Here is a 114,957-nt window from a genome sequence, read left to right on the forward strand (position 1 = left end):
TCGTCCCGGCAGCTTTGCGGCACAGGGACGGGGCCGCAACAGCAGGGCTCACCATGGACGTGCGCCAAGGAGCGCACTGCGCGACGGGCGGCGCCCGGTGCCGGGACGAGGTAGGTCACTCCCGCCGCCGCGAACCACCGACGCCTCCGAATCCGGCTCCGAATCCGCCTCCGAGCCGAGGCTACCGAACCCCCTGAGCCTTAACCATCGCCTCCTGCGCCTCCTGATTCTTCCCTCGCGCACGCAGCGACTCCGCAATCAAACTCCAAGCCGCCGAATTCGCTCTGGGTGCATTCACAGACAGAGCCGCCGCCTTGCGCCCCATATTCTCCGCCTGAACGTAGTTGCCTTCGGCCTGCCGAACTTTGCCCAGCTCGATCCACAGCAACGGATTCGCCGGCTCAATCCGCAGCGCCCGTTCAATGGACGAAGCCGCGACCGGATAATTCTTCGACTGCAATTGCAGCTGCGCCTGACTCACCAGCGCCTTGGAAGCCGCGCTCAACACCGGTTCACGAACCACCGGCGCGGGCGGCGCAGGTTGCTCGCTGGGTTGTTCCGGCGGTTGGGCCGGGCGGGTTTCCACCGGCGGTTCCGTGGGGGAAGGAACGGGCGCGGGAGGGGCGGGGGCTCGGTAAGGAGGAGGGACTGCGCAGGCCGCAACGGCGAGCAGGGCCACGAGCGTGGGAAGTTTTCGCTGCCAGGTAATCACGAGATTGTCAGACCGTCACCAATTGAAAAAATGTTCGCCGTGGCTGAACCGATTCAGCTTCCCCATCGTCATTGCCGAGTGACGCCCCGCCACCACTCCTTCGCCTTCTCGCCAATTTCACCGAACACGTTGGAGCTGCACGAGGGCTGCATCTGCAGCTCGGTCCCCTTCGGCACGGCGATGGCGATGGGTTCCTCGCCGCAGTCCGGCCGGGCGCCCAGGCCGGTTGGGAATTCTATCCAGGTTTCCTCCAGGCTTTCCGGCAACGGCGCGCTCCAGGAAGTTGTTCCGATGTTGGCCATCAGGCGGGACCAGACCGGCAACGAGCCGGCCGAGCCGGTGAGCCCGGTCGATGTGTTGTCGTCATGGCCGATCCACACCACCGCCAGGTGGCTGCCGGAGAAGCCGGCGAACCAGCTGTCACGATAATCCGAAGACGTGCCCGACTTACCCGCCACCACCACATCCGGCGGAAGCACGGCGCGTGCGCCGCGGCCGCTGCCGTGCTGGATGACCTCGACCATCATTCGATTGACCTGATACACCGCGTCCGGACTCGCGACCGGCGTGACTTCCAGTGCGAACGACTTCAGTGGCTCACCCTGCGCATCGAGCACCGAGCGTACCGCTCGCAGTGGCGTGCTGAAGCCGCCGTTCGCGAACGCGTTGTAGAGCTGCGCCACTTCCAGCGGAGAAACATCGAGCGAGCCGAGCAACACCGACGGCAACTGCGGCGGCTCCTTCTCCAGACCCAGCGCCACGAACTCCCGCGTGACTTTCGGCAAGCCCACCGACAAGCCGAGGTTCACCGTCGCGAGATTCATCGACTGCGCCAACGCGCGCACCAGCGGCACCGGACCATAGAACTGCTCTTTGGCAATATTCCTTGGCTCCCACAGCTGACCGTTCGCCAGCTTCACCGACACCGGGCCGTCTTCGATGATGGACGCGGCGTTGTACTGGCCGCTTTCGATCGCCGCCAGATAGATCACCGGTTTCACCAGCGAGCCGATCGAGCGCTTCGCATCCAGCGCGCGATTGAAACCGGCGAAGCCTGCCTGCCGGCCGCCGACCATCGCCACCACTTCGCCGTTCTGCGGAGCTGTGACGACGACCACACCTTCCAGCGGCACCTTCGATTTGGTCTTGCGCGTCTTGTCGAGTCGATCCAGCTCTTGAGTCAGCGCCTTTTCCGCCTGCGTCTGCACCGTCGGATCGAGCGTCGAGAAAATCCGCAGGCCGGCCTCGGTCAGATCTTCTTCGCGATAGTCACGCCGCAAGGTGCGTCGAACCAGATCGAGGAACGCGGGGTAGTAACCACCACCGGCTTGCGTGCTGGAACTCACGATGCCGAGCGGACGCTTCGCCGCCTTCTTCGCCATGTCCGGTGCGATGACGCCGTGTTCGGCCATCAGCTTCAACACCATGTCGCGTCGCTCGCGTGCACGCTCCGGATGACGGCGCGGGTCGTAATAGGAAGGGCCGCGCACGATCGCAACTAACAACGCGACTTCATGCAACTGCAATTCCGCCAGCGGCTTGCCGAAATAGAACTGACTGGCGAGACCGAAGCCGTGGATCGCGCGACGACCGTCCTGGCCGAGATAGATTTCATTGATGTACGCATTCATCAAGTCCGACTTGCTGAAATGCACTTCCAGCAACATCGCCATCATCGCTTCTTCGAGCTTGCGGCCGATGGTGCGGCGGTTGTCGAGGAAGTAGCTCTTCACCAGCTGCTGAGTCAGCGTCGAGCCGCCTTGCTCGATCGCGCCCGCGCGCAAATTCACAAACGCGGCGCGCAGGATGGCCGTGGGATTGATGCCCCAATGAGTGTCGAACTTGCGGTCCTCGACCACTTTCAGAGCGGAGGGCAACAGCTGCGAGACTTCCTCCGGCGTGACCACGACGCGATCTTCACCATGAATGGGGAAGATACTGCCGATCAGCAACGGGTCGAGACGGAAGATCGGCACTTCCTCATTGCGGCCGTTGCGCATGTCCTCGATGGCATTGCCGTTGGTCTTGAGGGTCAGCAGCTGCGGTTCTTGCAGCGCGTCCGAAAATTGGAAACGACGATTGATCAGATCGATGCGCGTGCCCTGGCGGCTGTAGCTGCCGGGGTGCTGAGGTTTGTCGACGCGCTGGTAACCGAGCCGTTGCAAATCCTGCTCGAGCGTGTCGGCGCTGGAGGCCAGGCCAACATACAGCTCGGTCGGTTGGGCATACACCTGCGCGGGCAAGGTCCAGCGGCGTCCCTCGAACTGACTGGTCACTTTGCGATCGAGCGTGAACACCCAGAGGGTGAAAGCGATCGCCGCGATGCCGAAGGCGAGGGCGATGCCGGCAAAAATCCGCTTACGATGTTTTTTCAGTGCTCTCATCTCGAATCTGTGTCATCCAGTGCAGGACCAGTGCCATCAGCTTGCGGCAGGATTCGGGCAAACCGATGGCAAAGGGCGACGCATGCTACATTGCCGTCGCCGTTTGCGCCGAAAACTCGCCGATCCTGGCCACCGCGAATCATGCATGAATCATGAAATTCCCCTGGTCCTGAACGTCGCGGTCGCGCTCGGCATCGCGGTGGCCGGCGGCTTTCTTGCCAGCTGGCTGCGGCAGTCGCCGATCTTCGGCTACCTGCTGGCCGGCGTGGCCATTGGACCGTTCACCCCAGGATTCGTTGGCAACCGCGAAAACATCGCGCTGCTGGCCGATGTAGGCGTGATCTTTCTGATGTTCGGCCTGGGCGTGGCGTTCTCGCTCAAAGACCTGGCCCGCGTGCGGGCCATCGCCACGGTCGGCACCTCGGTGCAGGTGATATTGACCATTCTGGGCGGCACGCTGGCGGGCATGGCCATGGGCTGGGGCGTGCTGGCCGGCACCGTGTTCGGTGTCGCGCTCGCGGCCAGCAGCTCCATGGTGATTTTGAAAACATTGCTGGACCGAGGTGAGATCGCCTCCAGTCACGGCCGCTTGCTGCTGTCGATGGCGATCGTGCAGGACCTGATCATCGTGGTGTTGATCGTGGTGCTGCCGCAGCTGGTGTCGTCGCAGACCGGCGCATCGCCGACCGATGTGGCCATCGAAGTCGGCATCACCATTCTGAAGGCGACGGTGTTCATCGGCGTGTCGCTGGCCATCGGCTTGCGGGCGGTGCCATGGCTGATGGGACACATCTCCCGGATGCGCTCGTCCGAATTGTTCATCGTCACCGCCGCCGTGTTGGCGTTGGGCGCGGCGAGTGTCAGCCAGTTGCTCGGCCTGTCGCCCGCGCTGGGCGCGTTCGTGGCCGGGCTGCTGCTGTCGGAGAGCGAGTTCGATCATCGCGTGATATCCGAGGTCGTGCCGGTGCGCGACCTGTTCGCGACGCTGTTTTTCGTGTCGGTGGGCATGTTGATCGATCTCAGTTTCATCGTCGCCAACTGGCCGGCGGTGCTGGCGGTCGCCGCGTTTACCGTGCTGCTCAAATTCTCGGCCACCGCGATCGGCATCCTGCCATTCCGCTTGACGGCCCGGACCGCCGCCTTCACCGCGCTCGGCATGATCCCGGTCGGCGAGCTCAATTTCGTGCTGGCGCAGATCGGCCTGCAGACTCAGGCTCTTTCGCCGCAGATCTACAATCTGATTCTGACCTCGGCGCTGGTCACCATCGTGCTGACGCCCTCGGCGTTCGCGGTCTCGCCCAAGCTCGGCGAGTTCATGTTGCATAATCGCTGGCTGCGCCGTTGGTTCGATACGGGCACCGGCGCGAGCGGCGAGGGGGCGCAACTGGAAGCTCATGCCATCGTCATCGGCTATGGCCGGGTGGGCCAGAGCGTCGCTCGCGGGTTGCGGGACGCGGGGATCAGCGTTGCCGTCATCGATTCCAGATTGTCACGGGTGCGCGATGGCGTCGCCGATGGATTGCCTGCGATTTACGGAAACGCATTCTCGCCTACCGTGCTCGAAGCTGCTCATGTCGCCAATGCCCGACTGGCGGTCGTCGCCCTGCCCGATTTCGCTCCGGCCCGCGCGGCCATCAACCAGCTGCGGCACCTCAATCCTGCAGTCGTTATAGCAGCCCGAGCTGAGCAGTCGGTGAACGAACCGGCGCTGCGAGCGGCGGGCGCGCACCTGGTGATCGTGCCGGAGTTGGCAGGAGCCACGGCGTTGTTACATGGCGCCTTGGACATGTTGGGCGCGGCGCGCTGAGGTTGCTCAGCGGCGCCAGAACGAAGGCGTCGCGATCACCAGCAGCGGGAAGATTTCCAGACGCCCGAGCAGCATCGCGATCACGCACAGCCATTTCATGGGCTCGGAGATCGAACGGAAGTTCGACGACACTTCGCCCAAGCCCACGCCGTAGTTGTTGATGCACGAAGCGATCGCGGAGAACGCGGTCACGTGGTCCGCGCCCATCATCATCATCAACACCATCAGCACCGCGAACAGAATCATGTAGGCGGCGAAGAAGCCCCACACCGAATCGATGATGCGCCAGTCGACCGGCTTGCTGCCGATACGCACCGGAATTTCGGCGCTGGGATGAATCAGTCGCTGCACTTCGCGCTGGCCCTGTTTCCAGATCAGCAACCAGCGGATCACTTTCATGCCGCCCGAGGTTGAACCCGCCGAGCCGCTGATGAAGGTCGCGAGCAGCAGAATCACCGGGATGGCGCCGGGCCATACGGAGTAGTCGGTCGTGAAGAACCCTGTACCGGTCTGCGCCGAAATCGCCGTGAACACCGACTGCCGGATCGCCGTGTCAGTCGTATAGACACCTTTGACGAGCAGCATGCCCAGCGTCAGCAGGAACAAACACGTCACCAGGAACAGGAAGGCGCGAAACTCAGGATCGCGGAAATAATCCTGCGGACGTCGATAGCGCCACACGAAGAAGTGCAGTGCGAAGTTCACGGCGCCGAGGAACATGAATAACGACGCCACGATTTCGACGGCCACATTGTCGAAATAGCCGAGGCTCAAGTCGTGAGTCGAGTGACCGCCAGCCGAGACAGTCGAGAAGGCGTGTGCGATTGCGTCGAACGGCGACATGCCCGCCAGCCAATAACAAGCCGCGCAAAGCACTGTGAGCGTCACATAGATCACCCACAGCGCCTTCGCCGTCTCGGTGATGCGTGGCGTGAGTCGCACGTCTTTCGCGGGACGCGGGCTCTCCGCTTTCAACAATTGCATGCCACCGACGCCTAGCATGGGCAGCAGGGCAACCGCCAACACGACGATACCGAGGCCGCCGAGCCATTGGATCTGCTGGCGGAAATACAAAATGGAAATCGGCAGCTCTTCGAGGCCGACCAGCACCGTCGCGCCGGTGGTCGTGAATCCCGAGACAGCTTCGAACACGGCGTCGGTCAGATCCAGATCCGGCCGATCGGAAATCAGCAGCGGCACCGCGCCCGCCAGGCCGAGCACGATCCAGAACATCGAGACGACCAGGAATCCGTCCCGCACCCGCAGCTCGCGATGCGCCTTGCGCGCCGGCCACCAGACGAGCGCGCCCACGATCAACATGCCGCAGAACGAATCGAAGAACGGCTGCCAGTGACCGTCGCCGAAATACAGCGACACGCCGACGGGCGGGAGCATGGTCACGCTGAACAGCATCAGCAGCTGACCGATGATGCGCTGGACGGTGAGGAAGTTCATCGGGCGTGCCGGCGCGGCACATCGAACAGGCGCTCGACCGCTTCGACATGGCGGCGGTCGGTGAGGAACAGGATCACGTGGTCGTCGCGCTGGATCATGGTGTCGTGGTGCGCGATCAAGACCTGGTCGCCGCGGGCGATGGCGGCGATCGTGGTTCCCTCGGGCAACGGAATGTTTTCGATTCGTTTGCCAATGACCCGGCCTTCACCCTGCACGCCGTGCACGATGACTTCGAGCGCCTCGGCCGCGCCGCGTCTGAGTGAGTGCACGCGAACCACGTCGCCACGCCGCACGTGAGCCAGCAGCGAGCCGATCGTGACCTGCTGCGGCGACAAGGCGATATCGATGGAACCGCTCTGCATGAGCTCGGCATAGGCCGGGCGGTTGATCAGTGCCATCACCTTGTGACAGCCCAGTCGCTTCGCCAGCATCGCCGACAGAATGTTGGCTTCTTCGGCGTTGGTGACGGCGACGAACACGTCGGCGCTGTCGATGTTCTCTTCGAGCAGCAACTCTTCATCGGCGGCGTCGCCGCTCAGCACGATGGTGTTACTCAGCTGTTCCGACACCCGCCGGGCCCGGCGAGGATCGCGCTCGATCAGTTTGACCTGATGATTCACTTCCAGTGTTTGCGCGAGACGGAAACCGATGTTGCCGCCGCCCGCGATGACTACCCGGCGTACCGGATCTTCGGCCCGCTGCATCTCGTTCATCACCAGGCGAATATCTTCGCGCGCGGCGATGAAGAATACTTCGTCGCCATGCTGGATGACCGTGTCGCCCTCGGGCTTGATGCTCTGGCCTTCACGATAGATCGCCGCGACCCGCGCATCGCGCCCCTCGATGTGCGTCGGCAGCTGTTTCAGTTGCTGACCGACCAGCGCCCCGCCTTGCAAGGCCTTCACGCCGACCAGACGGATGCGGCCATCGGCGAAGTCCAGCACCTGCAGGGCGCCGGGATACTTGATCAAGTGCACGACATGCTCGGTCACCAGCTGCTCGGGGCTGATCGGCACGTCGACGGCGAAGGCGCGGTCCTCGTTCGAGAACAGCTTGGTATGCCGGGTGAAATCGGCCGAGCGGATGCGGGCGATGCGCGTCGAGTCCTTGTTGAACAGGCTCCACGCGATCTGACAGGCGACCATGTTCACTTCATCGCTGTTGGTCAGCGCGATGAAGATGTCGGCGTCGCGGGCGCCGGCGGCTTCGAGCACGCTCGGTTGCGTGCCGCTGCCGACCAGGGTGCGAATGTCGAGGCGGTCCTGCAGATCGCGCAGCAGCTCGTCGTTCACATCGACGACCGTGACTTCATTCGCAGCTTCGCGCGCCAGATGGTTGGCGGCGGTGCGACCCACCTGTCCGGCGCCGAGGATGATTATTTTCATACCGGTTCCAGGTTCGCGAACGCCAGCATCAGCCACTTCCGGCCCTGGCGCTCGAAGTTCACGTGCACGCGCGCATGCGTCCCGTCGCCTTCCAGCTCGAGCACGGTGCCTTCACCGTACTTGCCATGACGCACGCGCTGACCGAGCCGCACGCCGCCAAAAGTGGCCGCCTCTTCGTGCACTCGCCCCCCCATGCCACTGCGGCGAGGCGTGTAGATCGGTCGCGAGATCTGGATGCGCGGGCGGATCTCTTCGAGCAGCTCCGCCGGGATTTCCTTGATGAACCGCGACGGCGTGCCGTAGCTATCCACGCCGTGCAAGCGGCGTTGCTCGGCATAAGTGAGATACAGCTGTTTCATCGCGCGCGTCGTGCCGACGTAACAGAGGCGGCGCTCTTCCTCGAGCCCGTCGATATCGCTGATCGAGCGCTGATGCGGGAACAAGCCGTCTTCCATGCCGCACATGAACACGATGGGGAATTCGAGGCCTTTGGCCGAATGCAGCGTCATCATCTGCACGGCGTCGTCGCCAGCACCGGCCTGCTCCTCGCCGGACTCCAACACGGCGTGCGCGAGGAAGTTGGCGAGCGGTGAAACCTCGATCTCACCCTCGGGCTCATAACCACGCGCTGCGGAGACCAATTCGTTCAAGTTGTCGACGCGAGCTTCGCCACGATCGCCTTTCTCTTGCTGATAGTGCGTGATCAGGCCGCTGGTATGAATCACGTGATCGACCTGTTCGTGCAACGGCAGCGTGCGCGTTTGCTGGTCGAGCTGCTCGATCATCAGCATGAACGCGTGTAACGCCTGGCCACCGCGGGCACCAAGTTCTTTGATGCTTGCGCCGGCGGCTTCCCACATCGAAGTGGCGTTGGCACGTGCGTAGTTGCGGACGACATCCAGCGTCTTGTTGCCGATGCCGCGCGTCGGCAGGTTCACGATGCGTTCGAACGATGCGTCGTCGGTCCGGTTGTGCATCAATCGGAGATAGCCGAGCGCATCTTTGATTTCGGCGCGTTCGAAGAATCGCAAACCGCCGTACACGCGATATGGAATGCGATGGGTGAGCAACGCTTCTTCAAGCGTTCTCGACTGCGCGTTCGAGCGGTACAGGATCGCGCATTCACTGCGCAGGCCGCCTTTCATCACATACTCGCGAATGCGGTTGACGATGAAGTCGGCCTCGTCGCGCTCGTTGAACGCCGCATAGAGCCGGATCGGATCGCCTTGCTCGCCGCTGGTCCACAGATTCTTGCCGAGACGACCGCCGTTGTTGGAGATCAGCGCGTTGGCGGCCGCGAGAATGTTGCCGGTGGAGCGATAGTTCTGCTCCAGTCGAAACATCTGCACGTTGGGATAGTCGCGCCGGTACTGATGCAGGTTTTCCACGCGAGCGCCGCGCCAGCGATAGATCGACTGGTCGTCGTCGCCGACCGCGAACGGCAAGCCGTTGGGGCCGGCGAGCAGCTTCAGCCACGAATACTGAATCGTATTGGTGTCTTGAAACTCATCGATCAGCACATGGCGGAAGCGCTGGCGATAGTGGTCGAGCAGCGCGGCGTTGTCGCGGAACAGCTCATAAGCGCGTAACAGCAGCTCGGCGAAGTCCACGACACCGGCGCGGTCGCACTGCTCCTGATACAACTCATACAACTTGATGAACTGGCGCCGGGTCGGATCGCCGTCATCCTTGATCTGTTTGGCACGCAGGCCTTCGTCCTTGCGGGCGTTGATGAACCACATGATCTCTTTCGGGACCCAGCGCTCCTCATCGAGGCTCTGCGCCCTGAGCACGCGGCGGATGGCGCGGAGCTGATCGTCGGAGTCCATGATCTGGAAGCTCTGCGGCAGGTTGGTGTCGCGCCAGTGGATGCGCAGCAGGCGATGCGCGATGCCGTGGAAGGTGCCGATCCACAGGGGGGCACTCGGCACGCCGAGCATGGATTCGATGCGCGCGCGCATCTCGCCGGCGGCCTTGTTGGTAAAGGTCACCGCCAGGATGCTGTGCGGAGAGGAGCCTTCAACCTCCACCAGCCAGGCGACGCGGTGGGTCAGCACCCGCGTTTTGCCACTGCCGGCACCGGCCAGGACCAGAGTCGGCGCCAGCGGAGCCGCGACGGCGGCGCGCTGAGCGTCGTTAAGTCCTTCAAGTAAATCAGAAACGTCCAGAGTCAATCCTCGCGTGAGCCGAGCTTACGTCGGGTACCAGCCACCCCCAGGCACATGGAAGTGCCCGACGCCGTAGGCGGCGAGCGCAGCGGGAAAAGTCGCGCCTTTGCCCGTCTGCGCCACAGCGCGAGTGGCAGGATGCCCGAGTCGCTGCATAACAAGCATGCCCGAGTCGCCGTATTACAATCCCGCGCATTCTAGCAGGCTGGCCGTTTCTATATGCTGTGCGCCCAGCTGGGTTCGCCGGGGAGGCGTGCATGCGTGTTTGGCGCGGGATGTTACTTTCCCATTGCGCGGTTTTGCTGACTTTGGCGGGATGCTCCAAGACACCGGAGCCCGTGGCTCCGCCTGCGCCCACGGCGGACACGGATACGTCCAGTTTTCCGTCCGAGGCTTCCGCGACATCCGAGCCACCCGCGGAATCGGGCCTCGCCATCAAGCGGGGTATCGTCACACTGTCCGCCGAGCGCGCCAGCTTCCGTCCGTGCGGCGAGCAGAGCGACTTGCTGTTGGTCGATCAGACCGACGGCGTGCTCAAGCGCGAGTTCGCCGGCGAGAAAGATGCGGACGGCGCCGATCAGGTGCCGAAGCTGTACATCGAGGCGTACGGCGAGCGCTCCATCGATCAACCCGCGCCCGCGGGCTTCGCTGGAGGCTTTACGTTGGAAGAAGTGCTGTACGCCACGCCCGACCAGACGCGTAGCTGCGATTCACCGCCGCAGGATTACATCGTCGCCGCGCGGGGCAACGAGCCGTTCTGGAGTGCCGAGGTCACCGAAGCGGCGTTGGTCTGGCGCCAGGCCGAGGAACCGAAAGAAATCTCCATCGCCGCGCCACAGACGCAGGATGCCGAGGGTGCCGTCAGCTACGCGGCTGCCAACAACGATCACAAGATCGAACTGCTGATCGAAGCTCAGGCGTGCCGCGATGACATGTCGGGCGAGTACTTCGCGTACGCCGCCAAAGCCCTGCTGAATGGCAAGCAGTACACCGGTTGCGCGCGCGTCGGCAGCCGGACGTTCTAACGTTCCCGCAGAGAAAAATCGTTGGTCGCGCCCGCGAAGCGTCGCGGGCGATGCCGTCGATACAACGAACGAAACGCCAGGCCGATCGTCAGCGCGAGTAGCGGATCGGTGATGGATGCGTGCTCCGCGGGCAGCCAGATTTGCAGTACTTCGACGACGGTGGCGATGGTGAGCATCACGCCGAACGCAAAGTCGGTGGATGCACCCCACTCCCGCACCACCCACAGCAAGGCCCCATAAAGAAACAATTTACCGAACACCGGCACCCAGTCCACCGTGGTCAGGTCCCAGCCGGAGTCGACCAGCGCCAGGAACGGCCAGAAATCGAACTGCGCGGCGTGCGGCGAGAAGTTGAACGGCGCCAGCTCTTCGATGATCAACAACGCGACGACCGCGAGAACCAGCGATGCGCGCCTCGGCCGCGGACGCAACCGATGCATGAGTACCACCATCGGCAGCAACAACAACAGCGCCAGCAGTTCGGCGGGCACAAACGCCTGATTCGCGACGATCAGCCGGCCAATCAGTACCGCGGCCATCAGCAACAACAATGTCTCCAAGCGCCGCGGACGGCTCACCATGGCGGCGACCGCCTGATTCACGACCAGCCAGCACGTGAGAAAGATCAGCACGGTGACGAAGTCGAATGTCGGATCGAACAGCGGCCGCAGCGCCGCCTTCAGTTTGCCCAGATCGAACTGCGGCACGAACGGCGCGAATCGCCACGCGAGCCACAAGCCGATCAGCAGTATTGCGCCCGGATCGCGCGTTTGTTTCTCGACGCGCGACGGTACATGCATCAAGTGACTGAGAGCGGCCCAGCCCATGCCGCCAAAGGCGCCGAGCAACGTTCCGCCGGAGTTCAACGCGAGATCCGCGAGGCTCGGCACGCGCTTCGAGACATACACCTGCGCGACTTCGATCCCCAGGGATAACACCGAGCCGAGCAGCCACGCGAGCGTCACGGCCGGGCCCTGACGCAGTCTCTCGTTCAGCCACAGAAAGAGGCAGAACCCGAGCGGCAGATACAGCAGCACATTGGAGATGCGATCGCCGCGGCCAGCGCGCGCCCACGACAGCTGACTGAGCGCGCCGAGCAGGTCGCTCTGCACGTCGGGCTTGAGATTGAAGGGATACAGCGAGCCGTACAGGATCAGCGCTATGACTGCTGCCGTCAGCCAGGGAATCGAGCTTCGTGGTGTGCGCGCCGGAGCCACGATGCGAGCGTAGGACTAAGTCAGCCGAATAGTCACATAGTGATCGATCAGCAAGGCAGCGAACAGCAGTGCCAGGTAGGTGATCGAGTAACCGAAGGTCTGCATGGGCAGACGGGCGTCCTGGCGCACCTTCAATTGCAAGGCGCGGAACAGGAAACGTGCGCCGAGGATCAGCGCTGCCGCGAGATAGATCAGGCCGCTCATGCCGGTGAGGTAGGGCAGCAGCGTCACGATCACGAGCAGGATCGTGTACAGCAGAATATGCAGCCGCGTGAAGTCACTGCTGTACGCGACCGGCAGCATCGGAATGCCAGCCTTCGCATATTCATCGCGCCGTGCAATCGCCAGCGCCCAGAAGTGCGGCGGCGTCCAGGTAAAGATGATCAGGAACAGCAGCAGCGCGTGCGGATCGACGGAGCCCGTCACGGCGGTCCAGCCGAGGACCGGCGGAGCCGCACCGGCCGCGCCACCGATGACGATGTTCTGCGGAGTCGCGTGTTTGAGCCACACCGTGTAGATCACCGCGTAACCGATCAGCGAGCAGAACGTGAGTACGGCTGTCAGCGCATTCACACAGCCCCACAACAGGACCATCGACAGCACCGCCAGCACCAGCGCGTAGCTCAATGCCTGACGCTCGGTGACATGACCGGTGGGCAGCGGGCGATTGCGAGTGCGCGCCATCTGCTCGTCGAAGCGGCGATCCAGCACATGATTGATCGCCGCCGCCGCGGACGCCGCCAGGGCGATGCCCAGCGTACCGAAAATCAGCGCATTGGCCGGCGGCCAGCTCGGTGCCGCCAGGAACATGCCGGCAATGGCCGTGAACATGATCAGCATCACCACGCGGGGCTTGCCCAGCTCGTAGTAATCGCGCCAGGAGGCGGCAGGCTGAAATGAAGAAGTTTGCACGGCGGACATAGGCGAGACGGCGGTGACCAGCGCTGGATTCTACAGGCAACGGAAAGTCTGTGCGTCGACTGTGCCGGGCAGGCGCTGGGGCCGTCCTAGCGTAACAATCGGTTCATGCGCACTGTCGCCAGCAGCAACAGCGCGGCCACACCGTTATGTGCAGTGGCCAGCACCAGCGGCAGCGCGCGCATGACCATGATCGGACCGAGGATGAGCTGCGCGATCAGCACCAACCCAAGCAACAGGCCGCCGGTGCGCACGGCCGGCGTGGTGCCTCGTCGCCAGGCGAGGAAGCTCAACGCGCCCAGAATGATCGCCGCGGCAATCGCGCCTAGCCGATGCACGAAGTGGATGGCCACGCGCGCCGGGTGATCCAGCACGCCGCCTTCGTAGTCGATGCCCAGGCCTCGCCACAGCACGAACGCGTCTTTCACGTCCATGTGGGGCCAGTAGCTGTTCTGACAGGTCGGAAAATCCGGGCAGGCGAGGGCGGCGTAATTGCTGCTCGTCCAGCCGCCGAGCATGATCTGCAGCGCCAGCACCGCCAGGCCGATGCCGGCCAGCTTGCGTAATCCGGCATTGGCCGGGCTCCAGCGCTCGGGCGCCCTGCTCGGCGACATCGCCAGCCAGGCCAGCAGCGACAGCGTCGACAGACCGCCGATCAGGTGGAGCACGACGATCAGCGGCTTGAGCAGCAGCGTGACCGTCCACATCCCGAGCAGTCCTTGGAAAATCACCAGAGCCACCAGTGCGAGCGGCAATGCCACGGGTTGCTCGGGATCCTTGCGATTGGCAATCGCCAGACCGGCCAGCACCAGGATCAGAAAGCCCAGGCCCGAGGCGAAGTACCGATGCACCATCTCCTTGATGGCCTTGTGGTACTCGAGCGGCCGGTGCGGGAACGCCTGGTTGACGGTGTCGATGTTCTCGGCCGCGCTGCCGGCGCTCCAGTGACCGTAACAGCCCGGCCAGTCCGGGCAGCCCAGGCCCGCGGCGCTCAGGCGCACCCAGGCGCCGAGCACGACCACGACCAGCGCGAGCAGCACGCCGGCCAGCGCCAGGCGGCGAAACAGAAGCAAACGTGGAGTCATGAAACTGCTGGGTTTCCAGGCGTACTTTGGCGGGGCGCAATCATAAGCGCCCCGACGCCGGTTTTGTGTCGGTTGGGCGATTTGCCGCCCTCGCTTACGACTATTTCACGAACGACGCCACGCGGGTCAGGAAGGTGTAATCGCCCTCGATGGCCATCAGCCCGATCAGGATCAGCAGCGCCAGCGGCGGCACCAGGATGGCCAGCTTCAGCGCCAGCCGCTCCCAGGCCATGTGCATGAAGATGGCCACGATGAAGCTGGCCTTGATCAGCATGAACACGATGATCAAGGTCCAGCGCAGGGCGCCTTGCAGCCGGAAATAATCGACCATGTAGGAAAACGCGCTGAAGACGAACAGCAGGCCCCAGATCAACAAATACAACTTGATGGGGTGCTGCTGACCCTCCGCATGGGTGCCATGCGCCGCTGCGTGCGTGGGCGAATGATCCGCGGAGAGGTCCGTCGCAGGGATATCGTGCTGTCTTACCGCCATGCCGCTCACCATAGGTAGAAGAAGGCGAAAATGAATACCCACACCAGATCGACGAAGTGCCAGTACAGGCCGGCGATCTCGACGGTCTCGTAAGTGCCTTTGCGATCGTAGAAGCCGCTCAACACACGGGAGGCGACCACGCTGAGATAAATCACGCCGCCGGTCACGTGCATGCCGTGGAAGCCGGTGATCATGAAGAACGACGAGCCGAACTGCGCCGCGCCCATCGGATTGCCCCAGGGCCGCACGCCTTCATGAACGATCAGCTTGGTCCATTCGAACGCCTGCATGCCGACGAAACACAGGCCCAGCGCCGCCGTTGCGAACATCAGTTGAGCGGTGCGCTTGCGATCGCGCCGATAGCCGAAGTTCACGGCCATGGCCATCGTGCCGCTGCTGGTGATCAGCACCATGGTCATGATTGCGATCAGCAGCAACGGAATGTCATGACCGCCGACCGTGAGTGCGAAGACCTCGGCGGTGTTGGGCCACGGGGCCGTCGTCGACATGCGGACGTTCATGTACGACGTGAGGAAACACGAAAAGATAAAAGTGTCCGAGAGCAGGAAGATCCACATCATCGCCTTGCCCCACGGCACCGGGAAAGCCTGCTTGTCCGCGGACCAGTCCGCGGTCACGCCTTTGAAACCGGGTTCCAAGGTGGCGGGTTCGTGGCTCATGCTTTTCTCTCGCTCACGTCGATAACAACACAGCGAACAGCCCCAGCCAGACCAGCAACAGGTAGTGCCAGTAGACCGAGGTGAGCTCGACGCTCAGACGCACGTCGATCAGCTCCACGTCTTTACGCAATGAGCGCGCCAGTGTGCGCGCCCACACAAACAGTCCGCCTAGCAGGTGCAGGCCGTGCACGGCGGTGAGCACATAGAAGAATGCGACCGCGGGGTTCAGCGGGGAGAACAGTGGTGAATAACGGAGCTCTCGCCAGGCGAGCCACTGTCCTATCAGAAACGCGAATGTGAGCAGGCCTGCGGCAAACAGACGCACTCTGGTTTGTTGAACCTGGCTGCGAGCCACCGCGGAACGCGCCGATTGCATGGCGACGCTGCCGAAGATCAGCAGCACGGTGTTGAACCAGAGAATGGAAGGGTCGCGAATCGATTGCCAATCGGTGGCCGGCAGCGTGCCGTGGCCCGCGTGCTCGCCCATGCGCATGTAATAAGCAGAGAGAAACAAACAGAACAGCGAGGTGACGACCGCGAGGAAGATCCACAAGCCGATGCGCTTCGCCGAAACATTAAAGCCCTGCTTGTCCAACACACCCGCCGCAGTGACTTCCCACGGCTTCGCTCGCAACTTCATAACGAGCACCGCCCAAACAGCGATGCCCGTAGCGAGTGCGGCGTATGCAACGGTCAGGCTCACGTCGGCACTCCATGCTCACGCCCGACCGGCGTCTTCTCCGAATGCGGCACGTTCTGCGGAATGAAGTCCTCGGGTGCGCCCGGCACGCTGTAGTCATACGCCCAGCGATGCACCTCGGGCAGATCCTTACCCCAGTTGCCATGCTTCGGCGGCGTATCAGGGGTCTGCCACTCCAGCGTCGTGGCTCGCCACGGATTCGGATCCGCGACCGGCCCCTTGAAGTACGAATGAATCAAGTTGTAGAGGAACACTAATTGCGTGGCCGCGACGATCATGGCCGAGATCGAGATCCACTCATTGGCCTCATGCACCGAGGGCGGAATGAACTGAATCGCGTCGGTGTAGCCGTAGTAACGACGCGGCACCCCCAGGATTCCCATGTAGTGCATCGGCAAGAAGATCGCGTAGGCGCCGAGGAACGTCATCCAGAAATGAAACTTGCCGAGCCGCTCATCGAACATGCGGCCGGTGATCTTGGGATACCAGTGATAGATCGATCCGAACACCACCAGAATCGGCGACACCCCCATCACCATATGGAAGTGCGCGACCACGAAGTAGGTGCCTGACAGCGGCACGTCGACGGTCACGTTGCCCAGAAACAAGCCCGTCAGACCGCCGTTGATGAACGTAAAGATGAAGCCGATGGCGAACAGCATCGGCACGGTGAGATGCACGTCGCCGCGCCAGAGGGTCAGCACCCAGTTATAGACTTTGATGGCCGTCGGCACCGCGATGATCAGCGTCGTGGTCGCGAAGAAGAAGCCGAAGTATGGATTCATGCCGCTCACGTACATGTGATGCGCCCACACGACGAAGCTCAGACAGCCGATCGCGAGGATCGCCCACACCATCATGCGATAGCCGAAGATGTTACGACGGGCGTGCGTGCTGAGCAGATCGGACACGATGCCGAAAGCCGGCAGCGCGACGATATAAACCTCGGGATGACCGAAGAACCAGAACAGATGCTGGAACAGCAGCGGGCTGCCGCCGGTGTGCACGGTCCTCTCGCCCATCGACGACACGGCGGGCATGAAGAAGCTGGTGCCGACCAGCGAGTCCAGCGCCATCATGATCGCGGAAACAAACAATGCCGGGAACGCCAGCAAGCCGAGGATCGAGGCCATGAAGATGCCCCACACCGACAGCGGCATACGCATGAACGTCATGCCACGGCAGCGGGCCTGCAACACCGTCGTCACGTAGTTGAGGCCGCCCATGGTGAACGCGACGATGAAGATCGCCAGCGACGCCAGCATGCAAATGATGCCCCAGCTGGCACCTGGTGTGCCCGGTAGCACCGCTTGCGGTGGATAGAGCGTCCATCCCGCGCCAGTCGGTCCACCGGGCACGAAGAAGCCGGCGCACAACACCAGCACCGCGAGCAGATAGAACCAGAAGCTGAGCATGTTCAAGTACGGGAACACCATGTCCCGCGCGCCCAGCATGAGCGGAATGAGATAGTTGCCGAAGCCGCCGAGGAACAGCGCCGTCAGCAGGTAGATCACCATGATCATGCCGTGCATGGTGATGTACTGGTAATAGTCCTGCGGCGCGATGATGTGGAACGTATCTGGAAAGCCCAGCTGCAGCCGCATCAACACCGACATGGTCAGCGCCACCAGACCGATGGAGATCGCCACCAGTGCGTACTGGACGGCGATGACTTTGTGGTCCTGGCTCCAGATGTACTTACGAATAAAACTCTGCGGATCGTGCAGGGCGTGTTCGTGATCGCGATCGGCGATTGCTACAAAAGCCATCGACACACACTCCTTCTACATGTTCTAGAGAGCCTTCTATAAGGTCCGGATGTAATCGAGCACGTCGGCGACGGCCTGATCGTCGGCGAGTACCTTTGCCATCGAGCGCATCTGCGAGCCGTGGAAGTCCTGTGGATGAGTGCCGCGAATGCCGGCGCGGAAGTGTTCGAGCTGGCGCGCCATGTACCAATCGCTCATGTTCGACAAGCGCGGTGCGTTGGTGGACCAGACGCCCTTCGCATTGGCGCCGTGGCAGGAAGTGCAGGTTTCATACAGCTTCTTGCCGCGCACCGGATCGCCGACCACGCTGGCCGCCGGCCGGACTTCAGGCAGGGTCTTGATATAAGCGACGACGTTGCGAACGGCGGTGTCGTCGGCGAGCATGGACGCGAACGGAATCATCTGTTTCGCGAACGTGTCCTGATCGTTCGAGCCGCGTACCCCGTCTTTGAAACTGTGGATCTGGCGCATCAGATACCAGTCGGCCTGTCCACTCAGCTTCGGCGCATTCAGCTCGCGATTGCCTTCCGCCTGCGCGCCGTGACATGCGGAGCACGCAGTGAATAACGCCTGGCCCGCAGCAGGATCGCCCTTGGTCGCCGCGAGCGTTTTCTGGAAGGTCGGCTGAGTGCTGAGCCATTTGTCGAAATCGTCCTGCGTATCCACGACGACGCGGCCGCGCATCGCGAAGTGAGCGACGCCACAGAGTTGCTCACAAAGGACGTCGAACTCACCGGTGCGCGTGGGCGTAACCCAGAAATGCGTGACCATGCCCGGCACCATGTCCATCTTCACGCGAAACTGCGGCACGGCGAATTGATGATTCACATCCTTCGCGCGCAATAACACCTTCACCGGCTTGTCGATGGGTAGATGCAGCTGCGGATTCTGGATCAGCACGTCGTCCTGACCGACGGGGTCATTCGGATCCATGCCGAAGGGATTGTCGACACTGATCAGATTGGCGTCGGAGGCGCCGAGCCGGCCGTCTTTGCCGGGGAATCTATAGGCCCAGGCCCATTGCTGGCCGAGCACTTCGACCACCGATGCATCTTCCGGCACGGTGACGAACTTGGCCCACACCGACAGGCCCGGTGCGAGCATCGCCGCGATGCCGACGGAGGTGATGCCGGTCAGCCACCATTCGAGTTTTTTATTCTCCGGCTCGTAGTGAGCTCGATTGCCCTTGCGATGCCGGTAACGAATGATGCACCAGGCCAGGAACAGATTCACCGCGACGAACACGATACCCGTGACCCAGAAGGTCACGTCGACGGTCGAATCCACCATGGTCCAGTTGGACGCGATGGGCGTGAACCACCACGGGCTCAGGAAATGGAACAACACGGTGGCCACGACGAGCACGATCAGCGCGATCGCTATGAGCATGGGCGGCTCCTCTCTTCGATTCCCTGAAGAGCAATTATTGTTGTTGTGTCTTCAGGTTCTGGTGGCGGCTCTTTGGGTGACCCGGTCGACTCCGGTGAATGGATTGACGCAATGGGAATCGATGGCGACCATGTCGGCGTCCGAGTGACGCTCGTCCATCATCTTGCGCACCGTTGCTTCCTGGTTCCTGGCGACGTAGACCAGGATCAGATATTTGCCGGCCGCGATATCGTCGTGGAACCGGGCCAGCTTCTTGTTCTCGGTGGCGATGCCGGTCAGGCCGCCTTCCCACGCACCGAACAACGTCGCGGCGCCGACCAGCAGCGCATAGACCAGCGTCGGGATTTCGAAGTCGGGGCCCAGGGGTTTGAAGTACATCAGCAGCGAGATGCCGATCAAACCGGCCACGCAACCGAGCGCGGCGCCGATGAAACCGTCGCGGACAATGTCCAGGGTTTCTAAATAGTTCGAGGAATGGATGTGCTGCTTCTTGAGACCCGACTCGTCCTTGGAGATCACGTGCAGATAGAAATCTTCGACGCCCACTTCATGCAGATCATCGGACACGTCCTGAGTGCTCTTCAGCGTCGACGCGAGATAGTAGATGCATTTCATGGCAAATCCCCCGGGGGCTGCAGAACTGATCAACCGTTACGCAATACCTCTTTATTCAAATCCGGTCTGCACGCGATGAAATGCCGTGGCGCACTCCTTCGCTAGCGGCACGACTATGTCACAGTTATCCGATATGCGACAGCTTCAGTAATTTCTTCAGGTCGTCCAGCAGACCCTTCTGCGGTGCATCAGGATCGTACTTCATCATCAGATTGCCCAGCGGGTCCACCAGATAAATGCGCCCCAGCCCGGTTACCTGGGCTGTATCCGGAAATGTTTCTAATAATGTCTGGCCCGCGGGATTGTCGATGCGTCCGAGCAACAGGCCGGTGTGTTCAGCGTCGAGATAAGCCTGGTCACAGCAGTTGCCGGAAATTAGAAACACCCGTTGGACCCGTTCCATCTTGTCGCCGAGCGCCAGTCTCGTTTGACGCATCAACGTAAGGGCTTCCCGACAGCGGGCATCGCAGGCGCCATCGCCGATGAACACCATGCTCCACTTGCCGCGCAGCGCATTGGCTGCAAGCGGTTGATCCGTTGCGCCAGGCAGTTCCACTTCAGGCAGCGGGACGGCGGGGCTGATCAGATCGCCCTTGTTGGTGGTGCCCGCCGGCCGAATGCCGACGCCGTAATAAAGCAGGAAGGCCAGAGCGAGCGGCGCGAAGAAGGCGCCGATCAGGATCCACATTTGTTTACGCGACCGCGAGCCCTGGGAGGTTTGTTCAACGGGGCGATTCATCTGTTGCCTTCTTGGTACGGAAACTGGTGATAACGAAAAGAATGATGGCGGCGACCGCGAACGCGAACCACTGCACGGCATAGCCGATGTGTCGTTCCGGCATGAAGCCGAGATGGACTTCCCAGATGCGCTCGTAGCCGTCGGGTTGTGAAGCATCGAGCAGCAGCAATCCAGGAATGAGCGCGTGCCCCAACTGCTGTTCCAGAGCCGACTGCTCCGGAAAGCTGAGCACACGCGGCCACGGAGTCTTGGGATCGACCGGCGGCGCTGCCAGCTGGATGCCGGCTCGAGGCAGCTCGTCGATCGTGCCGGTGATCGTTCGCGGGTCATTGACTACCGGAATGTCCGGCAACTCACTGCGCGTCTTGCCCAGCGGCAACCAACCTCGGTCGACGAGCAGCCAACCGGCCGATGTTTCGAAAGGGGTGAGCACCCGAAAACCCGGCTGGCCCGTGTGCGACGGCATGTTATCCAGCAATATCTGGTGAGCCGGGTCGAAATGACCGGACACCTTGGCGCGTTGATAGCGCGGCAGGTTCGCGGCGTTCTGCGTGGTGATTTCGACCTGCGTCTGCTGTGCCTTGGCGTACTGATCGAGCAGCGCCTGCTTCTCATCGGCGCGGCCCAGCTGCCAGAATCCGAGCCAGATAAAGAACGCCACGCCAAACACAGTCAGCGCCGCGCCGAACATGCTCGGGCGCCAGACTCGGGTTCGCGGCGTTGTATGGGAAGAGCTCACGATATACTGCTTGCGATCCGCGTTTGCCGGATCAGGAGAGTCCCATGGTCAAATTCGTCATCATCGCCTGCCTGGTCGCCATCGTGCTCAGCATGGCGTCCAGCCTGTTCTATCTGGTCACCGACAAGGGCTCATCGAAGAAGATGGTCAACGCGCTGTCCGTGCGCGTCGGTCTGTCCGTGCTGCTGTTCGTGCTCCTGCTGCTGGCCTGGTCGCAGGGTTTGATCACGCCGAAGGGCATGTAAAGCAAAAGGGCCGCCGCTTCAACTGAACGCGGCGGCCCCGGTAAGTCGCGGTACGACTCGTCGATTGCTTACAGCCAGTACACGAACACGAACAGGCCCAGCCACACCACGTCGACGAAGTGCCAGTACCAGGCCACGCCTTCGAACGCGAAGTGATGCGTCGGCGTGAAGTGGCCCTTCAAGCAGCGGAACCAGATCACCGTCAGCATGATCGCGCCCATGGTCACGTGGAAACCGTGGAAGCCGGTCAGCATGAAGAACGTCGAACCGTAGATGCCCGAGGTCAGCTTCAGGTTGTAGTGCTGATACGCCTCGATGTACTCGTGCGCCTGCAGGTACACGAACAGGAAGCCCAGCAGGATGGTCAGGCCGAGGAAGATGTTCAGCACGGCGCGATTGCCCGCCTTGATGGCGTGGTGCGCGATGGTGATCGTGACACCCGAGGTCAGCAGGATCGCGGTGTTGATGGCCGGCAGACCGAACGCGGGAATCACGTCGAAGTCGCCACCCACGTTACCCGGGCCGTCGGTCGGCCACGCAGCTTCGTAGTTGTCGCCACGGATGATCTTGGTCAGCGCGCGCGTGCCTTCGCCACCCAGCCACGGCACGGAGAAGTTACGGGCGTACCACAGCGCGCCGAAGAACGCCGCGAAGAACATGACCTCGGAGAAGATGAACCACATCATGCCCATGCGGAACGAGCGATCCACCGCGTCGTTGTACATGCGGGCTTCGCTTTCCTTGATCACGGCGCCGAACCAGCCGGCGAACATGAACAGCAGGATGCCGAAGCCGACCGTCATCACCCACGGGCCGGCCTGAGCGTGGTTGAGCCACAGCGCGCCTCCGCCGACGGTCGTGAACAGCGCGATCGAGCCGATCAGCGGCCACGGGCTACTGTGCGGGACGTAATACTTATCGGACGGCGCGTGCGTGGTCTGTGCGTGGGCCATAGTTATCTGCCACTGAAGTTCAAAACAATTCAGTAAAAAGTCAGCTCGTGCTCTTCGCGTCGTACATGACGTACGAGAGCGTCAAGCGATCGATGTTCACCGGCAGCTTCGGATCGACGATGAAGCGCACCGTGAGCTCTCGCTCCTGTTGCGCGTCGAACGGCTGCGGCGTGAAACAGAAACATTCGGTCTTGTGGAAGTACTTGGTCGCTTGCAACGGTGCGATGCTGGGGATGGCCTGGGCCACCACCGCCTGCGAGCGCAGATTGCGTGCGTAGAACTTCGCTTCGGTCAACTTGCCGGGATGCACTTCGATGGATCCGACTTCGGGCCGGAATTCCCAGTCGCCGATCGACGGCGCATCCCCCATCAGCTCGATGGTCACGGTCCGGTTCACATCTTCCGGCGCGGTGAAAGTACTCGCCTGCACCAGCTTGGTCCGGTCGCCATAACCGGTGACGTCGCAAATCACGTTGTACAGAGGCACCAGCGCGAAGCCGAACGCGAAGCTGCCGGCAGCAAAGATCCACAGCTGCCGGGTCAGCGAGCGATTCGCTTGGTTGAGGGATGCGTCCGTCATGATCGCTGGTCTGCTCAGTGGGAGCGCAACACCGCCATGGCGATGAAACCGAAATAGAACGTCGCGGCCAGCAGCACGCACCAGAGGAGCGTGCGCTGGATGCCACGTTTACGGTCGGGATCGCGAATCTCGGTAGCCATTACTTCACTTCAGGCGCGGTTTCGAAGCTGTGATACGGCGGCGGCGAGCTCAACGTCCACTCCAGGCCCTGCGGACGGCCGCTGTCCCAAACCTTGTCGGTCGCCTTCTCGCCGCCACGGATGCAGGCGAACACGATGTAGGCGAACAGCAGCTGCGACAGACCGAAGCCGAAGCCGCCGATGGAGGAAATCATGTTCCAGTCGGCGAACTGCGTGGAGTAGTCCGGGATACGACGCGGCATGCCGGCCAGACCCAGGAAGTGCTGCGGGAAGAACAGCACGTTCACGAAGATGGTCGACAGCCAGAAGTGCGCCTTGGCCAGCTTCATGTTGTACATGTGACCGGTCCACTTCGGCAGCCAGTAGTAAGCGGCGGCCATCAGCGAGAACACCGCGCCCGGCACCAGCACGTAGTGGAAGTGCGCCACCACGAAGTAGGTGTCGTGATACTGGAAGTCCGCCGGCACGATCGCGAGCATCAGGCCCGAGAAACCGCCGATCGTGAACAGGAACAGGAAGGAGATCGCGAACAGCATCGGCGGTTCGAAGCTGAGCGAGCCCTTGAACATGGTCGCGGTCCAGTTGAACACCTTCACGCCGGTCGGCACCGCGATCAGCATGGTCGCGAGCATGAAGAACATCTGACCGGCCAGCGGCATGCCCACCGTGAACATGTGGTGCGCCCACACGATGAACGACAGGAAGGCGATCGAGGCGGTCGCGTACACCATCGCGTCGTAGCCGAACAGCGGCTTGCGCGAGAAGGTCGGGATGATCTCCGAGATGATGCCGAAGGCCGGCAGAATCATGATGTACACCTCGGGATGACCGAAGAACCAGAAGATGTGCTGGAACATCACCGGGTCGCCGCCACCGGCGGCTTCGAAGAACGTGGTGCCGAAGTAATGATCCGTGAGCAACATCGTCACGGCACCGGCGAGCACCGGCATCACGGCGATCAGCAGGTACGCGGTGATCAGCCAGGTCCACACGAAGATCGGCATCTTCAGCAGCGACATGCCGGGCGCGCGCATGTTCATGATGGTCACGATCACGTTGATGGCGCCCATGATCGAGGACGCGCCCATCAGGTGAACCGCGAAGATCAGCATCGGGAAGGCTTCGCCGGTCTGCTGCGACAACGGCGGATACATGGTCCAGCCGCCGGCGGGCGCGCCGCCCGGCACGAACAGCGTGCCGATCAGCATCGTGAACGCGAACGGCAGGATCCAGAAGCTGAAGTTGTTCATGCGCGGCAACGCCATGTCCGGCGCGCCGACCTGCAGCGGGATCATCCAGTTCGCCAGACCGACGAACGCCGGCATGACGGCGCCGAAGATCATGATCAGCGCGTGCATGGTGGTCATCTGGTTGAAGAAGATCGGATCGACCAGCTGCATGCCCGGCTTGAACAGCTCGGCGCGAATGATCATCGCCATCGCGCCGCCGATGAAGAACATCAGCAGGCTGAACAGCATGTACATCGTGCCGATGTCTTTGTGATTGGTCGCGAACAGCCAGCGACCGATGCCCTTGGCGGGGCCGTGATCGTCATGGTGGTCGTGAGCAGCGTGAGCGTCGTGTGCGTGTGCCATGGTTCTTTACTCCGCGGCAGCGGCCGTTACCGGCGCTGCATTCTCAACTTGGGCGGCAGCAGCGGCGGGAGTACCGCCACCTTGCTGCTCGGCGAGCCAGCTGTCGTACTCGGCCTGCGACTTCACATGCACGACCACCGGCATGAAGCCGTGGTCGCGACCGCACAGCTCGGCGCACTGGCCGCGATAGATTCCGGGCTCATCGGCGCGGAACCACAATTCATTCACGAAGCCCGGGATGGCGTCCTTCTTCATGCCGAAGGCCGGCACCCACCAGGCGTGGATCACGTCGTTCGAAGTGAGCAGCACGCGCACCTTCGCGTTGACCGGCACGACCAGCGGCTTGTCGACTTCGAGCAGGTAGTTGGGCACCGTCGAGGGATCGACGCCCGAACCGGTCTGGCGGGCGGCATCGCTGTCGCGGGCCAGCGTGGAGAAGAACTTCACCTTCTGATCGAGGTACTCGTACTCCCACTTCCACTGGTAGCCGGTGACCTTGATGGTGAGGTTCGAGTTGCGCGTGTCCTCGATCTTCACCAGCGTGGCGGCGGCCGGGATGGCCATGCCGACCAGGATGGCGACCGGAATGATGGTCCAGATGATCTCGGCCTTGGTGCTGTGATCGAAGTTGGCCGGCACCGCGCCCTGCGAGTGACGGAACTTCACGATCGAATAGATCATCACACCGAACACCGCGCAGGCGATCAGCACGCAGATCCAGAAGATCATCATGTGCAGGCCGTGGATGTCGCGACTCAGCTCGGTCACGCCGACCGGCATGTTGAGTTCCCATGCCGCCAGCGCCGCCCCGGTGGGCAACAACGCTGCCCCCAACATCCCGGCGGCATATTTAACGATCTTCATTGGCCCTAATGCTCCCAAGTGCTTCGTTCTGCCCGCGTCCGCGCATCGCGCCCGCAGTTCAACGCCGCGCTACCTCATAGCGCGGGCGTTTCGTTCATATTCCCCACCAGCTGCTGTAGACGCACCGCGAGGCTGCGGCGCTCGTCCTCTGTGAGAAACCTGCCCACCTCGCAGGCGTGACCACGCGACTCCAACATGAGTCGGCTGGGATGTAGCGCCGCCGGCGGGGCGTGGAGTGTAACCCTCGACCAATGTCTAGGAAATACCGATGACTGCACGCCGCGCCGGTCCCAGTGTCTGATGATCACCGAGTCCTGGCTGACAGTAATGGTTTCCCGCTCCTGCCCTGAACGCATGGAGGCATGGACCGCCCAGGCCAGCAGGCCGATTTCCAGGCCGGCGAACGGCAGGATGGGCCAGAAGCCCTGGGCGGTAAACATCAGAGCGACGGCGAAGGTGGGGGCCGCCACCAGGGCGACGAAGATGCGCGCGGTCTTGGGAGTCAGCGACCTGTGTGGCATGAGCTCGAGTACCCGTTCCGCGGGAGCGGCGTCCGGGGTCGGGCGAGGCGGCGGCAGGTCGGCCCGAGCATTCATCGTGTAGATACTGTTGTCAAAGCGTCAGATCTTCGTTGCTGCAATTACCGAGTGATTGCAAAAAACTTAACGTTTCCGGGCGGTGATGCTGGTCACCGGCACCCGAAATTCGCCCTCGGTCCGAGCCCGGGGACGAAGTTCGCCGGCCCACGCATGACCGTAGACCACTTCTACCGAGACCGGTAGTACGGCCTGCCCTGGGGCCGGCTGGACGGCGCTCCGGAGCGAATCGAGCTGGCCTTTGGAGGTCAGTCCGCGCGCCCGGCCATGGGCCAGATTGGTCGATCCGCTCGCCGTCAGCTCCGACAGCAACGCGTCGAGGTGGGGGTAGGTTACGGTCAGCCGCTCGGTGTCCATGACGGGCTCGGCCAGCCCCGCGCGCATCAGCGCATCCCCCAGGTCGTGCATGTCGATAAAGCGATGAACGTGGGGGTGGGCGTCGATTTTGCGCCAACCGTCGCGCAATTCGCGCAAAGTGTCCGGGCCGAGGGTGGCGAAAGTCAGCAGCCCGCCCGGCTGCAGGACCCGGCGGATTTCCTGGAACACGGCGTCGGGATCGTGGCACCACTCCAGCATCAGGTTGCTGAAGACCAGCTGCGCGCTGCCGTCCTTGATGGGGAGCCGGTGTGCGTCGGCGGCGATCCGATGGAACCGGCGCAGCCAGCCTTGCCGCTTGTCGGCCTCGACCAGCATGGCCGGCGACACATCGATCGCGACGACCTCGGCACTTTTATAGCGTTGCTTGAGCGCCTTGCTCGCGTGACCCGTGCCGGCGCCGAGGTCCAGCACGACCTTCGGCTGGACCTTCACGTAGTCCAGTCGCTCCAGCAACCGATTGCGGATCTCCGTCGCGACGCCGGCTGCGGCGTCGTAAGTTTTCGCGGCCTGGTCGAAAGAACGTCTTACACGGGCGGGGTCGAGGTAATACTCATCGGGCATGCGCGAAGGATATCGCGCTTTGCGCTCGTGCCCCTCACCGCGGCTCATTCCGGGCCGGCGCGCAACGACAATTACTTAAATGTGTTGTGTCGCTGAGCCACGGCGCCATCAGCTCGCGATGAGCTGCTCATCCTCATGCCGACGCGAGCAGCTCGGCGCGCTGTGCTGCTCGGCCAGCGGCTCGGCCGTGATGCCAAGCTTTGCGAACAGCTGACGATCCTTGTCCTCTTCCGGATTTTCAGTCGTCAACAACTTGTCGCCGTAGAAAATCGAGTTCGCGCCCGCGAGGAATGCCAGCGCCTGCGTTTCGTCGCTCATGCCGGAGCGACCGGCCGACAAGCGCACATGTGCCTTGGGCATCAGCAACCGCGCGACTGCAATCACGCGCACGAAATCCAGCGCATCCGGCTTCTCCGCGCCGTACAGCGGCGTGCCTTGCACCTGCATGAGCTGATTGATCGGCACGCTGTCCGGATGTTGAGGCAGCGTCGCCAGCGTATGGAGCAGCTCAGCGCGATCCTGTTCCTTCTCGCCCAGGCCGAGAATGCCGCCACAACACACGTTGATACCCGCGTTGCGCACGGCCTCGAGCGTGTCGAGACGATCCTGATAGGTGCGCGTCGTGATCACCTTCTTATAGTGGGACTCGGACGTGTCGAGATTGTGGTTGTAGTAATCCAGGCCCGCGTCCTTCAGCTGATGCGCCTGGTCCGGCGTCAGCATGCCGAGCGTCACGCACGTTTCCATTCCCATCGCGCGCACGCCCTTGATCATCTCCACGATCTGCGCGAGCTGCTTCGGCTTCGGGCTGCGATACGCCGCACCCATGCAGAAGCGAGTTGCGCCGTTCGCCTTCGCCGCGCGCGCCTTTTCCATCACGTCGCCGAGATCCATCAGCGGCTCGGATTTCAGGCCGGTCTCGAAGCGAATGCTCTGCGAGCAATACGAGCAGTCTTCCGGGCAGGCGCCGGTCTTGATCGACAGCAGCGTGCTGATCTGCACCTGGTTGGGATCGAAGTACAGCCGGTGCACGCGCTGCGCGTGATACATGAGATCGGAGAACGGCAACGCGAACAGCTCGCGCACCTCGTCCAGCGTCCAGTCGGTGCGCACGGCACCCAGGCGATCGACCAGCGTAGCGTTGCGAACGGCTTCGGAACGGGTCATTTCCACGACAAACCTCACTTATTCGGACAACTGCGCACGACTCGGCGGCTTCATGCTGTCCGTTGAGCGTCACGCAGGGTCGGCCCGCCGGGCCGAATGCTGGCGGGAAGTATTCGTGGCGGCCGGGAAGCCTGTCAACCGATGTTGGGAACCGCAGTCGACATTATCAGCCGGTCCTGTGCAGCCGTGCGGGCTCGGCAATTTGGTATTCGGCCCATCAGGCGCTTGGCGGGTGCGGCCGCGCGTTGCCTTTGGCCGGCCCAATGCGCGCTTTGTGGGCAAGCCGGTCTGCCGGCTTGCCCTGACCGTTCGGACCCCGAGCCAATCGATCTCTGCGCTGGTTGCGACGCCGATCTGCCGCTGAACGATAACGCCTGCGAGCATTGCGCCGAGCCTCTGCAGTCAAATCGCTCCAAGGTCGCGCTGTGTGGGCGCTGCTTACAGCAGCCGCCGGTGTTCGACGCCTGCGTCGCGCCGTTTCGTTATGCGTTTCCGGTCGATCGCATGGTTCAGGGGCTGAAGTATCGACGCGAGCTGGTTTACGGGCGGGTCATGGGGCAGCTGTTGGCCCGGCATCTTTCGCGCCGTGAGACCCGGCCGGAGCTGGTCATTCCCGTGCCGCTCGGTCTGGCTCGTTACCGCGAGCGCGGGTTCAATCAGGCGCGTGAGCTGGCGCTGCCAGTGTGCAAGTCGCTCGGGCTGACCTTGAACAGTCATTTGGTGTCGCGTCGTCGCGAGACTCAGGAGCAAGCGTCGCTGGATCGGAAGGAGCGCCTCACGAATACACAGCATGCGTTCGCATTGACGGGGCCGCTGGTCGCGCGGCATGTCGCGATTGTCGATGATGTCGTTACGACGGGCAGTACCGTAAACGAGATTTCCAAACTGTTGCGCTCGGCGGGCGCGGAGTGGATCGAAGTGTGGGCGGTGGCGCGGGCGGAGCGGAAGTGACTCGAACGTCCCGCGGCAGGCGGAGACGCGCAAATCTCATCTCTCATCGAAACGTGTATTCGAGCAGGATGCCGATGAACACCGACATGCCGAAGTAGTTGTTGTTCAGGAACGCCTTGAAACAATCCTCGGGCCGGCGCTTGCGAATCAACAGCTGCTCATACAGAGCGAACATCGCCGCGAACGCCAGTCCCAAGCCGTACCACAAGCCCAGTTCAAGCTCGCGTCCGATCAGCCACAGGCCCAGCAAGGTCATCAGTTGCATGATGCCGATGATGAATCGATCGGCGTCACCAAACAGCAGTGCGCTCGAGCGGATGCCGAGCTTCCTGTCGTCCTCGCGATCCACCATTGCGTACATCGTGTCATACGCAACCGTCCACAACAGGCCCGCCATGAACATCACCCACGCCATCCGGGGTGGCCATTCTCCCGTTTGCGCGGTGAATGCCATCGGGACGGACCAGGTGAATGCGATGCCCAGATACATCTGTGGCAGCGGGAAGAAACGTTTGAAGAACGGATAGGTGAGCACGAGCACGCCGCCCGCGATCGTCAGCAACTGCGTGCGTTGATTGAGGGTGAGCGCCAGGCCCAGCGCGATCAGACCCAGTCCTGCGCATAGAGCGAGCGCTTCTATGGGGTCGACGGCGCCTGTGACCAGCGGACGGTCTTTTGTTCGTTTCACATGACCGTCGAAGTTTCGATCCGCGAAATCGTTGATGGCACAGCCGGCGGAGCGGGTGAGCACGGTGCCCAGGACGAAGACGATGAATACGTGCGGATCAGGCTTGCCGCCGGAGGAGAGCCAGAGCGCCCACAGCACTGGCCATAGCAATAGCCAGATGCCGATCGGTTTATTCAGCCTGGTCAGCGCGGCGTACGCATTCAACTTCGCTGCTGCGCCCGGAAGGACTTCGGCGACGAAGGCGGTGGTCGCGATTCTGTGACCCAACCACCGAAAGCGATCGCGCACCGGCGACCCTGGTCGGCTGGGCTGAAGTTGTTCGATATCAGGCGGGGCGATGGGCGCGGCCGCCGAACTCGACGCGGATGATGGCGGCGGCGATGCAGCCATCATCGCGACCGTCTTCACGTAGTCCCTCGGCACCGCCGGTGTCTTGGCAGCCTCAGCCTGAGCAGCCCAGCCCGAGCTCGAGGCAGACGTCGTCGCCGCCGCCTTCGCCGGCTCGGTGTGAGATGACGACGCCGCGTGCGCCGGCGTCGCGGCCGCCTTTACCGGTTCGCTGTGAGACGACGATGCCGCATGCGCCGGCGATGTCACTGGCGCCTTCGCCGGTTCGCTGTGAGCTGACGACGCTGTATGCGCTGGCGGTGTCGCCACCGCCTTCACCGGCTCGTTGTGAGACGACGAAGCTGTATGCGCCGGCGATGTCGTTGGCGTCTTCGCCGGCTCGTTGGGAGACGACGATGCCGTATGAGCCGGCGATGTCGTTGGCGTCTTCACCGGCTCGTTGTGAGACGACGAAGCTGTATGCGCCGGCGATGTCGTTGGCGTCTTCACCGGCTCGTTATGAGGCGACGACTGCGCATTCGATGGCGGCGTCGCACTCGGCTGTGCCGGTGTGACCGGCGGTCGCGTGAGCGCTTGACGGGCGGGTGTCGTGCTCGACGGCTTCGATCCCTTCGCTGTCTCAATTCGCGGCGGTGGTGTCGCTGGTCCGGCGCCGGACGACGTCGATGGCTTCGCGCCTGGCTGGCTTGTTGACGGCGGCGGCGCAGGCGACATCTTCGCCGCGTCCGTCTGCGATGACGGCAATGTCGCCGCAGGAGGCAAAGGTGATTTCGCGGCCTCGCCGCGGGCCGAGGTGGGCTCAGTCGCAATCGGCGTCGCTGGGGGCCGCGTCAGATCCGCGCCTCGCTTGGCCTGAGTCGGCGCAGGCGGCGAAACGGGGGGCAGCGACGCCGGCGGCATCGCATGCATCGGCTGAGTCTTTTCCGGCTGGTGCGCCTCAGGCGGCGACGTCTTCGCAGCCTCCGGAATCGGCGGCGCTAACGATGCCGGCGGAATGATGTGGAGCGGCTGTGTCTTCTCGTGGCTATGCTTCGGTTCTTCAGGCGCGGCCTGCTTCAGCATATCCATTTGCGCAGGCGGCGGCTTCGGCGCGGCTGGCATCGCGTCCAGCGGCTGCGTCTTATCCGGGTGATGCGCGTTCTGTGAATCTGCCACGAACCTAACCGTTTAAACCTTCCCGAACCTTTCGCCCTGCCCGATCCAGCGCCGTAACAGCGGCGCTATGTTGGCCTCATTTTCCTCGAGCATCAATTCCGCCACTTCCTGAACTTTCGGCAGCAAATCCGCGTCTCGAACCAGCTCCGCGACCCGCATCTGCATCAGGCCGGTCTGCTTGGTCCCGAGCAGCTCGCCGGGCCCGCGCAGTTCCAGGTCGCGGCGGGAAATCTCGAAACCATCATTGGTGGCCCGCATGACGGACAAACGCTCACGTGCCACTTCCGACAGCGGCGTTCGATACAGCAACACACACGTGCTCTCCGCCGCACCTCGGCCGACGCGGCCGCGCAGCTGATGGAGCTGAGCCAGGCCCATGCGTTCAGCATTCTCGATGACCATCAAACTCGCATTCGGCACGTCGACGCCGACCTCGATGACCGTGGTCGCGACCAGCAGATCGATCGCGCCTTCCTTGAAGCGCGCCATGACCGCATCTTTCTCTTTCGACGACATGCGGCCGTGAACCAGCCCGACCTTCAATTCCTGCAAGGCCTCTGTCAACACGGTCATCGTATCTTCAGCCGCCTGCGCCTCCAGCTGATCGGACTCCTCGATGAGTGGGCACACCCAATAGGCCTGCCGCTTCTGTCGACACGCATCGCGAATTCTCAACACGACTTCATCGCGACGATTCTCGGGCAGCGCGACCGTCTTCACCGGCGTGCGCCCGGGCGGCAGCTCGTCGATCACGGATACATCCAGATCGGCGTAGGCCGTCATCGCCAGCGTTCGCGGAATCGGCGTGGCGGTCATGATGAGTTGATGTGGATAGCGCCCCGAGGCGAGGCCTTTTTCCCTGAGCAGCAAACGTTGATGGACGCCGAAGCGATGCTGTTCGTCGACGATGACCAGGCCGAGCCGTCGAAACTCCACTTCCTGTTGGAATAACGCGTGCGTGCCGATCGCGAGCTTCACTTCGCCCGACGCCAGATCCGCCAACGATCTTGCTCTCGCCGCGGCCGTGCGTTTGCCGGTGATCAACGCTGGATAGAGCTCGAGCGGTTCGAGCCAGTTCGTGAAATTGCGAGCATGTTGCTCGGCGAGCAATTCGGTCGGCGCCATCACCGCAACTTGAAAGCCCGCTTCAACCGCGCGCAAGGCCGCCATCGCGGCGACCAAGGTCTTACCGCAACCCACGTCACCTTGAACCAGACGAAGCATCGGGCTCGACTGCGATAGATCACGCTCGATATCGCGCCACGCCCGCGTCTGCGCGCCGGTCGGTTTGAACGGCAGTGTGGCGAGGAAACGATCGATCAGCGGCTCGCCGACGGTGAATTGCCAGCCCGGATCGCGCTGAATCTCACGTCGCAGCAGTCGCAAGCTCAGCTGATGAGCGAGCAGCTCTTCGAAAGCGAGACGACGTTGCATCGGATGCTGGCCGAGCGCCAGCAACTCCAGATCCGCATCCGGCGGCGGGCGATGAACGTACTGAAGCGCTTCTCTCAGCGGCGGCAGCTGCAATTGCGCGAGCACGGCCGGTGGCACCCAGTCCTGCACACTGCGATTCGCGAATTCTCTCAGCGCCATCGTCGTGAGCTGACGCAGGCGGCCTTGTTGTACGCCCTCGGTCAACGGATAGATGGGCGTGAGCACATCTTCATTCGTCGCCACCGCATCGCTGGCGACGCGTCGATATTCCGGATGAATGATCTCGAGCCCGCTCGGCCCGCGTTTCACTTCACCGAAGCACCGCAGCCGGGTGCCGCGAGTCATTTGCTCGTGCTGAGAGTTGCTGAAGTGGAAGAAGCGGAGTGTCAGCCAGCCGGAGCCGTCGCCGATTCGGCAGAGCAACTGCCGTCGCCCGCGAAAGGCGATTTCCGCAAGCTGCACTTCGCCTTCGACGACGGCGCGATCGCCGTGGCTCAACGAACCGATAGGAATGACCTGCGTGCGGTCTTCGTACCGCAGAGGCAACAGGAACAGCAGATCCTGAATCGTCGTGATGCCCAGCTTCGCCAGCTTGGCCGCGAGCGCATCACCAACCCCACGCAGCGCCGTGACCGGACGAATCTCCGGCGACATCGCGGCCGCAGGCACGTCAGCGCCTCGAGGCCGTTTGCTGTTGGAAGGGGAAGGGCTCATTCACTGCAAGTGTACGGTAGCTGCAGTTCTCGCCGAAGAGGACCAAGAGGTTTTCCACGAGGGAGGAAGTTGTCACCGACATTTCAGCGGTGGCCGTTACCGCCAACACATCGGCGGTGGCCGTCGGGGGGAAGTGTTCTCCCGGCAATTGGATCCGTCCAGGGATGGCGGTCCTATAGCAGCCACAAGGGCTCGGCGGGGCCTTTCGGCGAAGCACGGCTTCGCTCCGCCGAGCGGGTGTACATGGATGTGCACCCTGGGCTTGCCCGGAGCAGGACTGAGCAGGGCAATGTGCAGCAGGGCGCCCGCGACAGCGAAGCGTGCGCAGGCGTGTGTCGCGGTGCCGGGAGAACACTTCCCCCCGACAGTCGCCGCGAGCCACTGACGCCTTCTTAGTCGAGCTCGACGATACAGTCGATCTCAACGTTCGCATTCTTAGGCAGAGCAGCTACCTGCACCGTCACGCGAGATGGATACGGCTCCGAGAAATACTCCGCCATGATCTTGTTCAACGTCGGGAAGATGCCGAAGTCGAGGATGAACACAGTCGCGCGCGTGACCTGCGAGAAGTTGCCGCCGGCCGCGGTGACGATGGCTTTCAGGTTGTCGAACACGCGACGGATCTCGACTTCGATCGAGCTGTTCTGCAGTTCGCCGGTGGTCGGATCGAGCGCGATCTGGCCGGACACGTAGACGGTCTTGCCGACCTTCACGGCCTGAGAATAGGTGCCGATGGCCTTGGGAGCGTTCGGAGTCGAAATGATTTCGCGCGCCATGATGAAACCAACCGTTGCTGACGAGGAGCGAGGATGTTACGCGATGACGCGCGTTACGCGGAGCACTTCCGGCATCTTGCGCAGGTTCTTGATCACGTGCGCCAGGTGCTTACGGTCGCGGACCTGCAGATCGAAGATCAGCGTCGACGCGTCGCCGTCGCGCTCGTCGACCGCGACGTGTTCGATGTTGGTCTCGGTCGTCGCGATATTCGAGGCAATCGCCGCGAGCACACCCATGCGATTCGCCACGTCGATGCGCACTTCCACATTGAACAGGCGATCCACGTCGGAGCGCCATGTGACCGTGAGCCACTTGTCCGGCTGCTTGCGATAGTTGCGTAGATTGCCGCACGCCTCGCGATGGATCACGACGCCACGGCCGCTCGACAGGTAGGCCATGATCGGATCGTTCGGGATCGGGAAACAGCAGCGCGCATAACTGACCACCATGCCTTCGGTGCCGGCGATCGCAAGCGGCTCGGCTTGCGTGGTCGGTTCCGTTGGCGAAGTGCCATCCGCAGGCAACAAGCGACGTGCGACCAGGGCGGCCAACCGTTCGCCGAGGCCGATCTTCTCGAACAGCTCGTCCGGCGTCTTGAGATTGAGCTCCACGGCCGCCGCCTGCAGGCGCTCCTCGGGGATCTTCTTCAGCACCAGCGACAGGTCCTGCAGCGCCTGGCTCAGCATGCGCTTGCCCAGCTCGATCGCCTCGCCGTGCTTCAAGCCCTTCAAGTAGTGACGAATCGCCGCGCGCGCCTTCGCGGTCACGACGAAGTTCACCCAGGCGGGATTCGGTGTCGCGCCCTTCGCGGTGATGATCTCCACCGTCTGACCGTTACGCAGCGGGGTGCGTAGAGGCACGAGGCGTCGATCCACTTTCGCGGCCACGCAGTGATTGCCGATGTCCGTGTGCACGGAATAGGCGAAGTCCACCGCAGTGGCATTGCGCGGCAAGCGACGGATCTCGCCGCGCGGCGTGAACACGTACACCTTGTCCGGGAACAGGTCGAGCTTGACGCTCTCCATGAATTCCTCGGCCGAGTTGCCGCTATGGGGCATCTCCATCAGGTGCTGTAGCCACTCACTTGCGCGATCGCGATACGCGCGACCCGCGTCGGAGGAATCCTCGCCGGTCTTGTATTGCCAATGCGCGGCGATGCCCGACTCGGCGATGCGATGCATGTCCTCGGTGCGGATCTGCACTTCGATGGGCATGCCGTTCGGGCCGAACAGCGTCGTATGCAGCGACTGATAGCCGTTGATGCGCGGGATCGCGATGTAGTCCTTGAAGCGTCCCGGCATCGGTCGATACAAGCCGTGCACGACACCGAGCGCGCGATAACAGGTATCGATCGAGTCCACGACGATACGGAAGCCGAACATGTCGACGATGGACGCCAGCGGCACGCGCTTACGACGCATCTTCTGATAGATGCTGTAGAGATGTTTCTCGCGGCCCTCGACGCGGCCCTTCACCTGCGCCTTCTCGAGCGCGGTGCGCACGTTGTCTGCGATCTTGCCGACGAACTGCTTCTGATTGCCGCGCGCTTTCTTCAGCGCCTTTTCGATGATGCGATAACGGCCCGGGTACAGCGCCTTGAAACCGAGCTCTTCCAGCTCGGACTTCACGGTGTGAATGCCGAGGCGATTGGCGATCGGCGCGTAGATCTCGAGTGTCTCGCGGGCGACGGTGCGGCGTTTGGCCGGCGGCACCGAGCCGAGCGTGCGCATGTTGTGCGTGCGGTCGGCGAGCTTGACCATGATCACGCGAATGTCGCGGACCATGGCGAGCAGCATCTTGCGGAAGCTCTCGGCCTGCGCCTCGGCGCGCGAGCGAAACTGAATGTGATCCAGCTTCGAGACGCCATCGACCAGTTCCGCGACATCGGCGCCGAAGCGCTCGGCGATATCGTCCTTGGCCGTGGGCGTGTCCTCGATCACGTCGTGCAGGATGGCGGCGACGATGGTCGGCGCATCCATGTGCAGGTCGGCGAGGATGTGAGCGACCGCGACCGGATGCGCGATGTAGGGCTCGCCGCTCAGGCGCTTTTGGCCCTCGTGGGCCTCGGCGCCGAATTCGTAAGCGTCGCGGATCCGGTCGACCTGCGCGGGCGGCAGGTAGGTCTCCAGCTTATTGAGCAGCTGGTTGACCCCTATCGAGCGTCTTCCGGTAGGTAACAGGTTGAGGATGGAAGACGCGTAGTCCATAGGCTAAAGCTGGGGACTTTCGAGCGCGACGTCAATCTCCGAGGCCGAGATGAGGGGCACGCAGCTCGCCCGACATGCCGTTCATGTCCGGCTCGGGCATCAGTTCCGGCTGCGGGCGCTGCTCGGCTTCCTCGAGGATCTCGGGACCGATGTGGCCGGCGGCGATTTCGCGCAGGGCGACCACAGTCGGTTTGTCGTTCTCCCACTCCACCGTCGCCTCGGCGCCGTTGGCCAGCTTGCGGGCGCGGCGGGCGGCCACCAGCACCAGCTGGAACAGGTTCGGGATGTTGTGGAGCGAGTCTTCGACGGTAATACGGGCCATGAAAACCTCTGGCGAACACGCAAAACTGGGGGGATTGAGGGGCAGTATACCGCCAGGCAGTGCCCGAAACAGTCCTTTCGGGTACCATACCGCGCCCCGCCGGCCGGGGTCCCTAAGATTTTCTGGCAACAGTACGCCGGTAAGAAGCGGAGAGAGTGGGTTATGACGTTTCGATTGAGCCCGGTAACGGTCATCGGTCTGGGCTTGCTTGCTGCTGTGTCCGCGTCGACCGCGAGCGCGGCAGACGCCGCCAAGGGCAAAGTTCTGGCCTATACCTGCCATGGTTGCCATGGCGTGCCGGACTATAAGAACGCGTACCCCAACTATCGTGTGCCAAAACTGGGCGGCCAGAACGAGGCATACCTGGTCAGTGCGCTGAATGCCTATGCCAAGGGCGAGCGTCCGCATCCCACCATGCACGCGCAGGCCGCGACGCTGACCGATGAAGAGAAGGCCGATATCGCCGCGTTCCTGCACGGGGACGGCGGCATTCCGAGCAAGGAAGTCGTCGGCACGCCGCCGCCGGCCACGCAGACCTGCGTCGCCTGCCACGGCGCGGACGGCAACAAGACGGTCGCTCCGGACTATCCGAAGCTGGCCAGCCAGCCGGCCGATTACATCGTGCACGCGCTCAAGGACTACAAGAGCGGCAAGCGCAAGAATCCGATCATGGCCGGCATCATCAGCGGCGTGGACGAAAAGGATTTCCAGGCCCTGGCCGACTTCTTCTCCAAGCAGCAGGCACTGTGCACCACCGATCAGATCCGCAAGACCGGCAAGTGCCAGACCGAGTAAGCGTAGGCTTGCCGGGTTGATTCTTTCGATTTGACGAGCGCGCGGAGGCCGCCGGTTATGCAGAGCTTTCGCGCGTTTCGCATTCATCAGGAAGGCGGCAAGATCGTTTCTAGAATGGAGACGATCGGCCTGAACGACCTTGCCGAGGGTGAGGTCGTCGTCAAAGTCCGCTACTCCACCATCAACTACAAAGACGCGCTCGCCGCGACCGGCGCCGGCAAGATCCTGCGGCGTTATCCGCTGGTCGGCGGCATCGATCTGTCGGGCGAGGTGGTCTCTTCCAGCGATCCGCAGTTTCAGCCCGGCCAGAAAGTGCTGGTCACGGGCAGCGAGCTGTCCGAGACGCGCGATGGCGGTTACGCCGAGTACGCCCGCTTGAAAAGCGATTCGGTGGTGCCGATTCCTGCCGGATTGGATGAGTTCCAGGCCATGGCGCTCGGCACCGCGGGTTACACCGCCGCGCTCGCCATTCATCGCATGGAACAGAACGGACAAACGCCGGAGGGCGGCGAGATCGTTGTAACAGGCGCGACGGGTGGCGTCGGCAGCATCGCCGTCGACATGCTGGCTGCGCGCGGCTACGAGGTCGTTGCCGTTACAGGCAAGCAATCTTCCGTCGACTACTTGCAGCGGATCGGCGCCGCGCGCGTGCTGCTCAGAGATCAAATCGACACTGGCAAGCGCCCATTGGAAGAAGCGCAGTTCGCCGGCGCCATCGACAACGTCGGCGGCGAATTGCTCACCTGGCTGACGCGCACGGTCAAATTCTGGGGCAACATCGCCAGCATCGGTCTGGCCGCCAGCCCCGAGCTGAAGACCACCGTCATGCCGTTCATCTTGCGCGGAGTGAATTTGCTCGGCATCAACTCTGTATACACGCCGCGACCGCTGCGTTTGCAGGTGTGGCAGCGGCTCGCGACCGATCTGAAGCCGCGGCATCTCGACAGCATCGTGACCAGCACGATCCCGTTCGAGCAACTGCCGGGCGCGTTCGACGCTTACTTGAAAGCGGGTGTGACCGGTCGCACCGTCGTGCGCATCGCGGGCTGAGCGGCGGCGCATGAGCGATCCCACTCTCATTGCCGGTGCGGCTCAGCTGGGTATCGAGCTGAGCGAGCTTCAGGCGCAACAGCTGATCCGTCTGCTCGACGAGCTGGACGACTGGAATCAGCGCATGAATTTGACCGCGATCAAAGAGCGCGGCGCGCAGATCACCAAGCATTTGCTGGACAGCCTGTCCGTGCAGCCGTTCGTGCAGGGCGAGCGGGTGCTCGATGTAGGCACCGGCGCGGGTTTTCCCGGCATGCCGCTGGCGATCGTGAATCCCACCAAGCAGTTCGTGCTGCTGGACTCCACCGCCAAGAAGCTCAAGTTCATAGATCACACCGCTGGGTTGCTGGAGTTGCCCAATGTGCAAACCGTGCATACCCGAGCGGAAAATTTCCGCCCGGCGCAACGATTCGATATCGTGTTGTCGCGCGCCGTCGGCCCGGTAGAGCAATTCGTGAAATGGGCCGGCCATCTGGTTGTCGGCGGCGGGCGACTGCTGGCGATGAAGGGCCGGCACCCCGAGGCCGAGCTCGGCAAGTTGCCCAGTGGCTGGAAACTCGCGGCGGTCCATCGACTTAACGTGCCCACTCTGGACGAAGAGCGGCATCTTGTGGAAATCTGCCGCAGCCACGACCGGCCCTAGCGCTGCGACCTGGCGTTCCTGCCCTCGAGTTCAGTAGCAGAATCAGCGTTGTGCCGATTGCGTGACTCACTAACGGACTGGTCCCATTCAAACATCCATGCATCGCATTCTCGCCATCACCAACCAGAAAGGCGGCGTCGGCAAGACCACGACGAGCGTCAATCTGGCCGCATCGCTGGCGGCGACCAAGCGGCGCGTGCTGTTGATCGATATCGATCCGCAGGGCAATGCCACCATGGGCTGCGGCATCGACAAGCGCGCCGTAGAGCGGTCAACGACCGATGTGCTGCTCGGTGAGAGCGATGCGGCGTCGGCGATGCTGCCGGTGGAGTACGCGGATTTCAAAGTGATGCCGGCCAACCAGGATCTGGTGGCGGCCGACGTCGAGATGATGGGCAAGCCCGGTTGCGAGTCCCGCCTGCGGGACGCCCTGCAGCCGGTCATGGATCAGTTCGACATCGTGCTGATCGATTGCCCGCCGGCGCTGAACATGCTGACGGTGAACGCACTGGTCGCGGCCGAAGGCGTGCTGATCCCGATGCAATGTGAGTATTACGCGCTGGAGGGGCTCACCGCTTTGGTCAACACGATCGAACAGATCAAGGCCGGTCCCAATCCCAAGCTCGAGATCGGCGGCATCCTGCGCACCATGTACGACCCGCGTAACAATCTGGCGAACGAAGTGTCGGCGCAGCTGATCGAGCACTTCGGCGACAAGGTGTTCCGCTCCATCATTCCCCGCAACGTGCGGCTCGCGGAAGCCCCCAGCTTCGGCAAGCCGGCATTGCACTACGATAAAGAATCGCGCGGCGCGCTCGCCTATCTGGCGCTGGCCGGCGAAATGATTCGTCGAGAGGAAGAAACATTCAATGTGGCGCCGCCTGCCGCTAACGCGGTCGCGTCATAGTGACGAACCATGACAATGGCGACTAAACAACCCCGTCTCAGCCGTGGGCTCGGTGCCCTGCTCGGGCAGCCCGCCGCGGCGGCTGTGTCTCCCGCTACCGCTGCCGTGGTGACGGCGCTACGTCCGGTCGATGAGGAGTTGCGCAAACTGCCGGTGGATTTGTTACAGCGGGGCAAGTACCAGCCGCGTATCGATCTGCGGCAGGAAACATTGCAGGAGCTGGCCGATTCGATCAAAGCGCAAGGCGTGGTGCAGCCCATCGTCGTGCGTCCGATCAATGCCGATGGGTCGTACGCAAACAATCCGTCCGACAACCCGGCCGAGCAGCATTACGAAATCATCGCCGGCGAGCGTCGCTGGCGCGCGGCGCAGCTCGCGGGCCTGCATGAGATTCCGGCGGTCATTCGCCGCGTGCCCGATGAAGCCGCCATCGCCATGGCGCTCATCGAAAACATCCAGCGCGAAAATCTGAATGCGATGGAAGAGGCGCGCGCCCTGCAACGCCTGATCACTGAATTCGAGATGACGCATGCGACGGCGGCCGAAGCCGTCGGTCGTTCGCGCTCCGCGGTGAGCAATCTCCTGCGCCTGCTCGAGCTGGGCGAAGACGCGAGCAGGCTGGTCGAGCATCGCGAGCTGGACATGGGTCATGCGCGCGCGTTGCTCACGATCGAAAACAAACGTCAGCAGGCCGAGCTGGCCTCGCAGGTCGCGAAGCAGAAGCTGTCGGTTCGTGAGACCGAAGCGCTGGTGAAACGATTGGCGTCGCAGCCGGCGGCGAGCTCGCATGAAGCCGCGTCGCGACCCGATCCGAATATCCGCAAACTGGAGGCGGACCTGAGCGAGAAGCTCGGCGCCAAAGTGCAGGTCCAGCATGCCTCCTCCGGCAAGGGCAAGCTGGTGATCAGCTATCACACGCTGGAAGAGCTCGACGGCATTCTCGAGCACATCCGCTAGGGTCGGAGCCCGCTCAAGCCCGCCAACGCAGTACCAGGTAAGGTCATGATTCGGCGTTTCAGGGAAGTCTGCTGGCCGGAGGTCCGTTCAAGATGCGAACGGCGCCAGTGCTGAACGGCGCGGCGCCGCGCACCCCGATCGCTACAATTTCGTGTGCGTTGCTGCTGCTGGCATTCATCACGGTCTGTTGTGGGGCCGCGCACGCCGAACTGGTGATCGACGGCCACATCGACGAGCCGGAGTGGCAGAGCGCGATCAGCTGCAAGGACTGGCAACGTACCTTGCCGTTCGCGCGCGATGAGCCCCGCTACGGCAACGAGCTGCACATTCTTTCCACCGAGCGTGGACTGGCCGCGGCCTTCATTCTCGATCAACCGCCCGGCGAACGACGCATCAAGCCGCGCACGCCGCGCGACTCGGAGCGTTTGATCGGCGACACCGTCTCGCTGATGGTGGACTTCGACGCCAACGCGCAGATCGGTTACGAATTCACCGTCGGCCTGGGCGGCGGCATTCGCGACGGCCTGATCACCAATCAAAACAAATTCGATCGCGACTGGGACGGCGCCTGGCAGCACGCCGTGTACGAAACCGAGCAGCAATGGTTCGTCGAGATCTTCATTCCCTGGTCCAGCATCAGTATGCGCGACTCGCGGGCCGACACGCGCACCATCGGCGTGTATGGCACGCGCTATCTGTTCGAGCGTGGCGAACGTTATTCCTGCCCGGGCATCACCAGCGAAGCGGCGGTGTTTCTGTCCGACTTCCAGCGCATGAAGATCTCGCAGCATGCGCCGGTCACCAACCTGGACATCGTGCCGTACGGGACCGCGATCGCCGATTTCATCGACGACCGCACACGCTTCAAAGCCGGCGCCGACATCAATTGGAAAGCCTCGCCGAGCCTGTGGCTGTCGGCGACGCTCAATCCCGACTTCGGGCAGGTGGAGAGCGACGAGCTGGTGGTGGATTTCTCGGCGGTGGAAACCGTGTTCACCGACAAGCGGCCGTTCTTCAGCGAGAACCAGGGCATCTTCGATCTGCGCACGCCGGCGAACGGACAGCTCGTTTACACGCGACGCATCGGCGCGGCCACCGACGATGGCCGGTCCGCTTCAGCGGATATCGATGCGGCGCTGAAGCTCACCGGCACGGCAGGCCAGGTGGTCTATGGCGGCTTCGTCGCGCAGGAAGACGAGTATCACGACGGCCCCGGTCGCCTGTTCGCGGCCACTCGCGTTGCTTTGCCAATGGAACATGCGCGCATCGGCTATCTCGGCACCTGGGCGGATCGACCCGCTCTGGATCGCGACGCCCTGGTGAACGCCGTCGACTATGAGCTCGCGCCCAGTGAGGACTGGCGCATCAGCGGTCAGGTCATCCGCTCCGACATCGGCACGAGCGGCATGAATATCATGAACATGAGTCTGGCACGCGGCACTGAGGTCCGTCGCTCCGAAGTGAACACGCACGGTTACGAGTCGTGGTTGCAGGCCGACTTCAATCGCAGCTCGCCGCTGACGCATACGTTGAAGCTGCTGTACATCGACGACACGTTCGACATGAACGATCTCGGTTACATGGAACGTAACGCGCTCAAGCAGATCGAGTGGGAAACGAACTATCGGGTTGCCAGCGACGGCGGACGCGTGAGCGGTGAAACGCAGCGACTCTATACGTTCTACCGCGAGAACACGGACGGGCAACGTTTGCAATCGCGCTTCGCATTGTCGCGCGATGTGAGTTACGCGAGCGCGTGGAAAGCATTCGAGGAACTGCGCTACGTCACCAGCGGTGTGGACGATATGCTTTCACGCGGCAACGGTCCGGTGCGATTGGACGATCGCGTGTCCGCCTACATGGATATCACCACGCCGCGCTATGGCGACTGGCAATTCACGTTGGGCCTGTATGCGTTCCAGCAGGGTGTGAAGGATTACTCGGGCTGGGTGCAATTCCTGGCCGCCTGGTATCCCACCGAGAAGCTGACCTTGCGGGTGGATCTGTTGCCGCAGTACTCCTCGGACTGGCTGCTCTGGGAAGAAGGCAATCTGTTCGGCTCCTATCGCGCCGAGCGACTCGACTACGACTTCCGCCTGGACTGGATTCCCGCGCCGCGCCACGAGTTGCGCGTGAAATGGCAATGGATCGGCATCGATGCCGAGCTTCGGCGCGCTTATCGCACGGATCCGGCGGGCAACCTGATGCGGACCAGCGATGCGGTCGCGCCCTTCACCGTCAACAATCTCGGTCTGCAGATCCGGTATCGGTACGAGATCGGTCCCATGTCCGAACTGTTTCTGGTTTACGCGCGCGGCGGCTACAATTTCATCGACGATGACGAGCGCGGCGTGAGCGAGTTGTTTCGCGATATGACCGAGGTCCGGGACGCGGATCAGTTCCTGATCAAGCTCCGATACAAGTTGTAAATCTGGCCTGATCCGTGACGAGCCAAAGAGGTGTAGATGACCGCTGATGTCAAGACGTCAGCGCGAAAAGTCACCACTGCACGGCGACAGCGCAGGCCAATAGTCATAATTCGCGACAAGACAGGCTGGATCTTCCTTGTAGCACTGCAAAACGCTGCGTATAATTCGGCGCCGTTTCCAGCCGGGCGGTAATCCAATACGTGTCTGATACCGTGCGCGTGCGCGGCAAGCGCCTGGCGTTGAAATTCGCCGCGACACAGCTGGCATGCACGGGTCTGGCAGCACTCGTGTTTTTGATGTTGAGCGGCTGGAACGCGGCCCGCTCGGCGGTCGCGGGCGGTCTGATCATCGCGTTGGGGACTCTCGTGTTCGCATGGCGGTTGTTCGCCACAGACTGGCCGGCGGCCAGCGCGGCGCGCGGGTTCTTCGCGGGTGAAGTGTTGAAGTGGATTTGGGTGGTCGGCGCGTTTGCGCTGGCATTGACCCGCGGCGGCATGGAACCGCTGCCCCTGCTGATCGGCCTGGTGGCCAGTCAGTGCGGGTTCTGGGTTGCGATGGGAATCTTCAAATAGTCGTTTTAGGTGAGGTGGGGTTGATGGCTGAGCATGGTGGTCCGGAGACCATGACCGATTACATCAAGCACCATCTCCATCATTTGGAGATGCCGGTTGGTGAAGGCCGGTTCATGGTGCTGCACCTCGACAGCATCTTCTTCAAGCTGCTGTGCGCGGCTATCTTCCTGTGGCTGTTCCTGCGGGTGGCGCGGCGCGCGACCACCGGCGTTCCCGGCAAATTCCAATGCTTCATCGAGATGGTCGTCGAGTTCGTCGACACCTCGGTGAAAGAAACCTTTCATGGCAAGAGCAAGCTGATCGCGCCGCTGGCGCTGACCATCTTCTGCCTGACGTTCCTGATGAACTTCCTGGACATGATCCCGGTGGACTGGCTGCCGGCGCTGGCGGGCGCGGCGCACGTTCCTTACCTGCGCGTGGTGCCGACGGCCGACCTCAACACCACGTTGGCCATGTCGCTGACCGTGTTCCTGTTGATCCAATACTTCGGCGTCAAGCACAAGGGCCTCGGCACGTTCTTCGGCGAGATGCTGACGGCCCCGTTCCATGCGCCGAACACCATCGGCAAGATCCTGCTGGCGCCGGCCAACCTGCTGCTGCGCCTGATCGAAGAAGCAGTGCGCCCGATTTCGCTGGCACTGCGACTGTTCGGCAACATGTATGCTGGCGAGCTGATCTTCATCCTGATCGCCTGCATGACGCTCGGTGCGAGCCTGTCCAGCGGCATGACCTACGTCATGGCGCCGCTGCAGTTCGTGGCCGGCTTCGTCTGGACCGCGTTCCATATCCTGATCATCACGCTGCAAGCATTCATTTTCATGATGCTGACCATCGTGTACCTCAGCATGGCCGCCGAGCATCACTGATTCGTTTCGATTGTCCGATTACTAACTAGTTTTACTGCACGCACCGGAGATTCAAATGGAGAACATCACTCAGATTGCCGACGTCATGAGCTTCACCGTGATTGCCGCGGGTCTGCTCATCGGCCTCGGCGCGCTTGGCACCGCGATTGGCTTCGCGTTGCTCGGCGGCAAGTTCCTGGAAGGCTCGGCTCGTCAGCCGGAGCTGACCGGCATGCTGCAGACGAAGATGTTCATCGTCGCCGGCTTGCTGGACGCGATCCCCATCATCGGCGTCGCCATCGCTCTGCTGTTGATCTTCGCGAATCCGTTCATCGGTCAGCTCGGCGGCTGATTGCCGTTCCACGGTCGATCGGCGCCAGGCGGTGTTCTCATCGTTCTGGGGGCCGCCACAAGTGAATCGGAGTAAGCATGGATCCCACAATAACCATCGTCGTCCAGGGTATCGCGTTCTTCGCGGTGGCCTGGCTGGTCATGAAGTTCGGCTGGCCGAACATCATCGCGGCGATCGAAGATCGGCAGAAGAAGATTGCCGAGGGTCTCGCGGCTGCCGAGAAAGGCGAGAAGAGCCTGGCGGAAGCCAAGAACTCGGCCAACGACATCATCAAGGAAGCGCATGCGCGCGCCGCGAAGATCGTCGAACAGGCCAATCGCCGCTCGACCGAAGTGGCCGAGGAAGCACGTGGCGTAGCCTCGGCGGAAGCCGAGCGCATCGTCGCGGGCGCCCGCCAGGAAGCCGCGTTGGAATCGGGTCGCGCCCGTGAGCAGTTGCGCAAGGAAGCCGCCGGTCTGGCGGTGTTCGGTGCCAGCAAGCTGCTCGGTCGTGAGATCGATGCCAAGGCCCACGCCGACTTGCTCGACAAGCTGGCGCTGGAGATCGAGCGCGGTTGACGCGCCCAGTCTTCAGTAAGAACAGCGAAACGGAGCACTTTTAATGGCCGAGAAAGCCACCATCGCCCGCCCCTACGCCAAGGCCGCGTTCGAGTCGGCGCGTCAACATCACGCGCTGGAACGCTGGACCAAGGTGCTGGCAACCGCCTCGTCGGTGGTGCAGGACGAGCGCGTTGCCTCGCTGCTGTCGAGTCCGCGGGTCACGCCGGAGCAACTCTCCGGTTTGATCGCGGATATCGTCGGTGGCGATCTGGACGAGCAGACCCGCAATTTCCTGGCCACGCTGGCCAGCAATCGCCGCCTGGCGTTCTTGCCGGAAATCGCCTCGATGTACGAGGCGTTGCGGGCTGAAGCCGAGAACACCGCCGACGTGCAGGTGATTTCGGCGGTGGCACTGGACGAGGCGCAGCAACAGCGCCTCGCCTCAGCCCTGAAGAAACGTTTGCAGCGCGAAGTGCGCTTGCATCTCGAAGTCGACGCATCGCTGATCGGTGGCGCCATCGTGCGCGCGGGCGATTTCGTCATCGATGGATCGCTGAAGGCGCGCCTCGACCGGTTGGCGGTCGAGATGACTCACTGACGCCCCGAATACACGAATTGACCGAGGATTGAGCATGGCCATCAAGGCATCTGAAATCAGCGATCTGATCAAGTCACGCATCGAGAAGTTCTCGAGCGCCACCGAAGAAGCGAACATCGGTACGGTAGTGACCGTGACCGACGGCATCGTGCGCGTGCACGGCCTCGCCGACGTGAAGTACGGCGAAATGCTGGAGTTCCCCGGCGGCAGCTTCGGCCTCGCGCTGAACCTGGAGCAGGACTCGGTCGGCGCCGTGGTGCTGGGTGAGTACAAGCACATCGTCGAAGGCGACACGGTGAAGACCACCGGCCGCATTCTCGAAGTGCCGGTCGGCGAAGGCCTGCTGGGTCGCGTCGTCGACGCCCTCGGCAACCCGATCGACGGCAAGGGGCCGATCCAGGCCGTGCGCAACGCCCCGATCGAGCGCGTCGCGCCGGGCGTGTTCTTCCGTAAGTCCGTCAGCCAGCCGGTGCAAACCGGTTACAAGGCCGTCGACTCGATGGTGCCCGTCGGCCGCGGTCAGCGCGAGCTGATCATCGGCGACCGTCAGACCGGCAAGACCGCGCTGGCCATCGACACCATCATCAACCAAAAGAACTCCGGCATTAAGTGTATCTACGTCGCCATCGGCCAGAAGCAGAGCTCGATCGCGAACGTGGTGCGCAAGCTGGAAGAGCACGACGCGATGAAGCACACGATCATCGTGGCCGCCTCCGCTTCGACGCCCGCCTCGATGCAGTACCTCGCGCCGTACTCCGGCTGCGCCATGGGCGAGTACTTCATGGACCAGGGCGAAGACGCGTTGATCATTTATGACGACTTGACCAAGCAGGCGTGGGCGTATCGCCAGATCTCCCTGCTGCTGCGTCGTCCGCCGGGCCGCGAAGCGTATCCGGGCGACGTGTTCTACCTGCACTCGCGCCTGCTCGAGCGTTCGGCTCGCGTCAACGAAGAGTATGTCGAGAAGGCCACCGGCGGCCGCGTGAAGGGCAAGACCGGTTCGCTGACGGGTCTGCCCATCATCGAAACCCAGGCCGGTGACGTGACGGCGTTCGTGCCGACCAACGTCATCTCCATCACCGACGGCCAGATCTTCCTGGAAGGCGATCTGTTCAACGCCGGCATTCGTCCCGCCATGAACGCGGGCGTGTCGGTGTCGCGCGTCGGTGGCGCCGCGCAGACCAAGATCATCTCGAAGTTGGGCGGCGGTATTCGTCTCGCCCTCGCGCAGTACCGTGAGCTCGCGGCGTTCTCGCAGTTCGCTTCCGACCTCGACGAGTCGACCCGCCGCTCGCTGGAGCGCGGTCAGCGCGTCACCGAGTTGATGAAGCAGAAGCAGTACGCGCCGATGTCGGTCGCGGAAATGGCGCTGTCCATCTACGCCGTGAACAACGGCTACATGGACAAGGTCGAGCTGAAGAAGATCGGCGCGTTCGAAGCGGGCCTGCAGGGCTTCGCCAAGACCAACTACAAGGCGGCCGTCGACGGCATCAACAGCAACCCGGTGCTGTCGCCGGAGAATGAAGCCGCGTTGAAGAAGATCTGCTCTGAGTTCGCGACTTCGGGCAGCTACTGAGCTACGCACTGAGAACGTAAATGCCAGGCGTAAAAGAGATCCGGATCAAGATTGCGAGCTTCAAGAGCACGCAAAAGATCACCAAGGCCATGGAAATGGTGGCCGCGAGCAAGATGCGCAAGGCGCAGGAGCGCATGCGCGCCACCCGCCCGTACGCCGAAAAGATCCGCACGGTGATCGGTCACTTGCGCCTGGCGAATCCGGATTACAAACATCCGTTCATGATCGAGCGCGACGTGAATGCCGTCGGCTTCATCATCATCACCACCGATCGCGGTCTGTGCGGCGGCCTGAACGTCAACCTGTTCAAGGCCACGCTGGCCGCGATCCGCGACTGGCAGAAGCAGGGCAAGAAGGTGTCGGTGTGCCTGATCGGCTCGAAGGGCGTGCAGTTCTTCCGCCGGCTCGGTGGCGTCGAAACCCTGGCGACGGTCACGCACCTGGGCGACCGCCCGCACGTGAACGACCTGATCGGTACCGTGAAGGTGATGCTGGACCAGTACCAGGAAGGCAAGCTCGACCGCCTGTTCCTGGTCAATAACGAATTCGTCAACACGATGAGCCAGAAGCCCGTCGTGCGCCAGCTGCTGCCGGTGGTCACCGAGGACAGCGACAAGCTGCAGAAGCTGTGGGATTACATTTACGAGCCGTCCGCGAGCGAGCTGCTCGAGGGCGTGTTGATGCGCTACATCGAATCGCAGGTCTATCAGGGCGCGGTGGAAAACGTCGCTTCCGAAATGGCCGCGCGCATGGTCGCGATGAAGAGCGCCACCGACAACGCCGGCAAGCTCATCGAGGAACTGCAGCTGATCTACAACAAGGCTCGCCAGGCGGCGATCACCAAAGAGATCAGCGAAATCGTCGGCGGCGCGGCGGCGGTTTAAGAAAGAATTTTTGAGGAACTGACACATGGCAAGCGGCAAGATTGTCCAGATCATCGGTGCGGTCATCGACGTGGAATTCCCGCGCGACCATATCCCCAAGGTGTATGAAGCGCTGAAGCTCGAAGACGTCGATCTGACGCTCGAAGTGCAGCAGCAGCTCGGCGACGGCGTCGTGCGCACCATCGCCATGGGCGTGTCGGAAGGTTTGAAGCGCGGCCTGAAGGTCAAGGCCACGGGCGCGCCGATCTCCGTGCCGGTGGGCAAGGGCACGCTCGGTCGCATCATGGACGTGCTGGGCGCCCCGCAAGACGAGCAGGGCCCGGTGCAGACCAAGGAGCTGATGCCGATTCACCGCGCCGCGCCGTCTTACGACGAGCAAGCCGGCGGCCAGGACCTGCTGGTCACGGGCATCAAGGTGATCGACCTGCTCATTCCGTTCGCCAAGGGCGGTAAGGTCGGCCTGTTCGGCGGCGCCGGCGTGGGCAAGACCGTCAACATGCTCGAGCTCATCAACAACATCGCGAAACAGCACTCGGGTCTGTCCGTGTTCGCCGGCGTCGGCGAGCGTACTCGCGAAGGTAACGACTTCTATCACGAGATGATCGAGTCGGGCGTCATCGACACCAACGACCTCACCAACTCCAAGGTGGCGATGGTGTACGGTCAGATGAACGAGCCGCCAGGCAACCGCCTGCGCGTCGCGCTGACCGGTCTGACCATGGCCGAATATTTCCGCGACGAAAAGAACGAGGCCGGCAAGGGCCGCGACGTGCTGCTGTTCATCGACAACATCTACCGTTACACGCTGGCCGGCACCGAAGTGTCCGCGCTGCTCGGCCGTATGCCTTCGGCCGTGGGTTACCAGCCGACGCTGGCCGAGGAAATGGGCGTGCTCCAGGAGCGCATCACTTCCACGAAGACCGGCTCGATCACGTCGATTCAGGCCGTGTACGTGCCCGCCGACGACTTGACCGACCCGTCGCCGGCCACCACGTTCGCGCACTTGGACGCGACCGTCGTGTTGTCCCGTCAGATCGCGTCGCTGGGTATCTACCCGGCCGTGGATCCGCTGGACTCCACCAGCCGTCAGCTCGATCCGCTGGTCATCGGCGAAGAGCACTACAACGTCGCCCGCGGCGTGCAGGCAGTGCTCCAGCGCTACAAGGAACTGCAGGACATCATCGCGATTCTGGGTATGGACGAGCTGTCGGAAGACGACAAGCGCACCGTGTCCCGCGCTCGTAAGATCCAGCGCTTCCTGTCGCAGCCGTTCAACGTCGCCAAGGTGTTCACCGGTCAGGACGGCAAGATCGTCCCGCTCAAGGACACCATCCGCGGCTTCAAGGGCATCCTCGACGGCGAGTACGACAACCTGCCCGAGCAGGCGTTCTACATGGTCGGCGCCATCGAAGAAGCCGTCGCCAAGGCGAAGACCCTCCAGTAAGAAACATTCGGTTCGCGGGCGCCGCCCTTTCCGGCGGCGCTGGCGATCCCAAGCAACGGATTCAGAGCGGACATGGCCACAATTCACGTCGATATCGTCAGCGCCGAAGGCCAGATCTTCTCGGGCGAAGCCGCTATGGTTTTCGCGCCGGCCGCCATGGGCGAGATCGGTATCGCGCCTCGTCACGCGCCGTTGCTGACGACGCTCAAGCCGGGCGAAGTCCGCGTGCAGCTGCCGGGCGGTGAAGAGCAGTTCTTTTTCGTCGGCGGTGGCGCCATCGAAATCCAGCCCCACCTCGTCACCGTGCTCGCCGACACCGCTCTGCGCGCCAAGGACATCGACGAAGCCGCCGCCATCCAGGCCAAGCAGCGCGCCGAAGAAGCATTGAAAAATACCGCCGACAAGGTCGATGCCGCCAAGTTGCAGGTCGAACTTGCAATGGCCGCCGCGCAGATCAAGGCGCTCGAGAAGCTGCGGAAGATCAAGCAGTAACCCGCCGGGGCGATGCCCGGCTCGACTGAGGCACTCATGTCCACTCTCGAGCGCGCAATCGCCATCGCCGCCGAGGGTCACGCCGGCCAACTCGACAAGGCCGGCCAGCCGTACATCCTTCATCCAATCCGGGTGATGCTCCGGGTGAGCGGCGCGAGCGAAAGAATCGCGGCCATCCTTCACGACGTCCTCGAGGACACGCCCATCACTCTCGCTCAGCTCGCCAGCGAAGGATTCAGCCAGGAAATTCTGGAAGCCGTCGACGCTCTCACCAAGCGCCCCGGCGAGACCAGGCTCGAAGCCGCCAGGCGTGCTGCCGCGAATCCCATCGCTCGTGTGGTCAAGCTGGCCGACAACGCCGAGAACATGGACCTCTCGCGGATCAGCAACCCGACGCAGAGGGATTACGATCGTTTGGAGGAATACCAACGAGTCCGCGAGATCCTGCTCGCCTGAACGATCTGCTCGATCAGACAACAAACAGCGCACGCCGCGACCACTGCGAACCAGACAACCAGCTCCGCAATGATGCTCGCGAGCGGCGCGCCACCGACCGCGCGCTTCCAGGCAGCTGAGTCACGGCTTGAAATCATGATCGCGCGCCAGCACCGCCGCCTGCGTGCGCGACTCGACCTCGAGCTTCTCGAAGATCCGCGACACGATGTTTCTAACCGTCTTCTCGCTGATGTGCAGATGGTCCGCGATCTGCGCGTTGGTGTGGCCGCTGGCGACGCCACCTAAAACGTCGCGCTCGCGAGCCGTGAGCTCAGCAAAGCGGTCGCTTTTGTTTTCCTGAGTTCGCGCCGCGCCGGCGCGGCCGGTAAATTCCAGCACGACCTCTTTGAATTGCGCCCACGCCGGTTCGTGCTCGAGCAACACATGATTGCGCGATTCGAGCTGCACGAATTCCGCATTGGGAATTTCAGCCGCCAGTTCGCGGCTGGCATTCATCGGCGTGACCTGATCCTCGACCGGATGAATCACCAGCGTCGGGACTTGCAATTGCGGCAGCAGCTCGCGAACGTCGACTTCCGAACGAGCCAGCATCAGATGCGCGGCAATTTCAGGAGTGGTGGTGCGACGGCACAGCTCGTTGAACCAGTCGAGCTGCTCCGAACTGGCGTCGGGCACGAAGCGCGAAGTAAACACCTGACGAAATGCGACGGTGTCCGTACCCCAGCCGAGGCGGATCAATTCAACGATCGCCTGGAAACGTCGCAAACCCTGCGGGTCGCCGCGTTTCGCCCAACCCGTCGCGTAGCCGCCATAAAGAATCAAATGCGACACGCGCTCGGGGTGACGAACTGCATACGCGATACAAGCGGACGCCCCTTGTGAGATGCCGAGCAAGGTCATCGGCTCGTCGCATTGCGCCGCATCGACCACTGCTTCCAGATCGTCGATCCAGCGCGACAGCGAGACCTCCGGCACTTCCCACTGCGACATGCCGCAGCCCCGCTCGTCGTAACGAATGAACCGGAAATGCCCGGCGAAGAACTCGAGCCAATGGCGCCAGACCGGGCTTTCCAGATCGTACTGCAGGTGGGTGAGCCAGTTCGCCGCCTTGATCAGGGGCGGGCCGTTGCCGGCCGAGGCCCACGCGAGCCGCACGCCGTCGCTGGACCTCACGTACCGGATGGACTGACGAATCGTCTGCTGCCCCATACGCGCCTTCTCGCGGGCCGGGACAAATGTCCCCGCTGCTGCGACGGATGATGCCTGCGTTCGGGACATCCTTCATCTGTTTCGCGGCGCCCGCTGGACCGATGCTACGTCGACCAGCGGCGGTGATGACATTTCACGATGCGTTCACGGCCAGGCCAACAGCGTGCTCACGCCGCCCCGCTAATTTCCAGGCACATCGAATCAACCCTTGGAGGAGTCATGAAACGCACCCTGGTTCTGCTGTACGGCGTGGCCTGTTACGCCGTGTTTTTCGCGACATTTCTATATGCCATTGCCTTCCTGGGCAATTTTCTGATCCCCAACCCGATCGACGCCGCCAACAGCATCGGCACCGGCCAGGCGATCGCGGTGAATATCGGCTTGCTGGCCATTTTCGCGCTTCAGCACAGCATCATGGCCCGCCCGGCCTTCAAGCGCTGGTGGACCCGATTCGTGCCGGTCGCCGCCGAGCGCAGCACTTATGTGCTGTTCTCCAGCCTCGCCCTGATCCTGCTGTTCGCTCTGTGGCAACCCATCGGTGCCGTGATCTGGCAGGTCGACAGCCCGCTCGGCAAGGAATTGCTCTACGCCGGGTACGCCGCCGGCTGGGTGCTGCTGCTGCTCTCGACCTTCCTGATCAATCATTTCGATTTGTTCGGCTTGCGTCAGTCCTGGTTGTATTTTCGCGGCCGTCCCTATACGGAGATCGCGTTTCGTACGCCGAGTCTCTACAAAGTCGTGCGCCATCCGCTCTATGTGGGCTGGCTGCTCACTTTCTGGTGCACGCCGACGATGACGGCCGCGCATCTGTTGTTCGCGGTCATGACCACCGCTTACATCCTGATCGCAATCCAGTTCGAAGAGCGCGATCTGACGCGGGCCTTCCCCGAGTACGCGAGCTATCGTCAGAAAGTGCCGGCGCTCGTTCCGTTCACCAAGGGCCGCCGGGCCACCGGTCTGGCCAGCGGCATCCGACACTCGTAATTCCCATGAAGCTTTCCAGCGCGGACGAGCGCTATATGGAGGAACGGGCCCTGGCCATCGCGCTAGCGATGGCCAGCACCGCTGAGGAGCAGGCGAGAATCGATCGTCTGGTGATGCTTCGTGCCGCGCTCATGACTCATCGTCAGGCGCAATCGACGCAAGCTGCTGAGCTTGGACGCTCTCGAGAAGAACTGGATGCGAGCGTGAAGCAGCTGTACATGGCGCAGGGAACTTCGGAAGACGTTCTGCGAGTGCATGCTCGGACCTGCTTCGTGCGTGAGATGCAGGCCCACGAAGTGTCATTCGCTCGTGCCTGGATCGATGCGATCGGCGACCCGGACTTTGCCGATCAGCTGCGGCTCACCACGACCACCACGACTTCTTCCTGGCCGCCACGGACTGACGACCGAAATCGGTGAACGGAAAAATCGATCGCGCTTTCAGGTGCTGCACGATCTCCGCCGACTGGCCTCGCAGGCACCAATTCAATTCCTCTTCCGTGATGCCAATGCAGAGCAAGACCCCTGCTTTGCGTCCCTCGATCTCGAAACGACCGTACTCCTCGAACAGCAGCGCCGCGATCCCCGAGCCGTCCGGTGCGATGGGACCGATGTCCATCGTCTCTCCCGGCTCGAGCGGCCGTTCGAGCGTGTGATACGCCAGCCGACTGATCAGATTCGGTCCCCACGTCTCGTTGCTTCGATGGCAGATCGCCAACTCATAGTTGCCCAAGCTCGACCGCGCCTGACCCTCCGCACCGATCAACTCCGCCGTGACACTGAGCACCCCGGGCGCATGATTGCGAAAGTACAGAACGTCCGCCGCGCCACCCTCGGCCGCGCCGAAGGAAAACGGCACCGGCGCGTGGCCGACGGTGCTGTCCGCCTTGCCGAAGATTCTCTCGAGCGCACGCAAACGCGCATTCCACCAGTACTGGTGCTCGTCCATGTCACGAGAAGGCATGGTGTTCATCGGGAAATGCGCCGCTCGACCCGTTATCGGAATTGTTCTCGGGGGGTGAGTGTATCCTGAATGAGCGTCGATTCGAGCAGGCGCTCGGTGGCGGTGATCGCGCCCGATGAGAAGCGCTGGGAGCGTAGTGCTCATGATTCGGACCAGCGAAATATTCGAGAGAATTTCATGATGGGGACTATATAAGTAAGGCTCAGTAGCGTCATGGCCCGAAGCGCGAGCCAATGGAGCTCAGTCATGGAAAATCGCGAGCGGCTTTGGACCGACATGCACGAGTCCTATCTGGGCCGGAAACCGTATTCGCTGGTGCCACTGAAGGATCGGTTGGCCGCCATCTGCTTGACCCTGCGGGACGCGCCGTGGGCCACGGGCCTTTTTCCGACGTGGTCGATGGCGCAGCTGGGTATCGCGACATCGCCCGATTACCGGGATTGGAGGCGCCGGTCGGTCCAGTTTTCGTGCGACAAGCAACGCCGGCTCGTCGTCACATTTATCGTGGGCTCTCGCGCTAGGGCATCGGAAGTCCTTCCCGGTGCGGGGATCGAGGAGGAGTTGCAAAGACTCGCTGCGTGGTTGCGGTCGGACGAGCCAGCTCCGTAGGCGCGAGGACGCATGCGCGCTAGGATGGACGCATGAAACTCGGCTTCGAACACACCTACGCCACGCTCCCGCCTCGCTTCTATGCACGCGTAGAGCCGGCGAAGGTGGCTGCGCCCGAAACGCTTCTCTTCAATCGCGAACTCGCCGCTGAGCTGCGAATAGACCCTGGCATGGACAGCCAGCAAGCGGCCGCCTTGTTCTCCGGCAATGAACTGGCGGAGGATTCGACGCCGATTGCCATGGCGTATGCCGGCCATCAATTCGGCGGGTTCGTGCCGCAGCTCGGGGACGGGCGGGCTATTCTTCTTGGCGAGATTCGCGACATCCACGGCGTTCTTCGCGACGTTCAGCTGAAGGGCTCGGGTCGCACACCGTTCTCGCGCGGGGGGGATGGGCGTGCGGCTGTCGGGCCGATGCTTCGTGAGTATTTGATCAGCGAGGCAATGCATGCCTTGCGTATTCCGACCACGCGATCACTCGCCGTCGTGACGACCGGCGAGCAGGTCTATCGAACAGAAATATTGCCGGGTGCAGTACTGACACGAGTCGCCGCGAGTCACATCCGAGTTGGAACGTTTCAATACTTCGCCGCACGCGGCGACCAGGAAGGGCTGAAGGCGTTATTGGACTACGTGATCGAGCGCCACTATCCGGAAGCCAGAAACGCCGACGTACCCGCGCTCGCCGCGCTCAAGGCGATCACAGCCCGCCAGGCCGCGTTGATCGCCGACTGGATGCGTGTTGGTTTCATTCACGGGGTCATGAACACGGACAACATGGCACTGTCGGGCGAAACCATCGATTACGGTCCGTGCGCCTTCATGGATCGATACGATCCCCAAACGGTTTTCAGCTCCATCGACCTCGGCGGCCGATATTCCTATACGAACCAGCCCGGCATCGCGCAATGGAATCTGGCGCGCCTGGCCGAAACGTTACTACCGCTCATCGATTCAGACCAAGCGAAGTCCATCGAGCTGGCGACCGAAGTCATCGAAGGCTTCATGGCGCCATTCGAAGCAGCTTTCCTCGACCACATGCGCCGAAAGATCGGACTCACTTCCGCCGAAGACGGCGACGCCGACCTGATCTCTCTTCTGCTCGCGGCCATGCAGAAGGCACAGGCTGATTTCACACTGACGTTCAGCAATCTATCGCGAGCCGCTCAAGGCGAAAGCGACGACGGCGCACTCCGAGAGATGTTCACTACGCCCGCGGATATCGACGGCTGGCTCCAAGCCTGGCGCGCACGACTGGTACTCGATCCGCAATCCCCCGCGGAACGAGCCGAAACGATGCGCCTCGCCAGTCCCGAATTCATCCCTCGCAATCATCTCGTCGAAGCAGCGCTGCAAGCCGCAACGGCGGGCGACATGCAACCGTTCCATCGCTTACTAAGCATCGTGCAGCGCCCGTACGATCGACAGCCGGACGCGGCCGAATACACCCAGCCGCCACCACCGTCGGACGAGAAGTACAAAACGTTCTGCGGGACTTGAAGTTGCGGTCAGGCCGCGTCTTGCGCCGGAATCGATTCCGGGGTCGAGCGAGTTGCTGCCGACTTCGACATCGCATCGTTGCTCCGACGGCTTCGCTCAGCCTGGCCGAGGAGTTCGAGCGCGGCGGGACCATCTTCGTCGCCGGCGAAGAACGCCAGGCCGAGAGAGAGGCGAATGCCGTTAGCCGCCGAGCTCAGGCCCCAGTGGACGAAGGCATTGCGAATCGTTTGTTCCATGGCGCTGACCTCGCTCGGGCCGCTCTCCGGCATGACGACGACCAGGCGACAGGTATTCGCCGGGGCGGGCAGGCGTACGACCCAATCCAGCTTCTTTCGCATGGCGTCGTGCGCGGCGCCGAGGAGTGTGTCTGAAACGGAGCCTGTCGTTGTGTGTTGATTGAATGCGGCGGCGTCGGCCGCGTCGAGGCCGATGCTCAGCAGCTGCAAGGTTTTCTTGGAACGTCCCGATTGAACGATCTCCGCACGAAGTCGGCCCACGAGATGACGTGCGGTGTGCGCGCCATTCTCGAGATCGACCGTAGCCGGCTCATGCCCGCGACCGGTCCGTGAAGACTGACGACGACGAATCGCCGTTACGCCCGCTTGCACCCGACCGACCAGTTCGCCGAGCGCGTTCGCGCGCATCAGGTACTGGTCCACACCCATGCAATAGCCCTGCTCTTGAAAGCGGACGTCCGAGACGTCGGTGAGCATGATGATGTAGACAGGCGCGAGCGACAGAATGCGCAGGCGAGCGACGAACTCGATGCCATCGACCGCTGGCACCGCGCTGTCGGTGACCACGACTGGAAACCACTCACGAGCAAACATCGTGAGCGCTTCAATGCCGTCGGCCGCGGCGGCCACTTCGAAGCCCTGGAGCTTCAGCAGCGCAGACGCCGACTCGCGCATGCCTTCATCGGCATCCACGATCAGGACGCGGCGTGGCGGCGAAAAATCGGGCGAGGCGCTCATGGTAACGACGTTGTTATGTGAGATGCGCCTACGGTACTCCCCCGACGAGCCCGAGCGTTAATTCGCTCACCGTTTCTGTGAGGCGGATCCCGATCCGAGTGCGAAGCAGCGCACAAATCGCCGCGGAACTCAGGCCGCGAGCGAGTGGCGCTCGAATGTTTGTTCCGTTTCGAAGGCTGCTGCATGTCCTTGCACCGGTGGGTTGCCAACATCGAATACGCCAATGGCGGCGCTCAGTTCCTCGCCGCGCTCCTTGAGATTGCCGGCGGTGGCGGCCATGGAGCGCACCAGCTCGCCGTTGCTCTGGGTCATCGCGTCCATCTTTTGCAATGACTGGTCAACCTGCCGCAGCCCGCCCGTTTCATGAGCGAACGAGGCTTGCAGCTTGTCCATGATGCTCGCGATGCCACGCACGCCCGCGACCAGCTCGGTCATCGTGGCGCCGGCCTCGTCGACCAGCGTGCTGCCGGCATTGACGTTGTCGACGGAGTTCTCGATGAGCTGCTTGATCTCCTTGGCGGCAGTGGCGCTGCGCTGAGCGAGATTGCGCACTTCGGAGGCGACGACAGCGAAGCCGCGGCCATGTTCGCCGGCGCGCGCCGCTTCGACCGCCGCGTTCAATGCGAGCAGGTTGGTCTGGAACGCGATCTCGTCGATGACACTGATGATGTCCACGATCTTGCGCGACGAGCCGCTGATCTCGCCCATGGTCGTCACGACGCGCGACACCACATCGCCGCCCTTGGCCGCGATCGTGACCGCCGAATCCACGAGCCGGTTCGCCTCGCGGGCCTGCTCGGCGTTACGAGTCACGATGTCGCCCAGCTGCCGGACGGCGCTGCCGGTCTCGGACAATGCTTCGATCTGGGTTCGGTTGCGATCGGCCAATTCTTCGCTGTCGTTCGCGCTTTCACGCGCGGTACTGGCGACGAGCTGCGTGCCATTGGCCAGTGCGGCGATAGTGTCGCGCAAACGAGTGATCACGTCGGTCAACGCACGGCCAGCCGTGCTGACCGCCACATCGTCAGACTCACGCAGATCGATGGTTCCCTGGCGGTCCATGCTTTCCACGAGCCGCTGCAGTTCCGCTGCTTGCAGACTCTCGGCGCGCAACAGATGCGCGAGATAGGAGAGCACGACGGTCTCGGCAATCACATACGACGCGTGCGTCAACACGATGCCGAAGCTCGGCTTGGTGAAGCACATCACGCCGTAGCCCAGCTCCTGAAAATAGTAGAACGACAGGTGATGAACCGCCGCGACACCGGCGGCCATGACCACGGGGCGCCAGTCGCGATAGCACAGCAGGAACGCGAGCAGCACGAAAATGCCGAAGTGCAATTCAGTCAGGCCATACGCCTGATGGATGTTGAGCGCGGAAAAGACCATCAGCGACGTCGCCACGCTCATGCGGGTCAGCAACGAGCCGGGATAGATGAACGCAAACGCGCCCGGGATCAGCGCGGCGGGCACGCCAACCAGGAACGCCCACTGCCAGGTATCGTATTTCGGGGCCAGCGCGAAGGTCAGGATCGACAGACCGGCGAGCACGCCGACCATCAGGCGGTCAGCGCGGACGTGAGTCTCATGCATCGCGGAGCGGGGCGGGACGGCTGTCATCGCGGAGTACGCAGACCAAGATGGGTTAGTCCCTATGTCGGTCCGGGCGGGGCGGGATTGAGCCCGCAAACTACGGGATTCCCCTTGCCGATCACGACGTGCCTCTCAGAATGCAGCGTTCCGGGCACCTGAAAGGGGGTCGCTCGCCCGTGACGCGCGCGGCGCCGGTGCATGCCGCCGCACTCATATCCTTATAACTTGATCCAGTTCACAGTCCTCCTAATCTGCGGCATGTGGCGCGGCTGGTCCCGCGCGCTGACCTGGCCTTCCCCTCAAGAGGAGTCACTCCCATGCCGGCCCGCCGTTCCTTGTTGCTCTCGAGCAGCGTGATCGCCTGTCTCATCGCTGCCCAGACCGTTTCCGCCCAGACCGCCGAGCCGGCCAGGTCCGCGGGCGATGAAATTCTCGATTACGTGATCGTCACGGGCTCGCAAGTGTCGCTGCCGCCCGATTACGCCGGCGGCCAGGTGGCGCGCGGTGGACGCGTCGGTTTGTTCGGCAACCTCGACGTGATGGATACGCCGTTCAACAGCACCAACTTCACCGCCGAATTCATGCGCAACCTGCAGGCGCGCAGCGTCGCCGACGTGGTCCAGAGCGATCCCGGCGTGCGCGTCGCTCGGGGCTTCGGCAACTTCCAGGAGCTCTACGTGGTGCGCGGGTTCCCCGTGTACTCCGACGATATGGGCTACAACGGTTTGTATGGTTTGCTGCCGCGTCAGTATGTCGCCGCTGAATTTCTGGAACGCGTCGAAGTGTTCCGTGGCGCCAACAGCTTCCTCAACGGTGCCGCGCCGAACGGCAGCGGCGTCGGCGGCTCGTTCAATCTGGTGCCGAAGCGCGCGCCCGACCAGGATCTGAATCGCGTGACCTTGGGCTACGAAAACGCTGGCCAGGGCTACGCCGCCGCCGACTTCGGGCGTCGCTTCGGTGGCGACGACAGCTTCGGCATTCGCGCCAACGCCGTGCGTCGCGACGGTGAAATGTCCATCGAAGATCAGGAACGTCAGCTCACGATGTTCTCGCTCGGCGTCGACTATCGTGGCGACAAGGCGCGCTTCTCGGCCGACTTCGGCTGGCAGGATCACAACATCGACGCGCCTCGCCCGAGCGTGACGCCGTCGACCACCGCCATTCCGCGCGTGCCCGATGCGTCGAAGAACTACGCGCAGCACTGGACCTACAGCGGCGAGAAGGACTTCTTCGGCGTGGCGCGTGGCGAATACGACATCACCGACAAGATCGACGTGTGGGCCGCCGTGGGTTTGCGTGACAGCGAAGAGCACAACGCGCTCGCGAATCCGACGTTCAGCCCGACGCCTGCGCTGCCGAATCGCGTCACCACGTATCTGTTCGAGAATTACCGCGAAGATCTGGTGCTCACCGGCGATACCGGCGTTCGTTTCGAATTCGACACCGGCCCGGTCGGCCATCGGGTCAGCGTGTCGGGCTCGTACTACGATCTGGATTCGAAGAACGCCTATGTCATGGCGCTGCCGACCACCAGCATCGTCACCGATCTGGTCAATCCGGTGCAGGCCCCGCTCCCGGCCGGCACGTTCTTCGGCGGCGTGATCTCTCATCCGCGTACCACCACCGAGATCACGACGAAGAGCGTCGCGGCCGCCGACACGCTGTCGTTCGCCGACGATCGTCTGTTGGTGACGCTGGGTGCGCGCTACCAGGTGATGGAGCAGCACACCTTCAACTACAACACCGGCGCCGAGAATTGCACGACGCCCACGTCGGGCGGTGCGCGTGTTTGCGGTTATGACGAGAGCGTCGTGACGCCAGTCGCTGCGGTCGTGTTCAAGATCGCCGATCAGTTCTCGCTGTACGCGAACTACGCCGAAGGCCTGCTACAGGGAACTGCAGTGGCGACCACCATCAGCACGCCGAGCGGCGTGGTGACGCCCATCAATGGCGGTCAGGCGCTGGATCCCTTCGTATCGACACAGTACGAAGTGGGCGCCAAGTACGACGGCGGCACGATCGGCGGCACGTTGGCACTGTTCCGCGTGAATCAGCCGAGCGCGATTCTCGCTGGCAATGTGGTGCGCGACGATGGTGAGCAGCTCAACCAGGGCATCGAGTTCAGCGTGTACGGCCAAGCGGCGGAAAGCCTGCGTGTGCTCGGCGGCGTGACCTATCTCGACACCGAATACCGCAAGACGCAGTTCGGTGTGAACGAAGGCAACACGGTCATCGGCGTGCCCGAAATTCAGGCGAATGCCGGTGTCGAATGGGATGTGCCCAAGCTGAGCGGCTTGAGCGTCGACGGTCGCGTCGTCTACACCGGCTCGCAGGAAGCGAATGCGGCGAACTCGCTGAGCATCCCATCGTGGACGCGTCTGGATCTGGGTGCGCGCTACCAGTGGATGCTGGACGCGACCAAGACCCTGACGTTCCGTGCCCGCGTCGATAACGTCACCGACAAGAACTATTGGGCGTCGGTAGGTGGCTCGGCCGGGTCGAACTACCTCGTGCTCGGCTCGCCGCGCACGTTCGTGATCTCGGCCTCGCTCGACTTCTAACTTCGATGCCATGCGGCCGCCGTACTTCGCGGCGGCCGCTTCTCTCCCGACGCGGGGGCGCTCACAATAGGCTTCGGAATATTCGCTGGCGGACGTTGCGCATGAAAGAGCCTGTGAAGGCTGCCGCTGTTGGCTTCTGCCTGGCATTGCTGTCGCTCGCGGCGCCGGCGCATGAAGACGAAATGATGTTCCCCATGCTCGCCCAGGGCATGGTGTCCGAAGCGGGCGCCGCATCCAACCTGCTCCGGCCCAGGCAGCCAGCGGGTCAAACGCTGCCGCTGCAGTCGACGCGGCAAATCAAATTCGATACCGACGAAGGCACCTGGTTGTCCGTCGACGTGGCGCCGGTCGGCGATCGCATCGTGTTCGATTTGCTGGGTGACATTTACACCCTGGATGCGGGCGGCGGAAAAGCCACCGCGATCACGCGCGGCATGGCGTTCGACACGCAGCCCACCTATTCACCCGACGGCGCGTGGATCGCGTTCGTGAGCGATCGCTCCGGCGCGGAGAATGTCTGGATCATGCGGCCGGATGGCTCCGACGCTCGCCAGGTCAGTCTGGGCGGCGACGATAGTGTGCTCGTGTCGCCGGCATGGAGCGCCGATGGCAAGTCGATCTATGTGAGCCGTTTCCTGTGGAGTGCCGACAGCTATCAGCTCTGGCGCTACGATTTGGACGGCACCGAAACATTGATCGTGCCGATCAAGGCGCCCGGCCAGCCGCGCGACAAAGGTCAAAGCTCGCTCGGCGCCGTCGCCTCGCCGGACGGCAAATACATTTACTTCGCTCGTCGCAACGGGACCTCGGACGATCACAAGGTCAGCGACTGGTCGCTGGTTCGTCGTGACATAGAGAATGGCACCGAAACCGTCCTCGTGCCGACAGCGGCCGGGCGGGGGCGAGCGACTGGCGCATACTTCCGTCCCGCGCTGTCGCCAGACGGCAAGCTGCTGGCCTACGCCACGCGCTTCGAAGGCCAGACCGGTCTGCGACTGCGCAACCTGGCAACCAACGAAGATCGCTGGCTGGCGTTCCCGATCGAGCATGACCAGATTCATGCGCAGAGCTGGCAGGACCTCGTGCCGCGCTATGCATTCACCCGCGACGGCCGGGCGGTGATTCTCAGCCGCAACGGCAAGCTGGAGAAACAACCCATCGATGGCGGCGCGGGCACCGCCATTCCATTTACAGCAACCGTCGATGTCGAGCTGGGTCCGTTGACGCGCGTCGCCGTCAAACAAGAAACCGGGCCCGTGCGTGCGCGTCTGATACAAACACCGGAGCAATCGCCTGACGGCAAGCAGGTGGCGTTCTCGTCGCTCGGACAGGTCTACGTCATGCCGCTCACGCACGGCGCGAAACCGAAGCGGCTGACTTCGAGCGAGACGCCTGAGTTTCATCCCAGCTGGTCGCCGGATGGCAAGCACATCACCTTCATCACCTGGACCGCGAAACAGGCCGGCCAGGTGTGGATTGCCGACGCGAACGGCGGCACGCCGCGACCAGTCACAACGGTTGCCGGCTATTACTCACATCCGGTCTTCACGCCCGACGGTAGTTCGGTGCTGGTCGTGCGATCGGAGAACGACGCGCGCTTACGCAGCTCGATGGAGTTCGGTCAGCACGTTCGGGACGCCGCACTGATCTCGTTGCCCGTCGTGGGCGGCGTCGAGAAGATCGTCGCGACCGGTACGTTCGGCGGCAAGCCACATTTCGCGGCCGGCCCGAATCTGGTGTATGTGCGACAAGCCGCGGGCTTGAGCAGCATTGACCTCGTTAGCGGCGAGATCAAACCCGCGGTGAATGTGCAGGGGCCGAACTGGTACTTCGCCGAGAGTCTGGCTCAAGTCGATGACAGCCGATTGAGTCCCGACGGCAAGTGGGTGCTGGCCATCATTGCTCAGCAAGCTCACGTCGTTGCCGCGCCGAGGCCGGAAGAGACGGTCGATTTGTTGAATCCCGGTCGCGAGCATCGACGCATCACCGACGTAGGCGCGGACTTCATCGAGTGGAGTCGTGATGGCAAGTCGGTCACCTGGGCAGTGGGCTCGACGTTCTATCGTCGCGCGTTCGCCGATATCAGGCTCAACGCCGCCAGCAGCCCGAGTTGGAATGCTGATGTTCCCAAGCGGGGCATTGATTCATTTCCCGCCGTCGTCGAGGTGCCGCGCGATGATCCTCGCGGCAGCCTGGTGCTACGGGGAGCTCGTGTGATCACGATGCGCGACTCGGAAGTGATCGAGAACGCGGATGTGTGGATCCGCGACGGACGCATCGCTGCTGTCGGTCCGAAGGGTTCGCTGAAGCTGCCGGCGAACATCGACATTCGCGATGTCACAGGCAAGACCATCGTGCCGGGCTTCATCGATGTGCACGATCACGTGGCCGACATCCGCCGCGATGTGATTGCGATGGAGAGCTGGGGGTTGCGCGCGCGCCTGGCTTATGGAGTTACGATCTCGTTCGATCCTTCCACGCTCAGCATCGATATGTTCGCGTATCAGGATCTGGGCGATGCCGGGATTCTGGTGGGTTCGCGAGTGCCGAGCACGGGCACCGCGATGTTTTCATTCAACCGTCTGTCGTCGGTCGATGAGGCGCGTGCGCTGCTGACTCGCTATCGCGATCACTACCGCACGCGCAACGTGAAGCAATATCTCATCGGCAACCGACAGCAACGCCAATGGTTGATTCAGGCGGCGCAAGAGTTCGGCGTGATGCCGACGACCGAAGGCTCGCTGTCGCTGAAGCTGGATCTGACCCAGATCATGGATGGGTACTCCGGCAGCGAGCACGCCTTGCCGACGCCGCTTTATAACGACGTCATCCAGTTCGTGGCGCGCAGTGGCACCAGTTACGACGCCACGTTGCAAATCAAGAACGGCGGCCCCGGCGCGCAGGACAACTTCGTCATTCGCGACCGTCCCTTCACCGATGAGAAGTATCGTCGGTTCCGGCCGTACTACATCGCCGCTCAGCAGGCGTTGTCCCGCGAATGGACCGATCCGTCCACCCTGCTTTATCCGCGCATCGGTGGCGACGTGGCCCGCATTCAGCGCGCCGGTGGTGTCGCGGCGATTGGCTCGCATGGTGAGATTCAAGGGCCCGGGTTTCATTGGGAGCTGGAGGCGCATGTCGAAGGCGGCATGACGCCGCTCGAAGCGTTGCGTGCCGGCACCCTCGGGGGCGCGCAGGCGATCGGTCGAGCCGCTGAGTTCGGCAGCCTCGAGCCGGGCAAGTTCGCGGACCTGGTCGTCCTCGACGCGGACCCGCGGCAGGATATCCGCCGCACTCGCGATATCGCGCTGGTCATGAAGAACGGCCGGTTGTATGAGGCCGCCACCCTGGATGAACTGTGGCCTCGGCCCCGCCCGCTGGCAGCGCCCTGGTTCGCTACGGAGAACCCATCGTCCAGTGCTGGGCAGGAGGCCGAATGCCGTGGGTGCAGGGATGCGCAGGACCGGCCTGACAAGTAGAGAATCAGTCCCTGGCGGCCACGGGCGCAACTCCCGATAATGCGGCCTGATCCGGCCGCTTCGGCCTGCAACCAACCAGTCGCCATGCCCTTGTCCATCGTCATCCTGGCCGCCGGCCAGGGCAAACGCATGAAATCGGACCTGCCCAAGGTCCTGCAGCCTCTGGCCGCCCGCCCCATCCTGTCCCATGTATTGGACACTGCGAAACAGTTAAAGGCGGATGCCATTCACATCGTGTATGGCCATGGCGGCGAACAGGTGCAGAAGGCGCTGGCGGCCGAGCCCGTGAGCTGGGTCCTGCAGGCCGAGCAGCTCGGTACCGGTCATGCGGTCGCGCAGGCGATGCCGTCCATCCCGGACGATCACGACGTACTCATTCTGTATGGCGATGTGCCGCTGGTTCGTCAGCCGACCTTGCAAACATTGCTCGAGCAATGCAGCGCCAAGGCCATGGGCGTGCTCACGGTCGTGCTCGCCGATCCGACCGGCTATGGCCGGGTGGTTCGTGATAACGCCGGCAACGTCGTGCGCATCGTCGAGCAGAAGGATGCGAACACCAAGGAGCGCGCCATCGGTGAGATCAACACCGGTCTGATGGCCGTGCCCGCGGCGTCGTTGCGCAAGTGGCTCGCCGAGCTGAAGAACGACAACTCGCAGGGCGAGTATTACCTCACCGACATCATCGTGATGGCCGTGCGCGCCGGCATGAAAGTCAATGCGGTGATCGCACCGACCGAAATGGAAGTCCTAGGTGTGAATGACAAAGTTCAGCTGGCGCAGCTCGAAGGCGCGCTGCGAGCCGAGCGGGCCCGTGAATTGATGATCAACGGCGTGACGCTGGCCGATCCCGCGCGTATCGATATTCGCGGCAAAGTCACTGTCGGCCGCGATGTTTTCATCGACGTGAACGCGGTGTTGGTCGGCGACGTCCACCTCGGCGATCGCGTGCGCATCGGACCGAATTGTTATTTGAAGGACTGCCGTATCGACGCCGACACGGAGATTCATCCGAACTGCGTCGTCGATCGCGCCGTGGTCGGGCCGCGTAACATCATCGGGCCGTTCGCCCGCCTGCGACCGGAGAGCGTCCTGCACGGCGACGTGCACATCGGCAACTTCGTCGAAGTGAAAAAGAGCGAGATCGGTCAGGGCAGCAAGGCCAATCACCTGACCTACCTGGGCGACGCCAGCGTCGGTAGCAATGTCAACGTCGGCGCCGGCACGGTAACCGTCAATTATGACGGCGTGAATAAACACCGCACCGAAATCGGCGACGGCGCCTTCGTCGGCTCCGGCTCCATGCTGATCGCCCCGATCAAGATCGGTCCGAACGCCAATACCGGCGCCGGTTCGACCCTCAGCAAGGACGCCCCGGAAGGCAAGCTGACCCTGGCCCGCGCTCGACAGGTGACCATCGACGGCTGGAAACGCCCCCAGAAAAAGCCCAAGGAATAGGGGTGAGGGGCGTCGGCCAGCGGCCTTAAGGTCGCTTCCCGCCCGAGTGCCGACCTGTGAGACTTTCCGCAGCCCCAGGGAACCCCGGTCGGCTACACTCTCTTTTTATAAACCTGCGGCTAAAACGGACCCCTATCTCCCATGTGCGGTATCGTCGGCGCGATTGCGGATCGCAACATCGTTCCCATCCTGATCGAAGGCCTGCGGCGTCTGGAATATCGCGGCTATGACTCGGCCGGTCTGGCCATTCTGAACGGTACCGGCCACCTGCGCCGACTGCGCACTGTCGGCAAAGTCCGCAAGCTGCAGGATGCCCTCGCCGAGACTCCGGTCGAAGGCCACCTGGGCATCGCGCATACCCGTTGGGCTACCCATGGCGTGCCGTCCGAGCGTAACGCCCACCCCCATATCTCGCGGGATGGCATCGCCATCGTTCACAACGGCATCATCGAAAACCACGAAGAGCTGCGTGAGGAGCTGACCAAGCTCGGCTATCAGTTCACCTCCGAGACCGACACCGAAGTGATCGCGCATCGCATTCACTTCCACAAGCAGAAGCTCGGCGACATTTTCCGCGCCGTGCGCGCCACGGTCGCCGAGTTGGAAGGCGCGTATGCGCTCGCCGTCGTTTCCGAAGATGCGCCCGACAGCATGATCCTCGCTCGCGCGGGTTGTCCGGTCGTGATTGGCGTCGGTAACAACGAACATTTCGTCGCCTCCGACGTCGCCGCGCTGTTGCCGGTGACGCGCAATTTCATCTTCCTCAACGAAGGCGACGTGGCCGAGATCCGCCGCACCAGCGTGCGCATTCTCGATCACGAAGGAAACAACGCCCTGCGCGAAGTTCACGAAAGCCAGTTGTCCGCCGATGCGGCCGAGAAGGGCGAGTTCGCGCATTACATGCTCAAGGAAATTCATGAGCAGCCGCGCGCCATCGCGCAGACGCTGGAAGAACGCGTCGCCGGCGGCAAGCTGCTCGAAGCCGCGTTCGGACCGCTCGCGACCGAAGTGTTCCGTCGTTGCGAAGCCGTGCAGATCGTCGCGTGCGGTACCAGCTATCACGCTGGCGCCGTGGCCAAGTACTACATCGAGCAGATCGCGCGTCTGCCGTGCTGGGTCGAGATCGCGAGCGAATATCGCTATCGCAATCCGGTCGTGCCCAAGAACACGTTGTTTGTTTCCATTTCGCAGTCGGGCGAGACCGCCGACACGCTGGCCGCGCTGCGCATGGCCAAGCAGTCGGGCTATCTCTCGACCTTGTCGATTTGTAACGTCCCGGAAAGCTCGCTGGTTCGCGAGTCCGAGCTGGTGCTGCTGACTCGCGCCGGCCCGGAAATCGGTGTCGCTTCGACCAAGGCATTCACGACGCAGCTGTGCGCGCTCGGCATGCTGGTCATTGCGCTCGCCAAGTTCCACGGCACCGATCCGGAGCGCGAGCGCGGCCTCGTGCAGCGTCTGATCGAAATCCCGAGCCTGATCGAGAAGACCCTGCATCTCGACGAGACCATCAAGAAGCTCGCCGAACGCTTCGCCGACAAGCATCACGCGTTGTTCCTCGGTCGCGGTCAGATGCACCCGATCGCGATGGAAGGCGCGCTGAAGCTCAAAGAGATTTCATACATTCACGCCGAAGCCTATCCCGCCGGCGAGTTGAAGCATGGCCCGCTCGCGCTGGTCGACGCCGACATGCCGGTGATCGCCGTCGCTCCGAACAACGACCTGCTGGAGAAGTTGAAATCCAACCTGCAGGAAGTGCGGGCGCGTGGCGGTGAGTTGTATGTATTCGCCGACCCGGACTCGGGCTTCCAGCCGTCCGAAGGCGTCACTGTCATCACCATGCCCAAACACGTCAGCCACTTCCAGGCTTCCGCTGTTTATACCGTGCCGCTGCAACTGCTGGCGTATCACTGCGCCATCCTGAAGGGCACGGATGTGGATCAGCCGCGGAATCTGGCGAAGTCAGTGACGGTGGAATAATCACCCGTAGTCGGTGTCCTGCGTGGCCGGCGGCGCCGTCCGACGGCCACTCGGATGGCGGCCGATTGTATGGCCGCCGGTCTCGTGCCACTGTGGCTCAACCCCAGGCTGCGGAGATACCGTCATGAGCCGCCCTTCCAAAATCGCCCTGCTGATGTTGTTGTCCGTCGCGTCGACCGCGTTCGCCATGGACCAGACACCACAACCCCCGCCGAGCTCGACCGATCCGAGCAGCGCGTCGACTCCGCATCAGCAGCAGTCGATGCACGAGCAGATGATGAAGGACTGCATGAAGAAAGAGCATCAGAAGGACTCATCCAGGTCCAAGGATCAGCTCAAGAAATATTGCCAGGAGCAGATGAAGATGCAGGAGCAGCCGAACGGCTGACTTGGCACCAATGGCGACGTCCGGAGCTGAGCGATCCGGGCGTCAGGTGCCCGGTGTGCTCAATCGCAAGCTGGCACTTCGCAACCCCTCCAGAATGCTCGCGGCAACGGCATCTGGAAATTTCTTGGGAATCAGGGCTGCGACCGTGTCGATGACCCGCGGGGTCGAATCGACCAACTCGTCGATCACTGTCTGGAAAACGGCCGACATGCCGGTCTTGCGAGCGGTTTCCAGCCAGTGTCGATACACAATCGAATCCCAAAGGTAGTGCCGATTCTTACCGTCCACGGCCATCGCCATTTTCACTTTCTTCGGCGAGAGCTTGCCGGTGGAGGTTCCCGGCACGGGATACGCCGACAGAATGTCGTATCTCGGGGTGAGACGATAGGCGCCGGCGGGTTCCAGGAAGATACTGAAGTTTTTCGCATGGCCATCGATAGCGCACAGCATCCAGAACAGCAGCTGCGTCTTGAAGAAGTCCTTGCGGTCGTTCTGTGCATTCGATGAGCCCAGCAACAGATCCATGATGACTCGTATGCCCGGTCCGCCATCGACTTCGTATTTCTGATCGCTGGGCAAACCGGTCGCCTGGCACATGTCCTCCTGCGGCAGGCGGATGATCCATGAACGATCCGAGGAGAAGCGGCGGTCGAAGCGCTCCACGACGAGAGCTCGATATTCGTCAAACGTCTCTATCCAGCAGTTCGAGACGGGCACGCCGTAGGCTTTCAGAATCTGTGCGCACAGCCATTCGTTTTCGACAGAGGTCGTCAGGTCGATACCGCCGCCGCCGGTTCCAAGGGGGAGTTTGAGAATGTGTGTCGTAGGTGTCGTGCCCTTGGCACGCATCCATTGCCCTTTGAGTCGCAGCAGCGCTGTTTTCTCCTGAGCGCCGGCCAGTGAGATTCTGAAATCATCGTCCTCGGCGTGGCTGCCCGGTGGGGCACGCAGCATCATCGAGAGTTGCTGCGAGACTTGAGTCGGAGATAGCGGCTCCGCAGTAATGGTCCGAACATCGGGAGGAGCGCTGTCTTCTGGCAACAGCTGAATTGCGCCCACGCAATCGCGGCCGATTTCCATCAACAGATCGAAAGCACCGGTGGTGGCGGTCTCGAAGCGCCGTTGCAGTCGCTGACGAATACGTTGATTGTCGGGAAGCAGGTTGTCGAAGAAGGCGGCGACCCGAGGTCCTTTGAACGGCTCGGGCTGCAGCACCATCGATAGCGACAGAGGACGAGCATCCGCAGTGGCGAGCCATTCCTCCGCATACACGAATTCATCCGGGCGGCCAGGACGAGAGGTCCATGTTCCTACGCGCTCTCCATTCATCCAGACGCCAAGGTCGCGGCGTGATGAGGGGCGCGGCACGAGTTACCACTCCCTCGAGCTTTGATCGCGCGCGGGCACGTCTCCGTGGTTGTTGTCACGGATCACCAGCTCGAGGCCCAGCGCTGAAAGCATCTTATAAAGAGTCTCCACGCTGGTTTTCGCGCCAATGTTCTCTAAAGATGAGACGGTTTTTTGCTTCACGCCGACGCTAGATGCCGCTTCTGTTTGCGACAGCCCCCGTCGAATGCGGGCGCTTTTGAGGGCGGCGCCGAGCTGGGCCGGAGTTCTCGCGACAACGTCCATCTAAGGGCTCCTCTAAGGTATAGCTGCAATTTATACCCTATGGGATATATATGCAATTATACCCCGTGAGGGATAACTTGGAAATATACCCTATAAGGGTGCGAGTGATGCCTAGCACTTCGGCTACAGCCCGCCGGACGGCGCGCCATCCAGCAGCTTCTGTTCCCGCGACAATCTCACCGCATCTCTGCGAGAGTTCACGCCGAGCTTCTCGTAGAGAGACTTCAAATGATATTTCACCGTGTTCGGTGAGATCTTCAGCAGCCGGGCGATTTCCTTGTTGGTGAATCCCTGGTCCAGATGCCTGAGCGTCGACAGCTCCGGCCCGCTCAGCAAGGTCGACTCGCGACTCTGCGCCGAATGTCGTTCCAACGATTTGCGCAACCGGCGCAGGAAATTTTCGCGGAAGCGATCCGTGTGACGCATCGTGCTCTGACGGGCGTCGACGGTGGCGGAGAGACTGATGAAGCGCCAGCAATCCAGGAAAGGTCCGATGAACCCCTGGAACATCGACATGCTCACCGCTTCATCGAAGCGGGCCGTCGCGCGCTCCGGCTCTTTCGCCAACCGATGGGCGTGCGCGGCCAGGATGCATACTGTGATCAACAGCCGGCCGTGACCGTGCTGTCGAGCCCAGCGCTCGGTGCTCTCGATTTCAGACAGCGCGTCGACAGGATTGCCGCTGCACAGATGAATCTTCGCAAGACACACCGACGCCGCCAACGCGACATGCCGGTAAGCAGGAATCTCTTCCTGCATCGCCGCCGCCATGTCGCGAATGCCGATCTCCTGCGCGCGCTGACTGGCGGATTCATTCCGGCCGGCGTGAATCAGCGCCTCGACTTGGTAAATATCCGCCAGCATCTGCAGTTGTTTCAGATGACGCCGATCGGCGATCGTCCGCATCCCCGCGATCAAACGTTCCGCTTCCGCGGGGCTCTTGCCGAACGCCGCCCGAATGGCGGTGCAGAACCCGGAGGCGTAGATCTCGAACCAGCCGTCCGACTGTTCCATATGAGGCAGCGCCCAATCGAGCAGCGCCAGCGCTTCGTCGATGGCATCGCGCTCGAACAGCGTCTCCGCTTGATACACGGCGCAGTTCGCGGCCAGGTCGGAGCGTGGGCCGTAAGCGCGATGGATGTCGGCGGCAGCTTCTTTCAAGACTCCCTGAGCTTCATCCAGCCGACCCTGGGCCAGTCGGATTCGAGCTTCGAGCAGACGAGCAAACATCTCGCCATACAGCGATCCGAGCGCCCGATGATGCTCCTGCGCACGGCGTGTCGGCTCGAGCGCACGCTCCAGCCAGCCGCAATCGCAATACCGTTCACCCAACGATTCGCATACATTGGCGAGCATCAGGTGATCGTTCGATGGCAGACTCAGAATCAGCGCTTCCTTGGCGAGCAGGTCTTCGCGCTTCACCGGCGCGTTCTCGTACTCCGAGAGCACTTCGCCGACCAGGTTCACTTCCGTCCAGAGATCCGGCGGCAGGCTGGCGCGGTCCACGGAATTCCGGAACAGATCGTAGCTGGTGCGTGCCGTCGTCATTTCGCCTTGCTTGATCAGGCGATACACATTTGCCAGCGTGAGGCGGGGATAGCGCGCGATGGTCGCGCTGGAAACATGAGTGAGGCCCGCGAGCAGCGTCTCCATTCTGCCTTCCGGAATCATGCGCCAGCCGCCGGCATCGTCGAGAATGACGGCCAGAAACTCTTCGTCCGCCGCGCCGATGGCATGAGCCACCGCTTCCGCCATCTGGCCATGCGAGCTGAACCAATTCGCGGCCTCACGATGCAGCTGGCGAAACAACGCCGGATCACGGCGGACCAGCCGGTCGCGCAGGATCTGAGCGAACAGCTGGTGATAGCGATAGGTCACATGCTGCGCGTCCAGCGGCATCAGAAACAGATGCTGCTTTTCCAACTGTTCCAGCATCATCTGGCCGTCGGTACGCGCGCACAGCAGATTGACCAGATCGCCGTTCAAGCGCTCGAGAATCGCGGTCCGCGTGATGATGTTCTCTATCTCCGGCGGCAGGCTCGCCAGCACCTGCTCGGACAGATAGCTCGCCAGTTCCCACGCCGGCCCGGAGAAATTGGCGATCAGGTCGGCGCGATCGCAGCCTTTGCGCAACGACAAAGCAGTCATCTGGAGTGCGATGGGCCAGCCTTCAGTGCGCTTCACGAGTCTCGCGATGTCGTCGCCGGCGAGCTGCTCGGACGCCGCGCGGTTCAGCAGCACCTGCGCTTCGTCGAGCGTGAACTTGAGATCGTCGACGCCGATCTCGACCAGATCCTCATTCGCCGCGAGTACCGCCTGCCCGAGCTTGGGATAATCGCGCGAGGCAATCACCACGTGCAGCCGTGCGGGCGCGAGCTTGATCAAGCCGCGCATGAAATGAAGCACATCCTCGCTTTCGGCGCGATGGAAGTCGTCGAGGATCAGGACCGTGTCGCGTTCGGCGAGCGACAGTCGGTTCACGATGGCGGACAGCGCGGCGCGGGTCGGCATGCTTTCGCCGCTGCTGCCGCCGCCGATTGCAACCATCAGGTACTCGGCGAACCGGGCCGCGTCGGACTCCTCTTCTTCCAGTGTGAGCCAGGCGACCTCGATGCCGCGTTCCGCCAGCAGCCGATGCCACTGAGACAGCAAGCTGGTCTTGCCGTAGCCGGCGGGCGCGTGCAGGAGAGTGAGCCGACGGGAGGTCACGTCGGCCAGGCGTCGAATCAGCAGATCGCGCGGCACGTGCTGGCTCGGTCGAGCCGACGGCGCGGTCTTGGTGAGTATCGGATCACCGAGGCTGTTCACGGGATGCCATGGTAAAGGTCGGAACTCGGCCGAGCATAGCAAATCAATTGCGTCAGCCACCGTTCCGATCCGACTGCCCACCGGCACCGGAAGTCCTACCCGTCTTAGCGCCAGGCGGGTGGACCCGTCCACGTAGACTCCCCGTCCATGCGATTGGGTATCGATGTAGGGGGCACGAATACGGACGCCGTTCTGGTTTCAGGACGGACCGTATTGGGCTCGGCAAAGCGGCCGACCACCGGCGACGTCAGCAGCGGCATTGTGAGCGCAACTCGCGCCGTGCTCGATGCTGCCGCCGTCCAGGCGTCGCAGATCGAAGGCGTGATGATAGGCACCACGCACTTCGTCAATGCACTGGTCGAGCGCAAAGGGTTGCTCGGCGTCGGCGTATTGCGCCTGGCGGGAGCAGCCGGCGAAGCACTGCCACCGATGAGTGGCTGGCCCGAGGATCTGAAGCGTTGTATCGGCGGCGTGAGCTTTCAGCTGCCCGGCGGCTACGAGTTCGACGGTCAGGAGAACACGGCGTTCAATGAGAATGCGGTGCGTAACGCGGCTCTGCAATTGCGCCGGAAGGGACTGCAGTCCGTGGCCATTTCGTGCGTGTTTTCGCCCATCAATCGATCGATGGAGCAGCGGGCGGCGGCGCTCGTCAAGGAAGTCGCACCGGAGATCTCCATCACGGTGTCGAGCGCATTGGGACGCATCGGCTTTCTGGAACGTGAGAACGCGACCATCCTGAATGCCTCGCTGTCGCGAATGGCGCGGCACGTGATGGCTTCGTTCACCAGCGCGTTTTCGGATATGGGCATTCGCGCGCCGCTCTATGTCAGCCAGAACGACGGCACATTGATCTCCGCCAAGTACGCCGCGCAGTATCCGGTACTCACCTTGGGCTCCGGCCCGACCAACAGCATGCGAGGCGCGGCCTTTCTGACTGGCATTCAAGATGCGATCGTGATGGATGTGGGCGGCACGACGACGGATATCGGCGCACTGGTGAATGGGTTCCCGCGCGAATCTTCCATCGCGGTCAACATCGGCGGGGTGCGTACGAACTTCCGCATGCCCGACATCCTGTCGATTGGATTGGGGGGTGGCACACGGATCGATCTGGACGACGACGGCCGGCTGCTCGCGATCGGTCCGGATTCGGTGGGCTATCGATTGTCGGAAGAAGGCTGTTTATTCGGCGGATCGACGCTCACCGCCAGCGATATCGCGGTGAAAGCCGGGCTGGCGCGCTTCGGCAGTCCCGAGAAAATCCCGGCGCTCCGTGACGGCGTGACCGAACAAATCCTCGCGCGCTTCCGCGCCATCTTCGAAGACGGCATCGATCGCATGAAGACCGCGGCGGCCGATGTGCCCGTCGTGCTCGTCGGCGGCGGCAGCATGCTGGTCCCGTCTGAATTGAAAGGCGCATCGAAAGTGGTCAAGCCCGAGCACGCGTCGGTGGCGAATGCGGTGGGCGCTGCCATTGCTCAGGTTGGCGCGGAAGTCGACCGCATCGTGGCTTACGACAGTCAGGATCGCGACCAGGCGCTCCAGGAGATCGAGCGGGAAGCGGCGGAGCGGGCGATTGCCGCTGGCGCCGACGCGAGTACGGTGCGACTCGTCGATGTCGAAGAAACGTATCTTTCCTATCTTCCCGGCAACACCGTGCAGCTGCGCGCCAAGGTGGTAGGAGATCTGGGGGTGAGTGCCGCATGAACGCATCCCCCAAACTCAAAGGCAAGACGCTGACGCTCGAGGACGTCGCCGACCTGGCGCGTGGTTGTGCATTCCTCGGCTCGGGCGGTGGTGGCGATCCGCACACCGCGTTCATGGAGATCGAGGCGGCGCTGGCGGATGGCGATGTCGTCGAGCTCATCGATGTGGCGTCGTTGCCAGACGATGCATTCCTCGCACCGTGCGGTTGGATCGGCGCGCCTACGATCTCAGCGGAGAAACTTCCGAGCGGACGCGAGGCGTTGCAGGGCCTGCGCAAGTTGGAATCGATCTCTGGCCGACGGGTGGATGCGGTACTGCCTGTCGAAGTCGGCGGCAGCAATGGCCTCGCGGCGCTCGTGCTTGCGCTCAGAGCCGGCGTTCCGGTCGTGGACTGCGACGGCATGGGTCGCGCCTTCCCCGAATCGCAAATGGTGATCTTCAACATCCGCGGCCAGCAGGCGTGTCCCGCCATCCTCACCGACGACAAGGGCAATTGCGTCGTGCTGGAGACCGTCGACAACGTGAGCGAGGAGCGCCTGGCTCGCTCGGTCGCGGTCACGCTCGGCGGCTCATGTCATCTCATTGAATACTCCGCCTTCGCTCGTGAAATGAAGGCGAACGCGCTACGAGGCACGATCTCCGATGCGCTCGCCATCGGCAGCAGTATTCGCATCGCGCGCGAGGCCGGGCACGATCCTTTCGAAGCGCTGTTTAAAACGCTCAAGTCTTCCAGACAGTTCGGCAAGGCCGGCGTGCTGTTCGACGGCAAGATCGTCGATCTGAAACGCGAGACCCGCAACGGCTTCTCGGTCGGCCGCGCGGTGATCGATGCGTTCGGCGGCGGGCAGCGCATGGAAGTGGAATTCAAGAACGAGAATCTGATCGCGCGCTTGAACGGTGAAGTGCGCGCGCTGGTGCCCGACATCATCAGCATTCTCGATCGCGAGACCGCCGAGACCATCGTTACCGAATGTCTGAAATACGGTCAGCGCGTGAAGGTCGTCGGTGCGAGCGCTCCGCAAGCACTGTGTTCGCCACAGTCCCTGGCCGTGCTGGGGCCCGCTGCTTTCGGCTTTGCCGGACCCTATCGCTCGATCGCCGAGCTCAACGGATGGACCTGAGGTTCCTGTCGACCCATGGTTAGTGCCGTCAACGAACCCAAGACCACCGAGCACTTCGCCAACGCGCCGGTGCCGGAGAGCGAAACCGTCGGCGGCTGGCGGGTCGCGCTCATCCTGATCGGGTTCGCGATCTCGCTGCCCAGCTTTCTCAGCAGCGCGCAAATCTCGGCTGCGCTGGGCATGCGCGATGCGGTGTTGGTGGGATTCGTCGCTGGACTGATCCTGTGCGCGATGGGCTGCCTCACTTCTTTGGTCAGCGTGCGAACGCGGCTCACCACTTATCTGCTGGTACAGCGATCCTTCGGCATCCGGGGCGCCGCGCTGGTGAACATCGCGATCGCATTCGTGCACTTCGGCTGGTTCGGCGTGAACGCAGCGTTCTTTGGCGACGCGATGGTCGCGGGCACGCAGGAAGTCCTGGGGGTCTCGGGTCCGTTCGCGGCGTTCGTGATCGTCGGCGGCTTGCTCATGGCGATCACGACGATCTACGGTTTTCGCGCACTCGACCGGTTGGCATTGTTCGCTGTGCCCATTCTTGCATTGATCCTGGGCGCGGTAGTGGTCATGGCGGTGCGTCGCTATGGTGTCGTATCCGCGCCCGATCCGACGCCACCCGAGCCGATGACCTTTGGAATCGCGCTGTCCGCGCTGATCGGCGGCAACATGCTCACCGTCGCGGCGATGCCCGATCTCACGCGCTATATCCGTTCAGCTCGCGAATCCATCCTGGGCATGGTGCTGTCATTTCCTGTGGCGACGCCGCTGCTCACATTGGCCGCCGCCATTCCTGTGCTGGCGACCGGTGAGATCGACATCATGAAGCTGATCATCGGCTTCGGGCTCGGCGTGCCGGCGCTGCTGGTGCTGATTCTGTCCACCTGGACCATCAATTCCGCGAATCTGTATTCAGCCAGCCTCAGTCTGACCGCGACGTTCCCTCGTGTTCCGCAGTGGAAGTTCACGATGGTCGCTGGCCTGCTGGGTTCGTTGATCGCGGTGGGCGGCATTCTGGACGCGTTCGTGTCGTTCCTGTTGCTACTCGGCGCCATCATTCCGCCGATCGCGGCCATCTATGTGATCGACGCCTTCCGCTCGAACAGCACGCGAGCGCCCGTGCACTGGCCGGCCATCGTGACCTGGGTTGTATCGGCCGGCATCGCGTTGCTCGCCAATTCCGGTTTCTTCACGTTGACCACGGTGCCCGCGCTCGACGCAACGCTCGCCGCGTCATTGATTTACGGCATTTGGTCGCGACGCGGACGGGTATGAGGGACGCCTGCGCGGGTAGTTCCTGACGGGCGGTGGGTAGTGGGCTAGCCACCGTCGGCTTCGAGCCCTAGCTTCCATTGCAACGCTGGCGATATTTCCAAAGATCAGCATGGGGAGTGAAGGATGAACAAGATTTCCATGGCCGTTGCCTGTGCGCTGGCGCTCGCTTCGGCACAACGTGCGCACGCCGCCGACGCAGAAACGCTCGAGGAAGTGACGGTCCTCGCGGATCGTGCCGGCGCCGCGACCAAGACAGACACGCTGATCGTCGAGATTCCGCAATCCATCAGCGTCGTCACCGCCGAGCAGATCATGGAACGCGGCGCGACGAGTTATCAGGAAGTGTTTCGTTATTCCGCCGGCGTGGCCACCGAGTTGTCCGGCGGCGACACGCGGTCGGATTACTTCGCGGCGCGCGGCTTTGCTCTGAAGCAGTATCTCGACGGCCTGAACAAAACGCCGAAGGGGCTGTATGGCTCGACCACCGAAGTCTTTACCCTCGAACGAGCGGAAGTGCTGCGCGGCCCGTCGGCCGTGTTGTACGGCGCCGGCAGCTCGGGCGGTTTGTTGAACGCGGTCAGCAAACGACCGCAGTTCACGATGGGCGGCGAGATCGGCGTGCAGTTCGGCAACTGGGATCGCAAGCAACTCCAGGTGGATCTCACCGGTCCGTTGGGTGAGGACTTCGCGGCACGTTTCGTCGGCGTCGTGCGCAACGGCGATCTGATGTGGGAAGGCCAGGCGAACGACAAATACGTCGCCATGCCGTCGTTCACCTGGAAGCCGGGCGAGAACACCGACGTGACGCTGATCGGCCTGTATCAGAAGGAAGACATGGGCACGCAGACCTATCTGCCCATGTCCAAGACGCTGCAGGCCAGCGCCAGCAATCCGAAGATTCCCATCGATTTCTTTGTCGGTGAGCCGGACTTCAATCACATGAAGACCGACCAGTACGCCATTACCCTGCTGGTGAATCATCGCTTCAACGATCTGGTGGCGGTGTCGAGCAACACGCGTTACCTGGATCAGACGGTGGACTACGGCGAGGTCTATCCGACCTTCAACTATGGCGTCGATACATTCATCGATCCGCAGCGGACCACGCTGACGCGCGCGTTCTATCTGCTCGATGACTCCTACACCATCGTCAATTCCGACAATCATGCCCAGCTCGATTTCCAGACCGGCCCGCTGAGCCACAAGATCCTGGTCGGCATCGACTACACGCTGTTCGAGCAGGACCGTCGCGAAGGCTATTCGTGCGTCTTCTACTATCCGGGCTGCTTCGAGCAGATGACGATCCCGCTGAACGTCTACAATCCGGTGTACGGGCAGTCGTTCAATTACGGCTACAGCAATGGGTTCGACAGCCGCAGCACCCAGCTCGGCGTCTATCTGCAGGATCAGATGAAAGTCGGCGAGCGCGTTTCGTTCGTGCTCGGTGTGCGCCGTGATCGCGCCACTTCCGAAGCCACGCTCAGCCCGAAGGACACGATCGACGCGACCACGTTCAAGGTCGGTGTGATCGCCGAAGTGTTCAAGGGCTTCTCGCCGTTCGCGAGCTACTCCGAATCGTTCTCGCCGATCTTCGGTGGCGACTTCTACGGCAATCCCTACAAGCCGCAGGAAGGCGAGCAGTACGAAGCCGGCATCAAGTGGCAGCCGTTCCGGAACAGCCTGATCACCGCGACCTACTTCGATATCGAGGACAGCAACTTCCTCACCAGCGATCCGAGCAACCTGCAGAACTTCATCCAGAGCGGCGTGATCGGTTCCAAGGGCGTCGAGCTGGAGGCGGAAGTCAGCTTCGACATGGGCCTGCGCGTCAACGCCAGCTGGAGCTACACCAATGCGGAAGTGCTCGAAGGCACCTCGTCGCATCCGGCGGGCGACCGCATCGAAGATCTGCCGAATCATCTGGCTTCGTTGTGGTTGAGCCAGATGCTGTACGTCAACAACGACCTCACGATGCGCTTCGGTGCCGGCGTGCGACGCGTGGGTGACAAACTGGATTACTACCAGATCCAGAAGACGCCAGCCGTCACGCTGGTGGATGCCAGCGCCGAGGCGACTTATAAAGACTGGAGCCTGTCGCTCAACGTGAACAACGTGTCCGACAAGGAGTACTACGCCACTTGCGCCGCGTGGGCCGTGCCGTTCGAAGGGATGTGCACGCCGGGACAGACGCGCAGCATCCTCGGCACCGTGAGCAAGAAATTCTGAGATCGGGAGACAGCGTGGATCGAATGCATTCGATGAGCAAGAGTGAGCGCGCACCGGGGCGCCTCGCTCGCGGCATGACGCCACGGCTGGTGGCCTTAGCGATAGTGGCACTTGCTACGGCGTGCTCGAAGCAAACGCCTCAGCCGGCAGCCGAAAGCGCGGCGGAACTGGTGTTCAAGAACGGGACCATCTACACCGTCGATGCCAGCAAGCCGACGGCGACCTCCATCGCAGTTCGTGGCGGCAAGATCGCCGCCGTCGGTGCCGATGCGGATACCGCTGCACTGATCGGTGCGCAGACCAAGATCGTCGATCTGCAAGGCCGGCTGATGTTGCCGGCCTTTCACGATGCGCACACTCATCCTGTGTGGGGCGGCTTGAGTCATGCCGGCTGCAATCTCTACGACGGTAACTCGCCTGAGGACTATCAGAAAATCATCGCGAAGTGCGCGACCGACGAACCCGGCGACGGGTGGATCTATGGCTCGGGTTGGAAAGACGGTTTGTTTCCTCCCGATGGCGTGCCCGACAAAAAGCTACTGGACGCGGTCGTGCCGAACCGGCCGGTGGCTTTCACGAACGTCGGCGGACACGGCATCTGGGTGAATTCCAAAGCCCTAGAGGTCGCGGGCATCACGCGGGACACCCAGGATCCGCCGAACGGTCGCATCGATCGTGACAAGAAAGGCGAGCCCATCGGGTCGTTCCAGGAAGCGGCGGTGGAGCTGATCGTCAAAAAACTCCCGCCGCCCTCGGACAAGGCTCGCGAGCAAGCGCTGGGCTACGCACGCGACTATTTCAACAGCAACGGCATCGTCGGCTGGCATGACGCCCTCGTGCCGATCTCCGGCGATGAGCCCGGCCAGGCGATTCCGCCCGGCGTTCCACAGACCTACGCCGCGATGGCGAAGAACGGCACGCTGAAGGGTCACGTTCGCCTGGCGCTCGCGTGGGACAAGAAACGCGGTGTCGAGCAGGTTCCAGATCTGATTGCCGCTGCCGAGAAGCTTGCCGCCGCGGGTGTGCCTGCGAGATCGGTGAAGTTTCTGCTGGACGGCGTGCCGGCACAGCGCACGGCGGCGCTGATCGAACCGTACTCCGACATGCCCGGATTCAAAGGCGATCTGCACATCGATCCGGCGGTGTTGAAAGACGCAGTCACTCGTCTCGATGCCGCCGATTTTCAGATTCACATCCATGCGATCGGCGATCAAGCGGTGCGGACCGCGCTGGATTCGTTCGCCGCGGCTCGCGAGAAGAACGGCGCGAAGGACCATCGGCATCTGCTGTCGCATGTGAATCTGATCTCCAAAGACGATCTGCCGCGATTCAAGGACCTTGGTGTCGTCGTCATCTTCCAGCCGTTGTGGGCTTGCATGGATGACTACATGGTGTTGGTACGCGATCGCGTCGGGCCGGCGCGTATGGAGCATATGTATCCGGTCAGGAGCCTGCTGAACGCTGGAGGAAGGGTTGCGTATGGATCGGACTGGCCGGTCGCTTCCGCCAATCCGCTGGAAGGCATCGAAGTTGCGTTGACGCGGCTGGCTCCGGGCTCGACCGATGGCGAGCTGTTGGCGCCCGAAGAGCGGGTCACGCTGCAACAAGCCATCGAGAGCTACACCATCGATTCAGCGTATGCCATGCATCTGGAGGATCGCAGCGGCTCGCTGGTGGTGGGCAAGAGCGCCGATCTGGTCGTGCTCGATCATGATCTGTTCAAGATTCCCGCCAACCAGATCGCCAGTACCAAAGTGCTGCTGACGATGTTTGCTGGCGCAGCGGTGCATGGCGATCTGAATGCCGTGTCCGCGCCTGTCGGGGAATAGACCATGGGCGCGGACCAACTGGTCGAGTATCGCAAGCTCTTTATCGGTGGCGCGTGGGTCGCGCCGGAAGAGGGCGGGATGCTGGAGAGCATCGACCCGTCGACCGGCAGACCCTGGGCCTTGGTTGCGTATGGTGGCGCGAAGGATATCGACAAAGCGGTAGCCGCCGCGCGCAAGGCCTTCGGCCCGTGGAGTCGGATGCCGGGTCATGAACGTGCCGCGTTGATGCGCCGGTTCGCCGATCTGTATCGCGAGCGAGCGCCCGAGCTCGCAGTGCTGGAGACGCGCGATAACGGACGCGCGCTCCGTGAATCGCGGGTCGATATTGGCGGTCACGCCACCGCGTATCACTGGTACGCGTCGATGGCGGACAAGAATTCTGGCCGAACCATTCCGATCGACGACAGCGTGCACGCATTCACGACGCGCGTGCCGGTTGGTGTCGTCGGTGCGATTACGCCATGGAATGTGCCGATGATGGCGGCGATGTGGAAACTCGGTCCGGCACTCGCCGCGGGCTGCACGATTGTGTTGAAGCCAGCCGAGCAAACGCCTGTGACGTCGTTGGAGCTGGGCAAACTGTTCGAGCAAGCCGGCTTTCCGCCGGGTGTCGTAAACATCGTGCCGGGCTACGGCAAAGGCGGCGCGGGCGAACGGCTCGTTCAACATCCGGACGTGAACAAGATCGCATTCACCGGCGAAGGCGCGACGGCTCAATCCATTCTGCGCGCCGGTGCGGATACGCTCAAACGGTTTACCTTCGAGCTCGGCGGCAAGGCACCGCACATCATCTTCGCCGATGCCGACATCGAGCAGGCGCTGAATGCCGCGACCGGTTCGGCGTGGGCACTGTGCGGCCAGAGCTGCGCCTTGGGCTCGCGCGTTCTGGTTGAGCGGCCTGTTTATGATCAAGTCGTCGCTGAGTTTTCACGTCGCGCGAAGCGGGTGCGTGTCGGCATGCCATTGTTGGAAAGCACGCATATGGGGCCGCAGGCGCATTCCGAGCAGCTCACGAAGACGCTTTCATACATCGATATCGGTCGCAATGAAGGCGCTGAGCTGGTGGCCGGCGGCCGCCGCTTGAGCGAGGGCGAGCTCGCCGACGGCTATTTCATCGAGCCAACGGTGTTCGCCAACGTTCGCAACGACATGCGTATCGCTCGCGAAGAAATCTTCGGTCCGGTGGCGGCGCTCATTCCCTTCGATGGCGAAGAGGAAGCCATTGCGATGGCCAATGACAGTTCCTATGGACTCGCCGCCGGGTTGTGGACCCGAGATGTCGGCCGGTCGCTGCGGGTTTCATCGCGCATCGAAGCGGGCATCGTCTGGGTCAACACGTATCGCTTCATTCGCTGGTCGACGCCTTACGGCGGCTTCAAGGCCAGCGGTTGGGGACGTGAGAACGGCCTGGAGGGGTTCGATGCGTATCTGGAAACACGCACGACTGTCATCAGCACCGCCGGCCGGTTTCCGGACGCCTACGCTCAATAGAAGTCGATCGGTCAGGGGGATTCATGCGCCTTGCAGGCAAACTCGCCGTCATCACCGCGGCGGCATCGGGAATGGGACGCGCGGGCGTCGAGTTATTTTTGCGTGAAGGCGCCAAGGTCGCGGCGGTCGATATCAACGCGGGCGCGCTCGCCGATCTCGCGGCGCTGATGAGGCAGCAAGGTCACACCATCGAGACCGTTCAGGCTGACCTGTCGCGCACGGAAGAGGCGCGTCGCTCGATCAATGAGGCTGCCGCCAAGCTGGGTGGCATCGATGTGCTGTGGGCGCATGCCGGTATTCCTGGACCCGCCAGCGTCGAAGCTCTGGATCTCACCGAGTACGATCGAGCAATCACGTTGAATGTGACTTCCGCGGTGCTCGGTGCTGGTGAAGTCATCGGGCATATGCGCAAGCGCGGTGGCGGATCGCTGATCTTTACTGCGTCGGTGTCCGGCCTGGTGGGTTCGATGTTCAGCCCGATCTATTCGGCGGCGAAGTTCGCGGTGGTCGGCTTGACCAAATCCCTGGCGCTGCGTTTCGCGGCCGACAAGGTGCGCGTCAATGTCGTGTGTCCCGGGCTTGCGGATACGCCGATGAAGAGCGGTTTCACCGGTCGCTCCGGCGATCCCGCGGAGGCGGCCGCCAATCAAGCGCGGCTGCTCGCCAACGTGCCGATGGGCCGGCTTTGCAAGGCCGAGGAAGTGGCGCACGCCGCGTTGTGGCTCGCGTCGGACGACGCGTCATTTGTGACGGGCGTGGCGCTTCCCATCGACGGGGGATTCACGGCGCGCTGATGAATGGATAGGGCAGCGACAAGAGCGGCATTGCTGGCGCAGCTCGCGGTCGCACTGGCTGCGGCGTTCTTCGCATCGGCGCATGCCGCCGAGCCGCTCAAGATCGGCGTGTTGGCGCCCATCACGGGCGCGACGGCGGCGGACGGCGCGCGTCTGGTCAAAGCACATCAGCTCGCGGTCAAAGAGATCAATGCCGGTGGTGGCATTGCAGGTTTAGAGGGCGCGAAGGTCGAGCTCCTGATCGCCGACACTCAATCGAAACCTGAGGTCGGCCGACACGCCGCCGAGCGTTTGATCGCACGCGATGAAGTCAGCGCGTTGCTCGGGGCCTGGGCGTCGGCGGTGACGATGCCTTCGATGCAAGTGGCCGAGCGTTATCGCACGCCCTTCATTGTGACCAGTGCCGTCACCGATTCGATCACCGAGCGCAATCTGCAGTTCGTATTCAGAGTCTCACCCAAGGGCAGTTGGGCCGCGCGGGATGTCGGCAGCTTCATCAACTATCTGCGCGGCAAGGGCGTGGCGATCGACAAGGTTGCGCTTGCCTACGAGGACGGGCCTTTCGGCCAGGCGGTGTCGAAGGGTTACAAGAAGGGGTTGCCCGCGCAGGGCATTCACATCGTCGGCGAGGAAACGTTTCGCACCGGCTCGCCCGACATGTCCACTCAGGCCGCCAAACTGAAGGCCACGGGCGCGGATCTGCTGCTGATCGTTTGTTACGTCGACGATGAGGTCGTGCTGCTTCGTGCGCTCGCGGCTCAGCGATACAAGCCGAGGGTGCTGGGCTATGGCGGAGGACACGTGCATCCGACCTTGTTGCAGCTCGGGCCGATGGTCGAAGGCGCGTTCGGCATCGTTGAATGGATGCCCGATTTGAAGAAGGCGGCCACCGAGCATTTCGCGGAGGCCTACCAGGCCGCATACGGTGAAATGCCTTTGAGCAACGCCGCGCAGGCCTATGCCGCAACCTGGGCCATTGCGCTCGCGGCCGACGCGGGGCGAAGTCGCGATCCCATCAAACTTCGTGATTCGTTGCGGGCTTTGCGTCTCGATAGCGGTCCGGCTTCGTTGCTGCCCAATGACGCGCTGGCTTTCGACGCAGCCGGCCAGAACAACGTCGGCAACGTTATCTCACAAGTCATCGGCGGACGGTTCGTCACCATCTGGCCCGAAGCCGTCGCCGGCCAATCGCTCAGGTTGGCACACTGATGTCGCTCGATATCTTCCTGCAGGCCATTGTCAGCGGCCTCGCGAACGCGGCGATGTACGCGCTGATCGCGGTGGGACTGACGCTGGTGTTCGGCGTCATGCGCATCATCAACTTCGCGCACGGCGAGTTTCTGATGATCGCGATGTACGCGGGATATTTCGCGTGGTCGTTATTGGGTATCGATCCGATCGTCGCGATCGTGCTGGTGACGCCGGTGCTGATGATTCTGGGCACACTGTTATACAGCGGCGTCATGCGCTTCGCGCTGCGGGTGCCGGAGATCAATCAGATGGCCGTGACGCTCGGGCTGTCGATGCTGTTCCAGCATCTGGCATTGGTTGCGTTCACCGGCGACAACATGCTCGTGACCCAAGCTCGCGCCGTCGCAGGTGTGGAGCTTGGGCCTGTCGTCGTGCAGGTCAATCAGCTGATTGCCTGTGGGATCTCGATGGCTTTGCTCGCCACGCTCTACCTGGTTCTGCAACGGACCGACTTCGGTTTGATCATGCGTGCGGTCGCGCAGTCGCGCGATGGCGCGGCGTTGTCTGGCATCGATGTCACCGGTGTTTATAAATGGGCGATGGCGGTGGGCATCGGCACGCTCGGCGTGGCCGGGCCGCTGCTGGTTTCCATTCTGTATGTGAACCCGCATGTCGGAGCGTTGTTCACGCTCAAGGCGTTCGTCATCGTCATCCTCGGCGGACTCGGCAATTTCACCGGCGCGCTGCTTGGCGCGTTGATCGTCGGATTGGCTGAGAGCATCGCCGGCGCGTGGTTCTCCGCTTCGGTCGCGGCCGCCGTGCCGTTCGTGATCCTGATCTTGATATTGCTGACGCGGCCGGAAGGGTTGATGAACCGGAGCCGCCGGGCATGAGCAGCTTTCGCACTGTGACGATGGTGACCGCCGTTCTGTTGGTCGTCTTCGCGGCGGTGAGCGGCAATCGTTACTACCTGGATATTTTCATCTTCACCTGTTTCTACGGGACGCTCGCCGTCTGTTGGAACATGATGGCCGGGCTGACGGGTCTGATGTCGCTCGGTCATGCGTTGTTCGTGGGGCTCGGTGCATACAGCGTTGCGTGGGGCGTGTCTGTTCATGGGTGGTCGCCGCTCGTGACGTGGCCGATGGGGATGGGGCTCGCCGTGGCTGCGGCATTCGTCATCGGCATGCTCTGCTTTCGTTATGGGCTGCGCGGCTACTTCTTTGCCATCGCGACGCTGGCGTTTGGCGAGGTCGCGTTCTTCATGGTCTCGGCGACGGAAACATTGGGTCGCTCGGACGGCATGATCATGCCGATTTCCTCGACGGATATTCCGGGGCAGTTGCAGTTCTTCGAGAAGTGGCCGTACGCGCTGATCATCATGACCATTCTGATCGGCACCATTGGCGTCGGCGAGGCGCTGATGAGGTCGCGCACCGGCTACTACTGGCGAGCGCTGCGCGACAATGAGCAGGCGGCGGAAGCGCTGGGAGTGAATGCCCGGGCATTCAAGCTGCGCTGTTTCATGCTCAGCGCCGGGATTTCCGCACTCTGCGGCGCGTTCTATGCGAACTATGTTGCTTTCGTCGATCCGCGCTCGGTGCTCGGCGTCGAGCTGTCGATTCAGATGTTGGTGTATTCGATCGTGGGGGGCATGTCGCTACTGTGGGGGCCCCTGGTCGGCGCGGCGGTCCTCGTGCCTTTCAGCATTCTGCTGCGGGATTACAGTGCGATGCCGGGCGGCGATATCGTCGTCTACGCGGTGCTGCTCGCCGTGCTCGCGTTGTTGTTGCCGCAGGGAATCGCAGGCTGGTTCGTTTCGAAGTGGCGGACGTGATTCCATGACGCCGCTGCTCGAAGTGCAGGGTCTGAGCAAGTCCTTCGGGGGCTTGCACGCGCTCAGCGACGTCAGTTTCGACGTCGCCGCGGGTGAGATATTTGCAGTCATCGGTCCGAACGGCGCGGGCAAGACGACGCTGTTCAATTGCCTCGCCGGCGCGGCAGCGCCTACGAGCGGGACGATTCGTCTCGGAGGGGAGCGTATCGATGGTCGGGCGCCGCACGAGATCTGTCATCGAGGGCTCGCGCGAACGTTTCAGCTGGTCAAGCCGTTTCGTGGCATGACGGTGTTGGAGAATGTGAAGGTCGCGGCCTTTTCACGGCACCCATCGGCGAAACAGGCAACCACTGCGGCGCAGGCGGTACTCGATCGTGTCGGCATGGCAGAGCTGGCGGCGGTTGATGCCGAAACGTTGAACGTCGCGCAGTTGCGCCAGCTCGAGATTGCCCGAGCGCTGGCAACGCAGCCGCAGTTGCTGCTCCTCGATGAAATGCTGGCGGGATTGACGGCGACCGAGTCAGCCGCGATGTGCGAGCGGATCCGGCAGTTGCCTCGCGAAGGCATCGCGGTCATTGTCGTCGAACATTCGATCCCGGTAGTGACCAGTCTTTGTTCGCGAGCCGTCGTGTTGTGCTTTGGGAAAGTGCTCAGGCGAGGCGCGACTCGCGAGGTGATCGCCGATCCGCGCGTGCAGGAAGCCTATCTGGGCAACGCGCAGACATGAGTGCACTTCGGCTGAAGAATGTCTGCACCGGTTACGGTCATATCAACGTGGTGCGGAATATCGATCTCGGTATCGCGTCGGGTCAGCGAGTCGCGCTCGTCGGATCGAATGGCGCGGGTAAGAGTACGGTCGTGCGGGCAATCAACGGTCTACTGCCGTTGCGCGAGGGCGACCTTGAATGGAATGGCGCCTCCATCGGCTCCCTGGGTGCATCCCAGCGCACGCGAGCGGGCATCGCGACGGTGCCGGAAGGACGACTGCTATTTCCGGAATGCACCGTGCTCGAGAATCTGCTCGCTGCCGCGACGTTCGGCGATGCCAAGGTGCATCGAGCACAGACCCTGGAGACGGTGTTCGAGTTGTTTCCTCGACTGCGCGAGCGCGCCAGGCAAACGGCCGGCACACTGTCCGGTGGCGAGCAACAGATGGTTGCAATCGGTCGTGCGCTGATGACCCGGCCGCGGCTGTTGATTCTCGACGAGCCGTCGATTGGCCTCGCGCCAAAAGTCGTCGCGGAGATCTTCGATGTGCTGGCCCGCCTGGCGCAGAGTGGATTCAGCTTGCTGCTCGTCGAGCAGAACGTGCAGTTGAGCCTGCGCTCGACCGACTATGCGTACGTGCTGCGCGAGGGGCAGATCGTGTTCGCCGGCGAAAGTGGCGAGCTGTTGGATCATCCCGAGGTCAGGCGCGCGTACCTGGGTGATTGAGCTGGCCGGCGCACTACATTGCTCGCGTGTTCGCCACTTCCATTTGCGATAGAAACGACGCGGGATCCAGCACGAAGTGCGCAGCTCGCGATTCCGCAGCGGCCCGCAACAGCTGCTCCACGTCCGATGGCACGACGCTTTCTGTTTCAACCACCAGAATGGCGAGGCCCAGCTCCCGTGCCATGTGAATCACTTGCTGCAAGAGAGTCATGTTCGGCTCGCGCAGATCGAAGTGCACGACGACTGAAGTCACCTTGCCCTTACGGCGCGACAACTGGATGCCGTCGCTGCGCTCGCTGCCCCATAGGGTGAGATCCGGATACCAGGATTTCCGCTTGCTCAGGGCGCCGCCCAGGACTTCTTCGAGATCCGGGCGCCGATAGGCCCCCCATGCCGTCGCGGGATCGAAGCCGTGCTCGGCAAACAGCGACTGCACATCGCCGCCGCCATCGAGCCAACCCTGCGGCAGAAGCGCTATTGTGAACTGCCAGACGGCCACGGCGCGAACGTCACTTCTTGCACTGATCCGGATCCTTGCTCGCCTGTTTCAAGTAGGCGATCACATCCTTGCGATCCTGTTCCTGAGTGAACCCGGGGAAGCCCATGATCGTGCCCGGCAGCGCCTGGTACGGCGCGGCCAGGAATTCGTCCAGGGTCTTCTCGTCCCAGACCAGGCCCGATGAGCGCATGGCTTCGGAATACGGGAAGCCGGGCACGGTGCCGGCCTTGCGACCGAACAGGCCACAGTGCATCGGTGCGTTCTCGGTGCTGGCCGAGAGCGAGTGGCAGGCGGCGCACTCCTTGGTGTACAGCTCGCGACCGCGAGTCGGGTCGCCGCCTCCGCCGCCGGAGCTGCAGGCCGTCACGGCCAGCGATAGAACACCCGCAAGGATCCAGGTCCCATTCAACTTCGGCGAATACATTCAGACACCTACCGTCTCCCCCGACGGCGGCGGAGTATATCCAACCTGGCCAAGTTGTCCCGGCCGGGCAACGGTGCGGGCGTTTGCGGCCTCGTTGGTCCATAATGCCCCGTTTCGGCCAACTGCCTTTCAGGCCCTGTCATGCAAATTACTCAAGACGCTGTCGCACTGATCCATTACACGCTGACCGACGATGAAGGCAAAACCATCGACAGCTCGGCCGGCGGCGAGCCGCTCGCCTACATCCATGGCAACGGCAATCTGATCCCGGGCCTGGAGCGCGAGTTGGAAGGTAAGGGCGAAGGCGACAAGCTGGACGTGAAAATCACGCCCGCCGACGGTTACGGCGAATTCGACAAGGCCCTGATTCAGCAGGTGCCGCGTCGGGCGCTCAAGGGCGTCGGCAATCTGCACGTCGGCATGCAGTTGCATGCTCAATCGGAGCAGGGTGTGCGCGCGGTGACCATCACCCACATTCAGGGCGACATGGTGACGCTCGACGGCAACCATCCGCTCGCCGGCAAGAACCTCAACTTCCAGGTGGAAATCGTCGGCGTCCGTGCCGCGACCGAGGAAGAACTGGCACACGGCCACGTGCATGGCCCGGGCGGCCATCACCACTGATCACGACCGGCGTGCGCACTATCGACGTGCGTACGCCGAAGATCTTGCACAGCCGCCGGGCGCGGCCTGCCGACATTTCCTGGTCATATCCGCACCGTAGAATGGCGCCGCCTCGGTGGCACACTCCATGCTTGCACAAGGAGTGCTCACTTTCGGTTCGAGGAAATGCCGATGGAAATCACCCCTGATTCCTCACCCGCCAAGCGCACTCGCGCCAAGCCCAAAGTCTCCAAAGATGCAGTCGAAGCGAAGCCGGCCGCGGCAAAAAAACCGCGCGCTGCTCGCAAATCACCGACAGCCAAGACCGCGCAGGCGGAGATGGCCATCGTCGCCGCCACTCTCGAGCCGATGCCCGAAGATGTAGGCAGCATGATCGCCACGGCTGCTTATTACCTGGCCGCCGCGCGGAATTTCATGCCCGGCCACGAGCTGGACGACTGGCTGGAAGCCGAGCGCGTCGTTCACGCCAAGCTGTACGGCTGACGTCTGCACTCATTTCATCGCGCGCGTCTTTGGGAGTAGGCTGGTCCTCCTATAAGAAGGAGGCCCGCGATGCTGCGCGTAAGTTACCTGCTTGCCTTCAAGAACAAGTCCGTGTGGACCATAGGTCCCGATGAGCCGGTGCTGGCAGCCATTCAACTGATGGCCGACAAGCACATCGGCGCGCTGCCAGTGGTGCGCGACCAGGAGCTGGTCGGCATCGTGTCGGAGCGTGATTACGCCCGGAAAGTGATTCTGCTGGGCCGCTCCAGCTCCGATACCCCGGTCTGGCAGATCATGAGCTCACCGGTGACCACGGTGACCGTCGATGAGGGCGTCCACCGTTGCATGGAACTGATGACGGAGCTGCGCATCCGCCACCTGCCGGTCGTGGAAAAAAACCGGCTGGTGGGGATGGTCTCGATCGGCGACTGCGTGAAGGCCGTGATCGAAGAACAGCAGCAGACCATCACCCAGCTGGAGCGGTATATCGCTGGGTGAGAACCCATCCCCTGGCCCCCTCCCGATTCGGGAGGGGGAACAGGATTTTTTTCTTCTGGAATGTTTCGATCAGCCCTGGGCGGTCGCGACGGGCATCGCGTCGTCCAGCAGGCCGCGCTGCAGGGCGCGGTTCACGGCGCTCAGCACGGCGAGCAGTGAGGCGGTCACGATGTTCTCGTGATAGCCGACGCCGAACAGCGTGGCGCGAGCGGGCGTGGTGATTTCGACGAACGCCATGGCCTTCGCGCCGCTGCCCGTGCCCACCGAATGCTCTTCATACGACAGCACGTCGAAGCGCAGACCCAGCGCGTCGACGATGGCGTCGATCGGGCCGTTGCCTTCGCCGTGCAGCAGGGCGCCCTGGCCATTGCACTTCAGTTTCAGCGACAGTCGCTCGACTTCGTGCTGATCGCGCAGGGAAGTGAGTTGGTGCCCGCCATAAACATACGAGCCGTTGTCGCCGAGGAATTCCTGCTGGAACAGTGCCCAGATCTGCTCGGATGACAGTTCCTTGCCGGTCGCGTCGGTGACAGCCTGCACGACCTGGCTGAACTCGATCTGCAAACGGCGCGGCATGGTGATGCCGTAGTCGCGCTCGAGCAGATAAGCGATGCCGCCCTTGCCCGACTGACTGTTGACGCGAATGACCGACTCGTAAGTGCGGCCCACGTCGCGCGGGTCGATCGGCAAATACGGAATCTCCCAAATGTCGCCTTCGCGGCGAGCGGCGAACCCTTTCTTGATCGCGTCCTGATGCGAGCCCGAGAACGCGGTGAACACCAGGTCGCCGACGTACGGATGACGCGGATGAATCGGCAGCTGATTGCAATGTTCGGCAATGCGCGCCGCTTCGTTGATGTTCGAGAAGTCCAGGCCCGGATGAACGCCCTGCGTGTACATGTTCAACGCCAGCGTCACGACGTCGACGTTGCCGGTGCGTTCGCCGTTACCGAACAACGTGCCTTCGACACGGTCGGCGCCGGCCATCATGCCCAGCTCGGCGGCCGCGACACCGGTGCCGCGATCGTTGTGAGGATGCAGGGACAGGAGGATGCAATCGCGGTTCTTCACATGACGCAGGAACCACTCGATCTGGTCGGCATAAATATTCGGCGTTGCCATCTCCACCGTAGCCGGCAGATTGATGATGACTCTGCGTTCCGGCGTCGGCTGTAACACCGCGTTCACGGCGTCGCAGATCTCAACGGCGAAGTCCAGTTCCGTGCCGGTGAAGCTTTCGGGGCTGTACTCGAAACGCCAGTCGGTTTCCGGATGGCGCTCGGCATGCTCGCGTACACACTGTGCTGCTTTGACGGCGATATCGGTGATGCCGGCGCGGTCCAGGCCGAACACCACGCGCCGCTGCACAGTGGAGGTGGAATTGTAGAAATGAACGATGGCGCGCCGGGCGCCTTTGAGCGCCTCGTAGGTGCGGGCGATCAGCTCGGGGCGACACTGCACCAGGACCTGAATGGTGACGTCGTCCGGAATCAGGTTCTGCTCGATGAGCTCGCGACAGAAGTCGAAGTCGGTCTGGGAGGCGGCCGGAAAGCCCACTTCAATTTCCTTGAAGCCGGTCTTCACCAGCAGATCGAACATGCGGCGTTTGCGGGCGCCGTCCATGGGTTCGATCAGGGCCTGGTTGCCATCGCGCAGGTCGACGCTGCACCACAGGGGGGGCGCGCTGATGACTTTGCTCGGCCAGGTGCGGTCGGGCAGCGGGATGGGGGCGAATGAACGATATTTGCTCGAGGGTTCCTGCATCATGGTTCCGTTTCCTATATCGCAGCTGGCAATGACCTTGTCAGCCGCTGAAAGCGAATCGAATTACGGGACTTATTTTTTAGCGCCGATCCCGGGTCTCATTTCAGAGGGGGAGGCGAGGGTGTGATGTGTGCGTCTAGCGACGCAGGTGCAGGCGCGCACGCAGCAGCCCACTGCCGGGGGGCAGAGCAGACATTTGCTGGTTCGTACGCATGTGCATGAATCTAGCAGGGCGCTGAAGCGAAACGCAAGGAGTTCCTGCGGCAATCCGCTACGGGGGTCACGTACAGTAGGGGAACTGCTCCCCGGGGCCTTGGGTTGATTGGATATGGTGCAACGGACCTTAACCCTGTTGACTCTGCTGGTGGCGGCTCTGGCGGCCGCTCCGGCGGCGGGTCAGGAGGGGCCGTTCCAGATCGTCTGGGTGGTCGTGGGCGAGGCGTCGAGCGGTTCCGGCAAGGCTCCGGCGCATGCCGGACGGCAATTGTTCATGGCTTCCGACCTGGTCTCCAAGAGCCTCGCCAATGTCAGAGTGGAACAGGTCGACGTCGAGCCCGTCGTCAATGAGCTGGCGCTCGGTCAGCGCCTGTGCGTGGCCAGGATGAATATCCGGACGTTGGGGCCGGGCAAGCAGTTGATCGGCGGCGCGCCGCTCTCGATCTCGATAAGACAGGATCACAAACAGCGCCTGGGCCTGAGCCGGAGCAAACGGGATATCTGTTTGCAACCGAGCGCGGCGGGTGAATATCCGGTGCGTCTCACAAGTATGTTACCGGCGCGTGATGGCACCACGCGCGGCGCGCAAGTGTACTTGCGGGTAAAAGCGAACGATCAAACCAACCAGCCGTCGGCCGCCGACCTCCCTGACGCTCGTTAGAGACATTGCCCAAGGTACACGGATGTACTTCGCCGCCACGGGCGGCGGCGGAGAGGAAAAACCACGCTTTTTCCTCGGAGCATGACCGTCGTGACAGGATGCCCGATCGGTCATTGTCCATTAGTGCCGGGCCCAAATTTCACGCGTTCTTCACGCGTGCAATCACTTTGTCGTCACGAGCCGGCGGCAAAGTCTCCACCATGAAAACCAGACACTCATTGCACGACTGCATCGCCGCGCCTTCGGTTGCTGAAGCCGAGCTCATGCCGCGTGCCTGGAGCCGCTCTGGACAGGTTTTACAACTGTGGAGTACGACTCGTGAATATTCATACCAGGCTCGTTGGCGCTCTCGATGCCATTATTCTTTGTACCCTCGTGGGCGTGATGGTGGCGATGATGCTCGTGTTGCTGGGACCACCGCGCAGCAGCGACTCGCATGAGTTGCTGGGCAAGCGGGCGACGGTGACGATCGAGCAGATCGCGTAACGGAGGATCAGCGCAGCGACAGGGTTTTCAGCCAGTCGCGCCCGCGATCGCCGTAAACAAGGAAGTGCGGATTCAGCAGATCCGCTTTGGTGTTGTAACGCAGGCGCTCACCGTTCGTTTTGACGACCACGCCGCCGGCGGCCTCGACGACCGCTTGCGCGGCCGCCGTGTCCCATTCGCTGGTCGGACCGAAGCGCGGATAGAAATCCGCGCTGCCTTCGGCGATCAGGCAGAACTTCAATGAGCTGCCGACGGCGACCAGCTCATAGGGCGCCAGCTTCGGCAGATATTGATCGAGCGTGTCGCCGCGATGTGAGCGGCTGCCGACGATGCGTAATGGGCTGTCGGCGGGCGAACGAACTCGCAGCGGCTCCGCTGCCTGCGCATCGACTTGCTTGATGGCGCCGATGCCGACCGCGCCGGTGTACGTGGTACTCGTGACGGGCACGTGCACGACGCCGAGCACAGGCACGTGATCTTCGATCAACGCGATGTTGACCGTGAATTCGCCATTGCGCGACACGAACTCCTTGGTGCCGTCGAGCGGATCGACCAGCCAGTAGCGGGTCCATTTCTGCCGCTGCTCGTAGGAGATATCGGCGGCTTCCTCGGACAGCACCGGCAGCTCCGGTGTCAGTGCTCGCAATCCCTTCGAAATGATCTCGTGCGAGCGCAGATCCGCGACGGTGAGCGGCGACTGATCGGTCTTGTGGGTGACTTCGAACTGTTCGCCGTACACGCTCAGGATCGCGTCGCCAGCCTGTTGCGCCAGCTTGACGACGTTCGCCAACAGTTCTGCTCGAGTCACGGCGGTTTCCTTACAGGCCGGACAACTCGTCCGCCGGATACAGCATACCGGCGTCGCGCAGCCGATTCATGATCTCCTCAGCCGCGGCCTCCGGAGAAGACAGTGCGGTGCGCAGATGAATCTCGGGATGCTCCGGCGCCTCATACGGCGACGTGATGCCGGTGAAGTTTTGCAGCTCGCCGCGACGCGCCTTCTTGTACAGGCCCTTCGGGTCGCGCTTCTCGGCTTCTTCCAGCGGCGTATCGACGAACACTTCGAAGAACTCGCCCTGCTGCATCAGGTCGCGCGCCAGACGTCGTTCCGAACGGAACGGCGAGATGAACGACACGAGCACGATCAATCCCGCGTCCACCATGAGCTTGGACACTTCAGCGACGCGACGGATGTTCTCGACGCGGTCCGCATCCGTGAAGCCCAGGTCCTTGTTCAGGCCATGGCGCACGTTGTCGCCATCGAGCGTGTACGTGTGTCGACCGAGCGAATGCAGGCGTTTCTCGACCAGATTTGCGATCGTCGACTTGCCGGCACCCGACAAGCCCGTGAACCAGAGCACGCAGGCACGCTGTCCCTTCAAGCCCGCGCGCGCATGTTTGTTCACATCGAGTGCCTGCCAATGGATGTTCTCGGCGCGACGCAGAGCGAAGCTCAGCAGGCCGGCACCGACCGTATCATTGGAGATCTTGTCGATCAGGATGAAACCGCCGGTCTCGCGATTGTCCGTGTACGGATCGAACGCGACGGCGCGGTCCAGGCTCAGATTGCACACGCCGATTTCGTTGAGCTCCAGCTGTTTCGCGGCCAGATGCTCCAGCGTGTTGACGTTCACCTTGTATTTCGGCGTCGTGATGCTGCCGGTGACGGTGCGCGAGCCGAGTTTGATCAGATACGGGCGGCCGGGAAGCATCGCTTCCTCGTGCATCCAGATGATGGTTGCCTGAAATTGATCGGCGACCGCCGGCGGCGAGGCAGCCGCGGCGATCACGTCGCCACGACTGATATCGACTTCGTCGGTCAAGGTGAGCGTGATCGATTGTCCGGCGACGGCCTGCTCCAGATCGCCATCGTGAGTGACGATGCGAGCGACCTTGCTGGTGCGTCCCGATGGCAACGCGCGAATCGTGTCGCCCTTGCGGATCGAGCCGCTGGCGATCGTGCCGGCGAAACCGCGGAAGTCCTGATTCGGGCGATTCACCCATTGCACGGGCAGACGGAACGGCCGCTGCTGCAAGTCGTCGTCGATCTCGACGGTCTCGAGATACTCCATGAGCGTCGGGCCCTGATACCAGTTGGTCGCGGAGCTGCGCTCGAGCATGTTGTCGCCGCGCAGGGCCGAGAGCGGTACGGGCACGATGTTCGTGAGACCGATCTGAGCCGCGAACTCGCGATACTCGGCGACGATCTTGTCGAAGGTCTGTTGCGAATAGCCGACCAGATCCATCTTGTTGATAGCCAGCACGACGTGTTTGATGCCGATCAGGGACACGATGTAGCTGTGCCGGCGTGTCTGAGTCAGCACGCCCTTGCGGGCGTCGATCAGGATCACCGCGACATCGGCGGTCGACGCGCCGGTGACCATGTTGCGCGTGTACTGTTCGTGGCCCGGCGTATCCGCGACGATGAATTTGCGTCGATCGGTCGAGAAGAAACGGTACGCGACGTCGATGGTGATGCCTTGCTCGCGCTCGGCGGCCAGGCCATCGACCAGCAATGCGAAATCCAGCTCGCCGCCCTGCGTGCCGACCTTCTTGGAATCGGCTTCAAGCACAGTGAGCTGATCCTCGAAGATCATCTTGGATTCGTACAGCAGCCGGCCGATCAGGGTCGACTTGCCGTCATCGACGCTGCCGCAGGTGATGAACCGCAGCAGGCTCTTGTGCTCGTGGGACTTCAGGTAGGCCTGAATATCGGTCGCGATGAGATCTGATTTATGAGCCATGATTCAAATTACCGAGGCTGCGCTGGGCAGCTCTGACCAGTCAGTAGTCATTAGTCACCAGTCACTTCGGTCTAGAAATAACCTTCCTGCTTCTTCTTCTCCATCGATGCGGCGCTGTCGTGATCGATCACGCGGCCCTGCCGTTCCGAACTGGTCGTCAACAGCATTTCCTGGATGATCTCGGGCAGCGTGGCTGCCTCGCTCTCGATGGCGCCGGTCAACGGATAGCAGCCGAGCGTGCGGAAACGCACCGACTTCATTTCCGGCTGCTCGCCGGGACGCAGCGGCATGCGGTCGTCATCGACCATGATCAGCGTGCCGTCGCGCCGGACCACCGGGCGCCGGGCGGCGTAATACAGCGGCACGATGGGAATGTTCTCCAGATAGATGTACTGCCAGATGTCCAGCTCGGTCCAGTTGGAGAGCGGGAACACGCGCAGGCTCTCGCCCTTGTTCTTGCGCGCGTTGTACTGGTTCCACAGCTCGGGGCGCTGACGCTTCGGGTCCCAGCGATGCTGGGCCGAGCGGAACGAGAACACCCGCTCCTTGGCGCGCGACTTTTCTTCGTCGCGACGGGCGCCGCCGAAGGCTGCGTCGAAGCCGTACTTGTCCAGCGCCTGCTTCAGGCCCTGGGTCTTCATCACGTCGGTGTGCACGGCCGAGCCGTGAGTGAACGGGCCGATGCCGCGATCCAGGCCGTCCTGATTGATATGGACCAGCAGCTGCAGCCCCAGGTCCTGGGTCAGCTTGTCCCGGAACGCGATCATGTCGCGGAACTTCCAGGTGGTGTCGACGTGAAGCAGCGGGAACGGCGGCTTGGCGGGATAGAACGCCTTCATCGCCAGGTGCAGCATCACCGCGCTGTCCTTGCCGATGGAATACAGCATCACCGGCCGCTCGCACTCGGCTACCACCTCTCGAAGGATGTGGATCGACTCGGCTTCGAGTCTTTGTAAATGGGTCAATCTGGTCATCGAAGAATTGTGCGTTAAGCGCCTTTGACTGCATATCGCAACTGGTACGGCGACGCTGCAATCTGGTTATAAGCAGGTCACCGCTCGCGCCCCCTACCGGTCGACGTAGCTAAAATCGCGGGCTTTTCAGATACATATGCTTACAATCTTTTAACACTACTTGGCCGGGGGCCGTGCTGAACTTCCATCCTGGCGCGGCAACTAACCAGCAGGCCAGCCCCTGGCCGGCCATTCGTATCGAAGGCTGGCCATCACGAATAAAGTCCTCCAGCATGCCCAGAACGCACACACAACTGCCCATGGCGGTGCCGTCGAGAACGGCACGCGGCGCCCACGTGTTCCGGTCGCTCGTGGCCGGGGCGGTCGCCGTGGCGCTCACCGGTTGTGCCGTGGGGCCGGATTATCGGCCGCCGCAGACAGTAACCCCCGACCAGTGGCACGAGTTGCCTGCCACCGGCGTCCGCGTCGAGTCGCCGGATGCGCCGTCGCTGGCGGCCTGGTGGACCACGCTCAACGACCCGCAGCTGAATGAGTTGATCGAGCGCGCGCTTGCCGACAACAAATCGGTGAAGCAGGCCTATGCTCGCGTCGTTCAGGCGCGTGCGCAACGGGCCATCTCGGGCGCCGGGTTCTGGCCGAACCTCAGTGGCTCGACCAGTGCCAGTCGCAGCGAGTCCGAATCGAATCTCAATGAGCGTGGCGAAGCGGTCAGCACGGTTGGCGAAAGCTACAGCGCCGGCTTGAGCGCGAGTTGGGAATTGGATCTGTTCGGCGGCCAGCGACGCTCGTATGAAGCGGCCACTGCACAGCTCGCCGCCACTGAAGCGCAGTTGCGCGACGTGTTGGTCGTTCTGCTCGGCGACGTGGCGTTGAGCTACGTTGGTGTGCGAACCGCGCAATCGCGGCTGGATTTCGCCGAACGCAATCTCGAATCACAGCGCGAGGCGCTCGATATCACGCGCTGGCGTGCCGACGCCGGTCTGACGACCGTGCTCGATGTCGAGTCGGCCAACACCAGCTACCAGCAGACGCGCTCGCAGATTCCGCTGTTGGAATCGAGCCTGGTCCAGAACATGAACCGGCTCGCGGTGCTGACTGGCCAGACGCCCGGCGCGCTGGAGTCGGCGCTGCAAACGCGTAAACCGATTCCAGTGGCGCCCGTTGATATCGTCGCGGGTGTGCCTGCCGATGTATTGCGGCGTCGACCGGACATTCGGAGCGCCGAACGTCAGCTGGCCGCGCAGACGGCACAGGTCGGTGTCGCGACGGCCGCGCTCTATCCGAGCTTGTCGTTGAGCGGCTCGATCTCCTGGCAGTCGTTGACTGCCAGCGATCTGCTCGACGGCTCCCGCCTCGAGCGCAGCGGCGTGTCGCTGAGCCTGCCGCTGTTCAACGGCGGCGCCTTACGACAGAACATCAAGGTTCAGAACGCGCTGGTCGATCAGGCGCTCGCTTCCTACGAGTCGGTCGTGCTGGCCGCGTATGAAGAAGTGGAGAACTCGCTGGATTCCTGGAGCAGCGAGCAACGACGCCACGTCGCGCTGATCGAGGCCGTTGGCAGCGCGCGCCGCGCGGCCGAGCTGGCGCTGGTCCAATACAACTCCGGTCTGGTCGACTTCCAGACCGTGCTCACCGCCGATCGTCAGCTGCTTTCATTGGAAGATTCGCTCGCGGTCAGCGACGGTGAGATGACTTCCAATCTGATTCGTCTGTACAAGGCGCTCGGCGGTGGCTGGTCGGTGTTCCCGACCGCGACCACCGGCAGCTGATCGCCATCTCAAGGGTCCGCATGGATACTGAAACCACCAACTCCACCGATCTCTCGCGCACTCTGAGAGAAGGGCTCCAAGGCTCGCCGTGGCAGCGCTACCTCAAGTGGGCGGCGATCGTCATCGCGATCCTCGCGGCCGGTTATTACTTTTTCGGTCGCGGCGACAGCAAGGCGGTCACGTACACGACCCAGGACGTGGTCAAAGGCGACCTGACCGTCACGGTCACGGCCACCGGCAATCTGGAACCGAGAAATCAGGTCGAGATCGGCAGTGAGCTGTCCGGCACGGTCTCGAAAGTGAATGTCGATGTGAATGCCGAGGTCAAAGCCGGCCAGGTGCTCGCGGCCCTCGACACCACGCGCTTGAAAGCACAGGTATTGCAACAGGAAAGCTCGCTCGCGTCGGCGGAAGCGCGTGTGTTGCAAGCGGATGCGAGCGCCAAGGAAGCCCGAGCGAATTACGCGCGTTTGGAGAAGGTGCGCGAGTTGAGCGGCAACAAGCTGCCTTCGCAACAGGATATGGATGTGGCGGAAGCCGCGGTCGCGCGTGCGGATGGTGAGCTGGCGGCGGCGAAGGCGGCGGTCGCTCAATCGCGCGCGAGTCTGGAAACGGTGCGCACCGATCTGGGCAAGACCGAGCTGCGCTCTCCTATCAATGGCGTGATCCTGGTTCGCTCGGTCGAGCCGGGTCAGACGGTCGCCGCGTCGTTGCAGGCGCCGGTGCTGTTCATCATGGCGGAAGATCTGAAGAAGATGGAGTTGCATGTGTCGGTGGACGAGGCCGACGTGGGTTCGGTCCAGGTCGGGCAGGAAGCGTCGTTCACGGTCGATGCCTATCCGAACCGTCGTTTCTCGGCGCGCATCACGCAGGTTCACTTCGCGTCCAGCAACACCAAGGCGAGTTCTTCTTCCAGCAGCTCCAGCCAGGCGAGCGCGACGTCCACCGGTGTGGTGACTTACGAGACCGTGCTCGAGGTCGACAATCCGGAGCTGCTGCTGCGTCCGGGCATGACCGCCACGGCCGAAATCGTCACGACGAACATCGAAGACGCCGTGTTGGTGCCGAACGCAGCGCTGCGTTTCTCGCCAGAAGCGGCAGCTCCGTCCGGCCCGCAAGCGGGCGGCGGTCCGCTGTCGGCGATCATGCCGAGAATGCGATTCGGCGGTCCTCGCCAACAACAGAAGGGCACGGGTCGCCGCTTGGGTCGCGCTTACATCATGGAGAATGGCAAGCCGGCGTTGGTGATGTTTCGCGCGGGCGCGACCGACGGTCGCATGACTCAAGTGCTGCCGTTCGAGCGTCCGCCCAATGCGGAAGGCAACCGTCCCGCGGGTGGTAACGGCAACGTGCCTCCCGGCGTGGATCCGGAAGAAATGCGCAAAGCGTTCGAGCGCAAGCTCGAGCCTGGCACCAAGGTCATCACCGATTCCTCCGGAGCGTCGGCACCGTGACCGGGATGCCTTCGGCACCCACGCCCATCATCGATCTGTCGCAAGTGACCAAGATCTACGGTCACGGCGCAGGCGAGGTGCGCGCGCTGCGTGGTATCGATTTGCGCATCAACGCGGGTGAGTTCATCGCGGTGATGGGCCCCAGCGGCTCGGGCAAGTCGACGTGCATGAACGTGCTCGGTTGCCTCGACACGCCGACCGGTGGAACTTATAAGTTCCTCGGCGTGCCGGTCGGCAACATGAGCCCCGATCAACGCGCGCTGCTGCGTCGGAATTATCTCGGCTTCGTGTTCCAGGGCTTCAACCTGCTGAGTCGCACGACCGCGTTGGAGAACGTCGAGTTGCCGCTGGTGTATCGACATGTTCCCAAAGAACAGCGTCGTGCCCTGGCGCGCAAAGCGTTGCAGGAAGTCGGGCTCGGTGGACGTGAAACTCATGTGCCGAGTCAGCTGTCCGGTGGTCAGCAGCAACGCGTCGCGATTGCGCGTGCCATCGTGACTCAGCCGCAAGTGCTGTTCGCCGACGAGCCGACCGGCAATCTGGATACGGCCACCAGCGTCGAAATCATGAAGCTGCTGACCAGCTTGAACGAGCAGCGTGGCATCACGATCGCAATGGTCACGCACGAGCCCGACATCGCCGGCTGGACCCGTCGCATCGTGCGTTTCCGCGACGGTTACATCGAAAGCGATCAGATCAACGAGCCGGTGCGGGAACTGTAATGTTCGGCAATGCCATCATCCTCGCCTTGCGCGAGATCCGCCGCAACGTACTGCGCTCGACGCTGACCATTCTCGGCATCGTCATCGGCGTCGGCGCCGTCATCACCATGGTCACCATCGGTGAAGGCGCGACCGCCCAGGTGCAGCAGGACATTCAGAAGCTCGGCTCGAATCTGCTCCAGGTATTTCGCGGCCAGGGCTTCGGCGGTGGCGGTGGCGCACGCTCGTCGGCACCGCCGTTCTCGATGGAAGACGTCAACGCGATCAAGAACGAGGTCGCCGGCGTGCGTGCTGTGGCGCCGACCATCGGCACGGGGACGCAGGCCATCTATGGAAATTCCAATTGGTCGACTCAGGTGCAAGGCACCGACGATCAATACATCTCGGTGCGTGACTGGCCACTCGCGAGCGGACGCAATTTTTCCGAGTCGGAGCTGCGTGCCGGCGCTGCGGTCTGCATTCTCGGCGCCACCGTTCAACGCGAGCTGTTCGGCTCGGAAGATCCGCTGGGTGCCAACGTTCGTCTGGGCAAGCTGTCCTGTCAGGTCATCGGCACGCTGACCTCGAAGGGTCAATCCGGCTTCGGTCAGGATCAGGACGATCTGGTGGTCCTGCCGCTGCGAACCGTGCAACGACGCATCGTGGGCAACGCCGACGTCAATTCCATCATGGTATCGGCGCGCGACGGTGTGTCGACTGAAAAAGTACAAGCCGATCTGGAATCGTTATTGCGCGAGCGACGCAAGGTCCGTCCCGGCGCCGATCCCGATTTCAACGTGCGTGATCTCAAGGAGATCAGTAGTGCGATGACCCAGACGACGCGCGTGCTCACCAGTCTGCTCGCGGCCGTCGCCGCGGTGAGTTTGCTGGTCGGCGGCGTCGGCATCATGAATATCATGCTCGTGTCCGTGACCGAACGAACGCGCGAGATCGGCACGCGTCTGGCGGTCGGCGCCATGGCGCGAGATGTACTACTTCAATTCCTGATCGAAGCGGTCACGCTAGCGGCGTTCGGCGGCATCATTGGTATCGCGTTGGGCCTGTCGGCCGGCGCGCTTGCGACTCACGCGTTTCATGTGCCGTTTGTTTTGAACGTGGGCATCGTCATGCTGTCCTTCGCGTTCTCGGCGGCGGTCGGCATCATCTTCGGCTATTTCCCTGCACGGCGCGCCGCGCAGCTCGACCCCATCGAGGCGTTGCGGCACGAGTAGCAGGAATGTGAGGGTCTGTGCCATCACGCTCCGCGATCGTCTTGTGCGCGTTGTTGCTGTCCGGATGTGCCACGTTGCCGGACGGCAAGGGTTGGGGTGAACAGGCGACGGTGGCGCCTGGCTGGGAACGCGTGCGCGAATCCGCTGTGAATGCCGCGAAGGACCCCTGGACCTGGGGGCCGTTGCTCGGTGCGGCGGCATTTCAGATCGACGACTTCGATCGGCGCACCTCCGATTGGGCTCGCGATCACACCCCGGTCTTCGGCTCACAACACAGCGCCGAACAGTGGAGCGACGACCTGCGCTCCGCGTCCAGCATCGCCAACTACATCACTATCCTGGCGACTCCCAGCGGCGATGAGCCCGGCGAGTGGCTGCTCAACAAACTCAAAGGAACATTGGTGAACGTGGCCGCGGTGAGTGCGACGGGCCAGATCACCAATTTCATGAAGGACGCCGCCGGTCGCGAGCGACCGAACGGTGCCGATGACAAGAGCTTTCCTTCCGGCCACACCTCATCGTCCGCGGTGCATACCCGACTGGCTTCGCGCCAGCTGGAATCGATAGACATGTCGGACGGCACGCGAACCGCGCTCGACGTTGGCTTGCATGCGCTCACGATCGGCACCTCGTGGGCCCGCATCGAAGCTGGCTGGCACTATCCGTCGGACACGCTCTTCAGCATGGCGCTCGGCAATTTCATCGCGTCCTTCGTCAACGATACCTTCATGGGGTTGTCGCCGTCGCAGCCGGCACTGACGGTGCAGGTCGTCGACCACGGCGCGGTCATCGGGTGGCACGTGCGCTTCTAGGCGGGTGGCGCGACTTCGCCCGAAGGAGGACAATCCCAGGCCCCCAATCAATAACACCAGCACCGCCATGAAAACCCGTGCCGCCGTCGCCCTTGCCGCTGGCAAGCCCCTCGAAGTCATGACCCTGGACCTGGACGGGCCGCGCGATGGTGAAGTGCTGGTGGAGATCAAAGCGTCGGGCGTCTGTCATACCGACGAATTCACCCGCTCGGGCGCCGATCCGGAAGGCCTGTTCCCGGCCATCTTCGGTCACGAAGGCGCCGGTGTGGTGGTCGACGTCGGTCGCGGCGTGACCACGTTGAAGAAGGGCGATCATGTCATTCCGCTGTACACGCCGGAATGTCGGCAATGTAAGTCGTGCCTGTCCCAAAAGACCAACTTATGCACGGCGATCCGCGCCACCCAGGGCAAGGGCGTGATGCCGGATGGAACCAGCCGCTTTTCCATCGGCAAGGACATGGTCCATCACTACATGGGCTGTTCCACGTTCTCCAACTTCACCGTGATGCCGGAGATCGCGCTGGCGAAGATCCGCGAGGACGCGCCGTTCGATAAGGTTTGCTACATCGGCTGCGGTGTGACGACGGGCATCGGTGCCGTCATCAACACGGCCAAAGTCCGGCCCGGCGACAACGTCGTGGTGTTCGGTCTGGGCGGCATCGGCTTGAATGTGATTCAGGGCGCGCGCCTCGCCGGCGCCAACAAGATCGTGGGCGTGGACATCAATCCCGCTCGCAAGGCGCTCGCCGAGGAGTTCGGCATGACTCACTTCGTCAACCCGAAGGAAGTGCAGGGCGAGCTGGTGCCGTATCTGGTGGCGTTGACCGATGGCGGCGCCGACTACAGTTTCGAGTGCGTCGGCAACGTCGACCTGATGCGTCAGGCGCTCGAGTGCTGTCATCGCGGTTGGGGTGAATCGATCATCATCGGCGTCGCCGGCGCCGGTCAGGAGATCAAGACGCGGCCGTTCCAGCTGGTGACGGGCCGCGTGTGGAAGGGCACGGCTTTCGGTGGCGCGCGCGGCCGCACCGACGTGCCAAAGATCGTCGACTGGTACATGGATGGCAAGATCAAGATCGACGAACTGATCACCCACCAGATGCCGCTCGACGACATCAACAAAGCCTTCGACCTGATGCACTCGGGCGAGTCGATCCGCTCCGTGGTGGTTTACTGATTCAACCTCTCAGCTTTGGAGGGCACCGGTCATGACGCTCAATCTGGTTTCGGAGCACGCCTGTTTCGGTGGCTCGATGCGTTTCTATTCGCACGAGTCGCGCGAGTGTCGCACGGAAATGCGCTTTTCCGTGTACCTGCCGCCGCAAGTGAAGAAAGTCAAAGTGCCGGTGCTGTATTACCTCGCCGGCCTCACCTGCACCGAAGAAACATTCATGGTGAAGGGCGGCGCACAGCGTCTGGCCGCCGAGCTGGGATTGGTGTTGGTGGCGCCGGACACCAGCCCGCGCAAGGCGCGGCAGCCGGGCGATGATGCGAATTGGGATTTCGGGCTGGGCGCCGGGTTCTATGTCGATTCGACGCAAGAGCCCTGGTCGCAGAACTATCGCATGTACAGCTACGTGACCCAGGAGCTGCCGCAGATCGTGCAGTCGCTCGGCTCGGGGCTTGCGGATCGCCAGGGAATTTTCGGTCACTCGATGGGTGGGCATGGCGCGCTCGTGTGCGCGCTGCGTAACCGTGAGCAGTATCTGTCCGTGTCGGCGTTCGCGCCGATCTCGGCGCCGATGCAATGTCCGTGGGGGCTCAAGGCGTTCGGCGGCTATTTGGGCGAGGACCGCGAGCAGTGGAAGCAATATGACGCCAGCGAGCTGATTCGCGCGCAGCGTTATCCGCGGCCCATCCTGATCGATCAGGGCGACAGCGATAAATTCCTGGTCGAGCAGCTGAAGCCGGAGCTCTTCGCCGCCGCCGCGCGTGAGTCGGGCAGCGAGCTGCGCTATACCTTGCGGCCGGGCTACGACCACGGTTATTACTTCATCTCCACGTTCATGGAAGATCATCTGCGACATCACGCGAGGCTACTGATTCCTTCGTGAGTCGATCGCGTCGATTACCCGTCTGGCTGATTCTGATCGCTGCGATGACCGCCGTCGGGCCGGTCTCGATCGATATGTATTTGCCTGGCTTTCCTGCGATCGAGCAGGAGTTCGGCACGCGCGGTGTCGAAATCACCATGGCGGCGTTCATCATCGGTCTGGCGGTCGGCCAACTGTTCTATGGACCGATCAGCGACCGCTTCGGCCGCAAGCCGCCGCTGTACGTCGGGTTCGCCGTCTACATGATCGGTGCGCTGGGCTGTGCGCTGGCCGTCAACATGACCATGCTGACGGTGATGCGTGTCGTGCAGGCGCTTGGCTGCTGCGCGGGGCTGGTGATTGGTCGAGCGGTCGTTCGCGATCGCTGTGAGCCGCATGAGGCGGCTCGTGCCTTTACCACGCTCACCATGATCGTTGCACTCGGGCCGGTGCTCGCACCGGCGGTGGGTGGTGTCGTCGTTACTTACTTCGGCTGGCGCGCGACATTTGTTGTGCAGGCGGTGCTGGGGTTGACGCTGATGGTCACCATGCATCGTGTGCTCACGGAGTCCAATGTGACTCGTGCTGCCGGCGTGAGCTTCGCCGATGTTCTTCGCAACTATGCGCGTTTGAGTTGCGATCGCCAGTTCATGGCGTTTTCTTTGCTGCTCGGGTTCTCGATGGGGTCGATGTTCTGTTATGTGACTGGCGCGCCCAAGGTCATCATCCAGAACTATGGATTGTCCGCCCAGCAGTTCGGCGCGCTGATCGGCTTGAACGGCCTGGCGTTCATGTCGGCCAGCATCCTGAACATGCGTGCGCTGCGGACGATGACGCCTCGTGAAGTGCTCGGCCGGTATATCTGGGCTTCGCCGCTGCTCGGGCTCGCTCTGTTTACGTTGAGCCTGTTGTTTGCCTTGCCGCTCTACGTGGTGGTGGGCTTGCAGCTGCTCTTCTTCCTCTCCGTCGGCCGCGTCAGCCCCAACGTCTCCGCCCTCGCTCTCGCCCCTCACGGCCGCGCCGCCGGCACCGCCTCCGCACTGATGGGCGCCACCCAGTCCGCGTTGACGACCTGCGCCGGCGTCGCCGTCGCCATCTTTAACGACGGCACCGTCCACACCCTCGCCGCCATCATGGCTAGCGGCGCTTCGCTGGCGCTGCTGTGTTATCTGTGGATCAGGCAAACCCTGACGAAGCCGGGTTAATTCGTTTCTTAGCCGCAAAGTTCAGGTCACGGCCTGAGCGAACTTCGTCCTAAGGTTCGCCCATGCCATCACAACAACACGAAGTCTTGGTTGATCTCTTTCGCAGTCGCCCGCAGCTTGCGCCGCAGCTGATGCGAGAAGTGTTGGACGTGCCCCTGCCTCCCTACACTGATGTGGAAGTCGGCTCCGCAGATTTGACCGAGGTGCAGCCCACGGAGTACCGCGCGGATCTGGTTCTGTCGCTATCCAACGAGGCATCTCAGTTCAGCATCATCGTCGAAGTGCAACTGTCCCGTGACGATAGGAAACGTTTTGCCTGGCCGGCGTACGTTGCCAACTTGCGCGCCCGCCGGCGTTGCCCGGTTTGTTTGCTGGTCGTTTGTCCGGACTCGGCGGTGGCTGAGTGGGCGGCAAAGCCTGTCTCGCTCGGCTGCAAGAATCTCTTTGCTCCCCGTGTGCTCGATTCGCATGCGGTGCCCAAGATTGTCGACAGCGCTGATGCAGCAAAAAATCCAGACCTTTCCATCTTGTCGGCGTTAGCGCACGGACATGACCCCGATGCGAAGTTGGCGGCGCAGATTGCCGCTGTTGCACAGGGGGCCAGCATGAGGCTCGACGAAGACCGGGCCCAGCTGTATTTTGATTTGATCCTGAATTCACTTAGCGAGGCGGCCCGCGAGGTGCTGTTGGAGACCATGCGTCCATTCAAATACGAATATCAAAGTGACTTCGTCAAAGGTTACGTCGCCCAGGGTCGAGCGGAAGGTCGAGTGGAAGGTCGGGCGGAAGGTCGGGCGGAGGGCCGAGTCGCCATCCTCACGCGTCAGCTGACAGCGCGATTTGGTTCATTGAGCGATGAGGCGAAGGCGTATATCGCGTCCAAGTCCATCGAGGAACTGGATGCGGTTGCTGATCGCTTGCTGACCGCCGCGAGCTTGGAAGAAGCGCTGGACCCGAAAAACTAATGACGCATGTCGATGAGTCGGAGTTTCCAACGGGTGCAAGGATTGCCTCGGCCGCGCTGGGCGCCATCATGGGGTTCGATGCTGATCGAGCCAAGGTGTACTGCGATCTGATTCTGAGCTCATTGAGTGAGTCGAATCTCGCGGCGCTGCAGGAGATGCCCTCATTCAAAGATAAATATCGGAATTATTTCGCCAGCCTCTATGTGGCGGAGGGATACATGCAGGGATACATGGAGGGATACGTGGTGACCATTGCGCAGCAGTTGGCGAGGCGTTTCGGTCCGCTGAGTGCGGAGGCCATGACGAAAGTCGCGTCCAGCTCCATCGAGGAGCTGAATCTAATGGGTGAGAGGTTACTGACTGCCGTGAGCTTGGAAGCAGCGTTAGCCCCGACGAGCTAACGCCAGCGGCTCAAGTCCAGCCTTCCAGCTTCGTCTCCATCGTAATCTCCGCCTTGAGCAGGCGAGAGATCGGGCAGCCGGCTTTCGCGGCTTCGGCGGCTTTCTGGAAATCGGGCGGCGTGGCGCCAGGGACTTTGGCGCGAACTTTCAGGTGGACGGCGGTGATGGTGAAGCCCGCGTCGGTTTTCAGCAAAGTAACCGCCGCCTCGGTCTCGATCTTCTCGGCGGTTTTGTTTTCAGTGCCGAGCTGAGCGGACAGGGCCATGCTGAAACATCCAGCATGAGCCGCGGCGATCAACTCTTCCGGGTTGGTCCCCTTGCCTTCCTCGAAGCGAGTGGCAAAGGAATATTGAGTGTCGCTGAGCACGCCGCTTTCGGTGGAGATCGAACCCTTGCCGTCTTTCAGGCCGCCTTTCCAGACGGCGGAAGCTGTGCGTTTCATTCCGTTGCTCCTGTGGAAGTGGGTTGAGACTCGACGAGTGTGATGGTGTGCGTTATCTCGGCCGTCTTGGCGATGATGGCGCTGGCCGAGCAGTATTTCTCGGCCGACAGCGCCACCGCGCGCTCGACCTTCTTGCTGTCGAGCGCGTGGCCAGTCACGGTGTAGTGCATCTGGATTTTGGTGAACACTTTCGGATCGGTGGTGGCGCGCTCGGCTTCGATGTCGACGACGCAATCGGTCACCGCCTCACGGCCGCGCTTCAAGATCAGCATGACGTCGAAAGCGGAGCAGCCGCCCAGGCCGAGCAGCAGCATCTCCATGGGGCGCACGCCGAGATTCCGGCCGCCGGCGTCGGGTGCGCCATCCATGACGACGGAATGTCCCGAGCCGGACTCGCCGACGAACATCACATCTTGAACCCATTTGATCCGTGCTTTCATCAGCCGATCCCGCCGATGCACAGGTACTTGATCTCGAGATAATCCTCGATGCCGTACTTCGAGCCTTCCCGGCCGATGCCGCTTTCCTTCACGCCGCCGAACGGCGCGACTTCGGTGGAAATGATGCCTTCATTGATGCCGACGATGCCGCTCTCCAGCGCCTCGGCCACGCGCCACACACGGGCGATGTCACGAGAGTAGAAATAAGAAGCCAGGCCGAACTCAGTGGAGTTGGCCAGCCGGATGACTTCCTCTTCAGTGTCGAACTTCATCAGCGGCGCCACCGGGCCGAATGTTTCCTCGCGCATGGCGAGCATGTCGGCCTTCACGCCGGTCAGCACCGTCGGCACGTAGAAGTGACCGCCACCTTCGACGCGCTTGCCGCCGACCAGCACCTTCGCGCCCTTGCTCACAGCATCGCGCACGTGCTCCTCGACTTTGGCGACGGCCTTCTCTTCGATCAGCGGGCCGATGATCGTGCCCTGATCCAAGCCGTTGCCCACCTTCATCGCCGACACCTTCTCCGCGAGGCGCGCGGCGAAGCGGTCATAGATGCCGCTCTGAACGTAGATGCGATTGGCGCAGACGCAGGTCTGACCGGCATTGCGATACTTCGATGCGATCGCGCCGTTGACCGCCGGCTCCAGGTCGGCGTCGTCGAACACGATGAACGGCGCGTTGCCGCCCAGCTCCAACGACACCTTCTTCACCGTGCCCGCGCACTGAGACATCAGCAGCTTGCCGACCGGCGTGGAGCCCGTGAAAGTCAGCTTGCGCACGAGAGGATTGCTCGTGAACTCGCCGCCGATGGGCTTCGGATCGCCCGGCACGACGGAGATGATGCCGGGAGGCAAGCCCGCCTTCTCGGCGAGCACGCACAAAGCGAGCGCCGAGTACGGCGTCAGCTCGGAAGGTTTGATGACCATCGTGCAACCAGCGGCGAGCGCTGGGGCAACCTTGCGCGTGATCATCGCGGTCGGGAAGTTCCAAGGCGTGATCGCGGCACAGACACCGATGGGCTGCTTCAGCACGACGATGCGCTTGTCCTGGCCGTGACTCGGAATCACATCACCGTAAACGCGCTTGGCTTCTTCCGCGAACCATTCGATGAAGGAGGCGGCATAGGCGATCTCGCCGCGGCTTTCCACCAGCGGCTTGCCCTGCTCGACGGTCATGAGCACGGCGAGATCTTCCTGATTCGCCATGATCAGATCGAACCATTTCCGCATCAGCTGCGCGCGCGCCTTCGCGGTCCGCGAGCGCCAATCGGCCAGCGCTTTATCGGCGGCTTCGATGGCTTCGCGCGCTTCCTTGACGCCGCAATTCGGTACGGTGCCGATGAGTTGCCCATTGGCGGGGTTGAGGACTTGCTTCACTTCGCCGCTGGCTGCATCCACCCAGCGCCCACCGACGAAGGCTTGCTGGCGAAACAGACTGGGGTCGCGAAGAGAAAGCGTGCTCTGGGGGGCGGCGGCCATGAAATGCTCCGAGGATAAGAAGTCAGCGTCGATCGATCAGTCGTCGACCAGCTGCTGACCAGGAAACAAAGCTTCGTTGAAACCAAAACTGCGCAGGTCGCGGATGCGCATGGGATAGAGGATGCCGTGCAGATGGTCGACTTCGTGTTGCACGACGCGCGCGTGAAAGCCTTCCACCGTGCGATCGATGGGCTGGCCCTTGGGGTCGAAGCCGCGGTAGCGCAGCTTGGTATAGCGCGGCACCAGGCCGCGCATGCCCGGTACCGACAGACAACCTTCCCAGCCTTCTTCCATCGTCTCGGTCTGCGGCTCCAGCACCGGGTTGATCAGCTCGGTGTACGGCACTTCTTCGGCCTGCGGATAGCGGGGATTCTTGCCCACGCCAAAGATCACGACTTGGAGAGACGTGCCGATCTGTGGGGCCGCGATGCCGGCGCCGTTCAGCGCGGCCATGGTGTCCTTCATATCCTGCAGCAGGGCGTGCAGCTCGGGCGTATCGAAGCGCTCCACGGGCTTGGCCACCTGCAGGAGCACCGGATCGCCCATTCTCAAGACCGGCCGGACCGACATGTCGATAATCGTCGTGAAGAGAGCTGATGAGATACCAGTATAGTATCGCCCCAGCCAAACCCAAGAACTTGACCTCGAACGTCTGTCATCCAACTGTCTCTATGTCGTCGCCACCTCATGTTCTGGTCCTGGCCGCCGGCGCCTCGCGGCGTCTGGGGCAGCCCAAGCAACTGGTGAAGCTGGCCGGCCGGCCGGCGCTACATATTGTGGTGTCGAACGCGGTGGCGGTCGCGGGTCATGCGGTTACCGTCGTGGTCGGAGCGCACGCGCGCGAGTTGACGCACTTGTTGGCCCACTCGCCCGCCTCGGTCATCGTGAATCGTCAATGGGAAGAGGGCATGGCATCCTCGCTGCGCTTCGGCGTCGCTTCGCTACCGCCCGGATGCCAGGCAGTGATGGTGCTACTCGGCGATCAAGTGGCCGTGACCGCCGACGATCTGAAGCGTCTGGTGAGCGCCTGGAAAGGTGAGGAGAGCATGATCGCCGCCAGCGTCTACGAGCAGCGCGTCGGTGTGCCCGCAATCTTTCCACGCTTGAGTTTCAGCGAGCTCGCCGAGCTGCGCGGCGATCAAGGCGCGCGCAGGGTGCTCGAACGTAACAATTACCGTCTGGTCCGCGTGCCCATGGCGAACGCGGCCATCGATCTGGACACGCCGGAAGACCTTGCCGCGCTGAACGAACGTTTTCAGCGGACGGAATCGACCTACAACCCCGAGAACTAAACGCTTGCGCGTCGTCATCATCCTGCTGCTCATCGCGTTCGTGATTGCCGTCATCTGGCTGCGAGCCAAGCGCAAGCGCTGAAACATCGGCCGCCGCTCGGTCGTTACTCCTGCGACTGTCGTCGCGGAGGGTTGCGTCATGCAGGAGTTTTTCCAACAGCATCTGGTCGCCATGGTGATATTGCTTGCGCTGGCGATCGCGCTGACCATTTTCGTGTTCCGTAAACGGAAGTTCGAACCCGGCTATCGCAAGGGCGAGGCGGCCGATCCGCAGCGGGTGAAGGAACAGAACCGGCCCGACGAGTGGAGCCGGAGTCATTGACGCTGGCGGTCAGTCCTGAGGTGACGGCGCGGGTACGCCGAGCGAGGCGAGCGCGCCGATCAACATGGACGCGGTGTAGGGCTTCACCAGAACCCCGATGCGCTGATCCGCGGCGAACTTGTCTTTGAGCTCGCGCTCACTGCGGCCGCTGGCGATCAGGATAGGCAGGTTGTGTAGCTTGGCGCGCATCTCGGCGGCGAGCTGGTCGCCGGGGCGGTCGGGCAGACCCATGTCCACGATGACCGCCGAGATATCCAGCGCGCCGGTCAGAGCCGAACTCGCTTCCGCGGCGTCGCCTGCCTGCAACACGTGAAAGCCGGCATCTTCGAGGGCATCCACGGCAAACATGCGGACGAGCATTTCGTCTTCGACGATGAGTACCCGCGCTGGTCCCGATTGCTGATCTGTCATGGGGGTGTTGGTTGTTACTGGTTGCCGCCATGGCGACCTTGAGCGTTGCGCGGCGGAGTGTACTGCAGTCCCTGGGTCGTGCGTATAACGTACGGTAAAACTTGGGAAAAGTACGTCATAACGCACCTTAGGTAAGTTTTTCAAGGACAAAATGGCAGCTTGTGACGCGGCGACGCGGAACTTTCTACAAGAGCGGCGCATTGGTTGGTCTGCGCCGCGATCTGACTCGAAACAACGACATATTCTCAAGGTGCCGCGAGTTCGGGTGCAGTACAGGCGTGGCCGCCTGCCGACGGCCCGCTTTGGCGCAACACTATTCCGGAGTAGCGGCGCGGTGGACGAGCTCATCGCATGCAAATGAATTCCGATCCCCCCGCAACGCCCGACACCGCGCGCGCATTGCGCGTATTGATCGTCGAGGACGAATCGCTGGTCAGTCTGTTCCTGCAGGGCGTACTGCGGGACCTGGGCCATGAAGTCAGCGGTATCGCCCCTTCTTTGAGAACTGCCCTGGCTTTTGCCGCAGGCACGCCAACGGACTTGGCCATCGTGGATGTCGGCTTGGCCGGCGACGGTGGTGACGGCATCGATGCAGCCGTTGCCCTGCGCGCCCGTCATGGAATTCCCGCCCTGCTGATGACGGGAGCCCCATTGGCCTCCCTGGGTGAACGGGTCAAGGATGCCCAACCTCTCGGCTTCCTCGCGAAGCCCTATACCGAAGCGGATGTGGAGCGAGCATTGATCGCGGCGGTGGCGCAGCTACCGCTACAGATCTGATCGGAAGGCTGCGCCAGCAGGCGCGCGGCTGAGCGAATCCCGCGGGAACAGCCCGCTCCCGCCCTGGACCATCGACGGGTGAGCAATGGCCCAAGCTGTAATCGATACGACATCGTCACTGGAACGTGGCGACATCCTCAAAGCCCTGCGCTTGCTGAAGCGCGGCGACTTTTCGGTGCGCATGCCGATGGACCTGGCGGGCATCGATGGCGAAATCGCCACGGCCTTCAACGACGTGGTCGAGCTCAACGACTCCATGACCCGCGAGTTCGCGCGCCTGCGCGAAATGATCGGGCGCGAGGGCCGCATCTCCGAGCGCGCCCGCCTCAACACCGCCAGCGGCAGCTGGTCCCAGTGTATCGACTCGGTGAACGGCCTCGTCGGCGAGATGGCGTATCCGGTGTCTGAGGTGGCACGCGTGATCGGCGCGGTTGCCAACGGCAACCTGTCGCAATCCATGAATCTCGAAGTCGACGGCCGGCCGATGCGCGGCGAATACCTGCGCATCAGTACCGTCGTGAACACGATGGTGGATCAGCTCGCATCGTTCGCGTCGGAAGTGACGCGCGTGGCGCGTGAAGTCGGCACCGACGGCAAGCTCGGCGGTCAGGCGCACGTGAAGGGCGTCGCCGGTACCTGGAAGGATCTCACCGATTCCGTGAATCACATGGCCGCGAACCTCACCGGCCAAGTGCGAAACATCGCTGAAGTCACCACCGCGGTGGCGAGCGGCAATCTGTCCAAGAAAATCACGGTGGACGTGAAGGGCGAAATGCTGGAGCTGAAGAACACCGTCAACACGATGGTCGACCAGCTCAACTCCTTCGCCTCCGAAGTGACGCGCGTGGCGCGCGAGGTGGGTACCGAAGGCAAGCTCGGCGGCCAGGCGAAAGTGGAAGGCGTCGCCGGTACCTGGAAGGACCTCACCGACAACGTGAATCACATGGCCGCGAACCTCACCGGCCAGGTGCGAAACATCGCTGAAGTCACCACCGCGGTGGCGAGCGGCAATCTGTCCAAGAAAATCACCGTGGACGCGCGCGGCGAAATTCTGGAGCTCAAGAGCACCGTCAACACGATGGTGGACCAGCTCAATTCGTTCGCCTCCGAAGTGACGCGCGTGGCGCGCGAGGTGGGTACCGAAGGCAAGCTCGGCGGCCAGGCGAAAGTGGAAGGCGTCGCCGGTACCTGGAAGGACCTCACCGACAACGTGAACCACATGGCCGCGAACCTGACCGGCCAGGTTCGAAACATCGCCGAAGTCGTGACTTCGGTGGCCGACGGCGACCTCAAACGCAAGCTGGTCGTGGAAGCGAAAGGCGAGAT

General features: G+C 62.6%; 107 protein-coding genes and 2 pseudogenes (1 of these 109 only partly in view). 61 read left to right on the forward strand and 48 right to left on the reverse strand.

The genetic code is table 11. The features are described 5' to 3' along the window. Positions 1-181: 181 nt before the first annotated feature. Positions 182-586: a hypothetical protein gene (locus EKO19_RS37185; RefSeq protein WP_129782510.1), complete on the reverse strand. Its 405-nt coding sequence runs from the start codon at positions 584-586 to the stop codon at positions 182-184. A 194-nt stretch (positions 587-780) separates the two neighbouring features. Then, complete coding sequence (mrcB, locus tag EKO19_RS37190) at positions 781-3,096, reverse strand: penicillin-binding protein 1B (RefSeq protein ID WP_129782511.1); 2,316 nt, start codon at positions 3,094-3,096, stop codon at positions 781-783. Between the two features lie 145 nt (positions 3,097-3,241). Here mrcB and EKO19_RS37195 point away from each other — a divergent pair, with 145 nt between their 5' ends. Next, positions 3,242-4,903, forward strand: a complete 1,662-nt coding sequence (locus EKO19_RS37195; RefSeq protein WP_175597342.1) for a cation:proton antiporter — start codon at positions 3,242-3,244, stop codon at positions 4,901-4,903. A 6-nt stretch (positions 4,904-4,909) separates the two neighbouring features. Here EKO19_RS37195 and EKO19_RS37200 read toward each other — a convergent pair whose 3' ends face one another. The 3 genes from EKO19_RS37200 to uvrD are packed head-to-tail and all read right to left on the reverse strand — an operon-like array spanning position 4,910 to position 9,911. Beyond that, positions 4,910-6,358 (reverse strand): TrkH family potassium uptake protein, encoded by a 1,449-nt coding sequence (locus tag EKO19_RS37200; RefSeq protein ID WP_129782513.1) that lies wholly within the window; start codon positions 6,356-6,358, stop codon positions 4,910-4,912. Beyond that, positions 6,355-7,743, reverse strand: a complete 1,389-nt coding sequence (gene trkA, locus EKO19_RS37205; RefSeq protein ID WP_129782514.1) for a Trk system potassium transporter TrkA — start codon at positions 7,741-7,743, stop codon at positions 6,355-6,357. The genes EKO19_RS37200 and trkA overlap by 4 nt, the downstream gene beginning before the upstream one ends. After that, complete coding sequence (gene uvrD / locus EKO19_RS37210) at positions 7,740-9,911, reverse strand: DNA helicase II (protein ID WP_129782619.1); 2,172 nt, start codon at positions 9,909-9,911, stop codon at positions 7,740-7,742. The genes trkA and uvrD overlap by 4 nt, the downstream gene beginning before the upstream one ends. Positions 9,912-10,249: 338 nt before the next feature. Here uvrD and EKO19_RS37215 point away from each other — a divergent pair, with 338 nt between their 5' ends. Then, positions 10,250-10,936, forward strand: coding sequence for a COG3650 family protein (locus tag EKO19_RS37215; protein WP_129782515.1), 687 nt, complete (start codon positions 10,250-10,252; stop codon positions 10,934-10,936). Here the strand turns inward: EKO19_RS37215 and EKO19_RS37220 are convergent. From EKO19_RS37220 to EKO19_RS37270, 11 genes are all read right to left on the reverse strand, one after another. Then, a complete protein-coding gene (locus EKO19_RS37220; RefSeq protein ID WP_157995629.1) occupies positions 10,933-12,153 on the reverse strand; it encodes a VanZ family protein in 1,221 nt (406 codons plus the stop codon). The genes EKO19_RS37215 and EKO19_RS37220 overlap by 4 nt on opposite strands. A 15-nt stretch (positions 12,154-12,168) precedes the next feature. After that, complete coding sequence (gene cyoE, locus EKO19_RS37225; protein ID WP_129782517.1) at positions 12,169-13,074, reverse strand: heme o synthase; 906 nt, start codon at positions 13,072-13,074, stop codon at positions 12,169-12,171. An 86-nt stretch (positions 13,075-13,160) separates the two neighbouring features. Then, complete coding sequence (locus tag EKO19_RS37230) at positions 13,161-14,156, reverse strand: COX15/CtaA family protein (RefSeq protein ID WP_129782518.1); 996 nt, start codon at positions 14,154-14,156, stop codon at positions 13,161-13,163. Between the two features lie 100 nt (positions 14,157-14,256). Further along, entirely contained in the window at positions 14,257-14,649 is a 393-nt protein-coding gene (locus EKO19_RS37235) for a cytochrome C oxidase subunit IV family protein (protein WP_129782519.1), read from the reverse strand. Positions 14,650-14,654: 5 nt separating this feature from the next. Beyond that, a complete protein-coding gene (locus EKO19_RS37240) occupies positions 14,655-15,329 on the reverse strand; it encodes a heme-copper oxidase subunit III family protein (RefSeq protein WP_129782520.1) in 675 nt (224 codons plus the stop codon). Positions 15,330-15,342: 13 nt separating this feature from the next. After that, the gene (locus EKO19_RS37245; RefSeq protein WP_129782521.1) at positions 15,343-16,032 is read right to left on the reverse strand and encodes a cytochrome c oxidase subunit 3; all 690 of its coding nucleotides are present in this window, start codon (positions 16,030-16,032) and stop codon (positions 15,343-15,345) included. Next, positions 16,029-17,798, reverse strand: coding sequence for a cbb3-type cytochrome c oxidase subunit I (locus EKO19_RS37250; protein ID WP_129782522.1), 1,770 nt, complete (start codon positions 17,796-17,798; stop codon positions 16,029-16,031). Before EKO19_RS37250 ends, EKO19_RS37245 begins: the two co-directional genes overlap by 4 nt. A gap of 36 nt (positions 17,799-17,834) precedes the next feature. After that, positions 17,835-19,187 carry a c-type cytochrome gene (locus EKO19_RS37255; RefSeq protein ID WP_129782523.1) on the reverse strand — a complete coding sequence of 451 codons (1,353 nt, stop codon included), beginning with the start codon at positions 19,185-19,187 and terminating at the stop codon, positions 17,835-17,837. Between the two features lie 51 nt (positions 19,188-19,238). Further along, positions 19,239-19,802: a hypothetical protein gene (locus EKO19_RS37260; RefSeq protein ID WP_129782524.1), complete on the reverse strand. Its 564-nt coding sequence runs from the start codon at positions 19,800-19,802 to the stop codon at positions 19,239-19,241. Positions 19,803-19,926: 124 nt separating this feature from the next. After that, on the reverse strand, positions 19,927-20,541 hold the full coding sequence (locus tag EKO19_RS37265; RefSeq protein ID WP_129782525.1) for an SCO family protein: 615 nt from the start codon (positions 20,539-20,541) through the stop codon (positions 19,927-19,929). Further along, positions 20,525-21,280: an SURF1 family protein gene (locus tag EKO19_RS37270; protein WP_129782526.1), complete on the reverse strand. Its 756-nt coding sequence runs from the start codon at positions 21,278-21,280 to the stop codon at positions 20,525-20,527. Before EKO19_RS37270 ends, EKO19_RS37265 begins: the two co-directional genes overlap by 17 nt. A 44-nt stretch (positions 21,281-21,324) precedes the next feature. On the opposite strand from EKO19_RS37270, the gene EKO19_RS37275 reads away from it, so the two are divergent. After that, positions 21,325-21,525 (forward strand): twin transmembrane helix small protein, encoded by a 201-nt coding sequence (locus EKO19_RS37275; RefSeq protein WP_129782527.1) that lies wholly within the window; start codon positions 21,325-21,327, stop codon positions 21,523-21,525. 68 nt (positions 21,526-21,593) lie between these two features. Here EKO19_RS37275 and EKO19_RS37280 read toward each other — a convergent pair whose 3' ends face one another. From EKO19_RS37280 to bioB, 8 genes are all read right to left on the reverse strand, one after another. Beyond that, complete coding sequence (locus tag EKO19_RS37280) at positions 21,594-22,478, reverse strand: cytochrome c oxidase subunit 3 (RefSeq protein ID WP_129782528.1); 885 nt, start codon at positions 22,476-22,478, stop codon at positions 21,594-21,596. A gap of 40 nt (positions 22,479-22,518) precedes the next feature. Beyond that, the gene (locus tag EKO19_RS37285) at positions 22,519-23,058 is read right to left on the reverse strand and encodes a cytochrome c oxidase assembly protein (RefSeq protein ID WP_129782529.1); all 540 of its coding nucleotides are present in this window, start codon (positions 23,056-23,058) and stop codon (positions 22,519-22,521) included. 14 nt (positions 23,059-23,072) lie between these two features. After that, complete coding sequence (locus EKO19_RS39635) at positions 23,073-23,198, reverse strand: hypothetical protein (RefSeq protein ID WP_281281156.1); 126 nt, start codon at positions 23,196-23,198, stop codon at positions 23,073-23,075. After that, positions 23,198-24,793, reverse strand: a complete 1,596-nt coding sequence (ctaD, locus tag EKO19_RS37290; protein ID WP_129782530.1) for a cytochrome c oxidase subunit I — start codon at positions 24,791-24,793, stop codon at positions 23,198-23,200. The genes EKO19_RS39635 and ctaD overlap by 1 nt, the downstream gene beginning before the upstream one ends. Positions 24,794-24,799: 6 nt before the next feature. Further along, on the reverse strand, positions 24,800-25,657 hold the full coding sequence (gene coxB / locus EKO19_RS37295; protein WP_175597343.1) for a cytochrome c oxidase subunit II: 858 nt from the start codon (positions 25,655-25,657) through the stop codon (positions 24,800-24,802). Between the two features lie 74 nt (positions 25,658-25,731). Then, positions 25,732-26,178 (reverse strand): DUF2244 domain-containing protein, encoded by a 447-nt coding sequence (locus tag EKO19_RS37300; RefSeq protein WP_157995630.1) that lies wholly within the window; start codon positions 26,176-26,178, stop codon positions 25,732-25,734. A gap of 141 nt (positions 26,179-26,319) precedes the next feature. Next, positions 26,320-27,192 carry a malonyl-ACP O-methyltransferase BioC gene (gene bioC, locus EKO19_RS37305; protein WP_129782532.1) on the reverse strand — a complete coding sequence of 291 codons (873 nt, stop codon included), beginning with the start codon at positions 27,190-27,192 and terminating at the stop codon, positions 26,320-26,322. A gap of 108 nt (positions 27,193-27,300) precedes the next feature. Beyond that, positions 27,301-28,359 carry a biotin synthase BioB gene (bioB, locus tag EKO19_RS37310; RefSeq protein ID WP_129782533.1) on the reverse strand — a complete coding sequence of 353 codons (1,059 nt, stop codon included), beginning with the start codon at positions 28,357-28,359 and terminating at the stop codon, positions 27,301-27,303. A 141-nt stretch (positions 28,360-28,500) separates the two neighbouring features. Here bioB and EKO19_RS40140 point away from each other — a divergent pair. Both EKO19_RS40140 and EKO19_RS38540 read left to right on the forward strand, forming a co-directional pair. Next, positions 28,501-28,788 (forward strand): annotated as a pseudogene (locus EKO19_RS40140) (double zinc ribbon domain-containing protein); the annotation flags it as partial. A 24-nt stretch (positions 28,789-28,812) separates the two neighbouring features. After that, on the forward strand, positions 28,813-29,310 hold the full coding sequence (locus EKO19_RS38540) for a ComF family protein (RefSeq protein WP_157995631.1): 498 nt from the start codon (positions 28,813-28,815) through the stop codon (positions 29,308-29,310). Between the two features lie 43 nt (positions 29,311-29,353). Here the strand turns inward: EKO19_RS38540 and ubiA are convergent, their stop codons facing one another. Then, complete coding sequence (gene ubiA / locus EKO19_RS37320) at positions 29,354-30,253, reverse strand: 4-hydroxybenzoate octaprenyltransferase (protein ID WP_407676686.1); 900 nt, start codon at positions 30,251-30,253, stop codon at positions 29,354-29,356. A gap of 335 nt (positions 30,254-30,588) precedes the next feature. Here ubiA and EKO19_RS37325 point away from each other — a divergent pair, with 335 nt between their 5' ends. Next, on the forward strand, positions 30,589-30,900 hold the full coding sequence (locus tag EKO19_RS37325) for a hypothetical protein (RefSeq protein ID WP_129782535.1): 312 nt from the start codon (positions 30,589-30,591) through the stop codon (positions 30,898-30,900). Positions 30,901-31,513: 613 nt separating this feature from the next. Here the strand turns inward: EKO19_RS37325 and recG are convergent. The 4 genes from recG to rpoZ all read right to left on the reverse strand — a co-directional run bounded on the left by recG (position 31,514) and on the right by rpoZ (position 36,955). Next, positions 31,514-33,589 (reverse strand): ATP-dependent DNA helicase RecG, encoded by a 2,076-nt coding sequence (gene recG / locus EKO19_RS37330; RefSeq protein ID WP_129782622.1) that lies wholly within the window; start codon positions 33,587-33,589, stop codon positions 31,514-31,516. 452 nt (positions 33,590-34,041) lie between these two features. Then, positions 34,042-34,425 carry a Rid family detoxifying hydrolase gene (locus EKO19_RS37335; protein ID WP_129782536.1) on the reverse strand — a complete coding sequence of 128 codons (384 nt, stop codon included), beginning with the start codon at positions 34,423-34,425 and terminating at the stop codon, positions 34,042-34,044. Between the two features lie 36 nt (positions 34,426-34,461). Further along, a complete protein-coding gene (spoT, locus tag EKO19_RS37340) occupies positions 34,462-36,633 on the reverse strand; it encodes a bifunctional GTP diphosphokinase/guanosine-3',5'-bis pyrophosphate 3'-pyrophosphohydrolase (RefSeq protein WP_129782537.1) in 2,172 nt (723 codons plus the stop codon). Between the two features lie 31 nt (positions 36,634-36,664). Continuing rightward, positions 36,665-36,955: a DNA-directed RNA polymerase subunit omega gene (rpoZ, locus tag EKO19_RS37345; protein ID WP_129782538.1), complete on the reverse strand. Its 291-nt coding sequence runs from the start codon at positions 36,953-36,955 to the stop codon at positions 36,665-36,667. Between the two features lie 162 nt (positions 36,956-37,117). Here rpoZ and EKO19_RS37350 point away from each other — a divergent pair, with 162 nt between their 5' ends. The 16 genes from EKO19_RS37350 (at position 37,118) to EKO19_RS37425 (ending at position 51,494) form a co-directional block, all read left to right on the forward strand. Next, entirely contained in the window at positions 37,118-37,750 is a 633-nt protein-coding gene (locus tag EKO19_RS37350) for a c-type cytochrome (RefSeq protein ID WP_129782539.1), read from the forward strand. Positions 37,751-37,807: 57 nt separating this feature from the next. After that, positions 37,808-38,800 carry an oxidoreductase gene (locus tag EKO19_RS37355; RefSeq protein WP_129782540.1) on the forward strand — a complete coding sequence of 331 codons (993 nt, stop codon included), beginning with the start codon at positions 37,808-37,810 and terminating at the stop codon, positions 38,798-38,800. A gap of 10 nt (positions 38,801-38,810) precedes the next feature. Continuing rightward, positions 38,811-39,443, forward strand: a complete 633-nt coding sequence (gene rsmG, locus EKO19_RS37360) for a 16S rRNA (guanine(527)-N(7))-methyltransferase RsmG (protein ID WP_129782541.1) — start codon at positions 38,811-38,813, stop codon at positions 39,441-39,443. Between the two features lie 97 nt (positions 39,444-39,540). Further along, entirely contained in the window at positions 39,541-40,350 is an 810-nt protein-coding gene (locus EKO19_RS37365) for a ParA family protein (RefSeq protein ID WP_129782542.1), read from the forward strand. Positions 40,351-40,365: 15 nt separating this feature from the next. Further along, positions 40,366-41,307, forward strand: coding sequence for a ParB/RepB/Spo0J family partition protein (locus EKO19_RS37370; RefSeq protein ID WP_129782623.1), 942 nt, complete (start codon positions 40,366-40,368; stop codon positions 41,305-41,307). A 92-nt stretch (positions 41,308-41,399) separates the two neighbouring features. Next, the gene (locus EKO19_RS37375) at positions 41,400-43,736 is read left to right on the forward strand and encodes a DUF5916 domain-containing protein (protein ID WP_129782543.1); all 2,337 of its coding nucleotides are present in this window, start codon (positions 41,400-41,402) and stop codon (positions 43,734-43,736) included. A 200-nt stretch (positions 43,737-43,936) separates the two neighbouring features. Then, entirely contained in the window at positions 43,937-44,308 is a 372-nt protein-coding gene (locus EKO19_RS37380; protein ID WP_157995632.1) for an ATP synthase subunit I, read from the forward strand. Between the two features lie 23 nt (positions 44,309-44,331). Then, a complete protein-coding gene (gene atpB, locus EKO19_RS37385) occupies positions 44,332-45,174 on the forward strand; it encodes a F0F1 ATP synthase subunit A (RefSeq protein WP_129782545.1) in 843 nt (280 codons plus the stop codon). Between the two features lie 55 nt (positions 45,175-45,229). Further along, positions 45,230-45,505, forward strand: coding sequence for a F0F1 ATP synthase subunit C (gene atpE / locus EKO19_RS37390; protein WP_116808431.1), 276 nt, complete (start codon positions 45,230-45,232; stop codon positions 45,503-45,505). Positions 45,506-45,582: 77 nt separating this feature from the next. After that, complete coding sequence (locus EKO19_RS37395; protein WP_217705851.1) at positions 45,583-46,062, forward strand: F0F1 ATP synthase subunit B; 480 nt, start codon at positions 45,583-45,585, stop codon at positions 46,060-46,062. A 43-nt stretch (positions 46,063-46,105) separates the two neighbouring features. After that, a complete protein-coding gene (locus EKO19_RS37400; RefSeq protein ID WP_129782547.1) occupies positions 46,106-46,642 on the forward strand; it encodes a F0F1 ATP synthase subunit delta in 537 nt (178 codons plus the stop codon). A gap of 34 nt (positions 46,643-46,676) precedes the next feature. Then, positions 46,677-48,218 carry a F0F1 ATP synthase subunit alpha gene (atpA, locus tag EKO19_RS37405; protein ID WP_129782548.1) on the forward strand — a complete coding sequence of 514 codons (1,542 nt, stop codon included), beginning with the start codon at positions 46,677-46,679 and terminating at the stop codon, positions 48,216-48,218. Positions 48,219-48,238: 20 nt separating this feature from the next. After that, complete coding sequence (gene atpG / locus EKO19_RS37410) at positions 48,239-49,102, forward strand: F0F1 ATP synthase subunit gamma (RefSeq protein ID WP_129782549.1); 864 nt, start codon at positions 48,239-48,241, stop codon at positions 49,100-49,102. A 25-nt stretch (positions 49,103-49,127) separates the two neighbouring features. Then, entirely contained in the window at positions 49,128-50,546 is a 1,419-nt protein-coding gene (gene atpD / locus EKO19_RS37415; protein ID WP_129782550.1) for a F0F1 ATP synthase subunit beta, read from the forward strand. Between the two features lie 72 nt (positions 50,547-50,618). Next, positions 50,619-51,038, forward strand: coding sequence for a F0F1 ATP synthase subunit epsilon (locus EKO19_RS37420; RefSeq protein ID WP_129782551.1), 420 nt, complete (start codon positions 50,619-50,621; stop codon positions 51,036-51,038). A 36-nt stretch (positions 51,039-51,074) separates the two neighbouring features. After that, complete coding sequence (locus tag EKO19_RS37425) at positions 51,075-51,494, forward strand: HD domain-containing protein (RefSeq protein WP_129782552.1); 420 nt, start codon at positions 51,075-51,077, stop codon at positions 51,492-51,494. Between the two features lie 120 nt (positions 51,495-51,614). Here the strand turns inward: EKO19_RS37425 and EKO19_RS37430 are convergent, their stop codons facing one another. Then, complete coding sequence (locus EKO19_RS37430) at positions 51,615-52,703, reverse strand: alpha/beta fold hydrolase (RefSeq protein WP_129782553.1); 1,089 nt, start codon at positions 52,701-52,703, stop codon at positions 51,615-51,617. 219 nt (positions 52,704-52,922) lie between these two features. On the opposite strand from EKO19_RS37430, the gene mddA reads away from it, so the two are divergent. Together mddA and EKO19_RS37440 are read left to right on the forward strand one after the other, a co-directional pair. Then, positions 52,923-53,687 (forward strand): methanethiol S-methyltransferase, encoded by a 765-nt coding sequence (gene mddA / locus EKO19_RS37435; protein ID WP_129782554.1) that lies wholly within the window; start codon positions 52,923-52,925, stop codon positions 53,685-53,687. 5 nt (positions 53,688-53,692) lie between these two features. Beyond that, entirely contained in the window at positions 53,693-54,106 is a 414-nt protein-coding gene (locus EKO19_RS37440) for a hypothetical protein (protein WP_129782555.1), read from the forward strand. Here EKO19_RS37440 and EKO19_RS37445 read toward each other — a convergent pair. Further along, positions 54,048-54,659, reverse strand: coding sequence for a suppressor of fused domain protein (locus EKO19_RS37445; RefSeq protein WP_157995633.1), 612 nt, complete (start codon positions 54,657-54,659; stop codon positions 54,048-54,050). The genes EKO19_RS37440 and EKO19_RS37445 overlap by 59 nt on opposite strands. Positions 54,660-55,291: 632 nt before the next feature. Between EKO19_RS37445 and EKO19_RS37450 the strand changes: the two genes are divergently transcribed. Then, positions 55,292-56,758 carry a protein adenylyltransferase SelO gene (locus tag EKO19_RS37450; RefSeq protein WP_129782557.1) on the forward strand — a complete coding sequence of 489 codons (1,467 nt, stop codon included), beginning with the start codon at positions 55,292-55,294 and terminating at the stop codon, positions 56,756-56,758. Between the two features lie 8 nt (positions 56,759-56,766). On the opposite strand, the gene EKO19_RS37455 is transcribed toward EKO19_RS37450, so the two are convergent. Both EKO19_RS37455 and EKO19_RS37460 read right to left on the reverse strand, forming a co-directional pair. Then, positions 56,767-57,732: a response regulator gene (locus tag EKO19_RS37455; RefSeq protein WP_129782558.1), complete on the reverse strand. Its 966-nt coding sequence runs from the start codon at positions 57,730-57,732 to the stop codon at positions 56,767-56,769. Positions 57,733-57,861: 129 nt separating this feature from the next. Continuing rightward, complete coding sequence (locus EKO19_RS37460; protein ID WP_217705852.1) at positions 57,862-59,325, reverse strand: methyl-accepting chemotaxis protein; 1,464 nt, start codon at positions 59,323-59,325, stop codon at positions 57,862-57,864. Positions 59,326-59,642: 317 nt separating this feature from the next. On the opposite strand from EKO19_RS37460, the gene EKO19_RS37465 reads away from it, so the two are divergent. From EKO19_RS37465 to EKO19_RS37485, 5 genes are all read left to right on the forward strand, one after another. After that, the gene (locus tag EKO19_RS37465; RefSeq protein ID WP_129782560.1) at positions 59,643-61,886 is read left to right on the forward strand and encodes a TonB-dependent receptor; all 2,244 of its coding nucleotides are present in this window, start codon (positions 59,643-59,645) and stop codon (positions 61,884-61,886) included. A gap of 101 nt (positions 61,887-61,987) precedes the next feature. Beyond that, the gene (locus tag EKO19_RS37470; RefSeq protein ID WP_175597344.1) at positions 61,988-65,365 is read left to right on the forward strand and encodes an amidohydrolase family protein; all 3,378 of its coding nucleotides are present in this window, start codon (positions 61,988-61,990) and stop codon (positions 65,363-65,365) included. Between the two features lie 84 nt (positions 65,366-65,449). Then, positions 65,450-66,820 carry a bifunctional UDP-N-acetylglucosamine diphosphorylase/glucosamine-1-phosphate N-acetyltransferase GlmU gene (gene glmU / locus EKO19_RS37475; RefSeq protein ID WP_129782562.1) on the forward strand — a complete coding sequence of 457 codons (1,371 nt, stop codon included), beginning with the start codon at positions 65,450-65,452 and terminating at the stop codon, positions 66,818-66,820. A gap of 141 nt (positions 66,821-66,961) precedes the next feature. After that, positions 66,962-68,797, forward strand: a complete 1,836-nt coding sequence (glmS, locus tag EKO19_RS37480; protein ID WP_129782563.1) for a glutamine--fructose-6-phosphate transaminase (isomerizing) — start codon at positions 66,962-66,964, stop codon at positions 68,795-68,797. Positions 68,798-68,921: 124 nt separating this feature from the next. Then, positions 68,922-69,185: a hypothetical protein gene (locus tag EKO19_RS37485; RefSeq protein WP_129782564.1), complete on the forward strand. Its 264-nt coding sequence runs from the start codon at positions 68,922-68,924 to the stop codon at positions 69,183-69,185. Positions 69,186-69,227: 42 nt separating this feature from the next. On the opposite strand, the gene EKO19_RS37490 is transcribed toward EKO19_RS37485, so the two are convergent. The 3 genes from EKO19_RS37490 to EKO19_RS37500 all read right to left on the reverse strand — a co-directional run bounded on the left by EKO19_RS37490 (position 69,228) and on the right by EKO19_RS37500 (position 73,625). Next, positions 69,228-70,514, reverse strand: a complete 1,287-nt coding sequence (locus EKO19_RS37490; protein WP_129782565.1) for a type II toxin-antitoxin system HipA family toxin — start codon at positions 70,512-70,514, stop codon at positions 69,228-69,230. A 42-nt stretch (positions 70,515-70,556) separates the two neighbouring features. Beyond that, the gene (locus tag EKO19_RS37495; RefSeq protein ID WP_129782566.1) at positions 70,557-70,817 is read right to left on the reverse strand and encodes a helix-turn-helix domain-containing protein; all 261 of its coding nucleotides are present in this window, start codon (positions 70,815-70,817) and stop codon (positions 70,557-70,559) included. 123 nt (positions 70,818-70,940) lie between these two features. Continuing rightward, positions 70,941-73,625 carry a LuxR C-terminal-related transcriptional regulator gene (locus EKO19_RS37500; protein WP_129782567.1) on the reverse strand — a complete coding sequence of 895 codons (2,685 nt, stop codon included), beginning with the start codon at positions 73,623-73,625 and terminating at the stop codon, positions 70,941-70,943. A gap of 147 nt (positions 73,626-73,772) precedes the next feature. Here EKO19_RS37500 and EKO19_RS37505 point away from each other — a divergent pair, with 147 nt between their 5' ends. From EKO19_RS37505 to EKO19_RS37560, 12 genes are all read left to right on the forward strand, one after another. After that, a complete protein-coding gene (locus EKO19_RS37505) occupies positions 73,773-75,332 on the forward strand; it encodes a hydantoinase/oxoprolinase N-terminal domain-containing protein (RefSeq protein ID WP_129782568.1) in 1,560 nt (519 codons plus the stop codon). Continuing rightward, positions 75,329-76,453: a DUF917 domain-containing protein gene (locus tag EKO19_RS37510; protein WP_129782569.1), complete on the forward strand. Its 1,125-nt coding sequence runs from the start codon at positions 75,329-75,331 to the stop codon at positions 76,451-76,453. The genes EKO19_RS37505 and EKO19_RS37510 overlap by 4 nt, the downstream gene beginning before the upstream one ends. Positions 76,454-76,468: 15 nt before the next feature. Further along, complete coding sequence (locus EKO19_RS37515) at positions 76,469-77,722, forward strand: cytosine permease (protein ID WP_129782570.1); 1,254 nt, start codon at positions 76,469-76,471, stop codon at positions 77,720-77,722. A gap of 123 nt (positions 77,723-77,845) precedes the next feature. Next, on the forward strand, positions 77,846-79,948 hold the full coding sequence (locus tag EKO19_RS37520; RefSeq protein WP_129782571.1) for a TonB-dependent siderophore receptor: 2,103 nt from the start codon (positions 77,846-77,848) through the stop codon (positions 79,946-79,948). Between the two features lie 23 nt (positions 79,949-79,971). Beyond that, positions 79,972-81,777, forward strand: a complete 1,806-nt coding sequence (locus EKO19_RS37525; RefSeq protein WP_246039051.1) for an amidohydrolase — start codon at positions 79,972-79,974, stop codon at positions 81,775-81,777. A gap of 3 nt (positions 81,778-81,780) precedes the next feature. Continuing rightward, positions 81,781-83,268: an aldehyde dehydrogenase gene (locus EKO19_RS37530; RefSeq protein WP_129782573.1), complete on the forward strand. Its 1,488-nt coding sequence runs from the start codon at positions 81,781-81,783 to the stop codon at positions 83,266-83,268. 23 nt (positions 83,269-83,291) lie between these two features. Further along, positions 83,292-84,062, forward strand: a complete 771-nt coding sequence (locus EKO19_RS37535; RefSeq protein ID WP_129782574.1) for an SDR family NAD(P)-dependent oxidoreductase — start codon at positions 83,292-83,294, stop codon at positions 84,060-84,062. A 3-nt stretch (positions 84,063-84,065) separates the two neighbouring features. After that, positions 84,066-85,271, forward strand: a complete 1,206-nt coding sequence (locus EKO19_RS37540) for an ABC transporter substrate-binding protein (RefSeq protein WP_129782575.1) — start codon at positions 84,066-84,068, stop codon at positions 85,269-85,271. Then, on the forward strand, positions 85,271-86,146 hold the full coding sequence (locus tag EKO19_RS37545; RefSeq protein WP_129782576.1) for a branched-chain amino acid ABC transporter permease: 876 nt from the start codon (positions 85,271-85,273) through the stop codon (positions 86,144-86,146). The genes EKO19_RS37540 and EKO19_RS37545 overlap by 1 nt, the downstream gene beginning before the upstream one ends. Next, a complete protein-coding gene (locus EKO19_RS37550; RefSeq protein WP_129782577.1) occupies positions 86,143-87,090 on the forward strand; it encodes a branched-chain amino acid ABC transporter permease in 948 nt (315 codons plus the stop codon). The genes EKO19_RS37545 and EKO19_RS37550 overlap by 4 nt, the downstream gene beginning before the upstream one ends. Before the next feature lie 4 nt (positions 87,091-87,094). Beyond that, on the forward strand, positions 87,095-87,817 hold the full coding sequence (locus tag EKO19_RS37555) for an ABC transporter ATP-binding protein (RefSeq protein ID WP_129782578.1): 723 nt from the start codon (positions 87,095-87,097) through the stop codon (positions 87,815-87,817). Then, positions 87,814-88,524 carry an ABC transporter ATP-binding protein gene (locus tag EKO19_RS37560; protein WP_129782579.1) on the forward strand — a complete coding sequence of 237 codons (711 nt, stop codon included), beginning with the start codon at positions 87,814-87,816 and terminating at the stop codon, positions 88,522-88,524. Before EKO19_RS37555 ends, EKO19_RS37560 begins: the two co-directional genes overlap by 4 nt. Positions 88,525-88,537: 13 nt before the next feature. On the opposite strand, the gene EKO19_RS37565 is transcribed toward EKO19_RS37560, so the two are convergent. Together EKO19_RS37565 and EKO19_RS37570 are read right to left on the reverse strand one after the other, a co-directional pair. Continuing rightward, on the reverse strand, positions 88,538-89,023 hold the full coding sequence (locus EKO19_RS37565; protein WP_129782580.1) for a hypothetical protein: 486 nt from the start codon (positions 89,021-89,023) through the stop codon (positions 88,538-88,540). A 10-nt stretch (positions 89,024-89,033) separates the two neighbouring features. Then, positions 89,034-89,447, reverse strand: coding sequence for a c-type cytochrome (locus tag EKO19_RS37570; protein ID WP_129782581.1), 414 nt, complete (start codon positions 89,445-89,447; stop codon positions 89,034-89,036). Positions 89,448-89,588: 141 nt separating this feature from the next. On the opposite strand from EKO19_RS37570, the gene EKO19_RS37575 reads away from it, so the two are divergent. The 3 genes from EKO19_RS37575 to EKO19_RS37585 all read left to right on the forward strand — a co-directional run bounded on the left by EKO19_RS37575 (position 89,589) and on the right by EKO19_RS37585 (position 91,052). Then, positions 89,589-90,071, forward strand: a complete 483-nt coding sequence (locus tag EKO19_RS37575) for an FKBP-type peptidyl-prolyl cis-trans isomerase (protein ID WP_129782582.1) — start codon at positions 89,589-89,591, stop codon at positions 90,069-90,071. A gap of 171 nt (positions 90,072-90,242) precedes the next feature. Further along, entirely contained in the window at positions 90,243-90,554 is a 312-nt protein-coding gene (locus tag EKO19_RS37580; protein WP_129782583.1) for a DUF2934 domain-containing protein, read from the forward strand. A 69-nt stretch (positions 90,555-90,623) separates the two neighbouring features. Then, entirely contained in the window at positions 90,624-91,052 is a 429-nt protein-coding gene (locus tag EKO19_RS37585; protein ID WP_129782584.1) for a CBS domain-containing protein, read from the forward strand. A 69-nt stretch (positions 91,053-91,121) separates the two neighbouring features. On the opposite strand, the gene leuA is transcribed toward EKO19_RS37585, so the two are convergent. Continuing rightward, positions 91,122-92,819, reverse strand: a complete 1,698-nt coding sequence (gene leuA / locus EKO19_RS37590; protein WP_129782585.1) for a 2-isopropylmalate synthase — start codon at positions 92,817-92,819, stop codon at positions 91,122-91,124. A gap of 325 nt (positions 92,820-93,144) precedes the next feature. Between leuA and EKO19_RS37595 the strand changes: the two genes are divergently transcribed. After that, entirely contained in the window at positions 93,145-93,693 is a 549-nt protein-coding gene (locus EKO19_RS37595; RefSeq protein WP_129782586.1) for a hypothetical protein, read from the forward strand. A gap of 139 nt (positions 93,694-93,832) precedes the next feature. Here EKO19_RS37595 and EKO19_RS39640 read toward each other — a convergent pair whose 3' ends face one another. Continuing rightward, on the reverse strand, positions 93,833-93,958 hold the full coding sequence (locus EKO19_RS39640; protein WP_281281157.1) for a hypothetical protein: 126 nt from the start codon (positions 93,956-93,958) through the stop codon (positions 93,833-93,835). A gap of 53 nt (positions 93,959-94,011) precedes the next feature. On the opposite strand from EKO19_RS39640, the gene EKO19_RS38545 reads away from it, so the two are divergent. Further along, complete coding sequence (locus tag EKO19_RS38545) at positions 94,012-94,179, forward strand: hypothetical protein (RefSeq protein ID WP_157995635.1); 168 nt, start codon at positions 94,012-94,014, stop codon at positions 94,177-94,179. A 7-nt stretch (positions 94,180-94,186) separates the two neighbouring features. On the opposite strand, the gene cysQ is transcribed toward EKO19_RS38545, so the two are convergent. From cysQ to cysD, 3 genes are all read right to left on the reverse strand, one after another. Continuing rightward, a complete protein-coding gene (cysQ, locus tag EKO19_RS37600) occupies positions 94,187-94,987 on the reverse strand; it encodes a 3'(2'),5'-bisphosphate nucleotidase CysQ (protein ID WP_217705853.1) in 801 nt (266 codons plus the stop codon). 10 nt (positions 94,988-94,997) lie between these two features. Beyond that, a complete protein-coding gene (gene cysN, locus EKO19_RS37605; RefSeq protein WP_129782588.1) occupies positions 94,998-96,923 on the reverse strand; it encodes a sulfate adenylyltransferase subunit CysN in 1,926 nt (641 codons plus the stop codon). Positions 96,924-96,994: 71 nt separating this feature from the next. Next, entirely contained in the window at positions 96,995-97,933 is a 939-nt protein-coding gene (gene cysD, locus EKO19_RS37610) for a sulfate adenylyltransferase subunit CysD (protein ID WP_281281158.1), read from the reverse strand. A 236-nt stretch (positions 97,934-98,169) separates the two neighbouring features. Between cysD and EKO19_RS37615 the strand changes: the two genes are divergently transcribed. The 10 genes from EKO19_RS37615 to EKO19_RS37660 all read left to right on the forward strand — a co-directional run bounded on the left by EKO19_RS37615 (position 98,170) and on the right by EKO19_RS37660 (position 108,469). After that, positions 98,170-99,666 carry an efflux transporter outer membrane subunit gene (locus EKO19_RS37615; RefSeq protein WP_217705854.1) on the forward strand — a complete coding sequence of 499 codons (1,497 nt, stop codon included), beginning with the start codon at positions 98,170-98,172 and terminating at the stop codon, positions 99,664-99,666. A 20-nt stretch (positions 99,667-99,686) separates the two neighbouring features. Further along, positions 99,687-101,120: an efflux RND transporter periplasmic adaptor subunit gene (locus EKO19_RS37620; RefSeq protein WP_129782590.1), complete on the forward strand. Its 1,434-nt coding sequence runs from the start codon at positions 99,687-99,689 to the stop codon at positions 101,118-101,120. A gap of 5 nt (positions 101,121-101,125) precedes the next feature. Then, a complete protein-coding gene (locus tag EKO19_RS37625; RefSeq protein WP_129782591.1) occupies positions 101,126-101,842 on the forward strand; it encodes an ABC transporter ATP-binding protein in 717 nt (238 codons plus the stop codon). Continuing rightward, on the forward strand, positions 101,842-103,053 hold the full coding sequence (locus EKO19_RS37630; protein WP_129782592.1) for an ABC transporter permease: 1,212 nt from the start codon (positions 101,842-101,844) through the stop codon (positions 103,051-103,053). The genes EKO19_RS37625 and EKO19_RS37630 overlap by 1 nt, the downstream gene beginning before the upstream one ends. A 17-nt stretch (positions 103,054-103,070) precedes the next feature. Further along, positions 103,071-103,865, forward strand: a complete 795-nt coding sequence (locus tag EKO19_RS37635) for a phosphatase PAP2 family protein (RefSeq protein WP_129782593.1) — start codon at positions 103,071-103,073, stop codon at positions 103,863-103,865. Between the two features lie 67 nt (positions 103,866-103,932). Beyond that, a complete protein-coding gene (locus EKO19_RS37640; RefSeq protein ID WP_129782594.1) occupies positions 103,933-105,042 on the forward strand; it encodes an S-(hydroxymethyl)glutathione dehydrogenase/class III alcohol dehydrogenase in 1,110 nt (369 codons plus the stop codon). A 31-nt stretch (positions 105,043-105,073) separates the two neighbouring features. Then, positions 105,074-105,919: an S-formylglutathione hydrolase gene (gene fghA / locus EKO19_RS37645; RefSeq protein ID WP_129782595.1), complete on the forward strand. Its 846-nt coding sequence runs from the start codon at positions 105,074-105,076 to the stop codon at positions 105,917-105,919. Further along, the gene (locus EKO19_RS37650; RefSeq protein ID WP_129782596.1) at positions 105,916-107,103 is read left to right on the forward strand and encodes a multidrug effflux MFS transporter; all 1,188 of its coding nucleotides are present in this window, start codon (positions 105,916-105,918) and stop codon (positions 107,101-107,103) included. The genes fghA and EKO19_RS37650 overlap by 4 nt, the downstream gene beginning before the upstream one ends. 62 nt (positions 107,104-107,165) lie before the next feature. Next, positions 107,166-108,068, forward strand: coding sequence for a DUF4351 domain-containing protein (locus EKO19_RS37655; protein ID WP_129782597.1), 903 nt, complete (start codon positions 107,166-107,168; stop codon positions 108,066-108,068). Then, positions 108,068-108,469, forward strand: coding sequence for a DUF4351 domain-containing protein (locus tag EKO19_RS37660; RefSeq protein ID WP_129782598.1), 402 nt, complete (start codon positions 108,068-108,070; stop codon positions 108,467-108,469). The genes EKO19_RS37655 and EKO19_RS37660 overlap by 1 nt, the downstream gene beginning before the upstream one ends. A gap of 10 nt (positions 108,470-108,479) precedes the next feature. Here EKO19_RS37660 and EKO19_RS37665 read toward each other — a convergent pair whose 3' ends face one another. From EKO19_RS37665 to def, 4 genes are read right to left on the reverse strand one after another with little or no spacing between them, the layout of a single operon-like run. After that, entirely contained in the window at positions 108,480-108,911 is a 432-nt protein-coding gene (locus EKO19_RS37665) for an OsmC family protein (RefSeq protein ID WP_129782599.1), read from the reverse strand. After that, positions 108,908-109,351, reverse strand: a complete 444-nt coding sequence (locus EKO19_RS37670; RefSeq protein ID WP_129782600.1) for an OsmC family protein — start codon at positions 109,349-109,351, stop codon at positions 108,908-108,910. Before EKO19_RS37670 ends, EKO19_RS37665 begins: the two co-directional genes overlap by 4 nt. After that, positions 109,351-110,829: an NAD-dependent succinate-semialdehyde dehydrogenase gene (locus tag EKO19_RS37675; protein WP_129782601.1), complete on the reverse strand. Its 1,479-nt coding sequence runs from the start codon at positions 110,827-110,829 to the stop codon at positions 109,351-109,353. The genes EKO19_RS37670 and EKO19_RS37675 overlap by 1 nt, the downstream gene beginning before the upstream one ends. A gap of 36 nt (positions 110,830-110,865) precedes the next feature. Continuing rightward, a complete protein-coding gene (def, locus tag EKO19_RS37680; RefSeq protein ID WP_129782602.1) occupies positions 110,866-111,399 on the reverse strand; it encodes a peptide deformylase in 534 nt (177 codons plus the stop codon). A gap of 101 nt (positions 111,400-111,500) precedes the next feature. Here def and EKO19_RS37685 point away from each other — a divergent pair, with 101 nt between their 5' ends. Beyond that, positions 111,501-112,121, forward strand: a complete 621-nt coding sequence (locus EKO19_RS37685) for a nucleotidyltransferase family protein (RefSeq protein ID WP_157995636.1) — start codon at positions 111,501-111,503, stop codon at positions 112,119-112,121. Positions 112,122-112,260: 139 nt separating this feature from the next. Continuing rightward, entirely contained in the window at positions 112,261-112,443 is a 183-nt protein-coding gene (locus tag EKO19_RS37690) for a hypothetical protein (RefSeq protein WP_129782604.1), read from the forward strand. A 9-nt stretch (positions 112,444-112,452) separates the two neighbouring features. Here EKO19_RS37690 and EKO19_RS38550 read toward each other — a convergent pair whose 3' ends face one another. Further along, positions 112,453-112,854 carry a response regulator gene (locus tag EKO19_RS38550; protein WP_157995637.1) on the reverse strand — a complete coding sequence of 134 codons (402 nt, stop codon included), beginning with the start codon at positions 112,852-112,854 and terminating at the stop codon, positions 112,453-112,455. Between the two features lie 351 nt (positions 112,855-113,205). Here EKO19_RS38550 and EKO19_RS37700 point away from each other — a divergent pair, with 351 nt between their 5' ends. Both EKO19_RS37700 and EKO19_RS37705 read left to right on the forward strand, forming a co-directional pair. Next, a complete protein-coding gene (locus EKO19_RS37700; RefSeq protein ID WP_129782606.1) occupies positions 113,206-113,631 on the forward strand; it encodes a response regulator in 426 nt (141 codons plus the stop codon). Positions 113,632-113,905: 274 nt separating this feature from the next. Next, positions 113,906-114,957: pseudogene (locus EKO19_RS37705) on the forward strand (response regulator) (its annotated part continues 3,154 nt past the right edge of the window); the annotation flags it as partial.

It is taken from the genome of Peristeroidobacter soli (genome assembly GCF_004138485.1).
Classification (GTDB): domain Bacteria; phylum Pseudomonadota; class Gammaproteobacteria; order Steroidobacterales; family Steroidobacteraceae; genus Steroidobacter; species Steroidobacter soli.

Coding starts and splice junctions, on each gene's coding strand:
- mrcB (WP_129782511.1), bottom strand. CDS start 3,096: ATGAGAGCACTGAAAAAACATCGTAAGCGGATTTTTGCCGGCATCGCC.
- EKO19_RS37195 (WP_175597342.1), top strand. CDS start 3,242: ATGAATCATGAAATTCCCCTGGTCCTGAACGTCGCGGTCGCGCTCGGC.
- EKO19_RS37200 (WP_129782513.1), bottom strand. CDS start 6,358: ATGAACTTCCTCACCGTCCAGCGCATCATCGGTCAGCTGCTGATGCTG.
- trkA (WP_129782514.1), bottom strand. CDS start 7,743: ATGAAAATAATCATCCTCGGCGCCGGACAGGTGGGTCGCACCGCCGCC.
- cyoE (WP_129782517.1), bottom strand. CDS start 13,074: ATGTCCGCCGTGCAAACTTCTTCATTTCAGCCTGCCGCCTCCTGGCGC.
- EKO19_RS37230 (WP_129782518.1), bottom strand. CDS start 14,156: ATGACTCCACGTTTGCTTCTGTTTCGCCGCCTGGCGCTGGCCGGCGTG.
- EKO19_RS37235 (WP_129782519.1), bottom strand. CDS start 14,649: ATGGCGGTAAGACAGCACGATATCCCTGCGACGGACCTCTCCGCGGAT.
- EKO19_RS37240 (WP_129782520.1), bottom strand. CDS start 15,329: ATGAGCCACGAACCCGCCACCTTGGAACCCGGTTTCAAAGGCGTGACC.
- EKO19_RS37250 (WP_129782522.1), bottom strand. CDS start 17,798: ATGGCTTTTGTAGCAATCGCCGATCGCGATCACGAACACGCCCTGCAC.
- EKO19_RS37255 (WP_129782523.1), bottom strand. CDS start 19,187: ATGCTCATAGCGATCGCGCTGATCGTGCTCGTCGTGGCCACCGTGTTG.
- EKO19_RS37260 (WP_129782524.1), bottom strand. CDS start 19,802: ATGAAATGCATCTACTATCTCGCGTCGACGCTGAAGAGCACTCAGGAC.
- EKO19_RS37265 (WP_129782525.1), bottom strand. CDS start 20,541: ATGAATCGCCCCGTTGAACAAACCTCCCAGGGCTCGCGGTCGCGTAAA.
- EKO19_RS37275 (WP_129782527.1), top strand. CDS start 21,325: ATGGTCAAATTCGTCATCATCGCCTGCCTGGTCGCCATCGTGCTCAGC.
- EKO19_RS37280 (WP_129782528.1), bottom strand. CDS start 22,478: ATGGCCCACGCACAGACCACGCACGCGCCGTCCGATAAGTATTACGTC.
- EKO19_RS37285 (WP_129782529.1), bottom strand. CDS start 23,058: ATGACGGACGCATCCCTCAACCAAGCGAATCGCTCGCTGACCCGGCAG.
- EKO19_RS39635 (WP_281281156.1), bottom strand. CDS start 23,198: ATGGCTACCGAGATTCGCGATCCCGACCGTAAACGTGGCATCCAGCGC.
- ctaD (WP_129782530.1), bottom strand. CDS start 24,793: ATGGCACACGCACACGACGCTCACGCTGCTCACGACCACCATGACGAT.
- coxB (WP_175597343.1), bottom strand. CDS start 25,657: ATGAAGATCGTTAAATATGCCGCCGGGATGTTGGGGGCAGCGTTGTTG.
- EKO19_RS37300 (WP_157995630.1), bottom strand. CDS start 26,178: ATGCCACACAGGTCGCTGACTCCCAAGACCGCGCGCATCTTCGTCGCC.
- bioC (WP_129782532.1), bottom strand. CDS start 27,192: ATGCCCGATGAGTATTACCTCGACCCCGCCCGTGTAAGACGTTCTTTC.
- bioB (WP_129782533.1), bottom strand. CDS start 28,359: ATGACCCGTTCCGAAGCCGTTCGCAACGCTACGCTGGTCGATCGCCTG.
- EKO19_RS37325 (WP_129782535.1), top strand. CDS start 30,589: ATGTCACTGGCGCCTTCGCCGGTTCGCTGTGAGCTGACGACGCTGTAT.
- recG (WP_129782622.1), bottom strand. CDS start 33,589: ATGTCGCCGGAGATTCGTCCGGTCACGGCGCTGCGTGGGGTTGGTGAT.
- EKO19_RS37335 (WP_129782536.1), bottom strand. CDS start 34,425: ATGGCGCGCGAAATCATTTCGACTCCGAACGCTCCCAAGGCCATCGGC.
- spoT (WP_129782537.1), bottom strand. CDS start 36,633: ATGGACTACGCGTCTTCCATCCTCAACCTGTTACCTACCGGAAGACGC.
- rpoZ (WP_129782538.1), bottom strand. CDS start 36,955: ATGGCCCGTATTACCGTCGAAGACTCGCTCCACAACATCCCGAACCTG.
- EKO19_RS37350 (WP_129782539.1), top strand. CDS start 37,118: ATGACGTTTCGATTGAGCCCGGTAACGGTCATCGGTCTGGGCTTGCTT.
- EKO19_RS37355 (WP_129782540.1), top strand. CDS start 37,808: ATGCAGAGCTTTCGCGCGTTTCGCATTCATCAGGAAGGCGGCAAGATC.
- rsmG (WP_129782541.1), top strand. CDS start 38,811: ATGAGCGATCCCACTCTCATTGCCGGTGCGGCTCAGCTGGGTATCGAG.
- EKO19_RS37365 (WP_129782542.1), top strand. CDS start 39,541: ATGCATCGCATTCTCGCCATCACCAACCAGAAAGGCGGCGTCGGCAAG.
- EKO19_RS37370 (WP_129782623.1), top strand. CDS start 40,366: ATGGCGACTAAACAACCCCGTCTCAGCCGTGGGCTCGGTGCCCTGCTC.
- EKO19_RS37375 (WP_129782543.1), top strand. CDS start 41,400: ATGCGAACGGCGCCAGTGCTGAACGGCGCGGCGCCGCGCACCCCGATC.
- atpB (WP_129782545.1), top strand. CDS start 44,332: ATGGCTGAGCATGGTGGTCCGGAGACCATGACCGATTACATCAAGCAC.
- atpE (WP_116808431.1), top strand. CDS start 45,230: ATGGAGAACATCACTCAGATTGCCGACGTCATGAGCTTCACCGTGATT.
- EKO19_RS37395 (WP_217705851.1), top strand. CDS start 45,583: ATGGATCCCACAATAACCATCGTCGTCCAGGGTATCGCGTTCTTCGCG.
- EKO19_RS37400 (WP_129782547.1), top strand. CDS start 46,106: ATGGCCGAGAAAGCCACCATCGCCCGCCCCTACGCCAAGGCCGCGTTC.
- atpA (WP_129782548.1), top strand. CDS start 46,677: ATGGCCATCAAGGCATCTGAAATCAGCGATCTGATCAAGTCACGCATC.
- atpG (WP_129782549.1), top strand. CDS start 48,239: ATGCCAGGCGTAAAAGAGATCCGGATCAAGATTGCGAGCTTCAAGAGC.
- atpD (WP_129782550.1), top strand. CDS start 49,128: ATGGCAAGCGGCAAGATTGTCCAGATCATCGGTGCGGTCATCGACGTG.
- EKO19_RS37420 (WP_129782551.1), top strand. CDS start 50,619: ATGGCCACAATTCACGTCGATATCGTCAGCGCCGAAGGCCAGATCTTC.
- EKO19_RS37425 (WP_129782552.1), top strand. CDS start 51,075: ATGTCCACTCTCGAGCGCGCAATCGCCATCGCCGCCGAGGGTCACGCC.
- EKO19_RS37430 (WP_129782553.1), bottom strand. CDS start 52,703: ATGGGGCAGCAGACGATTCGTCAGTCCATCCGGTACGTGAGGTCCAGC.
- mddA (WP_129782554.1), top strand. CDS start 52,923: ATGAAACGCACCCTGGTTCTGCTGTACGGCGTGGCCTGTTACGCCGTG.
- EKO19_RS37440 (WP_129782555.1), top strand. CDS start 53,693: ATGAAGCTTTCCAGCGCGGACGAGCGCTATATGGAGGAACGGGCCCTG.
- EKO19_RS37445 (WP_157995633.1), bottom strand. CDS start 54,659: ATGAACACCATGCCTTCTCGTGACATGGACGAGCACCAGTACTGGTGG.
- EKO19_RS37450 (WP_129782557.1), top strand. CDS start 55,292: ATGAAACTCGGCTTCGAACACACCTACGCCACGCTCCCGCCTCGCTTC.
- EKO19_RS37455 (WP_129782558.1), bottom strand. CDS start 57,732: ATGAGCGCCTCGCCCGATTTTTCGCCGCCACGCCGCGTCCTGATCGTG.
- EKO19_RS37460 (WP_217705852.1), bottom strand. CDS start 59,325: ATGCATGAGACTCACGTCCGCGCTGACCGCCTGATGGTCGGCGTGCTC.
- EKO19_RS37465 (WP_129782560.1), top strand. CDS start 59,643: ATGCCGGCCCGCCGTTCCTTGTTGCTCTCGAGCAGCGTGATCGCCTGT.
- EKO19_RS37470 (WP_175597344.1), top strand. CDS start 61,988: ATGAAAGAGCCTGTGAAGGCTGCCGCTGTTGGCTTCTGCCTGGCATTG.
- glmU (WP_129782562.1), top strand. CDS start 65,450: ATGCCCTTGTCCATCGTCATCCTGGCCGCCGGCCAGGGCAAACGCATG.
- glmS (WP_129782563.1), top strand. CDS start 66,962: ATGTGCGGTATCGTCGGCGCGATTGCGGATCGCAACATCGTTCCCATC.
- EKO19_RS37485 (WP_129782564.1), top strand. CDS start 68,922: ATGAGCCGCCCTTCCAAAATCGCCCTGCTGATGTTGTTGTCCGTCGCG.
- EKO19_RS37490 (WP_129782565.1), bottom strand. CDS start 70,514: ATGAATGGAGAGCGCGTAGGAACATGGACCTCTCGTCCTGGCCGCCCG.
- EKO19_RS37495 (WP_129782566.1), bottom strand. CDS start 70,817: ATGGACGTTGTCGCGAGAACTCCGGCCCAGCTCGGCGCCGCCCTCAAA.
- EKO19_RS37505 (WP_129782568.1), top strand. CDS start 73,773: ATGCGATTGGGTATCGATGTAGGGGGCACGAATACGGACGCCGTTCTG.
- EKO19_RS37510 (WP_129782569.1), top strand. CDS start 75,329: ATGAACGCATCCCCCAAACTCAAAGGCAAGACGCTGACGCTCGAGGAC.
- EKO19_RS37515 (WP_129782570.1), top strand. CDS start 76,469: ATGGTTAGTGCCGTCAACGAACCCAAGACCACCGAGCACTTCGCCAAC.
- EKO19_RS37520 (WP_129782571.1), top strand. CDS start 77,846: ATGAACAAGATTTCCATGGCCGTTGCCTGTGCGCTGGCGCTCGCTTCG.
- EKO19_RS37525 (WP_246039051.1), top strand. CDS start 79,972: ATGCATTCGATGAGCAAGAGTGAGCGCGCACCGGGGCGCCTCGCTCGC.
- EKO19_RS37530 (WP_129782573.1), top strand. CDS start 81,781: ATGGGCGCGGACCAACTGGTCGAGTATCGCAAGCTCTTTATCGGTGGC.
- EKO19_RS37535 (WP_129782574.1), top strand. CDS start 83,292: ATGCGCCTTGCAGGCAAACTCGCCGTCATCACCGCGGCGGCATCGGGA.
- EKO19_RS37540 (WP_129782575.1), top strand. CDS start 84,066: ATGGATAGGGCAGCGACAAGAGCGGCATTGCTGGCGCAGCTCGCGGTC.
- EKO19_RS37545 (WP_129782576.1), top strand. CDS start 85,271: ATGTCGCTCGATATCTTCCTGCAGGCCATTGTCAGCGGCCTCGCGAAC.
- EKO19_RS37550 (WP_129782577.1), top strand. CDS start 86,143: ATGAGCAGCTTTCGCACTGTGACGATGGTGACCGCCGTTCTGTTGGTC.
- EKO19_RS37555 (WP_129782578.1), top strand. CDS start 87,095: ATGACGCCGCTGCTCGAAGTGCAGGGTCTGAGCAAGTCCTTCGGGGGC.
- EKO19_RS37560 (WP_129782579.1), top strand. CDS start 87,814: ATGAGTGCACTTCGGCTGAAGAATGTCTGCACCGGTTACGGTCATATC.
- EKO19_RS37570 (WP_129782581.1), bottom strand. CDS start 89,447: ATGTATTCGCCGAAGTTGAATGGGACCTGGATCCTTGCGGGTGTTCTA.
- EKO19_RS37575 (WP_129782582.1), top strand. CDS start 89,589: ATGCAAATTACTCAAGACGCTGTCGCACTGATCCATTACACGCTGACC.
- EKO19_RS37580 (WP_129782583.1), top strand. CDS start 90,243: ATGGAAATCACCCCTGATTCCTCACCCGCCAAGCGCACTCGCGCCAAG.
- EKO19_RS37585 (WP_129782584.1), top strand. CDS start 90,624: ATGCTGCGCGTAAGTTACCTGCTTGCCTTCAAGAACAAGTCCGTGTGG.
- leuA (WP_129782585.1), bottom strand. CDS start 92,819: ATGATGCAGGAACCCTCGAGCAAATATCGTTCATTCGCCCCCATCCCG.
- EKO19_RS37595 (WP_129782586.1), top strand. CDS start 93,145: ATGGTGCAACGGACCTTAACCCTGTTGACTCTGCTGGTGGCGGCTCTG.
- EKO19_RS39640 (WP_281281157.1), bottom strand. CDS start 93,958: ATGAGCTCGGCTTCAGCAACCGAAGGCGCGGCGATGCAGTCGTGCAAT.
- cysN (WP_129782588.1), bottom strand. CDS start 96,923: ATGGCTCATAAATCAGATCTCATCGCGACCGATATTCAGGCCTACCTG.
- EKO19_RS37615 (WP_217705854.1), top strand. CDS start 98,170: ATGCCCAGAACGCACACACAACTGCCCATGGCGGTGCCGTCGAGAACG.
- EKO19_RS37620 (WP_129782590.1), top strand. CDS start 99,687: ATGGATACTGAAACCACCAACTCCACCGATCTCTCGCGCACTCTGAGA.
- EKO19_RS37625 (WP_129782591.1), top strand. CDS start 101,126: ATGCCTTCGGCACCCACGCCCATCATCGATCTGTCGCAAGTGACCAAG.
- EKO19_RS37630 (WP_129782592.1), top strand. CDS start 101,842: ATGTTCGGCAATGCCATCATCCTCGCCTTGCGCGAGATCCGCCGCAAC.
- EKO19_RS37640 (WP_129782594.1), top strand. CDS start 103,933: ATGAAAACCCGTGCCGCCGTCGCCCTTGCCGCTGGCAAGCCCCTCGAA.
- fghA (WP_129782595.1), top strand. CDS start 105,074: ATGACGCTCAATCTGGTTTCGGAGCACGCCTGTTTCGGTGGCTCGATG.
- EKO19_RS37655 (WP_129782597.1), top strand. CDS start 107,166: ATGCCATCACAACAACACGAAGTCTTGGTTGATCTCTTTCGCAGTCGC.
- EKO19_RS37660 (WP_129782598.1), top strand. CDS start 108,068: ATGACGCATGTCGATGAGTCGGAGTTTCCAACGGGTGCAAGGATTGCC.
- EKO19_RS37665 (WP_129782599.1), bottom strand. CDS start 108,911: ATGAAACGCACAGCTTCCGCCGTCTGGAAAGGCGGCCTGAAAGACGGC.
- EKO19_RS37670 (WP_129782600.1), bottom strand. CDS start 109,351: ATGAAAGCACGGATCAAATGGGTTCAAGATGTGATGTTCGTCGGCGAG.
- EKO19_RS37675 (WP_129782601.1), bottom strand. CDS start 110,829: ATGGCCGCCGCCCCCCAGAGCACGCTTTCTCTTCGCGACCCCAGTCTG.
- def (WP_129782602.1), bottom strand. CDS start 111,399: ATGTCGGTCCGGCCGGTCTTGAGAATGGGCGATCCGGTGCTCCTGCAG.
- EKO19_RS37685 (WP_157995636.1), top strand. CDS start 111,501: ATGTCGTCGCCACCTCATGTTCTGGTCCTGGCCGCCGGCGCCTCGCGG.
- EKO19_RS37690 (WP_129782604.1), top strand. CDS start 112,261: ATGCAGGAGTTTTTCCAACAGCATCTGGTCGCCATGGTGATATTGCTT.
- EKO19_RS38550 (WP_157995637.1), bottom strand. CDS start 112,854: ATGACAGATCAGCAATCGGGACCAGCGCGGGTACTCATCGTCGAAGAC.
- EKO19_RS37700 (WP_129782606.1), top strand. CDS start 113,206: ATGCAAATGAATTCCGATCCCCCCGCAACGCCCGACACCGCGCGCGCA.